General features: G+C 32.2%; 112 protein-coding genes, 1 tRNA gene and 1 riboswitch (2 of these 114 only partly in view). Of the genes, 58 read left to right on the top strand and 55 right to left on the bottom strand.

Going from position 1 to position 115343, the window contains the following annotated elements; genetic code table 11:
* Nucleotides 1–174, bottom strand: the 5' portion of a protein-coding gene (locus VOI25_RS05365; protein ID WP_323787977.1) for a glycosyltransferase family 2 protein. The gene continues 774 nt to the left of window position 1, outside the view; 174 of the gene's 948 nt are visible here — the first part of the coding sequence; the start codon lies at nucleotides 172–174; its stop codon lies beyond the left edge, outside the window.
* A gap of 44 nt (nucleotides 175–218) precedes the next feature.
* Nucleotides 219–749, bottom strand: coding sequence for a DUF4199 domain-containing protein (locus VOI25_RS05360; protein ID WP_323787976.1), 531 nt, complete (start codon nucleotides 747–749; stop codon nucleotides 219–221).
* 160 nt (nucleotides 750–909) lie between these two features.
* Between VOI25_RS05360 and VOI25_RS05355 the strand changes: the two genes are divergently transcribed.
* The 3 genes from VOI25_RS05355 to VOI25_RS05345 all read left to right on the top strand — a co-directional run bounded on the left by VOI25_RS05355 (nucleotide 910) and on the right by VOI25_RS05345 (nucleotide 3366).
* Nucleotides 910–1161, top strand: a complete 252-nt coding sequence (locus VOI25_RS05355; RefSeq protein WP_323787975.1) for a type B 50S ribosomal protein L31 — start codon at nucleotides 910–912, stop codon at nucleotides 1159–1161.
* Nucleotides 1162–1267: 106 nt separating this feature from the next.
* Entirely contained in the window at nucleotides 1268–2449 is a 1182-nt protein-coding gene (locus VOI25_RS05350; protein ID WP_323787974.1) for a GlmU family protein, read from the top strand.
* A gap of 11 nt (nucleotides 2450–2460) precedes the next feature.
* Nucleotides 2461–3366, top strand: coding sequence for a hypothetical protein (locus tag VOI25_RS05345; protein WP_323787973.1), 906 nt, complete (start codon nucleotides 2461–2463; stop codon nucleotides 3364–3366).
* A gap of 4 nt (nucleotides 3367–3370) precedes the next feature.
* On the opposite strand, the gene VOI25_RS05340 is transcribed toward VOI25_RS05345, so the two are convergent.
* Complete coding sequence (locus VOI25_RS05340) at nucleotides 3371–5011, bottom strand: ABC transporter substrate-binding protein (protein ID WP_323787972.1); 1641 nt, start codon at nucleotides 5009–5011, stop codon at nucleotides 3371–3373.
* An 80-nt stretch (nucleotides 5012–5091) separates the two neighbouring features.
* Between VOI25_RS05340 and mtaB the strand changes: the two genes are divergently transcribed.
* Both mtaB and VOI25_RS05330 read left to right on the top strand, forming a co-directional pair.
* On the top strand, nucleotides 5092–6414 hold the full coding sequence (mtaB, locus tag VOI25_RS05335) for a tRNA (N(6)-L-threonylcarbamoyladenosine(37)-C(2))-methylthiotransferase MtaB (RefSeq protein WP_323787971.1): 1323 nt from the start codon (nucleotides 5092–5094) through the stop codon (nucleotides 6412–6414).
* A gap of 75 nt (nucleotides 6415–6489) precedes the next feature.
* Nucleotides 6490–6966 (top strand): hypothetical protein, encoded by a 477-nt coding sequence (locus VOI25_RS05330; protein ID WP_323787970.1) that lies wholly within the window; start codon nucleotides 6490–6492, stop codon nucleotides 6964–6966.
* A 77-nt stretch (nucleotides 6967–7043) separates the two neighbouring features.
* Here the strand turns inward: VOI25_RS05330 and VOI25_RS05325 are convergent, their stop codons facing one another.
* A complete protein-coding gene (locus VOI25_RS05325; RefSeq protein WP_323787969.1) occupies nucleotides 7044–7340 on the bottom strand; it encodes a GNAT family N-acetyltransferase in 297 nt (98 codons plus the stop codon).
* Between the two features lie 117 nt (nucleotides 7341–7457).
* On the opposite strand from VOI25_RS05325, the gene VOI25_RS05320 reads away from it, so the two are divergent.
* From VOI25_RS05320 to cls, 3 genes are read left to right on the top strand one after another with little or no spacing between them, the layout of a single operon-like run.
* The gene (locus VOI25_RS05320) at nucleotides 7458–8126 is read left to right on the top strand and encodes an alpha/beta hydrolase (RefSeq protein WP_323787968.1); all 669 of its coding nucleotides are present in this window, start codon (nucleotides 7458–7460) and stop codon (nucleotides 8124–8126) included.
* 40 nt (nucleotides 8127–8166) lie between these two features.
* Nucleotides 8167–9120: a lytic transglycosylase domain-containing protein gene (locus VOI25_RS05315; RefSeq protein WP_323787967.1), complete on the top strand. Its 954-nt coding sequence runs from the start codon at nucleotides 8167–8169 to the stop codon at nucleotides 9118–9120.
* Complete coding sequence (gene cls, locus VOI25_RS05310; RefSeq protein WP_323787966.1) at nucleotides 9121–10575, top strand: cardiolipin synthase; 1455 nt, start codon at nucleotides 9121–9123, stop codon at nucleotides 10573–10575. It abuts the gene before it with no gap.
* A gap of 6 nt (nucleotides 10576–10581) precedes the next feature.
* Here the strand turns inward: cls and VOI25_RS05305 are convergent, their stop codons facing one another.
* Nucleotides 10582–11160 carry a DUF2892 domain-containing protein gene (locus VOI25_RS05305; protein ID WP_323787965.1) on the bottom strand — a complete coding sequence of 193 codons (579 nt, stop codon included), beginning with the start codon at nucleotides 11158–11160 and terminating at the stop codon, nucleotides 10582–10584.
* A gap of 161 nt (nucleotides 11161–11321) precedes the next feature.
* Here VOI25_RS05305 and rpmH point away from each other — a divergent pair, with 161 nt between their 5' ends.
* The 5 genes from rpmH (at nucleotide 11322) to VOI25_RS05280 (ending at nucleotide 16884) form a co-directional block, all read left to right on the top strand.
* Nucleotides 11322–11483: a 50S ribosomal protein L34 gene (rpmH, locus tag VOI25_RS05300; protein ID WP_033961596.1), complete on the top strand. Its 162-nt coding sequence runs from the start codon at nucleotides 11322–11324 to the stop codon at nucleotides 11481–11483.
* A gap of 100 nt (nucleotides 11484–11583) precedes the next feature.
* Nucleotides 11584–14436: a carbamoyl-phosphate synthase large subunit gene (gene carB / locus VOI25_RS05295; protein ID WP_323787964.1), complete on the top strand. Its 2853-nt coding sequence runs from the start codon at nucleotides 11584–11586 to the stop codon at nucleotides 14434–14436.
* A gap of 76 nt (nucleotides 14437–14512) precedes the next feature.
* Nucleotides 14513–15043 carry an ankyrin repeat domain-containing protein gene (locus VOI25_RS05290; RefSeq protein ID WP_323787963.1) on the top strand — a complete coding sequence of 177 codons (531 nt, stop codon included), beginning with the start codon at nucleotides 14513–14515 and terminating at the stop codon, nucleotides 15041–15043.
* 7 nt (nucleotides 15044–15050) lie between these two features.
* Complete coding sequence (locus tag VOI25_RS05285; protein WP_323787962.1) at nucleotides 15051–15884, top strand: T9SS type A sorting domain-containing protein; 834 nt, start codon at nucleotides 15051–15053, stop codon at nucleotides 15882–15884.
* 121 nt (nucleotides 15885–16005) lie between these two features.
* Nucleotides 16006–16884 carry a T9SS type A sorting domain-containing protein gene (locus tag VOI25_RS05280; RefSeq protein ID WP_323787961.1) on the top strand — a complete coding sequence of 293 codons (879 nt, stop codon included), beginning with the start codon at nucleotides 16006–16008 and terminating at the stop codon, nucleotides 16882–16884.
* 49 nt (nucleotides 16885–16933) lie between these two features.
* Here VOI25_RS05280 and VOI25_RS05275 read toward each other — a convergent pair whose 3' ends face one another.
* The 6 genes from VOI25_RS05275 to VOI25_RS05250 form a co-directional block, all read right to left on the bottom strand.
* A complete protein-coding gene (locus VOI25_RS05275) occupies nucleotides 16934–17470 on the bottom strand; it encodes a YceI family protein (protein ID WP_323787960.1) in 537 nt (178 codons plus the stop codon).
* 24 nt (nucleotides 17471–17494) lie between these two features.
* Nucleotides 17495–17857: a hypothetical protein gene (locus VOI25_RS05270; RefSeq protein WP_323787959.1), complete on the bottom strand. Its 363-nt coding sequence runs from the start codon at nucleotides 17855–17857 to the stop codon at nucleotides 17495–17497.
* A 12-nt stretch (nucleotides 17858–17869) separates the two neighbouring features.
* Nucleotides 17870–18718 carry a DUF5777 family beta-barrel protein gene (locus VOI25_RS05265; RefSeq protein ID WP_323787958.1) on the bottom strand — a complete coding sequence of 283 codons (849 nt, stop codon included), beginning with the start codon at nucleotides 18716–18718 and terminating at the stop codon, nucleotides 17870–17872.
* A gap of 64 nt (nucleotides 18719–18782) precedes the next feature.
* A complete protein-coding gene (locus VOI25_RS05260) occupies nucleotides 18783–19544 on the bottom strand; it encodes a T9SS type A sorting domain-containing protein (RefSeq protein ID WP_323787957.1) in 762 nt (253 codons plus the stop codon).
* A gap of 28 nt (nucleotides 19545–19572) precedes the next feature.
* On the bottom strand, nucleotides 19573–19956 hold the full coding sequence (locus tag VOI25_RS05255; protein ID WP_323787956.1) for a hypothetical protein: 384 nt from the start codon (nucleotides 19954–19956) through the stop codon (nucleotides 19573–19575).
* A gap of 127 nt (nucleotides 19957–20083) precedes the next feature.
* Nucleotides 20084–21160 carry a hypothetical protein gene (locus tag VOI25_RS05250; protein ID WP_323787955.1) on the bottom strand — a complete coding sequence of 359 codons (1077 nt, stop codon included), beginning with the start codon at nucleotides 21158–21160 and terminating at the stop codon, nucleotides 20084–20086.
* A gap of 108 nt (nucleotides 21161–21268) precedes the next feature.
* On the opposite strand from VOI25_RS05250, the gene VOI25_RS05245 reads away from it, so the two are divergent.
* The 3 genes from VOI25_RS05245 to VOI25_RS05235 are packed head-to-tail and all read left to right on the top strand — an operon-like array spanning nucleotide 21269 to nucleotide 25027.
* The gene (locus VOI25_RS05245) at nucleotides 21269–21793 is read left to right on the top strand and encodes an RNA polymerase sigma factor (protein WP_323787954.1); all 525 of its coding nucleotides are present in this window, start codon (nucleotides 21269–21271) and stop codon (nucleotides 21791–21793) included.
* Between the two features lie 47 nt (nucleotides 21794–21840).
* Nucleotides 21841–22752 (top strand): FecR family protein, encoded by a 912-nt coding sequence (locus VOI25_RS05240; protein WP_323787953.1) that lies wholly within the window; start codon nucleotides 21841–21843, stop codon nucleotides 22750–22752.
* A complete protein-coding gene (locus VOI25_RS05235; protein ID WP_323787952.1) occupies nucleotides 22736–25027 on the top strand; it encodes a TonB-dependent receptor plug domain-containing protein in 2292 nt (763 codons plus the stop codon). The genes VOI25_RS05240 and VOI25_RS05235 overlap by 17 nt, the downstream gene beginning before the upstream one ends.
* Here VOI25_RS05235 and VOI25_RS05230 read toward each other — a convergent pair.
* From VOI25_RS05230 to VOI25_RS05180, 11 genes are all read right to left on the bottom strand, one after another.
* The gene (locus tag VOI25_RS05230) at nucleotides 25024–25575 is read right to left on the bottom strand and encodes an acyl-CoA thioesterase (RefSeq protein ID WP_323787951.1); all 552 of its coding nucleotides are present in this window, start codon (nucleotides 25573–25575) and stop codon (nucleotides 25024–25026) included. The genes VOI25_RS05235 and VOI25_RS05230 overlap by 4 nt on opposite strands.
* A gap of 8 nt (nucleotides 25576–25583) precedes the next feature.
* Nucleotides 25584–26906, bottom strand: a complete 1323-nt coding sequence (locus VOI25_RS05225) for a DNA recombination protein RmuC (protein ID WP_323787950.1) — start codon at nucleotides 26904–26906, stop codon at nucleotides 25584–25586.
* 72 nt (nucleotides 26907–26978) lie between these two features.
* Nucleotides 26979–27623, bottom strand: a complete 645-nt coding sequence (locus VOI25_RS05220) for an SCO family protein (RefSeq protein ID WP_323787948.1) — start codon at nucleotides 27621–27623, stop codon at nucleotides 26979–26981.
* An 11-nt stretch (nucleotides 27624–27634) separates the two neighbouring features.
* The gene (locus tag VOI25_RS05215) at nucleotides 27635–29320 is read right to left on the bottom strand and encodes a hypothetical protein (RefSeq protein ID WP_323787946.1); all 1686 of its coding nucleotides are present in this window, start codon (nucleotides 29318–29320) and stop codon (nucleotides 27635–27637) included.
* A gap of 204 nt (nucleotides 29321–29524) precedes the next feature.
* Nucleotides 29525–30457 (bottom strand): hypothetical protein, encoded by a 933-nt coding sequence (locus VOI25_RS05210; protein WP_323787944.1) that lies wholly within the window; start codon nucleotides 30455–30457, stop codon nucleotides 29525–29527.
* Nucleotides 30458–30473: 16 nt separating this feature from the next.
* Nucleotides 30474–31430 (bottom strand): DUF6175 family protein, encoded by a 957-nt coding sequence (locus VOI25_RS05205; protein WP_323787943.1) that lies wholly within the window; start codon nucleotides 31428–31430, stop codon nucleotides 30474–30476.
* Nucleotides 31431–31447: 17 nt separating this feature from the next.
* A complete protein-coding gene (locus tag VOI25_RS05200) occupies nucleotides 31448–31969 on the bottom strand; it encodes a hypothetical protein (protein WP_323787942.1) in 522 nt (173 codons plus the stop codon).
* 11 nt (nucleotides 31970–31980) lie between these two features.
* Complete coding sequence (locus VOI25_RS05195; RefSeq protein ID WP_323787941.1) at nucleotides 31981–33213, bottom strand: hypothetical protein; 1233 nt, start codon at nucleotides 33211–33213, stop codon at nucleotides 31981–31983.
* Between the two features lie 130 nt (nucleotides 33214–33343).
* On the bottom strand, nucleotides 33344–34135 hold the full coding sequence (locus VOI25_RS05190) for an ABC transporter ATP-binding protein (protein ID WP_323787940.1): 792 nt from the start codon (nucleotides 34133–34135) through the stop codon (nucleotides 33344–33346).
* A 2-nt stretch (nucleotides 34136–34137) separates the two neighbouring features.
* The gene (locus VOI25_RS05185) at nucleotides 34138–35160 is read right to left on the bottom strand and encodes an iron ABC transporter permease (RefSeq protein WP_323787939.1); all 1023 of its coding nucleotides are present in this window, start codon (nucleotides 35158–35160) and stop codon (nucleotides 34138–34140) included.
* Nucleotides 35161–36315, bottom strand: a complete 1155-nt coding sequence (locus tag VOI25_RS05180; RefSeq protein WP_323787938.1) for an ABC transporter substrate-binding protein — start codon at nucleotides 36313–36315, stop codon at nucleotides 35161–35163. It abuts the gene before it with no gap.
* 201 nt (nucleotides 36316–36516) lie between these two features.
* A riboswitch (cobalamin riboswitch) is annotated at nucleotides 36517–36741 on the top strand.
* A 65-nt stretch (nucleotides 36742–36806) separates the two neighbouring features.
* On the opposite strand from VOI25_RS05180, the gene VOI25_RS05175 reads away from it, so the two are divergent.
* Nucleotides 36807–38738 carry a TonB-dependent receptor plug domain-containing protein gene (locus tag VOI25_RS05175; protein WP_323787937.1) on the top strand — a complete coding sequence of 644 codons (1932 nt, stop codon included), beginning with the start codon at nucleotides 36807–36809 and terminating at the stop codon, nucleotides 38736–38738.
* A gap of 46 nt (nucleotides 38739–38784) precedes the next feature.
* Here VOI25_RS05175 and VOI25_RS05170 read toward each other — a convergent pair whose 3' ends face one another.
* Nucleotides 38785–40227 (bottom strand): S41 family peptidase, encoded by a 1443-nt coding sequence (locus VOI25_RS05170; RefSeq protein ID WP_323787936.1) that lies wholly within the window; start codon nucleotides 40225–40227, stop codon nucleotides 38785–38787.
* Nucleotides 40228–40512: 285 nt separating this feature from the next.
* Here VOI25_RS05170 and VOI25_RS05165 point away from each other — a divergent pair, with 285 nt between their 5' ends.
* Genes VOI25_RS05165 through VOI25_RS05150 form a run of 4 tightly spaced genes read left to right on the top strand, consistent with a single transcriptional unit; the run spans nucleotide 40513 to nucleotide 42707 of the window.
* Nucleotides 40513–41022 carry a sigma-70 family RNA polymerase sigma factor gene (locus tag VOI25_RS05165; protein WP_323787935.1) on the top strand — a complete coding sequence of 170 codons (510 nt, stop codon included), beginning with the start codon at nucleotides 40513–40515 and terminating at the stop codon, nucleotides 41020–41022.
* Nucleotides 41009–41560, top strand: a complete 552-nt coding sequence (locus VOI25_RS05160) for a hypothetical protein (RefSeq protein ID WP_323787934.1) — start codon at nucleotides 41009–41011, stop codon at nucleotides 41558–41560. Before VOI25_RS05165 ends, VOI25_RS05160 begins: the two co-directional genes overlap by 14 nt.
* A 21-nt stretch (nucleotides 41561–41581) precedes the next feature.
* Nucleotides 41582–42154, top strand: a complete 573-nt coding sequence (locus VOI25_RS05155) for a DUF4252 domain-containing protein (RefSeq protein WP_323787933.1) — start codon at nucleotides 41582–41584, stop codon at nucleotides 42152–42154.
* Between the two features lie 7 nt (nucleotides 42155–42161).
* Nucleotides 42162–42707, top strand: a complete 546-nt coding sequence (locus VOI25_RS05150) for a DUF4252 domain-containing protein (protein ID WP_323787932.1) — start codon at nucleotides 42162–42164, stop codon at nucleotides 42705–42707.
* Between the two features lie 58 nt (nucleotides 42708–42765).
* Here the strand turns inward: VOI25_RS05150 and VOI25_RS05145 are convergent, their stop codons facing one another.
* Both VOI25_RS05145 and purB read right to left on the bottom strand, forming a co-directional pair.
* On the bottom strand, nucleotides 42766–42948 hold the full coding sequence (locus VOI25_RS05145) for a hypothetical protein (RefSeq protein ID WP_323787931.1): 183 nt from the start codon (nucleotides 42946–42948) through the stop codon (nucleotides 42766–42768).
* Nucleotides 42949–42950: 2 nt separating this feature from the next.
* Entirely contained in the window at nucleotides 42951–44294 is a 1344-nt protein-coding gene (gene purB, locus VOI25_RS05140; RefSeq protein ID WP_323787930.1) for an adenylosuccinate lyase, read from the bottom strand.
* A 182-nt stretch (nucleotides 44295–44476) separates the two neighbouring features.
* Between purB and VOI25_RS05135 the strand changes: the two genes are divergently transcribed.
* The 4 genes from VOI25_RS05135 (at nucleotide 44477) to priA (ending at nucleotide 49246) form a co-directional block, all read left to right on the top strand.
* Nucleotides 44477–45397, top strand: coding sequence for a YihY/virulence factor BrkB family protein (locus VOI25_RS05135; protein WP_323787929.1), 921 nt, complete (start codon nucleotides 44477–44479; stop codon nucleotides 45395–45397).
* Nucleotide 45398: 1 nt separating this feature from the next.
* Nucleotides 45399–45827 (top strand): DUF2147 domain-containing protein, encoded by a 429-nt coding sequence (locus VOI25_RS05130; RefSeq protein WP_323787928.1) that lies wholly within the window; start codon nucleotides 45399–45401, stop codon nucleotides 45825–45827.
* Nucleotides 45828–46109: 282 nt separating this feature from the next.
* Nucleotides 46110–46721, top strand: coding sequence for a hypothetical protein (locus VOI25_RS05125; protein ID WP_323787927.1), 612 nt, complete (start codon nucleotides 46110–46112; stop codon nucleotides 46719–46721).
* Between the two features lie 71 nt (nucleotides 46722–46792).
* Nucleotides 46793–49246, top strand: a complete 2454-nt coding sequence (gene priA, locus VOI25_RS05120) for a replication restart helicase PriA (RefSeq protein WP_323787925.1) — start codon at nucleotides 46793–46795, stop codon at nucleotides 49244–49246.
* Nucleotides 49247–49295: 49 nt separating this feature from the next.
* Here the strand turns inward: priA and VOI25_RS05115 are convergent, their stop codons facing one another.
* On the bottom strand, nucleotides 49296–49991 hold the full coding sequence (locus VOI25_RS05115) for a LytR/AlgR family response regulator transcription factor (RefSeq protein ID WP_040254020.1): 696 nt from the start codon (nucleotides 49989–49991) through the stop codon (nucleotides 49296–49298).
* Between the two features lie 200 nt (nucleotides 49992–50191).
* Here VOI25_RS05115 and rpsF point away from each other — a divergent pair, with 200 nt between their 5' ends.
* From rpsF to VOI25_RS05095, 4 genes are all read left to right on the top strand, one after another.
* Nucleotides 50192–50530 (top strand): 30S ribosomal protein S6, encoded by a 339-nt coding sequence (gene rpsF, locus VOI25_RS05110; RefSeq protein ID WP_323788156.1) that lies wholly within the window; start codon nucleotides 50192–50194, stop codon nucleotides 50528–50530.
* A 2-nt stretch (nucleotides 50531–50532) separates the two neighbouring features.
* The gene (rpsR, locus tag VOI25_RS05105; protein WP_323787924.1) at nucleotides 50533–50829 is read left to right on the top strand and encodes a 30S ribosomal protein S18; all 297 of its coding nucleotides are present in this window, start codon (nucleotides 50533–50535) and stop codon (nucleotides 50827–50829) included.
* Between the two features lie 13 nt (nucleotides 50830–50842).
* On the top strand, nucleotides 50843–51292 hold the full coding sequence (gene rplI, locus VOI25_RS05100; protein ID WP_323787923.1) for a 50S ribosomal protein L9: 450 nt from the start codon (nucleotides 50843–50845) through the stop codon (nucleotides 51290–51292).
* 76 nt (nucleotides 51293–51368) lie between these two features.
* On the top strand, nucleotides 51369–51842 hold the full coding sequence (locus VOI25_RS05095; protein WP_323787922.1) for a DUF6495 family protein: 474 nt from the start codon (nucleotides 51369–51371) through the stop codon (nucleotides 51840–51842).
* An 18-nt stretch (nucleotides 51843–51860) separates the two neighbouring features.
* Here VOI25_RS05095 and VOI25_RS05090 read toward each other — a convergent pair whose 3' ends face one another.
* Complete coding sequence (locus VOI25_RS05090) at nucleotides 51861–53096, bottom strand: ABC transporter permease (protein ID WP_323787921.1); 1236 nt, start codon at nucleotides 53094–53096, stop codon at nucleotides 51861–51863.
* Nucleotides 53097–53305: 209 nt separating this feature from the next.
* On the opposite strand from VOI25_RS05090, the gene hisS reads away from it, so the two are divergent.
* On the top strand, nucleotides 53306–54676 hold the full coding sequence (hisS, locus tag VOI25_RS05085; protein WP_323787920.1) for a histidine--tRNA ligase: 1371 nt from the start codon (nucleotides 53306–53308) through the stop codon (nucleotides 54674–54676).
* Nucleotides 54677–54739: 63 nt separating this feature from the next.
* On the opposite strand, the gene VOI25_RS05080 is transcribed toward hisS, so the two are convergent.
* The 4 genes from VOI25_RS05080 to VOI25_RS05065 form a co-directional block, all read right to left on the bottom strand.
* Nucleotides 54740–62143, bottom strand: coding sequence for a choice-of-anchor D domain-containing protein (locus VOI25_RS05080; RefSeq protein WP_323787919.1), 7404 nt, complete (start codon nucleotides 62141–62143; stop codon nucleotides 54740–54742).
* A gap of 180 nt (nucleotides 62144–62323) precedes the next feature.
* On the bottom strand, nucleotides 62324–64774 hold the full coding sequence (locus VOI25_RS05075; RefSeq protein WP_323787918.1) for a M14 family zinc carboxypeptidase: 2451 nt from the start codon (nucleotides 64772–64774) through the stop codon (nucleotides 62324–62326).
* 234 nt (nucleotides 64775–65008) lie between these two features.
* On the bottom strand, nucleotides 65009–65872 hold the full coding sequence (locus VOI25_RS05070) for a hypothetical protein (protein WP_323787917.1): 864 nt from the start codon (nucleotides 65870–65872) through the stop codon (nucleotides 65009–65011).
* A gap of 663 nt (nucleotides 65873–66535) precedes the next feature.
* Nucleotides 66536–67240 carry a hypothetical protein gene (locus VOI25_RS05065; protein ID WP_323787916.1) on the bottom strand — a complete coding sequence of 235 codons (705 nt, stop codon included), beginning with the start codon at nucleotides 67238–67240 and terminating at the stop codon, nucleotides 66536–66538.
* A gap of 345 nt (nucleotides 67241–67585) precedes the next feature.
* Here VOI25_RS05065 and VOI25_RS05060 point away from each other — a divergent pair, with 345 nt between their 5' ends.
* From VOI25_RS05060 to VOI25_RS04950, 23 genes are all read left to right on the top strand, one after another.
* Complete coding sequence (locus VOI25_RS05060) at nucleotides 67586–67750, top strand: hypothetical protein (protein ID WP_323787915.1); 165 nt, start codon at nucleotides 67586–67588, stop codon at nucleotides 67748–67750.
* Between the two features lie 33 nt (nucleotides 67751–67783).
* Nucleotides 67784–69478: a tetratricopeptide repeat-containing sensor histidine kinase gene (locus VOI25_RS05055; protein WP_323787914.1), complete on the top strand. Its 1695-nt coding sequence runs from the start codon at nucleotides 67784–67786 to the stop codon at nucleotides 69476–69478.
* 2 nt (nucleotides 69479–69480) lie between these two features.
* Entirely contained in the window at nucleotides 69481–70146 is a 666-nt protein-coding gene (locus VOI25_RS05050; protein ID WP_323787913.1) for a response regulator, read from the top strand.
* Nucleotides 70147–70992: 846 nt separating this feature from the next.
* A complete protein-coding gene (locus tag VOI25_RS05045) occupies nucleotides 70993–76755 on the top strand; it encodes a PKD domain-containing protein (RefSeq protein WP_323787912.1) in 5763 nt (1920 codons plus the stop codon).
* 6 nt (nucleotides 76756–76761) lie between these two features.
* Nucleotides 76762–77763: a PorP/SprF family type IX secretion system membrane protein gene (locus VOI25_RS05040; protein ID WP_323787911.1), complete on the top strand. Its 1002-nt coding sequence runs from the start codon at nucleotides 76762–76764 to the stop codon at nucleotides 77761–77763.
* Between the two features lie 165 nt (nucleotides 77764–77928).
* Complete coding sequence (locus VOI25_RS05035) at nucleotides 77929–78078, top strand: hypothetical protein (protein ID WP_323787910.1); 150 nt, start codon at nucleotides 77929–77931, stop codon at nucleotides 78076–78078.
* Between the two features lie 7 nt (nucleotides 78079–78085).
* A complete protein-coding gene (locus tag VOI25_RS05030; RefSeq protein ID WP_323787909.1) occupies nucleotides 78086–78379 on the top strand; it encodes a TM2 domain-containing protein in 294 nt (97 codons plus the stop codon).
* 29 nt (nucleotides 78380–78408) lie between these two features.
* Nucleotides 78409–78801: a hypothetical protein gene (locus VOI25_RS05025; RefSeq protein ID WP_323787908.1), complete on the top strand. Its 393-nt coding sequence runs from the start codon at nucleotides 78409–78411 to the stop codon at nucleotides 78799–78801.
* A gap of 4 nt (nucleotides 78802–78805) precedes the next feature.
* On the top strand, nucleotides 78806–80071 hold the full coding sequence (locus VOI25_RS05020) for an ABC transporter permease (protein ID WP_323787907.1): 1266 nt from the start codon (nucleotides 78806–78808) through the stop codon (nucleotides 80069–80071).
* Nucleotides 80072–80283: 212 nt separating this feature from the next.
* Nucleotides 80284–80994, top strand: coding sequence for a hypothetical protein (locus tag VOI25_RS05015; protein ID WP_323787906.1), 711 nt, complete (start codon nucleotides 80284–80286; stop codon nucleotides 80992–80994).
* Nucleotides 80995–81278: 284 nt separating this feature from the next.
* Nucleotides 81279–82412, top strand: a complete 1134-nt coding sequence (locus tag VOI25_RS05010; RefSeq protein WP_323787905.1) for a hypothetical protein — start codon at nucleotides 81279–81281, stop codon at nucleotides 82410–82412.
* A gap of 6 nt (nucleotides 82413–82418) precedes the next feature.
* On the top strand, nucleotides 82419–82922 hold the full coding sequence (locus tag VOI25_RS05005) for a thermonuclease family protein (RefSeq protein WP_323787904.1): 504 nt from the start codon (nucleotides 82419–82421) through the stop codon (nucleotides 82920–82922).
* Nucleotides 82919–83293: a hypothetical protein gene (locus VOI25_RS05000; RefSeq protein WP_323787903.1), complete on the top strand. Its 375-nt coding sequence runs from the start codon at nucleotides 82919–82921 to the stop codon at nucleotides 83291–83293. Before VOI25_RS05005 ends, VOI25_RS05000 begins: the two co-directional genes overlap by 4 nt.
* Nucleotides 83294–83542: 249 nt before the next feature.
* The gene (locus VOI25_RS04995) at nucleotides 83543–84262 is read left to right on the top strand and encodes a hypothetical protein (protein ID WP_323787902.1); all 720 of its coding nucleotides are present in this window, start codon (nucleotides 83543–83545) and stop codon (nucleotides 84260–84262) included.
* A 182-nt stretch (nucleotides 84263–84444) separates the two neighbouring features.
* Nucleotides 84445–87450 (top strand): DEAD/DEAH box helicase, encoded by a 3006-nt coding sequence (locus VOI25_RS04990; protein ID WP_323787901.1) that lies wholly within the window; start codon nucleotides 84445–84447, stop codon nucleotides 87448–87450.
* A gap of 587 nt (nucleotides 87451–88037) precedes the next feature.
* Nucleotides 88038–88472 (top strand): InlB B-repeat-containing protein, encoded by a 435-nt coding sequence (locus tag VOI25_RS04985; RefSeq protein WP_323787900.1) that lies wholly within the window; start codon nucleotides 88038–88040, stop codon nucleotides 88470–88472.
* 4 nt (nucleotides 88473–88476) lie between these two features.
* The gene (locus tag VOI25_RS04980) at nucleotides 88477–88932 is read left to right on the top strand and encodes a hypothetical protein (RefSeq protein ID WP_323787899.1); all 456 of its coding nucleotides are present in this window, start codon (nucleotides 88477–88479) and stop codon (nucleotides 88930–88932) included.
* A 158-nt stretch (nucleotides 88933–89090) separates the two neighbouring features.
* Nucleotides 89091–89984, top strand: a complete 894-nt coding sequence (locus tag VOI25_RS04975) for a hypothetical protein (RefSeq protein WP_323787898.1) — start codon at nucleotides 89091–89093, stop codon at nucleotides 89982–89984.
* Between the two features lie 188 nt (nucleotides 89985–90172).
* Nucleotides 90173–90568, top strand: coding sequence for a hypothetical protein (locus VOI25_RS04970; protein WP_323787897.1), 396 nt, complete (start codon nucleotides 90173–90175; stop codon nucleotides 90566–90568).
* 128 nt (nucleotides 90569–90696) lie between these two features.
* On the top strand, nucleotides 90697–91161 hold the full coding sequence (locus VOI25_RS04965) for a hypothetical protein (protein ID WP_323787896.1): 465 nt from the start codon (nucleotides 90697–90699) through the stop codon (nucleotides 91159–91161).
* Nucleotides 91133–91486 carry a hypothetical protein gene (locus VOI25_RS04960; protein WP_323787895.1) on the top strand — a complete coding sequence of 118 codons (354 nt, stop codon included), beginning with the start codon at nucleotides 91133–91135 and terminating at the stop codon, nucleotides 91484–91486. Before VOI25_RS04965 ends, VOI25_RS04960 begins: the two co-directional genes overlap by 29 nt.
* Before the next feature lie 164 nt (nucleotides 91487–91650).
* Entirely contained in the window at nucleotides 91651–93495 is a 1845-nt protein-coding gene (locus tag VOI25_RS04955; protein ID WP_323787894.1) for a hypothetical protein, read from the top strand.
* A gap of 49 nt (nucleotides 93496–93544) precedes the next feature.
* Nucleotides 93545–93748 carry a hypothetical protein gene (locus tag VOI25_RS04950; RefSeq protein WP_323787893.1) on the top strand — a complete coding sequence of 68 codons (204 nt, stop codon included), beginning with the start codon at nucleotides 93545–93547 and terminating at the stop codon, nucleotides 93746–93748.
* Between the two features lie 64 nt (nucleotides 93749–93812).
* Here VOI25_RS04950 and VOI25_RS04945 read toward each other — a convergent pair whose 3' ends face one another.
* From VOI25_RS04945 to VOI25_RS04930, 4 genes are all read right to left on the bottom strand, one after another.
* Nucleotides 93813–94250 (bottom strand): hypothetical protein, encoded by a 438-nt coding sequence (locus tag VOI25_RS04945; protein WP_323787892.1) that lies wholly within the window; start codon nucleotides 94248–94250, stop codon nucleotides 93813–93815.
* A gap of 74 nt (nucleotides 94251–94324) precedes the next feature.
* Entirely contained in the window at nucleotides 94325–95008 is a 684-nt protein-coding gene (locus VOI25_RS04940; RefSeq protein WP_323787891.1) for a hypothetical protein, read from the bottom strand.
* Nucleotides 95001–96380 (bottom strand): site-specific integrase, encoded by a 1380-nt coding sequence (locus tag VOI25_RS04935; RefSeq protein ID WP_323787890.1) that lies wholly within the window; start codon nucleotides 96378–96380, stop codon nucleotides 95001–95003. Before VOI25_RS04935 ends, VOI25_RS04940 begins: the two co-directional genes overlap by 8 nt.
* Nucleotides 96381–96435: 55 nt before the next feature.
* Nucleotides 96436–96509 (bottom strand) — tRNA-Met (locus VOI25_RS04930).
* Between the two features lie 130 nt (nucleotides 96510–96639).
* On the opposite strand from VOI25_RS04930, the gene VOI25_RS04925 reads away from it, so the two are divergent.
* Entirely contained in the window at nucleotides 96640–97032 is a 393-nt protein-coding gene (locus VOI25_RS04925) for an START-like domain-containing protein (protein ID WP_323787889.1), read from the top strand.
* Between the two features lie 57 nt (nucleotides 97033–97089).
* The gene (locus VOI25_RS04920) at nucleotides 97090–97935 is read left to right on the top strand and encodes an aminotransferase class IV (protein WP_323787888.1); all 846 of its coding nucleotides are present in this window, start codon (nucleotides 97090–97092) and stop codon (nucleotides 97933–97935) included.
* Here VOI25_RS04920 and VOI25_RS04915 read toward each other — a convergent pair.
* The 5 genes from VOI25_RS04915 to VOI25_RS04895 all read right to left on the bottom strand — a co-directional run bounded on the left by VOI25_RS04915 (nucleotide 97932) and on the right by VOI25_RS04895 (nucleotide 102525).
* Nucleotides 97932–98492 carry a YqgE/AlgH family protein gene (locus VOI25_RS04915; protein WP_323787887.1) on the bottom strand — a complete coding sequence of 187 codons (561 nt, stop codon included), beginning with the start codon at nucleotides 98490–98492 and terminating at the stop codon, nucleotides 97932–97934. The genes VOI25_RS04920 and VOI25_RS04915 overlap by 4 nt on opposite strands.
* Before the next feature lie 168 nt (nucleotides 98493–98660).
* Nucleotides 98661–98933, bottom strand: coding sequence for an HU family DNA-binding protein (locus tag VOI25_RS04910; protein WP_249996520.1), 273 nt, complete (start codon nucleotides 98931–98933; stop codon nucleotides 98661–98663).
* A gap of 195 nt (nucleotides 98934–99128) precedes the next feature.
* The gene (fmt, locus tag VOI25_RS04905) at nucleotides 99129–100082 is read right to left on the bottom strand and encodes a methionyl-tRNA formyltransferase (RefSeq protein ID WP_323787886.1); all 954 of its coding nucleotides are present in this window, start codon (nucleotides 100080–100082) and stop codon (nucleotides 99129–99131) included.
* A gap of 2 nt (nucleotides 100083–100084) precedes the next feature.
* Nucleotides 100085–101983 (bottom strand): RecQ family ATP-dependent DNA helicase, encoded by a 1899-nt coding sequence (locus VOI25_RS04900; protein ID WP_323787885.1) that lies wholly within the window; start codon nucleotides 101981–101983, stop codon nucleotides 100085–100087.
* Between the two features lie 2 nt (nucleotides 101984–101985).
* Nucleotides 101986–102525, bottom strand: a complete 540-nt coding sequence (locus VOI25_RS04895) for an ATP-binding protein (protein WP_323787884.1) — start codon at nucleotides 102523–102525, stop codon at nucleotides 101986–101988.
* Between the two features lie 90 nt (nucleotides 102526–102615).
* Between VOI25_RS04895 and VOI25_RS04890 the strand changes: the two genes are divergently transcribed.
* The 3 genes from VOI25_RS04890 to murA all read left to right on the top strand — a co-directional run bounded on the left by VOI25_RS04890 (nucleotide 102616) and on the right by murA (nucleotide 104981).
* Nucleotides 102616–102909, top strand: coding sequence for a DUF493 family protein (locus tag VOI25_RS04890; RefSeq protein WP_323787883.1), 294 nt, complete (start codon nucleotides 102616–102618; stop codon nucleotides 102907–102909).
* Nucleotides 102910–103001: 92 nt separating this feature from the next.
* Nucleotides 103002–103655 (top strand): DUF4290 domain-containing protein, encoded by a 654-nt coding sequence (locus VOI25_RS04885; protein ID WP_323787882.1) that lies wholly within the window; start codon nucleotides 103002–103004, stop codon nucleotides 103653–103655.
* A gap of 9 nt (nucleotides 103656–103664) precedes the next feature.
* On the top strand, nucleotides 103665–104981 hold the full coding sequence (gene murA, locus VOI25_RS04880; protein ID WP_323787880.1) for a UDP-N-acetylglucosamine 1-carboxyvinyltransferase: 1317 nt from the start codon (nucleotides 103665–103667) through the stop codon (nucleotides 104979–104981).
* A 60-nt stretch (nucleotides 104982–105041) separates the two neighbouring features.
* Here murA and VOI25_RS04875 read toward each other — a convergent pair whose 3' ends face one another.
* The 15 genes from VOI25_RS04875 to VOI25_RS04805 all read right to left on the bottom strand — a co-directional run.
* Nucleotides 105042–105404, bottom strand: coding sequence for a nuclear transport factor 2 family protein (locus VOI25_RS04875; protein ID WP_323787879.1), 363 nt, complete (start codon nucleotides 105402–105404; stop codon nucleotides 105042–105044).
* Nucleotides 105405–105475: 71 nt separating this feature from the next.
* Nucleotides 105476–106783, bottom strand: a complete 1308-nt coding sequence (locus tag VOI25_RS04870) for a deoxyribodipyrimidine photo-lyase (RefSeq protein ID WP_323787878.1) — start codon at nucleotides 106781–106783, stop codon at nucleotides 105476–105478.
* Nucleotides 106784–106797: 14 nt separating this feature from the next.
* Nucleotides 106798–107265 carry an SRPBCC family protein gene (locus tag VOI25_RS04865; protein WP_323787877.1) on the bottom strand — a complete coding sequence of 156 codons (468 nt, stop codon included), beginning with the start codon at nucleotides 107263–107265 and terminating at the stop codon, nucleotides 106798–106800.
* 9 nt (nucleotides 107266–107274) lie between these two features.
* The gene (locus VOI25_RS04860; RefSeq protein ID WP_323787876.1) at nucleotides 107275–107736 is read right to left on the bottom strand and encodes a TspO/MBR family protein; all 462 of its coding nucleotides are present in this window, start codon (nucleotides 107734–107736) and stop codon (nucleotides 107275–107277) included.
* Between the two features lie 5 nt (nucleotides 107737–107741).
* Nucleotides 107742–107909: a Lacal_2735 family protein gene (locus VOI25_RS04855; RefSeq protein ID WP_323787875.1), complete on the bottom strand. Its 168-nt coding sequence runs from the start codon at nucleotides 107907–107909 to the stop codon at nucleotides 107742–107744.
* A 7-nt stretch (nucleotides 107910–107916) separates the two neighbouring features.
* Nucleotides 107917–108450 carry a glutathione peroxidase gene (locus VOI25_RS04850; protein WP_323787874.1) on the bottom strand — a complete coding sequence of 178 codons (534 nt, stop codon included), beginning with the start codon at nucleotides 108448–108450 and terminating at the stop codon, nucleotides 107917–107919.
* Nucleotide 108451: 1 nt separating this feature from the next.
* Nucleotides 108452–109135, bottom strand: a complete 684-nt coding sequence (locus VOI25_RS04845; RefSeq protein ID WP_323787872.1) for an SDR family oxidoreductase — start codon at nucleotides 109133–109135, stop codon at nucleotides 108452–108454.
* Between the two features lie 78 nt (nucleotides 109136–109213).
* Nucleotides 109214–109438 carry a hypothetical protein gene (locus VOI25_RS04840; RefSeq protein ID WP_323787871.1) on the bottom strand — a complete coding sequence of 75 codons (225 nt, stop codon included), beginning with the start codon at nucleotides 109436–109438 and terminating at the stop codon, nucleotides 109214–109216.
* 4 nt (nucleotides 109439–109442) lie between these two features.
* On the bottom strand, nucleotides 109443–110138 hold the full coding sequence (folE, locus tag VOI25_RS04835) for a GTP cyclohydrolase I FolE (protein WP_323787870.1): 696 nt from the start codon (nucleotides 110136–110138) through the stop codon (nucleotides 109443–109445).
* A 55-nt stretch (nucleotides 110139–110193) separates the two neighbouring features.
* On the bottom strand, nucleotides 110194–110496 hold the full coding sequence (locus VOI25_RS04830) for a TIGR03643 family protein (protein ID WP_323787869.1): 303 nt from the start codon (nucleotides 110494–110496) through the stop codon (nucleotides 110194–110196).
* Nucleotides 110468–110893, bottom strand: a complete 426-nt coding sequence (locus VOI25_RS04825; RefSeq protein ID WP_323787868.1) for a hypothetical protein — start codon at nucleotides 110891–110893, stop codon at nucleotides 110468–110470. Before VOI25_RS04825 ends, VOI25_RS04830 begins: the two co-directional genes overlap by 29 nt.
* A 128-nt stretch (nucleotides 110894–111021) precedes the next feature.
* Nucleotides 111022–112506 carry a cryptochrome/deoxyribodipyrimidine photo-lyase family protein gene (locus tag VOI25_RS04820; RefSeq protein ID WP_323787867.1) on the bottom strand — a complete coding sequence of 495 codons (1485 nt, stop codon included), beginning with the start codon at nucleotides 112504–112506 and terminating at the stop codon, nucleotides 111022–111024.
* The gene (locus VOI25_RS04815) at nucleotides 112496–114028 is read right to left on the bottom strand and encodes a cryptochrome/photolyase family protein (RefSeq protein WP_323787866.1); all 1533 of its coding nucleotides are present in this window, start codon (nucleotides 114026–114028) and stop codon (nucleotides 112496–112498) included. The genes VOI25_RS04820 and VOI25_RS04815 overlap by 11 nt, the downstream gene beginning before the upstream one ends.
* Nucleotides 114029–115339, bottom strand: a complete 1311-nt coding sequence (locus VOI25_RS04810) for a DASH family cryptochrome (protein WP_323787865.1) — start codon at nucleotides 115337–115339, stop codon at nucleotides 114029–114031.
* On the bottom strand, nucleotides 115315–115343 hold the final stretch of the coding sequence (locus tag VOI25_RS04805; protein ID WP_323787864.1) for a DUF2256 domain-containing protein. It continues 115 nt past the right edge of the window; the window shows 29 of its 144 coding nt (coding positions 116–144); its start codon lies off the right edge, out of view; its stop codon occupies nucleotides 115315–115317. Before VOI25_RS04805 ends, VOI25_RS04810 begins: the two co-directional genes overlap by 25 nt.

Below are 115343 nucleotides of genomic sequence, written 5' to 3'. Positions count from 1 at the left end.
ATCTTCTTGAGAGAGTTGCATAATGGTTATCCAAGAATTATCAGTACTACCATCATCTATAAAGATGATTTCATACGAAAAACGATTGGACTGCATGACTTTTGCAATCCAATCGTATAGTTCTTTTAAAGAGTCTTGTTCGTTAAGTAGCGGTATGACTACTGATATATTCATTAAGTAATTTTAAATATTTTAATATTCAAAAGTACTGATTTTTTTTAAGCTTGATTTGGATCAGTCTTTTTTAATGAAACACCAACAATTAAACCAATTATAGCTAAAATTAAGAGTCTAATTACGTAGGACTGCATCTGCATTGCAGCTGAAAAATTGTTCTTGCCTTCCATACCAGCTATAGCTTCATTAATGCTGTCTTGTGGCGCACCAAAACTTTCCATAGTTTGCATTGTCATTTCAATAATTTTTTCATTTAAATATTGAGCTGAATCTGGATCAACAAAAGCAAAAATCACAATGCCAACAATAGTACTGATAAGAGTACCAACAGCAACTGTTATGAAATAGGATGTAAAGGCTTCTTTGAAAGTCATGAATCCTCCTAAAGCTTTTCTAGATTTAACAGCAGCAATAATACCGAAAACTAGTATGATTAAAAATAGTAAAATACCTAACCACCACTCAGTGAACAAATCTATACTGAATGCGTAGATTAATACAGTTACTAATGTTAGAACGATACCTAGTATAATTCCTTGATTTAGACTAATTGATTTTAATGATTTTTCCATAATTGAGTTGATTAATTAGTTAATATGTTTAGTTAGTATAATTTTAATTAATTTTGTTACAATTCTTTGATGAATAAAAAAAGAAATAAATTATTGGTAATTTACAAAAATTACTTAAATTTGCACCTCCAAAATAGTAAGGATTTTAAAGAATAAAGAGATGAAAAAAGGAATACATCCAGAGAATTATAGACTTGTAGCATTTAAAGATATGTCAAATGAAGACGTGTTTTTAACAAAGTCTACTGCAGATACTAGTGAAACTATTGAAGTTGATGGTGTTGAATATCCAGTAGTAAAATTGGAAATTTCAAGAACATCTCATCCATTTTACACTGGTAAATCTAAATTAGTTGATACAGCTGGTCGTATTGATAAATTCAAAAACAAATACGCTAAGTTTAAGAAATAAGCGCTATTTAATTATATACTTTAAGCCTTCAGGATTTATCTCGAAGGCTTTTTTGTTATCTACATTTACTTTACATTTGAAATAACTTATAATTTCAATCACAGTCATGAACTACATTCTATTTGATGGTCCTTCACGAAATAATTTATTGCCTTTTACATTTACAAGACCAGTAGCAGAAATACGAGTTGGTATTTTAACCATAAGAGAAAAATGGGAAAAACACCTCGGTTTTACAACTACCACATTGACAGAAGACTATCTTTCTGAAAAATACCCAATGGTTGAAATGGATTCTAATGTGATGATTAATGCATCGTATTTACCAAATAAAGAATTGGTGGCAATGGTCAAGAATCTAACTGAGAATCAAGCTATTTTTAAAGATGAAGATGTTATTGCCTTTTTCACTAAAGACACGCAAGATGAGGTTGATTTTGATTCCTATGAAGCCTTAGAATTTGATGCCAACCTTATTAAAATTGAGCACACTTGGGATATTTTTTCAAAAAATGGTGACGCCATACAAGAAGATTTCCATTTATTAACTCATGGTCGAAAGTCACAACCCATTCCAGATTCTAATAATTGTATAAACACTCAAAATATTTTCATTGAAGAAGGTGCAAAGTTGGAGTTTGCAACTTTAAATGCTAGTTCTGGTCCAATTTATATTGGTAAAGATGCTGAAGTGATGGAAGGAAGCTTAGTTAGAGGGCCCTTTGCGCTTTGTGAATATGCAACACTTAAGTTGGGTGCAAAAATTTATGGACCAACAACTATTGGACCTCATAGTAAGGTTGGAGGTGAAGTCAATAATTCTGTATTATTTGGTTTCTCTAATAAAGGTCATGATGGTTTTTTAGGAAATTCAGTGTTAGGCGAATGGTGTAACCTTGGTGCAGATACAAATAATTCTAACTTGAAAAATAATTATGCTGAAGTGCGTCTTTGGGATTACAATACTCAAGGATTTGCTAGAACGGGATTGCAGTTTTGTGGACTTATGATGGGAGATCATAGTAAGTGCGGAATTAACACAATGTTTAATACTGGTACAGTTGTTGGTGTTAGTGCAAATATATTTGGAAGTGGTTTTCCAAGAAGTTTTGTACCTAGTTTTAGTTGGGGCGGAAATTCAGGATTTACAACATATCTCACAAAAAAAGTGTTTGAAGTAGCCGAAGTGGTTATGAAACGAAGAGAGATTGAGTTTTCAGATATGGATAAAGCAATTCTTGAACATATATTTGAAGACACCAAACAGTGGCGAAAAAAAGACGAATAAACTTAAATAAAATGAAACCATACCTACTTATACTAGCTTTAGTTTTTACAACTTCTGTTAGTGCCCAAAGCGAAACCTATACTATAAAAAATATTTCACTAAATGACGAGCTTAGCCAATATGGAGTGGTCAATGTCAAAGATAATATTGTGTACTTTTCAAGATATAAGGTGAATAGTTTTGGTACTGTAGAACGCAATAGTGGTAATCAACAAATTTTTACGTTATATCATGGCGAAATGACCGAAACAGGTGATATCATCAACACCAAAGAATTTCGATCGTCAGATCGTTTTGTGTTTAATAGTTCTACTGCTGGATTTAGTAAAGATGGAAAATACATGTACGTAACCACGAATGAAAAAAAACGTGGTGATGTCTATAAATATGACGATAAAACTAGAAACCTTCGAATAGAAAGAGGAGAATTCGTTGAAGGAAAAGGGTACATAAATTTTAAACCACTACATTTTTGTGACCAACGTTATTCTTACGGACATCCTTCTGTAAGTCCTGATGATAAATATTTATATTTTACATCTAATATTCCAAGTGCTAAAGGTCCTACTGATATTTTTAGAGTAGAAATTTTGGCCAACAACAAATATGGAAAACCGGAAAATCTAGGTGCAAAGTTAAACTCACCTAGAAAAGAAATGTTTCCTTACTTAACCGCTAATAATACACTTTATTTTTCTTCAGATCGTGCTAAAGGAATTGGAGGTTTAGATTTATACAAAGCTGAAATTGGTCCGGATGGAAAATTTGGAGTTCCAGAATTATTACCAGCTCCATTTAACAGTGAAGCCGATGATATGTGCTTCGAACTTTTGGCTGATGGAAAATCGGGATATTTTACCTCAAATCGTGAAGGTGGCAAAGGTGAAGATGATATCTATTTCTTTGTAAAAGAATAACAGATTATTCCATACTTTTTCTAACACGTTTTAAATCTAAAAGATTAATTGGGTTAATTCCTAAGCCAGAAACTTCTTTACGAGTAAATCTTAATACTTCGTCATAAAACAAAGGAACAATAGGTGTTTTAGCCATCACTAAACTGTCCATTTTTGTATACAATAATTCACGTTTTTTTGTATCTGTAATGGTAAATGCTTCTTCATACCACTGATCAAATAAATCACTTTTAAAATGGGTGTAATTAGGACCATTAGGCGCAAAATTTTTGCTATAATACAGAGATAGATAATTTTCAGCATCAGGATAATCGGCAACCCAACTCGCCCTAAATAAATCTAATTTGCCATTAGCTTTTGCATCTTTTAAAGTTGCTGGAGGAATAACATCGACATTTACAGCAATCCCAATCTTTTGCAATTCTCTTTGAATGTATTCACAAAAACTTAAATAATTACTAGTTGTGGTTATGGTAATTTCTGGACTTGCAATTCCTGTTTCAGTTTTAAATTGTTGTACCAATTGTTTTGCTTTTTCAGGCTGAAAACTAAAACCTATAGTGTCGTCATAACCTGGAAGTCCTTTTGGAATAAAACCTCCATTTGCAGGAATACCAATCCCATTTCGTAAATAAGTCATCATTTTTTTACGGTCAAATCCATAATTAATGGCTTTTCGAAGGATATCAGATTGTAATTCTGGCAAATCAGTTTCCATATAAAAAGCGAGATATTCGGTGTTTAGATATGGACCACGAATCATATTCACCTTTGAAGCATATAAAGGTCTTAAATCTCCACTAGCCGTTAAAATTTCATCTTTATATGAGGCATCTAAACCTGAAACAAAATCGATATTGCCTTGTGCAAATTGGAGAAATTCACTTTGTTTATCTGGCAAGAATGTAATAGCTACGGCTTCTAAATAGGGTAATTGTTGTCCTTTAGAATCTCTTTCAAAATAGTGATTATTTTTTCTGAAGATGAGTTTAAGGTTTTCCTCCCAACGCTTAAATTTAAAGGGTCCAGTACCTATTGGATTTGATCTGAAATCAGCATTATAATAGGTTACAATTTCTTTCGGAACAACTGAACAATACTTCATGGTTAAAAGCCCAAGAAATGCAGGAAATGCTTGTTTTAACCGAATTTGAAATAGAGTGTCATTAATAGCAGTAAACTTTTCTACTTTATTAAGCGTCCAACTTCCAGGTGATGCAATTTTTTTATCGAGTAAACGATTGAAACTATATTCAAAATCATTTGCTGTTACTATTCTAGTAGAATCCTGACCAAATAATTCGTGCTTATGAAATTGTACATTATTCCGAAGTTTAAAAGAGTAGGTTAGTGCATCTTCAGAAATCGTCCAATCGCTTGCAATACATGGCTGTACATTTAAGTTCTCATCCATTTGCACTAATCCGTTGAACAACTGATTTATAGCCCAAATATCTGCATTATCTTTTGCGAATGCTGGATCTAATGATCCAATATTTTTATGTTCATTATATTTAAAAACGAGGTGGTTTTTATCAGAATTAGAGTCATTTCTACATGAAAACAGGCAAAAAATGGCTAAAACACTCAAAATCATTATTGAAATTGAATATTTACTATACACAGGTTTTAGGATATTGCTCATTAATTGTAAATTTGCCACTCTAATTAGAGAACGAGTAAATATAAATAGATTTCTGTGCTAACGGAAATACTAATTGAGATATGAATAAAAAAGTCGCATTTTATACCTTAGGTTGTAAACTTAACTTTTCTGAAACATCGACCATCGCTAGAAATTTTTCATCGGAAGGTTTTGAACGTGTTGATTTTAAGGAAAAGGCTGATATTTATGTGATTAATACTTGTTCTGTTACTGAAAATGCTGACAAACGATTCAAATCTATAGTAAAGCAAGCTCAAAAAGTAAATCCTGAAGCTTTCGTTGCCGCTGTAGGTTGTTATGCACAACTAAAGCCTCAAGAATTGGCAGATGTTGAAGGAGTGGATTTGGTTCTAGGAGCTACCGAAAAATTTAATATCACAAGTTATCTCAATGATTTGACTAAAAATGATATGGGTGAAGTGCATAGTTGTGAAATTCAAGATGCCGATTTTTATGTTGGCAGTTATTCTTTTGGAGATCGAACTCGTGCCTTTTTAAAAGTTCAAGATGGCTGTGATTACAAATGTACCTATTGCACGATTCCTTTAGCTAGAGGGATATCAAGAAGTGATGCCTTAGAAAACGTTCTTCTAAATGCGAAAGAAATTTCTAAAAAAAATATCAAGGAAATCGTATTAACTGGTGTGAATATTGGTGATTATGGTAAAGGTGAATTTGGAAATAAAAAACATGAGCATACCTTTTATGAACTTGTTTCTGCATTGGATGAAGTAGAAGGTATTGAGCGTCTTCGAATATCTTCAATTGAGCCTAATCTTCTTAAAAATGAAACGATTGCGTTCGTGGCTCAGAGTGAATCATTTGTGCCACATTTTCATATTCCATTGCAAAGTGGAAGTAATACAATTCTTAAATTGATGCGTCGTCGCTATATGAAAGAATTGTACCTAGATCGTGTTGCAAAAATTAGAGAAACAATGCCTCATGCATGCATTGGAGTAGATGTTATTGTTGGGTTTCCCGGAGAAACAGAAGATTTATTTTTAGAAACCTATAATTTTCTAAACGACTTAGATATTTCATATTTACATGTCTTTACCTACTCTGAACGTGATAATACGGTTGCGGCAACTTTAGATGGCGTAGTTTCAAAACAAGTGCGAGCAAAACGTAGCAAAATGTTACGTGGACTTTCAGCAAAAAAGCGTAGAGCATTTTATGAAGGTCAATTGAGAAGTACTAGAACTGTACTTTTTGAAAGCGAAAATAAAGAAGGATATATACATGGATTTACCGAAAACTACGTAAAGGTAAAAACGCCTTGGAATCCTGATTTAGTAAATACGTTACATACAGTTGAACTTACCAAAATTGATGATGATGGCTTGGTGCGATTTGAATTTTTGAATGTCGCAGTATAATAAAAATAAGGAAAATATTGCCTAGTAAATTTCTTACATTATATTTGCCAACTAATTAAAAAAACAAAATTAAAAATGAAAAAATTTTTTTTAAGCGTATTCGTTTTAGCAGTTACTTTAACTACACTTTCTTGTAATAAAGATGACGACAATAATGGTGATAATGGTGGTGGTAACCAAGCGCAATTAATCGTTACAATCGATGGTCAAGAGTTAACTTTTGATTCAATTATTGTAGATCGTTATGACTATACTGATGATGGAGGTGGAACAGAACTTGACATTACAGCTACTATTGGTGGAGGAACTGGTCGTATAATTACATTTTACACGTATGTAGGTGATACAGGTGCTAATGCAATTTACAATTTTGGTTATACATTAAATGGCGTTTATTATAGCGGATTTAACAATTTTGTATCTGTTACTAACGTTAATAATGGTTCAAGATTAGAAGTTAATTTTTCTGGTACTTTAGGAGGTTATGACGAAGTGAATCAAGAAGAAATTTTTGTAACTCTTGAAAATGGAACTATAGCTGTAGATTTTTAAGAAATAAAGAACATATATCATAAAAAAAACCGAAGTAAATAGCTTCGGTTTTTTTTATGGATTTATATTTATAAGAATTAGATTCTAATTCCTACAGGTAACATCTTTTTGTATTTTCTGTGTCGCCTAATAAATTTTGCTATTTCCGGACTTGTTGGAACGACACTAATATTGCGATCTGCAATATTTTCGAATACCAAAGTCAAAAACTCTTCTTCAAAATCTTCAGATTTAATCCCATCAGGAATTATAAGTTTTGTTAAGAAAATTTTTCGATCTTGAAGTGCGTACTCAATTTTAGCAAGTTCACCATCAACCTTAAGTTCAAATTGACGTAAAAAGTCATTGTCAATCAGTTCTGCTGCATCAATCATAATAATTTGTATTTAATTCAATGGTTGGTAGGGTAGAAACTATAGATTTATATAGTTTTGTAATACAAATTTACAAAAAATTAACAGAAACTAAAAATAACTGATTTTTAAATACTTATGTCCCAAGAGATCATCCATATTTATCTAATGCCAGGAATGGCTGCAAACCCAACAATTTTTGAGCATATCAAATTACCAGAAGATAAATTTGAGATACACTGGTTAGAATGGATAATACCAAACCTAAAAGAATCACTTGAGTCATATGCAAAACGCATGATCGCTAAAATAGAACACGAAAACATAGTGTTGCTAGGAGTTTCCTTTGGAGGTATACTTGTACAAGAGATGAGTAAATACATGTCGCTCAGGAAGCTTTTTGTTGTTTCTAGCGTAAAGTCTAAACATGAATTGCCAAAACGAATGAAGTTGCTAAAACTTACTAAAGCATATAAAATATTACCTACACAATTGGTGAGTAATATTGATTTCCTTGCAAAATATGCATTTGGTGAAACCGTTACCAAGCGTGTAGAATTGTATAAAAAGTATCTTTCTGTGAGTGATAAACGATATTTAGATTGGGCTATCGAAAATGTTATTGAATGGAATCAAGAACAAGCGCATCCTGATGCCATTTACATTCATGGTGATAAAGATGCTATTTTTCCACATTCATGTAATGGAAATTGTATCGTTATTAAAGGAGGATCACATATTATGGTTATCAACAAGTATAAATGGTTTAATGAAAATTTACCAAAACTTATCTTGGATCAGACTTGAAAGCCATTGTAATATTTAATACATTTATAAAAAAAGTAAAATGAAGACGATTAAAAATATTTTAGCCACTATTGGATTAATAGCTGTTTCTGGATTGTTCATTTTTGCAATGCAAAAAGCACCTTCAGAATCAGAAGACATAAATAAATCTGAAACTGTTAATGACTCAAATTCTGCTAACAGTTATAATGTTTATGCATTATCAGTGCCAGAAGCCTTAGATTTTGCTGGTGAAGCATTACCATTAAATAATCCAGACATTCTAGAACGAATGGATAGAGAGTTGTTGGTTAATACCTATTGGCAATCTAATGGATTATTAATGTTTAAACGCGCAGCTAAATATTTTCCAATTATTGAACCCATCTTAAAAAAGAATGGTATTCCAAATGATTTTAAATATTTAGCAGTTATTGAAAGCGGACTTACAAATGCAGTTTCACCTGCAGGAGCAAGAGGAGTTTGGCAAATCATGAAAACGACAGGAAGAGAAAACGGACTAGAGATTAATAGTAATGTTGATGAACGCTATCATCTCGAAATGTCGACAGAAGTTGCTTGTCAATATTTGTTAAAGGCTAAAGCACAATTAGGTTCATGGACCTTAGCTGCGGCTGCTTACAATGCAGGAAACGCTGGAGTTTCTAGACGATTAGCAGAGCAAGGTGTAAACGATTATTATGATTTATTACTTGGTGAAGAAACTGGGAGGTATTTATTTAGAATTGTAGCTTTAAAAGAAATTTTAAACCATCCTAGTAAGTATGGTTTTAACTTCAAAGCAGATGATTTATATACTTCAGTGCCTACCTATAAAGTTGAAGTAGATACTGCTGTTACAGACTTTTCTAAGTTTGCTAAAGGATTTGGTATTAACTATAAAATATTAAAACTTCATAATCCTTGGCTAAGAGAAGCACATTTAAATAACAAATCAGGGAAAAAGTATAGTTTAGATATCCCTAAAAAAGGATTCTATTCTGTTAAGCCATAAATGTTTGAATTCATAAAAGATAATTTCTGGGCTATATTGTTGGTGATAAACTATTTACTAGCAGTGTCAGCAGGTATTACTATTCTTCTTAAAAATATAAATCCATCAAAAACTGTTGCTTACGTGTTAGTTTTGGTATTTTTTCCATTTTTTGGATTAATTGTTTACTACCTCTTCGGACAAGAATATAGAAAAAGTAAAATTTTCAATAGAAAAGATATTTCCAACACTAAAATCATTCAATCAGTTGGTGATAATTTACGTGTTGAAGAAAAAAAGTTTGATAGTTTAGCACATAAATTAGATGACAAAGTTAAACTAATAAAACTGCTTAAAGCAAGTGAAAAATCACCACTAACTTTAAATAATTCGGTCGATATCCTCAAGAATGGAAATATTAAGTTCGAGCGATTATTAGAAGATCTTCAAAACGCAAAAAACTATATTCATTTGGAGTATTATATAATAAGAGATGACCGCATAGGTACTGAATTATTAAATATTCTTACAGAAAAAGCAAAAGCAGGTATCGAGGTTAAATTAAGTTATGATGATGTTGGAAGTAAGCTTTCATCTAAAATGAAACAGCAACTTGATGACAGTGGAGTTGAACATTTTCCATTTATGCCAGTTTTCTTTTCAAGTTTCACTGGTAAATCGAATTACAGAAATCACAGGAAAATTGCTATAATAGATGGAGTCATAGGCTATATAGGAGGTATAAATATTTCTGATAATTATATTAATGATGAACATAAAAAAATCTACTGGAGAGACACACATTTAAGAATTTATGGTGAAGCGGTCAAAGTACTTCAATTTCATTTTTTGACGACTTGGGAATTTGTCAGTGCTAAAACTGTAGAAGTTAAGAAAATGTACTTTCCAAAAGTAGATGCGGATTCTAATATTGCAATACAAATCGCAGCAAGTGGTCCTGATACAAACTGGGCAAATATTATGGAAGCCATTTTTACAGCCATAAATAATGCTGAAGACTATATTTATTTAACAACGCCATATTTTATACCGAACGATCAAATATTATCAGCTTTACAAATTGCTTCAAAAATTGGAGTTGATGTAAAATTAATTATTCCTAAAACATCAGATTCTTGGGTCGCAGAAAATGCTACAAATTCCTATCTGGATGATCTTATGTTAGCCGGAATAAAAGTTTATCGCTATAACAAAGGCTTTGTACATGCAAAAACATTAGTGGTTGATGATGTTTTTTCAACTGTAGGAACTTGTAATCTGGATAATAGAAGTTTCGATATTAACTTTGAAATCAATGCTTTGATTTATAATAAGCATCAAAGTGAAATTTTAAAGTCTCATTTTCTAGAAGATCTTCAGGATTGTGAACTTATTAATTTTGAATCTTGGAAAAAACGTTCAAATTATTCAAAACTTAAAGAGTCTTTCGCTAGACTTTGGTCACCTTTATTATAAATTGGGTTAACGTCTACTTCGCTTATTTTGACGAGCAGAAGTTGGTTGACCATACTGCTGTCTTGGTATCGAAGTCTTTTTCATTTGTTGCTTAAACATCTTGATTTGGTCCGCTAGCATATCTCGTTTGTCAAGTTTTTGCGCTTCAGCTAAAAGTTTTTGAGCTTCTTGCGGTCGACGTTTACTAAATGCAATTCCAGCTAAATTTAATTTTGCCATAGCAGCATCATGATCCATAGATAAACCAAGACCAAGCGCCTTTTTAAAATGTTTTTCAGCGGCATTCATATCGGTTTGAGCAACCATAACACCATGCAGATAATAAAAATAACCTTCCTGCTTTGTTACCAAAGCACTAGAAGGGTTTTTAATTTTGTTTAACCAGTTTTTGGCACCTTCGAAATCTTGTTTTCTTAATTTTAAAAAGGCAAGTAAGATAAATTCGTTTTTAAAATAAAGAAATATAAAAATGAGTGATAATAATATATACATGATACCATTACCTATATAACCTTCAGTAAACTCATATATAGCGTAGGCAACTATTAAAAAAGCTATGACTAATTTTATGTTTTTGTTGAACATTTTTTGAAATTAAAATTTAGGCTGCAAAGTTAATAAAAACAATTGTAAATATTTTTAATATTACGTTTGGCAAACTAAAAACTCTTTGTATATTTGCACGCAGTTTTAGGAACAGCTCTAAGACATCAAAAAAAGATATAAGTTTTTAAAAATATAAGACAATGCCAAAAAGAACGTTTCAACCGTCAAAAAGAAAGAGAAGAAATAAACACGGTTTTAGAGAAAGAATGGCTTCTGTAAACGGAAGAAAAGTTTTAGCACGTAGAAGAGCTAAAGGAAGAAAAAAATTGTCTGTATCATCTGAAACTAGACATAAGAAATAATGATTAACAATTGTTAATATTTTAAAGGTGTTACTTAGGTGTAACACCTTTTTTTGTACCCATACGTTACCTATTTTTGCAACCATAAAAAAACACGAACATGCCAAAAAACGAAAAATTAAAATCTATCCTTATTATTGGCTCAGGTCCTATAATTATTGGACAAGCCTGCGAATTTGATTATTCTGGAACACAAGCTTTACGCTCACTTCGTGAAGATGGAATTGAAACAATTCTTATCAATTCTAATCCTGCGACAATTATGACAGATCCAACAATGGCTGACCATGTATATCTGTTGCCTTTAACCACCAAGTCCATTATTCAAGTTTTAAAGGAGCATCCACAAATCGATGCTGTTTTACCGACAATGGGAGGACAAACTGCTTTAAACCTTTGTATTGAAGCTGATGAAAAAGGAATTTGGGAAGATTTTAATGTGGATATTATTGGAGTAGATATTGATGCCATTAATATTACTGAAGATAGAGAACAATTTAGAGAACTCATGCTTAAAATAGGTGTTGGTATGGCACCTCAAGCAACTGCTAATTCCTACCTGAAAGGAAAAGAAATAGCACAGCAGTTCGGTTTTCCTTTAGTAATTAGAGCAAGTTATACTTTAGGTGGAGCAGGAGCATCATTTGTTTATAAAGAAGAAGAATTTGATGAATTGTTAACGCGTGGTTTGGAAGTGTCACCAATTCATGAAGTTATGATAGACAAGGCTTTAATTGGTTGGAAAGAATACGAATTAGAGTTGCTTAGAGATAAAAATGATAACGTTGTTATTATTTGTGCCATTGAAAATATGGATCCTATGGGAATCCATACTGGAGATTCAATTACCGTTGCACCTGCAATGACACTTTCTGATAAAACCTATCAGAAAATGCGTGATATGGCCATTCATATGATGCGTAGTATTGGAGATTTTGCTGGAGGTTGTAATGTGCAATTTGCTGTAAGTCCAGATGAAAATGAAGACATTATTGCAATTGAAATTAATCCTCGTGTGTCGCGTTCGTCTGCATTAGCCAGTAAAGCTACTGGTTATCCAATTGCAAAAGTGGCTGCTAAGTTAGCTGTTGGTTACACATTAGATGAATTAAGTAACCAAATTACTGGATCTACTTCAGCCCTATTTGAACCAACGTTAGATTATGTAGTTGTGAAAATTCCTCGATGGAATTTTGATAAATTCGAAGGATCAGATAGACGTTTAGGTCTTCAAATGAAAGCAGTAGGAGAAGTGATGGCTATCGGACGTTCTTTTCAAGAAGCACTTCATAAAGCAACACAGTCTCTTGAAATAAAACGAAACGGATTAGGAGCAGATGGAAAAGGTTATAAGGATTACCAACAAATTATAGATAAGTTAACCTTTGCAAGTTGGGATCGCGTGTTTGCGATTTATGATGCTATTCAAATGGGAATTCCTTTGAGTAGAATTCATGAAATCACTAAAATTGACATGTGGTTCTTAAAACAATATGAAGAGTTACATGAACTTGAGAAAGAAATTTCGAAGTTTTCAATAGATACAATTGAGCGTGAATTATTATTAGAAGCCAAGCAAAAAGGTTATGGTGATCGTCAAATTGCTCACATGCTTAAATGTTTAGAAAGCCAAGTTTATAACAAGCGTGACGAGTTTAAAATCAACCGTGTATATAAATTGGTTGATACTTGTGCTGCTGAATTTAAAGCGGAAACGCCTTATTACTATTCAACATTTGAAAATGAAGTTGAAACGGCCGATGGACAGAAGTTCTCTGCGAATGAAAGTACTGTATCAGATAAGAAAAAAATCATCGTTTTAGGCTCTGGTCCAAACCGAATCGGTCAAGGAATTGAGTTTGATTATTGCTGTGTTCATGGCGTTTTAGCAGCTTCAGAATGTGGATATGAAACGATTATGATTAACTGTAATCCAGAAACCGTTTCTACAGATTTTGATATTTCAGATAAGCTATATTTTGAGCCTGTTTTCTGGGAACACATCTACGATATTATTCGTCATGAAAAACCTGAAGGTGTCATTGTTCAGTTAGGTGGTCAAACTGCTCTAAAATTGGCTGAAAAATTAGATCGTTACGGTATAAAAATAATTGGTACAACATACCAATCCTTAGATTTAGCTGAAGATAGAGGTTTGTTTTCTAATCTTTTAAAAGAAAACAATATTCCTTATCCTGAGTTTGATATTGCCACGACTGCTGATGAAGCCGCAGCAATTGCAGATGTTTTAGATTTTCCAATTTTAGTAAGACCTTCTTATGTTCTAGGAGGTCAAGGCATGAAAATTGTAATTAATAAACAAGAACTTGAAGAGCATGTTGTCGATTTACTTAGAAGAATGCCTGGAAACCAATTGCTTCTAGATCATTATCTTGATGGAGCTATCGAAGCTGAAGCAGATGCCATTTGTGATGGAGAAAATGTCTATATCATTGGTATTATGGAACATATTGAACCCTGTGGAATCCATTCAGGAGATAGTAATGCAACATTACCACCTTTCAATCTTGGCGAATTTGTGATGCAACAAATAAAGGATCATACCAAAAAAATCGCTTTAGCATTGAATACCGTTGGGTTAATCAATATTCAATTTGCCATAAAAGATGATATTGTATATATAATCGAAGCTAATCCTAGAGCATCTCGTACAGTTCCATTTATTTCTAAAGCTTATGGCGAGCCTTATGTCAACTATGCTACAAAAGTAATGTTAGGTGAGAAGAAAGTAACAGATTTTAATTTCAATCCGCAATTAGAAGGATATGCCATTAAGCAACCAGTATTTTCGTTCAATAAATTCCCAAATGTAAACAAACAATTAGGTCCAGAAATGAAAAGTACGGGTGAAAGTATTTTGTTTATTGATAGTTTGAAAGATGATGAGTTTTATAATTTATATTCCAGACGTAAAATGTATTTAAGTAAATAGTCTAAAATTATATTCGATAAACGGTAAGCCGTATTTAACCTAAAATTAGTACATTAGCCTATTATTACTCAAATCTATGATGTTTAATCTGAAAAAAGTTAGTTTTTACTTTTTCCTTATGGTGTCTTTCCTATGCTATAGTCAAAAGAATATTTTTGATGTGGCTCGTTCAGGTACAATTGAAGATGTTAAGAAATTAATGGCAATTAATCCCGATACAATCAATTCTATTAGTACTAACGGATATCCACCATTAACTTTGGCATGTTATAGAGGGAACAACGATGTCGCTATTTTTTTAGCATCGCATGTTAAGAATATTGATGGAACAAGCGAGTATGGAACTCCTTTAATGGCGGCCGTTTATAAAAACAAACCTCAAATAGTTAAACATTTGCTTAAGTTAAATGCTAATGTTAATTTTGCTGATGCGAATGGTACTACACCTTTGCATTATGCCATTATCTTAAGAAGTGAGGAAATAATAAAATTGTTGTTGGATGCCAAAGCAGATGTTACTTTTAAGGACAATAGAGGTAATAATGCAATAGATTATGCGTCTATGACGAAAAATGAGACAATAATTGACCTTGTCAATAAAAAATAAGATTATTATGAAAAAAATTACTTTTGCCTTAATTGGTTTACTTTATTTTAATAGTGCATTTAGCCAGACTTATACTACTGGTTTGATGCAACTATCTAATACTGCTGGATTAGAATATTCTGCTCAGATTGATGTGAACCCAACTACAGTCACCTTAACACTTATAGGACCTGATGATAGATGGTTAGGCTTAGGTTTTGGAGTCCAAAGCATGACTTCTAGTGGCGATGTTGTTATTTATCGTGAATATGACGATCCAGAAAATCCTGGTACAACTATTTCGGAGCTTACAGATAGATCTTTTGGTTTTCCAGGACAAGAACCTGGTCAAGATGCTATTGGTATAACTCCAACTGAGGATGCTGAAGGAGAACGTGATTGGACAATAACTTCAAATGTTGTGAATTCGGGAGTACGAACTCTTGTGGCAACTAGAGCAATTAATACTGGAAATGAAAAAGATTATGTGTTTTCTGCATCTGCCACATCTATAGAGTTAGTTTGGGCTAGATACGGTTTCCCAGGATTTGATTTAGAATGGCATGGTGTTGGAAATAAAGGAATAACTATGCAAGGATTAACATTAAGTCGTGATGATTTTGATGTTAGTGATTTTAATATTTCACCAAACCCTTCAAAAACATATTTCACAATTAATTTGCCTGCATTTTCTGAAAATGCTTCCATAAGTGTATATGATGTATTAGGCAAAAAAGTTTATGAAAGTAATTTTAATTCTTTATCAGCAAGGGTTAACGTTTCGCAATGGAACAGTGGAATTTATTTAGTTAGGGTCTCAACTGAAAACGCTACACATACTAAGAGACTAGTGAAAGAATAGGTTAAATACTAATAATAGAATATGAAAGCCGTTCAAATTAATTTGGACGGTTTTCATGTTAATAGCTATTAATTTTGAATAAAAAATGTATTATATTTGATATATTATTTAAAAGAATGCGATGAAAACAAAACTACTTATATATTCTTTATTTTTAATCTCTTCAGTGTCTTTCGCTCAAATTGTAGCCAATCAGGTAGATGATTTTGAAAGCTCTTTAAATAACTGGACACTTGGTAATCCTGCTGTAGCAGCAGCTCAAATTAGTAATCCTGCAGATGGAGGTCCTGATGGAGCTGGTGATGCCTTTTTTAGTTATGTTACTACAGGATCTAGTAATGGTCCAGGAAGTAAGATGTTAATTTTTACGAGAAATGCACAATGGTCTGGTGATTTTGCTGGACAAGGTGTTGTGGCTATTAAAATGGATGTTAGAGCCACTACTGGAGATCTTAATTTAAGAATAGGATTGAGCGACCAAGATTCAAACACATTTCCTTCTACACAAATGGTGACTACAAATACAGTGGTTGTAACTGCAGGTTCAGGATGGCAGACGGTTACTATTCCTATTCAACCTTCAGATTTTTCAGTATTAGCTGGAGGATCTGGTTTAACACCTGCACAAGTACTTGGCAGTGTAGTTGAAATGCGAATTTTTAGTAATACTAGTGTATCTTGGCTTGGTCAATCTGGAGCAAGAACTATGGATTTAAACGATATTACTGCATCTACTACTTTAAGTACAACAGAAGTTTTATCGAATAATGAATTTTCAATATCACCAAATCCTGCAACATCAAGATTAAATGTGTATTTACCTCAAAATTCTATTAATGCAACGATTGCAGTATATGATGTTTTAGGAAAGCGTGTGTATTCAAATCAATTAGATGCTTTAACGTCAACTATAGATGTTTCTAAATGGAATACTGGTGTTTATCTAGTTAGAATTTCTACTGATAATTCTACGCAGACTAAACGTTTTGTGAAGCAATAAAATGTATTACATATTTATTAAATAAAACCATCACCTACAAGTGATGGTTTTATTTTTTAAGTAGTTCAAATTGAAACGTGACGCTTATATCATCAGTAATTTTGTTCCTCACTATTTTAGGAATATCAATATCAAAATCTGATGCCTTGGTCAAAAAACTACCTTGGAGCAAGATCTTATCTCCAAGTATTGAAACTGAGATGCTAATATTATCTATTGTTTTTGTTTTGCCATGAAATGACAACTCACCTGTAAGATTATAGGTGGTTTCAAGTTTTTCAAAATCAAACCCTTCAATTTTTCCCTTAAACCTAGCTTTTGGAAAGGTATCAGATTCGGCATAGTTTTCATTAAAATGCTCTTCCATTAATGCATTTTTAAACCGAAAACCCTTCACTAAAGCTAAAGCGGCAATGTCTCCATTTTCAGTATTAAGAATTGCTGTTACTGAATTGTTCTCTGCTTTAACTTCTTCAAATGAAGGCACAGAGGCCTCAAAATTAATAGAACCTGTTTTTGTGATGTATTTGTTTTGAGATAACACAGTTGAACAAATAAGTAGAGCTAAAATTGGAATATATTTCATGTTGAAAGGTTTTAATTAATTCAATTAGTTTTCTAATAACCCATCTGCTTCCCATTCAATTATGGTGTCAATTAAATTTTGTGGCAATCTTGGACCTCCAAATGGCATTAAAAACCCTAAATCGTTTGATGATATGCGAGTGATTAATCCATTGTTATCGATGGCATTTTTAACATCGTTGAATGTAGTCAAGGATATTGGAGCTCCATTTATTGGAGGATTATTGTGGCAAACAATACAATTATTGTCTATAATAGGTTTAACGTGCTCTGTATAGGTTATAGTTTCTATAATTGGAGTAGCATCAATTAAATCTGCTTCGCTCACATAAGAACAACTGTAGCTTAATAGTAATACGATAACGTAAAGTGAATACTTGATTTTCATAGTCTTTCAATTTTAAAATATGCGACTTAAATTAAACCCAAAATAGATGTTACCATCGCTCCAATCTCCTGTAGCTTGACCTAAAAACCCATTGGTATTCATAGCCTGAGCATTAGAAAAATGCATTTGAAATACATGACCTCCAGTTTCTAAATCCATACCTATTGATAAAGGGTTTTTAAAAGGAGAATTATCTGCTCTGTTTAAATGCCAACCATAATCAGTATTAAGTGACCATCGTTTTGTCAATTTATAACGGAAACCAGTTCCTATAGCAAATTGTGAGTTATGTTGATTATTTTGTTGCACGTAATTGTCATGAAAAAATGTTGGTGCTAGTTCTATAGAAAGGTTTGTGCTTACTTTTCTAGAAATTAAAAGTTGAGCAGTATATCCTAACCGATCTTTGAATTCTAACTTTGGTAAATTAACTTCATCTAAGGCCGTGTTTAAAAGAATAGAATTGAATCCGACAATTGTAAATGGAAACCCGTTGTCTTGCTGTCTTGCGAGTCGGTATTTTGCAGAGGCTTCATAAATTTTTTGAAAAGAACTTCTAGAAACACCAAAGTTAATCCCATCAGTAACACCATAAACAAAGTTTAAACGCGTTACCGCATCATCAAGACCAAAAAAATTTTCAAATCCGTTTTTTATGCTACCAAATCTATGTGAAACAATAAACATTAGCTCTTTTTTTGCTACAAGTTTTGTGGATTCAAAATTGACAATCTTTAACCCTTTAAAAGCGGCATAAACATATTGGTTTTCAGTGGGTTCGATATCAATTTCGTCTAATAAATCACCTTGAGCGAATGCTAACAATGGCGCACAAAGACACATGAAAAGAAATGTTTTCATAATTACGAGTGTTAAAAAAGCCAAATACTAATGTGATTACTATTTGGCTTTATGAATGTTACGTTTAGTTCTTAATGAAACGTTTTGTTTCAGATTTGTCTCCTGTAGAAATTTTGATCATGTATAACCCATGTTCTATATTAGAAACGTCAATTTGAGAAAGGCTTTCAGAGTTTAGACTTCCTTTTAAAACTTGTTTGCCCAAGATGTCTAGCACTTGAAAAGTAAGCTTATCTCCATTATTTTTCATTTCAATATTTAGTAATGAACGCGTTGGATTTGGATAAAGATTGATACCAAAAGTAGTATTGAAATCATTAATACTTAATGACGTATCCCAAAACTGAAAACCATTTTGAGCTCCATTACCTGTGTACTCATAAGGAGGAGCTGCACTTACAAAAGATCCAGCAGTCCAAATTCCTTTAGAAACTGCAACACTTTCTCTTCCGTTTCCACCACTACCATATTGCATAAAATCTTCCATTGCTGCTGGTGAACCAAAGCTACCTGAAGGTAGATAAAGTCCGAGGTCTGAAGCTGTATTATTTAAAAAACCTGGTGAAGACACGGTAACTTCAGCATCTGGAGCTAAATTTAGCAAACCTGATACAACAGTTGTTTGTGAAGATAAGGTACGATAACCAAACAATGCGCATAGTCTGTATGCACCAATATCCTGTGTAGTCGCTCCATAATTTTTAATGGTAACTGTATCGGCTGAAGGATCAACTTCTACTATTCTAAATTGTGCATAAGCATCTTGAAGTGAAAAGGCTATTAGTCCTAGACATAAAATGATTTTAAATGTGTAATGTTTTTTCATAATAATATAAATTTACGTAGTTAATAATTCAGTTTTTATTGATTGTGCATTGATCTAATTTTACTTGTTCAAGTAAGTCATCATAGCCAATAACACGACCTTTTATTTTTATTTGCGAATGTTCATCAATTTCGTTTTCTATTGGATTCGTAAACTGACAGAAGACTTTATCGTCTAATGTTATTGAGTTTGAGTTTAGTTCAGTAACATGTCCAGTTAACTCTACAGTTAAGTTGATATATTTTGCTTCAGCTTCACTTGTATTAGCAGTAAAGCTTGACGCTATTTCCTTAGAGTTCATTTCAAATATTGCAGGTTCATTTTCAATATCTCTATGACTTTGATTTAGATAAGTATAGCCAATTATTAATATAATTATTGAAACCACTAGAACACCAATTCGCTTTCGCATGATTATTATTTTTAGTTTGGGTTTAAACTGCTTTGATTTTTTAAGACCAAAGCAGTTTAATTTTAACAATTTTAAATCCCTAATATGTAATGACTAACCCAATTTTTCTTTTTCATGTTATGGTTTACTAATTACAACTATTTCTGTAGCGTAATCTGTCATCTAAATCAAGTTTAAAATCAACTTTTGTTAACCCAGAATTTGTATTTATCTCCTGTAATTCCCATGTGTTGTTGCACAGTGGCAACGCAGGAATATCTATGGTTACAATAATGTCATTTGCTGTGCCTTCTGAGGTCCAGTTACCATAAACAGTCGTTGAATTCCAGTACACAGAAAGCGTTCCATCTGTAAAAAAATTGAAGTCATAACCTTCATAAATAGAATTATGGTCAATTGCTTCTCTCTTTAATTTATCTACATACCAATCTTGACATCCAGTTAGAAATTCAGCAACTAATTCTTGAGTACAGTGATTACAATCGTCATCATCATAATCAAAATTGTCATCCTCATTGCAGTCATTTTGATGATTTTCAATACTAGTTTGTAATTCAGACATTGAATTAATTTGAAGTTCAGAATTATCATAAAGTTTTACTGAAATTGGAAAATGTATAGTTACAATGTCTTCAGAAGAAATATCATCAATAAAATGATACATTTCTTTATCTGATGAAAATACTTCAGTGGATAAGAATTCATTATTTGTATTAAATACTGAAGCGGAAATAGGATATATAAAATCGATACACTCAATATCATTATCCATAGTATTTTCACCATTACATGTCGAAGCAAAATTGTTAAGTTCGCTGCTATTATATACCAAAGTTTCTGAATAATCAGTACCAATAATAGTAATAGGATATGATATGTCTAGAACATTTATATCATCATATTCTTCATCAAAAATAGTTTCTACTTTATCGTAATCACTTTCAGTATTTAGAGCGACTTCAATAGAATTAGCAGCAACAATAACAGGTAATTTTATATTAAAGCAATTAGCAAAATCTAAAATATTATCATCAGAACCATCATTAGTAACAGTGCGAAGCATTAAATTTGCAATTGAAGAATTCGGACCTAAAATATCATCAGGTGCAGTTTCAATAAATTCAGTTTCTTCTTTTCTGCATGACGTCAATACAAACGCAACAGAGAAGAATACAATTGAAATATATTTAAATGATAGTCTCATGGTAAAGCCGTAGTTTGTGATGCTTTAATATATAACAACTTAAGTTTAAAAACTCCTGAAAAGAATAATAAAATATTTATTTACCTTTAAAAAAATAAAATTAAAACCTTGCCAAAAGACCTAAAAGATAATATCTGTGAAGCCAAAGTTTTTGAGCATGTGTATGAGACGTACTCAAAAGATGTACATGATTTTTTATATTATAAATATGGCGCACAGTTTAATCCTAAAGATAAGACTCAAGATACGTTTATTAAACTATGGGATAATTGTAAGAGTGTCACATTAAGTAAGGCGAAGTCTTTTTTATTCACCGTAGCTAATAATATGGTGTTGAATGATATAAAACATCAAAAAGTAGTTCTTAATTATCAAAAATTAAAACCCAAATCCCATACTAATGAGTCGCCAGAATTTATTCTAGAACAAGACGAGTTCCATGAACGCTATAAAAAAGTGCTCGCTAGTTTAAACGAAGACCAACGTGTTGCATTTTTATTAAATAAGGTAGAAGGTAAGAAACACAGTGAGATAGCAGAGTTTTTAGGTGTGACTCAAAAGGTAGTGGAATATAGAATTTATAGTGCGTTTAATATTCTTAAAAAAGAATTAGAAGGATTTAAAATAAAATAATCAGGAGAAATGCAATTGAAGTTGTTATATACATAGTAAATCGATTTATGAATACAGAAGACCTCATCCAGAAATGGTTAAATGATGAATTAACTCCTGCCGAAAAACAAACGTTCGAGCAAGGAGAGGATTTTGAATTGCATCAAGCTATCATAGATGGTGCACAGCAATTCAAAGCTTCTAATTATTCAAAACCTGGAACTTTTGAAGATTTGCAGTCTAACCACAAATCAAAAACATCAAAAGTAAAACAGATAGATTGGTTTAAACCTTTGTTAAGAATAGCCAGTGTGATTGTGATTACTTTAGGAATTTACTTTACATTTTTCTTCAATAATATCACTGTAATTGAAACTTTGGCAAGTCAGCAAACTACTATTGAACTTCCAGACCATTCTGAAGTCGTTCTAAATGCTGGTTCTGAGATTTCATTTAAGAAAGCAGACTGGAATGACCACAGAAGTTTAAACCTAAATGGTGAAGCTTATTTTAAAGTCGCAAAAGGTAAAACCTTTGATGTGGTGACCTCACAAGGTGTTGTTACCGTTGTCGGAACAGAATTTAATGTAAACCAACGCAAAGATTATTTTGAAGTACAATGTTTTGAAGGTGTAGTCAAAGTTTCATCTGGAGCAATTTCTAAAACACTATTAGCTGGTGATACCTATAGATTACTAAACAATAACTACAGTCAGGATAGGATTGAAGACCTAACTCCTCAATGGTTGCAAAGTCAAAGTGTGTTTAAAGCAATCCCTTTTAAGGCTGTTATTGCCGAAATGGAACGTCAATATGATATTAATATTATAGTAGAAAATGTAAATACAGAGCGTTTATTTACTGGTGGATTTAAACATAGTAATATTACAAACGCTTTGCTTGCTATTACAAAACCTATGGAATTAAGTTATAAGTCTAATGCATCAAATGACGTTATAATTTATGGCAATAAAAAGTAAACTATTTTTTTTAGTTGTTCTTTTTTTATTCTTTTCTTTTGACAATGATGCTCAAGAGACACCTACAAAAGTGCCGTTAATTAACCTGTTTGAAATACTTCAGCAACAATTTAGTATTAAATTTAATTTTGCTGAAGATTTGCTTGAAGGCATTACAATTGTTCCACCCTCTAAAGATTTACCCTTAGAAGATGTGCTTTTGTATCTTGAGGTCAATACCAAATTTTCATTTGAAAATCAAGATGGTAACTTTATTCTTGTCCGTCTTAAAGATAAAACCTTTGAACTTCAGTATTTATCTGAAGTTATTGTATCTAAATACATCGTTAAAGGTATAAATAAGCTCAATACTGGTTCTTTTGAGGTAGATTTTGGACAATTCGATATTCTTCCTGGCCTTATAGATACTGATGTGTTGCAAGCTGTTCAGGCATTTCCTGGAATTCAAAGTATTAACGAAACGGTTTCAGATATTAATATTAGAGCTGGAACACATGATCAAAATTTAATCCTTTGGGATGGTATAAAAATGTATCAGTCAGGACATTTTTTTGGATTGATTTCGATGTTTAATCCACAAATCACACAACATGTAAATGTGCTTAAAAACGGAACAGATACATCACTTACTGATGGTGTTTCGGGTACAATTTCTATGGAGACAAGTTCTGAAATCAATGATAAATTTAAAGGGAGCTTGGGTGTTAATTTTATTGATGCCAATGGGTTTGCAGATGTTCCTATTAGTAAAAAATCATCATTGCAAGTTGCTGCTCGGAAATCGATAAGTGATATTACTGAAACACCAACATACTCCAATTATTTTGATCGTATTTCGCAAGACACTGAAGTTGCGATGAATGCAAATGATATAATTAACACTAATCAAGAGTTTGACTTTTATGACACGTCATTGCGATGGATGTATCACATTTCAGATAAAGATCAACTTCAAGTAAATTTTTTAAATACCTATAATGCACTCCGATTTAATGAAAACACCATAATTAATGCTACAGAAACATCGCGTCAAAGTAGTTTGAGTCAGCATAGTATAGCAGGAGCAATTCATTATAACCGGATTTGGAATGACAAATGGCAATCTGCTTTTGAGGTTTATGAAACTGATTATAAGCTAAAAGCAAACAATGCAAATATTCTAGATCAGCAACGTTTCCAACAAGAGAATATCGTATCAGAAACAAGTTTGAAGTTTCGTACTAATTATAAAGTTAATGATAGAATACAACTTTTAAATGGCTATCATTTTGTGGAAACGGAAATCACAAACCTTGACGATGTCGACACACCGCGTTTTAAGTCCTTAGTTTCTGAAGTGTTAACAACACATGGTTTGTTTTCTCAAATGAATTATAAATCAACGGACAAGAAAACCTTCTTAAATTTTGGTTTGAGATATAACTTTATCGGTAAGTTTAGTAAGCATATATTGGAGCCTAGATTGGCTTTTACCCATCAATTTTTGAATAATTTTTCAATTGAGGTTCTAGGTGAATTTAAACACCAAAACACCTCTCAGATTATTAATTTTCAGAATGATTTCTTGGGTATTGAGAAGAGACGATGGCAATTATCAAATGATACTGATATTCCAATTATTAGAAGCAAACAGATGTCGTTTGGTGTCAGTTATAACAAAAATGGATGGTTATTGAGCATTGATAATTATTATAAACGCGTTAATGGAATTACAACACAAAGTCAAGGGTTTCAAAACCAATTTGAATTTGTGAAAAGCAAAGGTAATTATGATGCTTTAGGATTGGATTTTATTTTACGTAAGGAAATTCGAGATTTTAATACCTGGTTAAGCTATTCTTATATGAAAAGTAATTACGAATTTAACGAATTATCTGAACAATCATTTCCCAGTAATTTTGACATAAGACATACTATAACGTACGGTTTAGCTTATACTTTAGAACATTTGAAAGTATCTGCTGGACTTAATTGGCATTCGGGAAAGGCAACTACGCAACCCATTAATGGCAATGAGATCGTTGATGAAGTTATTAATTTTGAAACCACAAATTCTAGTCGATTAGAAGATTATTTTCGAGTAGATGTTTCTGCACTCTATGATTTTAAACTAGGAAAAAAGGCAAAAGCAGATTTAGGAATTTCCATTTGGAATGTTTTAAATAAATCAAATGAGATTAATAACTTTTATCGCATAAGTAATGGTGCAATTAATGAGACGTTGCAAAACTCATTAGGAATAACACCGAATGCTGTTTTGCGCGTACATTTTTAATAGTTTTCAGGAAGTTCAATCTTAACTTTATACGATTTTAAATCTTCTAGGTAATCAGTATGTGTGAAATCTGATTTACTGAATTCAAGTTGTCTTGATGCTTTAGTTTCTTTGCGTTTTAATGCTTTCAGAAATCGTTTTATTTCAGTTTTGTCATTAATGATTAAACCAGGAACTTCAACAGATTTACCAAGGTCATTTTTAGCTACCATTGTAAAATAAGAGGAATTGCAATGTTTCATTTCACCAGTTCTAATGTTTTCAGATTCTACACGTATACCAACAACCATAGAGGTGTGACCAACATAATTAATAGAAGCTTTCATTGTTACTAAATGACCAATTTCAATCGGATTTAAAAAATCTACAGTATCTACCGAAGCCGTGACGCAATAGGTTTCTGAATGTTTTGAAGCACATGCAAATGCAATTTGATCCATTAAGTTTAAAATGTAACCACCATGAATTTTGCCATTAAAATTTGAATTTGAAGGCTGCATTAATTGGGTCATGCTGATTCTTGTCGAATCTATAGTTTTATAAGTCATAGGTATTTTTATTCTTCATCATCATGAGCACGTTTAATAATGGCTTCCGGTAAAGATTTTTTTGCTTTCGCTCCTAATTTTTTAATTTTCTCTACGCTTGTGATTAGGTTTCCTTTTCCTTCAACTAATTTATTCATGGCCGAAGAATAATCTTTTTTGGCATCATCAATCTTTTTGCCAACTCCAGTTAAGTCTTTTACTAAACCTTCAAATTTGTCGTAAAGCGCTCCAGCTTGTCTAGCAATTTCTATTGCATTGCGCTGCTGCTTTTCGTTATTCCACATGGTATCAATCGTACGCAGTGTAGCTAATAGAGTAGAAGGTGTTACAATAACAATATTTTGCTCAAATGCTTTGTTGTACAATGAATTGTCTTCATTTATGGCAACAGCAAAAGCAGGTTCAATGGGTATAAATAGCAAGACAAAGTCAGGTGATTCTATATCATATAAGTCTTGATAGTTTTTTTCTGAAAGTTGATCAACATGTTTTCTAATAGAATTGATATGCGCTTTTAAATAGATGTGACGTTCATTATCCTCTGCATTCACGTATCGTTCGTAATCTGTCAATGATACTTTACTGTCAATAATCATTTTTTTACGATCTGGAAGATGCAAAACGACATCTGGAAGTACTCGACTACCGTCAGGAAGATTAAAACTCTGCTGAACATAATATTCTCTATCTTTCTCTAATCCTGACTTTTCAAGAACACGTTCTAAGACCAATTCGCCCCAATTTCCTTGCATTTTACTATCGCCTTTTAAGGCTTTGGTTAGGTTGGTAGCTTCTTTAGTCATTTGCTGATTAAGATCTTTTAAACCTAGGAGCTGCTCTTTTAAAGCAGAATGCATACTAATGCTTTCCTTTTGTGTATCGTCAACCTTTTTTTCGAAAATTTGAATTTTTTCTTGAAGTGGATTTAAGATATTCTTGATGTTTTCTTTATTCTGAAGGGTGAATTTTTCGGATTTTTCATCTAATATTTTAGTAGCAAGTAGTTCGAAGTCTTTTCTGAGCTGTTCTTGCCGCTCTTCTAATTCTTCATCACGCTTTAAATTTTGTTGCTGAAGATTTTCGTATTCAGTATTCTTTCTTGTTAATTCGGTATTTAAAAACTCTTTCTCTCGTCTTATGTCTTCACGATCTGTTTCGAGTTTTGAAAGGTTCTGTTTTAAACCTTCAATCGTTAAAGACATCTGATTTTGACGTTCTTCTAGCGTGCTTTGTTCGCTTTTACTTTTCAGTTTAATAAAAAGCATGCCTAAGTAGGCACCAATTGCTGCAGAAATAAGAATGGTTAAAATGAGAATAAGACTGTCGTTCATAAAATGAATTGAAATTTACTCAAAGATAAATGAATTGTCGAAAAATTAAGGTTTGTAATTAAAAGATATATTCTAGTTTTTTAAAATATGTATATCTTCAATAATTCGTTTAATGTCCTCATCATTTGTCCCATCATAAATACCACGAATTTGTTTCTTTTTGTCTATTAAGATGAAGTTGGGCGTGTGTATGAAATCTTGTTGTTCATCACCTTGTTTTACAACTGCAAAATAACTTTGACGAGCAAGTTTATAAATATGGTTTTTGTCACCAGTAGTTATATTCCATTTTTTGTCAATTACACCTTTTGCTTTTGCATATTCTTTTAAAATAGTGACATTATCTGTTTCTGGAAGAACAGAAAGTGATAAAAACATGATTTCATCATCATCTATAAACTCTTCTTGAATTTTTCCCATGTTATCAGTCATTATTGGACAAATAGTACCACAGGTTGTGAAAAAGAAATCAGTTACATATATTTTATCCTTGTAATTCTCCTGAGTAATTACTTGACCATTTTGATTGGTAAGGTTAAAATCTGCGACTGTATGATTTTCGGTTTTTCCTCTAAGCTTCTTGTCTACTAATTCTGATTTGAAGTCTGCAGGATTATAGATAGGTAATATTTTTTTCTCCTTAGTGTTACAGGATAATAACCCAATACACAACAAAGCTAAATTAAGTACGAATACGAGCTTTTTATTCACAGTCATAATGAATGCAATTAAAGGATAGATTTTTCAATATAATTTGAAGCTTCTACAAGTTCATTTCGATTGCTATTGGAATCCTTAGCAAGTTCAATAAGTTGTTTGAAATACAAGGTTGCCTTATCCGTGTTTCCTGATTTTTTTGCTGCTATTGCTGCTCCATAAATTCCATTGAATCTATTTGGATGTCCTTTTAAATTGATTTCATAAGCTATTAAGGCCTCTTCTGGTTTATTTAAAAGTAGTAGCATATCACCAAGAAGTTCGTCAGCAGGTAATACTTCTCCTGGTGTTACAGGGTGTTTAGAGGTTTCGCTTTCAAGCTTTGCGGCAGTTCTCATTAAAGCGAGCGCTTCCTCATTGTTCCCTTTTGCTAAATTAATCCAAGCTTCTGTAGTCTTAATTTCAATGTAAACTTGTCCAGCTTTATATTTGGCTTGAGCACTCTTTAATTCAAGTAGTTCCTCATGGAAAGATTGAATGATTGCCAGTTCTTTTTCAGCAGCAACAATATCACCAGAACGAGCAGATCCTAAAGCTCTAGCAAAATGCAAAATTGATTTTTCCCAAGGAAAATTATCCCAATTAAGATCTAAAGTGGGTAATTTTAATTGAGCTGCCTTTTCCCATTGCCTGTTTTCTAAGGCAATTCTTGCCGGAATTGCATTTGCAGTATAAGCAACAGCAAAGTGATTTAATGGGAATATCTTTTTCATTGATTTGAGATATTCATTTTGGTCGTTTACCTCTTTGTCTTTTCCTTGTTGCAAATAGGCATAGACTAGATAATCCATGGCATGAATTTCTTGAGCCCAATTGGCATCTGGATTAACACTTTCTGCATAACAAACTGCCGATGATGCTGAATTTATATTGGTGTCAATAGATTCTTGCCATAGACCTAGACGTGTAAAGATATGAGAAGGCATATGTTGTGCGTGTGCAGAAGCTGGAGCAATTTCAGCATAACGTCTCGCCGTATTTAGAGCTGTTTCTGCAATTTCTGGATAATCATAAGTGTGAATCACATAATGGGCAATACCTGGATGATTAGGTTGTTCTTTAAAAAGCTTTTGTAGAATAGCACCAGCTTTTTTCTGATTAGAATACGTTTTATCATTTGGATCTGCAGCAGAAGTTATGGCTAAGGAATAAAATATAGCAGCTTCAATGTCATCAGTTTGACTCTTATAAATTTGCTCCATTTTCTTTTCATATAAGAGCTCTCTAGTTTTATGATCTTTGTTTTCCCAATCATTATAAAATACGTTTATAGCATCTAGGTACAATTCTGCTCGTTTTGTTTTTGGTAAAGATTCTGCTATTTCAAGAAGTGCTAATCCTTTTTTTAATTCTTTAGGACCAGGTGGAGCCCATAACTCATGATATATACTCATTGCAACTCCCCAATATGCCATAGCACATTCTGGATCTGCATCAATAACTTTTACAAATGCTTTCTCAGCTTCGTCATATTCAAAAGAGTGGAGTAGTGAAATGGCTAAATCAAAAGTTTCCCGAACATTATATTCACATTCTAGAGCAAAACTTACATCACCAAATTCTGGAGTACCACAAAGTAAAATGTCACCTCGTTTTAAATCGATTGAAGCTAATGCAGGATTGGGTTTTGGAGTTTTGTCTTTACAAGAAAAAATAAGTAAGACTAATACAAGGCTTGATACTTTTAGTAATTTCATCTTTTAATTGATTTAGTAGTATTTGTTAAGATGAAAAGCGGTTTATAAAAAAGAGGGGATTGAAGTTTTTTAAAAATCTGATTTTCAATAATCTAAAATTAACGTAAAATAGTTAGAAAAGAAAATGATTTGAGCTTATTCAAGTTAGGTAATAAAAAAAGCACTCTAACTAGAGTGCTTTTTTTATTATAATTGACTTAAAAATTAATACCAACCTCTCACATTGTACATCACTGTACTTGGTTGATTTTGTGCGTTAGCCATACTAACTTCAAAAGCAGAATCATAATAGGATTTAGTTGCATCTAAAACTTTAAGTTTATAATTCCAGTCTCTGTCTTGTAAGTCTTTGGCTCTAGCTTCAATTTTACTAAACAAGGCCTTTACTTTACTAAAGCAATCTGCTTCTGGCTGAACCGAAGATAAGATTCTAGCTGCTTCATTAGCTGCTTCAATATCTTGATTAGCACTCCAGATGGCTTGTGCTTCATTAAGTCTTAATTTACAATCTCTATTCGCAGCTTTTATAAAAAGTGCCTTTGTTTTGCTCTTTGATTTATCAAAGCAAGAACTAGAAGAAGGAATGCTAAGCATGATTCCTAAGGCTTGTTCTGGTTGTCCTGAGTTTTCTAGAGCTTCAGCATCTTTTTGTATTTGCGAGCAGTTTGTATTGTAGTAATCAATAATTTTGTCTTTTCCTCTAGACAGAAAACTTTGCATGTTTTCATTTTTAGGCTTAAGACGTTTTAAAGCTTGCATGTAGGCTTTAGTTTCTGTTGTTCCTACACCTTTTAAATTAAAAGTTTCACTAGCGTATAAGGTTCCTGCAATTCCGTCACCAATATATAAAGTAACGTCTAAAACTAGAACTACTTTTACTGGTGAAGTTGGCATTACTTCTTTTGTAGCCACGACAATATTTGGTGTGATAATAAATCTTGAATTGTAAGCATTATCACTAATACCGTTTGCGGTAACAATTTGGCCAAGTTTATTGATAAGCATCTTTTTTGCTGATGCTGGTACATTTTCTATTTGATCAGGAACATAAGCACCTAAATTAATTGCATAATCTTTGTTTTGCCCAATTGCTACAATTGAAGCTAAACAAAATAGTATTGCTAAAGCGTTTTTCATTTTGTTGTTTTTTATATTATTTACTGCCTAGTATTATCGTAGCTCTTCCAAGTCCTTTCATTACTAATTTATTAGGAATTGAAAATGGTGCATTATTTAAATACTTACTTAATTCTCTAACAAATCGTCGTGCATCAATAGCTCGTCCTTTGTCATTGTAAAGTGGAATTCTAACTTGTTCAAAAAGCGCCATGCTTTCCGTCATATCTGTTGTACTAAATCTACCTTTTACAGTATTATCAGCTAACCAGTCTTCAATAACGAATCCTAATTCATCTTCTCCTCCAAATTCAGTTTCAAGATCACCATCCCAATCATCCCACTTTTGGATTCTCACAATGATTTCTCGTCCATTTTCAAACATATCATCAAAATGTTCCTGCAAAGACAACGTGAAATTGTCCATATGAGATAATACGGCTTCAGAAAGTAAAACTGGTGTTTCTGCAGAAAATGAAGGTGCTCCAGTTCCTGTGGCAGTTGCTACTTGTTTATCTGTGTAAGCATCTAAACCTTGAAGGTTGAAATTTATAGATTTTTTTGGCCCAGTTTTATTAACTGTCCAAGTTAATTGAATAATGATATCTGCTTTGGCAGCTTTTTTAATAGCATCAATTGGACTTTCATCTACAGAAGCTCCAGAGTCTTTAGAACTTCTAAGATTATCTTCTACTGCATTAGACTCCATAGTTTTAATAGCAGACTCCATGTTTTTAAGAGGAAAACCTCTTTCTGCCATCATGCCATTAATTTGGCTAATTACTTGCAGAACTTCAGTGTTTTCTTGAAAAGCTCTTTTGTAATCAGGAATTCTTGTTATTGAACCTTGATTGTCAAACTCTAAAGAGTATCCGTTTTGTATGCACCAAGCATCACTAGGAACAACCATAAGTGTTGGTTTTTTTGCTTGACCAAAACTTAATAAACAAAATAGTGTAAATGTAATGAGGGTAAATGATTTATGTAATTTCATTGTATATATTTTTTTAATTAGAAACCAGAATCTAAAGACTTAGCGATACCTTTTGATTCTAATAATTTTCTTAATTGATCAGTAAGGACATTCACAACAATTCCAATTTTGTATTCACGTTTACTAACTTTTAATCGATCACCAGGCGCAATATTGCCATCAGTTGCTGAACTTACATATTTTAAATATGCTCCACCATCTGCAAAGAAACTATCAAAAAATTCTTTGTGTTTTTCTTCCATTGAAGGATCAGATACTAAGGCTCTAAATTGAGTACAGCCTTGACCACCACCAGCAAAACCTTTGAAAATAATCCCGTGAACAGCATTTTTCATTCCTCTTGAAATGGCATGTTTAGGATTTTTAGAATAGGACCATACCTTAACTAGTTTTGATCCTTGCTTAGCAATACCTTCACATTCTAAGTCGTATCTCCAAATTTTTGTGTCTTCATTTGCTTTGTTTTTTTTCCATTGTGCGTTCACACTAGTACAAAAACCTATAAAAAGTACTGATAACATTACGTGTTTTAATTTCATAACTCTATATTTTAATTTATTTGACGTATTAACATTCCTGGGTAAAACTTATTTTTTTTCCCGGTAAAAACTGTGTATTCTAGAGTCTCATCTGTGTTTTCTTCATCAGCACCAAATCGGTTATCCCAAATTTGATCTTTATCAACTTTTATAACTCCAACTCGTTTGTATTCAGTCTTACCTTCTTTATTAATAACTTGTTCTAGAACCTCATATTTGTCACCTTTTGCAAGTCCTTCTTTCATTCCTATTTTTGCTGATAAAGGTTCAGTGCTCATCAACGGTGTTTTTGTTCTAAACACTTCATACTCTCTTTGCAATTTTGCAGTTACAGCATCTGAAGCTTTTACTGTCGCAATTGTAATTAATTCTTCGTCTGTTTTTTTCGTAAATGACGTGCTTTGTAAATCGGCCCATGCCATTTGTGTTCCAATATATTCCAATTCAAAAACATCAGATTCATCAAAAGCTTTAACTTTTTCTTCGTCAATCTGACCATCTTCAGTCCAATAGTCATTATAAAAAATACCAGCAACTTCATCATTCCATTTAAGTCTGAATAAAAGAGCATCGGTTTTTATGACATAACCTTTTCCTAAGACGCCAACACCTTCTCCGACGGCATCACTAACTAAGGCTACATCTCCTGCTCCAGCAAGTGAAGCTACGCTAGAGATACCAGATAGTAAGCCTTTTGCTTTTTTTGCAACTTCTTCCTTGTCTGTATATTTAAAATTGTTGACAATGACAAACGTATTCTTTATAAGCTCTTCGCCAGCATCAGCTAACATAGCTGTTCCTCTTTCACTGTTTTTTGCAATTTTAACGTCTAAATCAGTAGCACTATAAAATCCTCTTTCAGAAATCAAGTCCATATTGAAACCACCTTGTTCGCTTCTGTTGAACCATTTAGCAACCATTGATTTTGCAATGTCGTGTGTGGATAGATAATCTGTAATCGCAACTTTTTGTGCTTCCTTTAAATCGGCTTTAGATAACGTGTCATTGTATAATTTTGGAATACTTCGTTCACTTACAACATGATTATTGAATTTTTCAGGAATTTTAGAATTAACAAATGTTTCTTGAATAAGTTGACTGAAATTTCTTGAAGAATCGGCAACCATTAAGGTATATAAAGAACTTCTTCTGTATTCAGCGGTTTTATTATCGGTTTGAGAATATCCTGAGAATATAAAACATAAACAGAATATAAGGATGAGTGGTTTAGTTAGTCTTGTCATTTTTGAGTTTGGTTAGTATACTGCAAATTATAACTTTTAATTTGTTTTTAAACTGCCTTTTATGCAGTATGTCGAAATTTGACTATGCAAAATTTTATTTTTTTGATGTTATAAAATTATTGAAAATGAGTTACTTAACTCTGAAACTACCTGTTTTTTTATCAAAGTTTATCAAGTCTTTAGGAAAGAGGGTTTCAAAGACGGCTTTCTTGATAAGATTACTTGGAGAATCTGATTCCACTTGATTAATTGTCATTACAATCATCGTGTCACATAATTGAATGGCTAAATCAATTTCATGAGAAGAAAATAATATGGTTTTATTCATGTCTTTTGCGAGTTTCTGAAGTAGCTTCAATATATATGCCTTATGATACATATCTAGATGTGTTGTAGGTTCATCAAGTATAATAAGATCTGTGTCTTGAGCTAAGGCACGTGCAATCATCACTTTTTGTAACTGACCATCACTTAATTCAAAACACTTGCGATCTTTTAGGTCGGAGAGGTTGGTTTGTTCTATTGCCTTATTGATGATTAAACGATCTGCTTCAGAAAGTTTACCAACCCAATTTGTGTAAGGCTGTCGACCAAGTGCTATTAGTTCAAAAACAGATAGGTTTTTTGACATGAGTTGTTCAGTTAATACTAAACTCATGGTTTTCGCTAAATCAATTGCAGAGTAATTTAAAAGAGGTTTATCATTTAATAGAATGTTACCATCTAAAGGTTGTTGAATAGAGGTTAATGTTCTCAATAATGTAGATTTACCAATACCATTCGCACCAACTAGCCCAATAAGTTCGCCTTGATTGAGTTCAATATTGATACTATTAGCAATTACACTTGTGCCTTTTTTTGATGTATAACCAATGGCAAGATTTTCAGTTTTTAGGATGATATGTTTGTTCTTTGTATTCAAGTTTAAAATACCATTTTACGTTGTCTAACTAATAACCAAACCACAACAGGAGCTCCAATTAAAGAGGTAATGGCATTAATTGGTAAGGTGTAATCACTTGTAGGTAACTGTGCTATACTATCGCAAATTAGCATTACTATTGCTCCAAATAGAAATACTGCTGGCAGTAATATTTTATGATTGGATGTATTAAATAATTGTCTTGTCATATGTGGAATTGCGAGTCCTATAAAAGCAATTGGTCCTGCAAATGCTGTAATTGTACCAGCGAGCAAACTAGTTGCCAAAATGATGATTAAACGACTTTTCTTAATATTTAAACCTAAGCTTTTTGCATAGTTTTCTCCCAATAAAAAGGTGTTTAATGCTTTAATGGATTGTATCGTTAAGGCTATTCCAAAGATATAAATGGAGAAAAAGATTAACAGTTCATTCCAAGTTAGGTTTCCTAAGCTTCCAAATCCCCAAAATATATATTGTTGTAATTGTTCCGCAGAACTAAAATAGGAGAGCACGCTAACTATAGCAGCAGTTATACTTCCAAACATTAAACCAATAATTAAAATGGCCATTGTGTCTCTCACTTTGGAAGACACTAATAATACAGCTAATAAAATTAGAAAACTTCCTAAACTTGCAGCTATAACGATACTCCATTTTGAAATCAATACAGTTGCCAATACACCTCCAAATAGCCCTGAACCTAAAATCACTAAGGCAACACCAAGGCTTGCACCAGAGCTTATTCCTAAAACAAATGGTCCTGCTAACGGATTCCTGAATAATGTTTGCATTAGAAGCCCAGAAATACCTAAGCCTGATCCAACTAAGATTGCTGTGAAAGCTTTTGGTAACCTGTAATTTTGAATAATATATTGCCAAGATTCATGTTCCGAAGTCCCAAAAACACTAAGAAAAACTTCTTTTATCGGAATACTAACCGATCCTAAACTGATGTTCGCCAAAAAACATAACAATAGAAGTACAGTTAAAAAAACGAATCGATATGTAAATTTAGTTTTCAACTAGTTTAGGGGTTTGAAAAACGTTGTTTTGTAATCTTTTAATAATTCAGGATGGCATATTTTTATCATATCTTTTAAGACCAAATCTGGTCTGGAGATTCCGAGTTCATAATATAAAACACCTCCTGTTCTTCCTGTAGTATTTGAAAACGTATAAATCGTTTTGTTCTGAAAAGCTGCAAATTGAGAATAATGGTTATTTGATTTTTCTAAATCGTCATAGCTAGTGTAGTATGATGGACTTAACCATAATTCTGCATTTTTACCTTTTTCGTATACAGCTTCGAAGCTTAAGGCAATACTTCCAGTTTCTTTTGTGCTGCTCCATAAATAATTGGTATTTGCATCGTTTAAAAATTGTGCTTCAGGACTTGTTCCGTTAGGCAAATACCAAATATCCTTGTGCATTGCTCCACATAAAACAGTTGGTTTAGAAGTCGCTTCAGAAGCTATTTTTTTTGCGTCGATATAGTCGGATTCAATTTGTTTAAATATGGCTTCAGCTTCCTTTTCTTTAATGTACAATGCTCCGAAAAATTTAATCCATTCCGCTTTTGCTAACGGTGTTTTTTCAACCCAATCACCATTGTAAATGACAGGAATACCTGCTTTTTCAATTATTTCCATGCTTTTATTAGTCCCATCAACTCCAAAAGCAACCACCACATCAGGACGTATTTCTAGTAAAACCTCAGTGTTGATGCCTTCGTTATTACCAAGCTCTCTAATTTGTCCTTGATCAATACGTTTTCTCGTTTTTTCAGATGAAATATAGTCCGTTCCTGGAAAACCAACTAAGGTTTGCTCAACACCTAAAAGCTCAAGTGCAGGAATATGAGTTGTAGATGTAACGACTACTTTTTGAACAGGAGTTATAATTAATCCATTAAACTCCTCTTTGTTTAGAGTTAGTTTTGACGCCTTCTCTTTTGGGATTAATGCATAATTGTAACTATTTTCAGCTTTTGGCCATGGGTTAGAAACCGTTAAAATTTTATGAGTTTCTTTGTCTTCAATTTTAAAACCTTGAGCATAATTATTTTTTAGCTCTAAGACTGACGTCGTTGTTGTTTGATCAACACGTTTTTCCTCTTTACAACCTACTATTATTAATAGACTAATAAGACTAATAAATTGAATCTTTTTATGTAACATTTGTAACTGTTCGTATGAGATACAATCTCTAAATTTGATTAAAATTACTGTTATGCATGATAATTCAAATTTAACAATATATATAGCAGGAGGAATAATATTACTTCATTTTTTAATTGGTTTTATTTATCTGATCTATAAGATGAATAAGAAAAAGTAAGTTTATTTAGTTTACATTCAAAAATCCATCTACTTTTACATCGAATTTAGGTTTCGTTCGGTTTTCCGAATGAATTAAAAGGGAATCTGGTGAGAAATAATTATTTCAAGTCCAGAACTGTTCCCGCAACTGTAAGTTTATACCGAACTCGTTTCGGTACCTCGTTTTTGAGTTATTATTTTCTTCAATACCACTGGTCGAATAACTGGGAAGGTGAAATAATAAATAAATAAGTCAGGAGACCTGCCAAATTCAAACATATAAGTCAAACTTTCGGGATAAAAGTTTTAGTATGGAAATTCATGCTATTCCGAGTAATTATTAAATTACAATGAACACAAAAACAATGATTTTTGGTATGCTAGCGATTGGTATATCAACATTAAGCCTTGCGCAACAGCAAGTCGATTCGTTAACAGTTGAACAATTAGATGAGGTTGTGATTACTGATTCTAAATTCAAACTAAAACGAGAAAACTCAGGTAAAGTCATTACCAAAATCACTCAAAAAGACCTTGAAAATCTACAAGGAAAATCTATTGCAGAAATCATTAACAACACGGCTGGTATTGAAATTAATGGTTCTCGAAGCAATGCAGGGCAAAACTTAAATTACTTTGTTCGTGGTGGAAGAAATCGTCAAGTTCTTATTTTAATTGATGGGATTGCCGTTACTGATGCATCGCAAATTGCTAATGATTATGATTTACGTTTACTCAATGCAGATCAAGTAGAAAGTATTGAAATTCTAAAAGGGGCTTCAAGTACACTTTATGGCACAGGAGCAGCATCTGCTGTTATTAATATTAAACTTAAGAACGCTTCTAAAGATGCTTTTGGACTTAATTTAAGGAGTACATTAGGAACTAATCAATCTCAAGATGATACCGATAATGCGATTGAGAATATTTCAAATAGTGTTTCTCTTAATGGAACACTAAACAAGTTGGACTACTTAGCCAGTTTTAGCCATCAATATACGGATGGTTTGTCTGCAGTTTCAGCAGGAGAGGATGAAGATGTATTCAATTCGCATAATGGGTATTTGAAATTAGGTTACCAATTTTCTGAGTCTTTTAAATTGAATACCTATACAAGTTTCGATAAGTTTAAGGCAGATTTTGATGACGGCTTTACGTTTACAGATGCAGATAATACATCTACAACAAGCCAATATAGAATTGGAATCTCTCCAGAGTACAGTTACAAAAATGGAAGTATTATATTAAATGCAGTTTATAATAATATAGAAAGAGATATTAAATCAAGTTTTCCAACCCAGTTTAAAGCAGAAAGTTTTGTTGGTGATTTTTATAACAGATATAATTTTAACGACAAATTCTATACAGTTTTAGGTGTAAATGCTCAGAAAAATGAGATTGAAACATTTTCAATTCCTTTTGGAGGAACTGCCTTTGCTCAAGACATTAATCCTGATGATGCTAGTTTTACAATTGTTGATCCTTATGCAAACGTGGTTTATGTGTCTGATTTTGGATTGAATCTAAATGCAGGTTTGCGTTTGAATAATCATAGTGAATATGGTAATCATTTGGTATATAGTTTGAATCCGTCCTTTAAAAAGGAATTTGAATTTGGTTATCTAAAAGGTTTGGCCAGTTATAGTACCGCGTTTATTGCACCATCATTGTATCAATTGTTTGAGCCAACCTATGGAAATATCAATTTAAAGCCAGAAGAAAATAGAACAATTGAAGTAGGAGCAGAAGTGAATGTTAAAGATAAAGCCACAGTAAGTGTCGTTTATTTCAATCGCTTTGAAGAAAATTTTGTTGATTTTGTTGATTTGGGAAGTTTTGTGTTTCAGTATGCAAACACAGATGAGGACTTTACAGCCAGCGGATTTGAGATTGTTGCTGATGTTGCTTTAACTAAGAACCTAAAATTTTTAGTGAATGGAACCTACACAAAAGTAGAAGAGGATTTAAACCTTAGAATTCCTGAAATTAAAGTAAACGCAGCTTTTAATTATCAGGTGAATGACAAAACCTTTATGAGTTTAAACTATCAATATAATGATGATCGTGAAGATGCATTTTTTAATAGCACATCATTTATGAGTGAGGCGGTTAATTTGAAATCATTCAGCTTAATTGATTTTTATATCAGTCACAAAGTAGTTCATAATCGTATGACGATTTTTGCGAACTTGAATAATATTTTGAATGAAGACTATGAAGAATTATTTGGTTATACTACCAGAGGACGAAACGTCAATATTGGGTTTAATTTGAATCTATAATCGAAAAAGCCACTTTTTAAGTGGCTTTTTTTTCTTTAATTAGAAATTAATCAAATTGTAATTTATGAATTGATAAATCCTCAATATCTAAATACATTCCGTCTTCAAACGGTTTTAAATTGATATCTTTTTTAATCGGTCTAATTTCAGTTTGCGTTTGCTCATATCGTCCTAAACCTTGAATATCTAATATAGCAGCTGCTAATAATCGCTCGTTAACGTCACCAAGAACGCCATAGTCACGAGCTATTTCAATTAAAGGAATATCTGGAATTAATCCAGTTGCAGGTACTGCTTCGTTATTCAAATTAATAGAATTCGCAACTAAAGGTTGTAACGCGTAAGTGTGATTAGGATTAATATCATTAGATCCAAAATTAGCAGAATCAAATAAGGTGACTGAAGCTTGAGTTTTTCCTCTCGTATTATCTCCAATTTGAATAACTTCAATATAGTCTTCTACACCTAGACTATTAATTACCAATTCGCTAGCAGAAGCAGAAGCTTTTGTTGTTAAGATATAAACTTTATCTAGGTTTAAACTATTTATGGTATTGCCATCAAAGCTATCGACAAAATTAAAATCGGTGTTGTTTTGTTGTAAATCTTCATTATATACAAGTTTAGAATAGACTTGACCTGTAAATTGACCAGTAATCATACTCCCTAAAATTGCAGCTGTAGAAATAAAACCACCTGGATTATAACGTAAATCTAAAACCAAGTGTTGGATGTTATTAGATTGAAACTGTCCGAAGGCCGCATTAAGTTCGTTTTCAAAATCACTATTAAATCTGTTATACATTAAATACCCAACATTTTCTCCATCGACATCTATTATGTTTGTTTGGAATACTGGATTTTCTGTGTAAACTTGTTTAGTTAAGGTAACACTATCTGAAGTAGGCTCAATAACATCATCCTCGACTTGAGAAGTCCCATTATCATTATAAATAGCAAAATTAAGGGTGTATGAGTTTTGACTTAAAAAGTTGCTGAAATTAGTTTCTGTTAATGGGATACCATCGACAGCGTCAAAAAGTTGTCCACGTTGTAATCCTAGTTGATCACCCACACTATTAGGTAGCACTAATCTTATAACACCAATTATTAATGTTGGGTCTTGCGGATTACGATGAAAATTAAACTCTACTCCAGTTGAAAGCGAAATGCCTTCTTGACTTTGAAGAAATTCAATATAATTTGGTATAATAAAACTAAAAGGGTCTAAAGGGTCATACACTAAATCATCAAAAAGACTTTCAGGTGTAGAATATCCACTTAAATACGTAGTGTATTCGCTATCAGAAGAAAAGCGCGTATTTGCTAAATCATCAACATTCGCTTTATAGAGATAGGTCGCATTCATTGCTTTCCAAACAAAGTCATTTATGTCACTACTAGCAATGGCATTATCATCATTATCTTCGAAGCAATTGGTAAATGTAAGCGCTACCACAAGTAGTAGGCACAGTTTTATAAGTCTCATATCTTTTTCAATTTCAATTTTTATTGTAAACTAACTATACTATAGTCTACTAAACTATAAATTTACTTACATTATTGTAAATTAAAAAATTTAAGAGTGATGTTCTTTTTTGCCAGCTTGAATGGCTGGTATAGATTGGGTTTTTCTAAATCTAGAGTTTAATAGTTAAGGGCTTTTAGTAGAATCTATATTTATTTTTTTTAGTTAATTGTAACAAATGATTTACATACTCGTCGTAACAATAAGAAGCAGAATAATCACCTGTTTTGAACTAACAACCAAACAATGACACAGACTGATTTTGTAAAATTAGTAATGCCTTTTAAGGATAAGGTCTTTCGCTTAGCAAAAAGACTTCTGGTTTCTAATGAAGAAGCAGAAGATGCAACGCAAGAGATTTTAATGAAACTGTGGCGAAACAAACAGAAAATTAGCGAATACAAGAATGTTGAAGCGTTTTCGATGACAATGACAAAGAATTTTTGCTTAGACCGATTAAAATCGAAACAAGCGCAGAATTTAAAAATAGTTCATAGTAATTACCAAGACAACAATACGTCTTTACAAAAAGAAGTAGAAAATAGAGATAGTGTTGATTGGGTTTCAAAAATAATTGAAGAGTTACCAGAACAACAAAAAATAATATTACAGCTCAGAGATATTGAAGAATATGATTTTGATGAAATTGCAAAAGTGGTAGAAATGAATCCAACAGCAATAAGAGTAGCATTATCAAGAGCGAGAAAAACAATAAGAGAAAAATTAACTAATACGCACAGTTATGGTGTTAAATAGCATAGAGAAACTTTTAGAAAAGTACGATAATGGCGAAACATCGCTAAAAGAAGAGCAGAAGTTGAGAGATTACTTCGCACAAGAAAATGTGGCTCCTCATTTAGAATCGTATAGAATGATGTTTCAATATTTTAATACAACAAAACAAGAACTATATACTAAAGACGTTCCATTAAAACCTAAGAAAAACTTCGTATATCAATGGATTTCTGTCGCAGCAGTAGCAGTTCTAATGTTAGGAATTTTTATTCCTAATGTATTAGGAGGAAGCGAAACTTTAACGCTTGCAGATTTATCTGCCGAAGAACGTAAAGTGTATTTCCAAACTAAAGAAGCGCTGGCAATGCTATCTTCAAATTTTGATAAAGGGACTTCGAGTTTAAGTACATTATCAGAGAATTTTAACCAAGGCGCAACAAGTTTTAATGCTTTAAGCCTGGCATCAGAAAGTTTTAATGTAGGTGCCGAAAAAGCGAGTTATGTAAATAAATTAGGAAACACAACAAACAAATTTTTAAAGAAAACTAAAAACAAGTAAACAATTAAAAAACAAGTAAACATGAAAAATTTAATAGTAATAGTAGTAATAATGTTATCCTCATTCGCAGCAACTGCACAAAGTGTATTTGATAAGTTTGAAGATCAAGAAGAAGTAACATCAGTAATCGTAAACCAGAAAATGTTTAAAATGTTAGCGATGATGGGTGTCGATGTAGATGATCCAGAAATGCAAGGCTATGTTGATATGGCAAAAAGTATCACAAGCTTTAAAGTTTTTACAACTGGAGATGAGAGAATTTCGGCTGATATGAATTCTACAGTAGCTAAATATTTAAAGAATTCTAGCATGGAAGAGTTAATGCGTGTTAAGGATGGAGAACAAACCGTAAACTTTTATGTAAGAGAAGGTAAAGATGAAAACCATGTAAAAGAACTACTAATGTTCATAAATGGGATCAAGGAAATGACTCAAGGTCAGGATATCACTATCAATGGAAAGAAAAGAGAAATTGAAACTGTATTATTGACCTTAACAGGAGATATCGATTTAAGACAAATCTCTAAGTTAACAAATCAAATGAATATGCCAGGAGGCGAACAGTTGAAAAAAGCTGGAAAAGATAAAAACTAATAGCACTATGAATTCATCAATCAAAACCATAATCATGATGTTGTTCTTGGTTGTAACCTTACAAAGTTGCAACCAAGATCCAACATTGCAAAGTTTCTACGTAGATAGTGAACTTGCACCTGGATTTACATCATTAGATGTGCCAATTAGCTTACTGAAAATAGACGAAACCTTATTAGATGAGGAGCAACAAGAAGCTTACGATTCAGTAGAGAAATTAAGTCTCATTGCGTTTGTTGCTGAAGAGGGCAATGCAGAACAAATGAATATTGAATATGCCAAGGTTCAAACAATTTTAAAGAATCCTAAATATGAAGAATTGATGCGTGGCGGAAATTCTACAGATGGAAAATTCATTGTGAAATGTATTGGAGATGGTGATAATGTAGATGAATTTATACTTTTAGGAAATTCAAATGATAAAGGTTTTGCAGTGGTGAGAGTTCTTGGTGATGATATGAATTTTACTAAGATAATGAAATTAGCTACTGTTTTAGATTCAGGAAATATAGAGGAAACTCAATTAAAAGAAATCACTAAATTTTTTCAATAACTGATTCGTATTGAAAATGTTAATGTTAATCACCTTGAGTTTTACTTGAGGTGATTTTTTATTTGGTATTTGGGTCTTTGACAGCAATCCATACCAAAATAAAAGCGAGTAATGCAAATCCAGTAAACAGCAATAACTTTACGATGATGTAATCTAATACATCAAATAATCCCGAAATAAAAAATCCGAAGAATAGAATTCCTGTGTAGATTAATGCTAAGGTGTTTTTACTAAAGGCCATGTTTATATTCCAGTATAATTACTTGGGTTTATAGCTTTCAATTCTGCTTTAATAGCTTCTGAAACATCTAAAGTATCAATAAAATTAGAAATAGAGCGCTCATTAATCGTTTCGTTGGTCCTTGTTAAGCCTTTTAAGGCTTCATAGGGATTAGGGTAAGCTTCACGTCGTAATATGGTTTGTATAGCTTCAGCAACCACTGCCCAATTGTTTTCTAAGTCTTGTGCAAACTTAGGTTCGTTTAATAATAATTTGTGTAACCCTTTTAAAGTTGATTTAAAACCAATCAATGTGTGTCCAAAAGGCACTCCAATATTACGTAAAACTGTACTGTCTGTGAGGTCTCTTTGCAATCTTGAAATCGGGAGCTTTGCAGATAAGTGCTCGAAAATTGCATTAGCTATTCCTAAATTGCCTTCAGAATTTTCAAAATCTATCGGATTTACTTTATGTGGCATTGCGCTACTTCCAACTTCACCTTTTTTGATTTTTTGCTTAAAGTATTCCATTGACACGTAAGTCCAAATATCACGATCTAAATCTATAATGATTGTGTTGATGCGTTTTAATGTGTCAAATAAAGCAGCCATGTGATCGTAATGCTCAATCTGTGTGGTAGGAAACGAATGTTGCAAACCTAATTTTTCTTGAACGAATTTTGTTCCGAAAGCTTTCCAATCTATATCTGGATAGGCCACTTTGTGCGCATTGAAATTCCCAGTTGCTCCACCAAATTTAGCTGCACTTGGCACATCATTCAGCAAATTAAACTGTTCTTCTAAACGCACTACAAATACGTCAATCTCTTTTCCTAACCTCGTAGGAGAAGCTGGTTGACCATGGGTTCTTGCTAACATTGGAATGTCTTTCCATTCCGTTGCCATCTCTTTTAATTTTTTTAGAACCTCAAAGTATTCTGGCACATAAACATCATTCATGGCGTCTTTAAGGCTTAAAGGAATTGCCGTGTTATTAATGTCTTGAGAGGTTAATCCAAAATGGATAAACTCCTTATATTCAGTAAGATTTAACATATCAAACTGTTCCTTTATAAAATACTCAACAGCCTTTACATCATGATTAGTAATCGCTTCAATATCTTTAATAGCTTGAGCATTTTCTGAAGTAAAATTTTTATAAATTGCTCTTAGGTCTTCAAAAACTGACGAGTTAATGTCAGAAAGTTGAGGTAATTTTAATTCACAAAGCGCAATAAAATATTCGACTTCTACTAAAACACGATATTTAATAAGTGCTTCTTCAGAAAAATAAGGAGCGAGATTTTCAATTTTATTTCTGTAACGACCATCTATTGGAGAAATGGCATTTAATGATGATATTGACATTGGTTGTGTTGTTTTTTGGACTAAAACTATAAGTTGGCAAAGATAATTGTTTTCGGTGGAAGCAAGGCATAACTCATTGTAAGTTTTTATACTTTTCTTAAATTTGTAGGTATAAGTTTTCTACTTTTACCAGTATCCAAATTAATTTGGGATCTATTTAAAAACAATATCAAATATCTTGCATGTCTAAAGCAATTGAAGATAAATTAGAAAAAATTCCTGTAGTAAATCTGCTGGTAAAGTTCTTCAAGAGTATTAAACTTAAAGTTTTAGAAGGCTTGTCGCTTTACGATTTGTTAGAGCTTTATACTATTGGAATAGTAAAAGGCGCCTTGAGTACAAGAGCAAGTGCTATTGCTTATAGTTTCTTTATGGCCTTATTTCCGTTTCTGTTATTTGTCATTATTGTTATTCCTTATATTCCAATTGAAGGATTTGAGACTGAGTTTTTGAATTTTCTACAATCCTTTTTGCCGCCTACAACAACAGAATTTTTTTATGAAAGCATTTTTGAAAACATTAAAGGAGGTGGACTTATTTCATCTGTATTTTTGGTTTCTATGTTGTTGATGGCGAATGGTGTAAATGCAGTGTTTTCTTGCTTTGAAAGTTCATATCACGACCAATTAACCCGAAATGTTTTTAAGCAATACATGTTCGCGTTTGGTGTTGCATTGATACTTGCATTTTTATTAATTCTAACAGTTGCTGTTCTTGGGTTTTTTAATATTTATGTTGTTGAGAATATTGTTGAATTGGCTCATGTTGAAAATGAAAATAGTGGATTCCTATTAGTGTTGTCGCAATATTTGTTTTTTATTATCATGGTGTATTTGGCAACCGCAACACTTTATTATTTCGGAACTAAAGAAGGGAAGCAATTTAAGTTTTTCTCAATTGGAGCTTTGTTTACAACGCTATTAATTATATTAACCTCGTATTTGTTTGGGATCTATATTGAAAGTTTTGGACAATACAATAAACTATATGGTTCTATTGGAGCGTTATTAATACTCATGTTCTATTTATGGCTCAACGCTAATATTTTATTATTAGGCTTCGAGTTAAACGTTTCATTAACCACATTAAGAAAACACAGGTAATATGCGCAATTTATTTTTTCTAGTTATATGCTTCGGAACTGTTCTTTCTCTTGCTGCACAAGATATTCTTGGACAGTGGAAAACAATAGATGATGAAACTGGAATTGAAAAATCAATTGTAGAAATTTATAAGAAAGATGGAAAGGTCTACGGAAAGATTGTTGAAATCTTTGATAAGTCTAAACGTGATTTGCCTTGTAAATTTTGTGAAGGTGACGATTTTAATAAGCCTGTTTTAGGATTAATTATTATAAAAGAAATGGAAGACAGAGGTGATACGTATAAAAACGGTACTATTACCAATCCAGAAGATGGTAAAGTGTATACCTGTCGACTAAAACTTGATGATGATAATCCAAATCGACTTCAAGTTAGAGGGTATATTGCGTTCTTCTACAAAACGCAATATTGGGTGAGAATAGAGGGTTAATTTCTCTATCGAATTCTCATAATACGATTGCTATTCAACTTGTTTAGACTGATAATATTACTGTTTGTCGTGATTAATTGCTAAACTTATAGGCTTTTTGTTCCTTTAAGTAGACAGAATATTTATACCTAATATTGGGTATTTATTAATGTAATACTTTGATATACATTTGTCTAGCTATTAGTCGTTTCTTCTCTCTTCGGAATTTAGATTTTTAATTTTAGCGCTAATAAATTTTTTAAATATGAATGATATAGATTAACCAATTAAATTAAACCAACCATGAAAAAAACAATTTTAGTATTAGTTATGATCGCACTAGTGTTTTCTTGTAGTAGTGATGATGGCAATGTGCAAGGCGCTGCCGATGAATTTGATGGCTCCTTAGAGTCTGTAGAGGACTTCTTTAGTCCGGAACTAGTAGAAGCCTTATTAGATCTAGGATTTATTATTAACACAGGAGATAATCCGCCAAATTTAGAAGGTGTTTATTTTTCAAGTCCTGTCGTATTAGAAGCTTCTTCTGTTCCTTCAGATGTAATAGGAACAACTTTTTTAGATTACACGTCCGAATTTTCAAATCAAGATAATTCAACCTTAACCTTAGATTTTGTTGGATCACAACAAAGTGTGCAGAGTGATGAAGGTTTTGGAACATTTGTGTCAGGAGATGGAGATTTGTTTTCTGTGTATTTAAAAACAACAACGACTATTGGTAGTTTTGACGCGGAATCTGCCTTAGCAATTTCTGGCAGAATGACTCAGGATGGGATTGAAGATTTTAAAATTGCATTTTTTATGCTAAATGATAATGGTGATCCTGAGGAGGTTTATATTGAAAATAACACAGGACGTTTACTTTATGATTCTGATGAATTTTCTCCAAGACAGTAAAACTTAAGGATACTTTAAAAACCATCTCACATCGAGATGGTTTTTTTATGCAAACATAGTACCTTTGGCATGTGAATTTCTTCATTAATGTCATATTGCCAATTCCTCTAGAAAAAAGCTTTACTTATGCGATTACGCAGGCTGAGGCTGAATTTCTAAAACCAGGTATGCGTGTATCTGTGCCTTTCGGTAAAAGTAAGATCTATACAGGACTCGTTGAAAACGTCCATCAGGAAGCGCCTCAGGTTTATGAAGCTAAACAAATTCATCAAATTCTAGATGACACACCTTTGGTGACTTCTATACAGCTTAAGCATTGGCAATGGATCTCCAAATATTACATGTGTACAGTTGGCGAAGTTATGCGAGCAGCTTTGCCAAGCGCTTTTATTTTGGAAAGTGAAACCGTTATCTACAAAAATGCTGAGGTTCAAATTAATGATGAAGATCTTAAAGATGACGAATTTATTGTGTATGAAGCGTTGCATCATCAATCGTCTTTAAAGATTCAAGATTTGATGTCAATTTTGGACAAAAAAAATGTGTTGCCTGTAATTAAACGACTTTTAGAAAAGGAAGTGATTAATGTTCAGGAGGAGATTTATGAAAAGTATAAGCCTAAGTTAGTTAGATATGTCAAATTAAATTCTGTCTATACATCACAAAAGGCATTACAAGAATTAATGGAAACTTTGAGTCGAGCTCCAAAACAACGTGATGTGGTGATGACATTGTTTTCTGTTTCTGCTCAAACTAAAAAACCCGTAAAAGTTTCAGATTTAATTACTGAAAGTGATACGTCTTCAACAATTGTAAAGACCTTAATTACTAAAGGTATTTTGGAAGAATATCATATTCAAATGGATAGAGTTCAGTACGAAGGTGATGACAATCAGGCTTCTAAACACTTGAACGAATATCAAGAATTAACTTTAAGCGAGGTGATTCAATCATTTGAAAAACAAAATATTACATTATTACATGGAGTTACATCTTCTGGTAAGACTGAGATTTATGTAAAGCTGATTGAAGAGCAATTGGCAAAAGGAAAACAGGTGTTATATCTGTTGCCCGAAATTGCATTAACCACACAATTGGTTGAGCGGCTACAGAATTACTTTGGAGAAAAGGTGGCTGTATTTCATAGTAAATATTCATCTCATGAACGCGTTGAAGTATGGAATAATGTATTGCATAATTCTTCAACAGCACAAATTATTTTAGGTGCACGTTCTTCGGTATTATTACCATTTCAAAATTTAGGATTGGTGATTGTCGATGAAGAACACGAATCGTCCTACAAACAGTTTGATCCAGCTCCAAGATATCATGCTCGTGATACAGCTATTGTTTTAGCAGGATTATTTGAAGCAAAAACGCTTTTAGGTTCTGCTACGCCTAGTTTAGAAAGTTATTATAATGCAAAACAAGGCAAATACGGTTTAGTAGAACTTAAACAGAGGTATAACAATGTGTTGATGCCAGATATTGAACTTATCGATATCAAGGATAAGCACAAGCGTAAACGCATGACAGGTCATTTTAGTGATCGTTTGATTCTTGAAATGCAAGAGACTTTAACCGATGGTCATCAAATAATTTTATTCCAAAATAGACGCGGATTTTCACCAATTATAGAGTGTAATACGTGTGGGAATTCACCGCAGTGTCCTAATTGTGACGTAAGTCTAACCTTTCATCAGTATAGAAACCAATTGCGATGTCATTATTGTGGTTATAATTCTGTCATGCATAAAAACTGCGAGGCGTGTAGAAGCGTTGAGCTTGATTCTAAAGGCTTCGGGACCGAACAAGTAGAGGAAGAAGCTAAGTTGCTGTTTCCAGATCATAATGTGGCTCGTATGGACTTAGATACGACGCGTGGCAAATATGGTTATGAGAAAATAATTACGGCCTTAGAGCAGCAGGAAATCGATATTTTGGTTGGAACACAAATGCTAACCAAGGGATTAGATTTTAGAAATGTAAAGTTGGTTGGAATAATGAATGCTGATAATATGCTTAATTTTCCAGATTTTAGAGCTCATGAGCGCAGTTATCAATTAATGGTTCAGGTTTCGGGAAGAGCTGGTCGAACTAAAGAACGCGGTAAGGTGTTGATTCAAACATACAATCCGTTTCATCGCATTTTGCAGCAAGTGTCAACAAATAACTTCGAACAGATGTTTGATGAGCAAATGGATGATAGGCACACCTTCAAATATCCTCCAATTTACAGAATGATAAAAATCACTCTAAAGCATAAGGACTATCAAAAAGTAAATATAGGAGCAGAGTGGTATGCGAAATCTTTGCGTACAGTATTTGATAAGCACGTTTTGGGACCTGAATTTCCTCCAGTTGCTAGGATTCGAAATCAGTATTTAAAACATATACTGGTTAAAATTCCTCAGAAACAGTCGTTATTAAAAACGAAAGAAGCTATTATTAAAATAAATAACAGCTTCTTAAGTGTAAAAGATTTTAGGGCAGTAAGAGTAATTTTAAATGTCGATAATTATTAAAGTTTAGTTAACGTTATATCTTCAAACTAAATAGTCTTAAATGCCTTATTTAGATATTGTTTAAAGCGTCTACAAGTTGGGTTTTCTTGTTTCTACTTAACGGAATCTCATAAGCGCCAACTTCAACGTTTTTGCTATTAAATCGGTCGACCTTATCCAGATTGACAATATACGATTTGTGGATTCTTAAGAATTTACCTTCCGGTAGTTCGTGTTCAAAAGCTTTCATTGTAGATAAAACGACTAAGCTATTTTCTTCAGTAACTAATTTCACATAGTCACCAAGCGCTTCAATCCATTTAATATCTTTAATGTAAACTTTTCGTTTCTTCAGGTTACTTTTCACAAAAATGTGTTCACCATCGGTTTCATTAAAATCAAGCTTAAGCTTATGTTGCTCTAAGGCTTTTTCTACAGAGGTATTAAAACGTTCCCTAGTAATAGGTTTCTGTAGATAATCCGTTGCATCATAATTAAAAGCTTTAAATGCGTATTCAGTTTTACCTGTAACGAAAATAATTTGGGGTTTGTTGTTGAGTACGTCGAGCAGTTCGAAACCGTTGAGAACAGGCATTTCAATATCTAGGAAGATTAAATCTACCTTATGAGTATTGAGTCCGTTCTTGGTCTCTAATGCGCTACTGTATTCTGCAATAAGGTTAAGTGAGGAATGATTCTCAATTAACTTTACAATCGATAATCGTTGAATCGCAGAATCATCAACTACTACACAGTTTAAAGTCATAACATTATAATATTTTAGGTTAAGATATCGACAATGTTACAAAAAATTCGGATAAAAACCAAAAAACATCGGTAAAGTGTGAATTTTAACATTTCTTTAACACAGTCAATTTCTTCAAAATTTTATATACAAAAACGTTGCCAGAAACAGAAATATTAGTTATTTTTGCACTCATTTTTAACACAATAAAAAGTATTTTTATGAATCATTATGAAACTGTTTTCATCTTAAATCCCGTTTTATCTGATGACCAGATAAAGGAAACAGTACAGAAATATGAAGATTTTCTTGTTTCTAGAGGAGCGAAGATGGTAGCCAAAGAAGATTGGGGCTTAAAGAAATTAGCTTATGCAATCCAAAACAAAAAAAGTGGTTTTTACCACTTATTTGAGTACACTGTTGATGGAGAACACATTAATCCATTAGAAGTAGAGTTTAGACGTGATGAGCGTTTTATGCGTTACTTAACAGTAAAATTAGACAAGCATGCGATTGCTTGGGCAGAAAGAAGAAGAAACAGAGATAAACAAAAAGCGTAATTATGTCTTCAATTGAACAACAAGCAAAAGGAAAAAAAGATGGAGAGATCAGATATCTTACTCCATTAAATATCGATACAAGCAAAAACAAAAAGTATTGCCGTTTCAAGAAATCTGGAATCAAATATGTTGATTACAAAGATGCTGATTGGTTACTTGGTTTTGTAAACGAACAAGGTAAATTGTTACCGAGACGTTTAACAGGAACGTCTTTAAAATACCAAAGAAAAGTATCTGTTGCTGTAAAAAGAGCTCGTCATTTGGCATTAATGCCATACGTAGCTGATTTATTAAAATAAAATACCAATAACTATGGAACTTATATTAAAACAAGACGTTGATAATTTAGGATTTAAAGACGATATTGTAACAGTAAAGAACGGTTATGGTAGAAATTTTTTAATTCCTCAAGGTCAAGCTGTAATGGCTACGCCTTCTGCTAAAAAAGTATTAGCAGAAACTTTAAAGCAAAGAGCTTATAAAGAAAAAACTATTGTTGATGAAGCAAACAAAACTTCTGAAGCGCTGAAAACATTAGAGATTAAGATTGCTTCTAAAGTTGGAACTGGAGACAAATTATTTGGATCTGTTAACAATATTGATTTAGCAAACGCTTTACAAAAAGCTGGTCATGAGATTGACAAAAAGTTCATCTCAATAGCTGGTGGATCTGTAAAACGTTTAGGAAAGTACGATGCTGTGATTAGATTACACAGAGAAGTATCAGTAGATTTACCATTTGAAGTTGTAGCAGAAGCTTAAGACTCAAATACAGTATAGTAAAAGCCTCAACTTTAAGTTGAGGCTTTTTCAATTTTATGTTTTAAACAGTATACAAATGAAGTATTCAAGACTTACTAAAGAGCAATTTGAAGAATTACATCAAGAATTTATTAATTTTTTAGCTACACAATCCATTACTGGAGAAGAATGGACAGAGATTAAAACTAACAAGCCTGAAGTTGCCGAACAGGAATTAGATGTGTTTAGTGATTTAATATGGGAAGGTGTATTGTCTAAAGTTGAGTATTTAGAGCATATTTCGCCGCAACAAATGCATTTATTTCATTGTACTGAAAACCATATGCGATTAATTGCACTAAAAATTAAAGCTTCTGATATTGATATCACCACAAAAGATGGTTATGATTGGTTTAGAGATAATTTAATGTCTGACGACATTGAATTCTTTACAGCTAAAAAAGACTATTCAGATCATAAAAATCAAGATAAATTTTCACTTATAAAGGAAGGTGCCAATATAACAAAAGGGCAACTTTACCAATATTTCGAAAACTTAGTAAGTCAATAGAGCTGAGAGTATTAGCGCTTATTCATGACGTAATGACTCGATTGGATCTAGTTTAGCAGCTTTGTTTGCAGGATACGAACCTGAAATAACTGCCACTACAAATGTAATAATGGTTGCAGCCATCATTGCCGACCATGGAATCACAAATTTGAAGTCGACTATAGCGGCAAATCCGAAACCTAGGAGTATGCCAAGAATGATTCCTAAAAGTCCGCCTAGCTGACCAATAATTATGGTTTCAATAAAAAATTGAAACGCAATTGTACGTCGTTTAGCACCTAAAGCTTTCCTTACACCAATCTCTCTAGTGCGTTCAGTAACAGATACTAACATCATATTTAACAAGGCGATAGTAGAACCGAAAATAGTAATGATACTAATAATCCAAGCTGCCGTTTCTAAAACGCCAGTTATAGAACCAATTCGATTTATAAGATCATCACTGCGTTCTAAACCAAAGTTGTTTTCTTCAACAGGATTTAATCCTCTCACATTTCTGAAGAGCAAGATAGCTTCATCTTGAGCGCCTTCTAGCATGTCTTTTTTATCCGTTTTTACACTTAAGCTGTAATTTATATTTGCATTAGTGAAAATAGTTCGTGCTTTTTGCAATGGTAAGAATACTCTCAAATCTTGATTATTTCCAAATGTGGCACCTTTTTCTTTTAAAACACCAATGACTTTAAATTTTGCACCTCTAATACTAATGGTTTTACCTATAGGATTTACCTCTTCTAATAATGCTTTTTTAAGATCGCTACCAATGACACAAACATTATTGCTATTTTGTACATCAAAGTAGTTGATGTCTCTTCCTAAGTTCACTTCTAAGCCAGAATTAGTAATATAATTTTCATTTATTCCTAAAACTTGAACTTCAGGATCTGTTTTTTCATTTTCATGTTTAACTTCGGCACTAAATGTGCCAACGAAAGAGATTGAGGTTTTAGTAAATGGAAACGCATAATTCTCTTCAAATTCTTTGACATCTCTATAGCTAATAACAGGATTTATTTTTTGTTTTTCACTTCGACGTTGCGTGTTAAATTCATAACGCTGAATGTTGAACGTGTTCGCTCCCATAGATGAAAAATCACTTGAAATGGTGTTTTCCAGAGCAGAAACCGCACTTAAAATTCCAACCAAAGCTGTAATACCAATGGCTATGATTAAAATGGTTAGTATAGTACGCAGTAGTTGACTTTTGATAGAATCGAAAGCAATACGGATATTTTCTCTAACTAATGAAAACATAAATACACGTTAAAAGTTGGTTGTGTTTTAATGTAAGACTACAAAACATGTATAAAGTTACTATAAAAATGAAATAACTTTCGAAAGCCTGTGAAATTTATAATATTTTTGTGATTGATAAGAGATGAATTAACAAAGTATAGGTTCTTTTTTCTTCGGAAAATTGAAAACTATATTAAAAGAGATTCCTGCTTTTGTAGGAAGTAAACATGGCACAAAAACCAAGCATACCAAAGGGAACGAGAGATTTTAATCCTGAAGAAGTTTCAAAACGAAATTATATTTTTAATACAATTAAGGCTCAGTTTGAAGTATTTGGATTTCAGCCTATTGAAACGCCAAGTTTTGAAAACTCGGATACCTTAATGGGAAAGTATGGAGAAGAAGGTGACCGTTTGATTTTTAAGATATTGAATAGTGGTGATTATTTGAGTAAAGTTGAAAATGATTTATATGCGTCTAAAGATTCTAATAAAATAACATCTAAAATCTCAGAAAAAGCCCTTCGTTACGATTTAACAGTTCCGTTTGCGAGATATGTGGTGCAGCACCAAAATGAAATTGACTTTCCGTTTAAACGCTATCAAATTCAACCTGTTTGGAGAGCAGATCGACCACAAAAAGGACGATTTAGAGAGTTTTTTCAGTGTGATGCAGATGTGGTTGGGAGTGATTCTTTATGGCAAGAAGTAGAATTTGTTCAGTTGTATGATGCTGTGTTTTCGGCATTAGGCTTGAAAGGTGTGACTATAAAAATCAATAATCGCAAAATCCTTTCAGGAATTGCTGAAGTTATTGGTGCTCAAGATAAGCTTATCGATTTCACGGTGGCTTTAGATAAACTTGATAAAATAGGAGAGGAGAAGGTTAAAGCTGAAATGTTAGAGAAAGGAATTCCGCAGTCAGGCATTAATAAATTACAACCCTTATTTAGTTTACAAGGTGATTTTGGTAGCCAAGTTTCAGAGTTGAAATCTATTTTGAATACTTCCGAAGAAGGGAAAAAAGGCATAGAAGAATTAGAATTTATTAATAAAGGTATAGAAACACTCGGATTAAAAACAGCGAACCTTCAACTTGATGTGACGCTTGCTCGTGGATTAAACTACTATACAGGAGCTATTTTTGAAGTTGCTGCTCCAGAAGGTGTCAACATGGGATCGATTGGAGGAGGAGGTCGCTATGACGATTTAACTGGTATTTTCGGACTGAAAGATGTGAGTGGTGTTGGAATTAGCTTTGGTTTAGATAGAATTGCTTTAGTGCTTGAGGACTTAGATTTATTTCCCGAAACTGTATGGAATACTGTAAATGTTTTATTCATCAATTTTGGAGATGCTGAAGCCATGGCAAGTATGAAAGCTATAAAACAATTACGTGATAACGGCATTAGTGCAGAATTATTTCCAGATAATAAGAAAACCATCAAGCAATTTAATTATGCAAATAAGCGTAATATTCCTTTTGTTGTATTGTTAGGTGAATCTGAAATGAATTCGAATACCTTCACATTAAAAAACATGAAAACAGGTGACCAAGACTCACTTTCTTTTGATGAAATGTTAAAAAGATTACAATAAAAAAAGCCTCAAATTTCTTTGAGGCTCCTAACATAAGTTAAGTTTAAGGTAGATTTGGGTCTATTATTTTACTAGAACTTTCTTAGATACTGAACCGCTTGCAGTATTTATTTTTACAATGTAAGTTCCAGTACTTAAATTCTTAACTTCATATTCAGAATAGTCCAGTTCTGAAATATCTTTTATAGTGTGAATCGATTGTCCAACAATATTGAATAATTCGATAGACTTCACTTTTTTATAATTTGGGTTTAATAACACTAAGCTTTCAGTATCATTTGAATAGTAAACGTCTAATGCGCTTAGTTCATTGTCATCAATACTTAATGAATCTTCACCTTCTCTAAAGGTCATTTCAAATCTATCTAAATGCTCTCCTGCAGTAAGATAAATGTCATAATCACTTTCTCTTAAGTTGTGATACGTATCATTATCAATGTCATGAATAAAAATATCCATACTATCAGGTACATTTTGAAGACCGTTAATACTTATTGTATTTGTGCCATCAGAATCAGTAATTAAACCAAGTGGATATGTTGTGTCAATTTCGGCATCATCACTACCTTGAATGATGTATTTGTCACCATCTATCATCCAGAACATATCATCCATTTGAGTTTCATTTAAAACACCATCATAACCAAGATCTACAGCTGTAGTCGCATTCGGGTCAATAGTTAATAATAATTGACGTTGAATGGTATTCACTGTGTAAATTCCAATTCTAAATTTCATTCTAGGATCTCCAGTAGTTTCTGTTTCATCTGCAGCACTTGCAGTGTTACTAGATCTTAAGAATACTGAATCACCATTAAGCGTTCCATCTTCTTTTTGGAAAATACGTTGGTCATTTTCAAATACGATAGATCCACCAGCATCTGCATTCACAAAGAATCCTTGACTCACTGGAATATATCGACCAGGCACTTTTCGTGCAGTACCTATATTGCTAACGCCAGCTACTGGTTGTCCTAATGTTACTGCAGGCGTACCTCCAGATAGATTCATTAGTGCATAACCACCTTGATAATCTCCTAAGACGTGATTTCCTCCGCCCCAATGTTCCCAGAAATATAAAGTACCAGTTGTGACACCTAAATTGTCATTTATAAATTCTACTGCATCAATTGCAGAAGGGTAAGGGTTACCAACTAAATAGTTGTTTCCTACGTTTATGGTTAAATCAATATGGCCATTATTAGGTTTTCCATTGAATACATAATTTTGATCATCGGTTAATGGACCAGAACCAGGACCTTTCATTGTGAATCCTTCACCAGCCAATATATTTCCAGTACTTTTTATTTGTTGCCATGCAGAATAGTCACCATCAGCTAGATTCGCAAATTTCCATACCCAGTAATCTGCAATTCGTAATGGAGAGGCTGTACCATTATAACCTGAAGTCATGTAGCCAAGACCTTGCATAACATTTGTTAAGTTATATCTAAATTCATTAGTTTCCATATCAGTTTGACCAACAGGAGAAGACCAATAGTTATAGGTATAGGTATCAGCAGTACCTTGTTGATCACGTTCTAATCGTCCAGTACCTCCAACTATTAAGTCACTATCTTCAGATTGAATCAATTGCGACTCTCCTTCAAGATCAATAGTACCATCGAGAGTTAAATAATGAGATACAGTAAGTCCGTAACCTGTATTAGTAGTAGCATCAGTAATACCACTTATCTCAAGCTCATTACTATCTACCATTAATCCTAATACTTTTCTATTTCCATTTTTACCAGCCGGTAAATCAGAATCATCATCAATAGTTACATTATGGTTTGTTCTAATAATATTCCAATCTACAGTCATCGCATTATTAACGATTGATGTTGTTCCAGGAATGGTTTGAACATTACCATTTGCCCAAGTACTTTGGGTATCCCAATTACCATTTTGAGTTGACTCGTATGGTAATGGAGCAGTTTGTCTATCAACAGTGTTTAAGTTTCTTAAAGCACCTTGATTTCCTTTACCAGAGGCATCTTCTGTGTTTGTGTACGTGTACACAGACATTGGATAATATCCAGCTAATTTGTTCCAAGGAATAGTACTAACATCATTCTTAGTAATAGAAGTAGGTAGTACTTTACCTGAAGTAAAAGTTGCATTCTCAGCAATTTCTTGATTCATGATAAATCTTAATTGATCAGGAGTAAGGCTTGAATCCCAAACTCTTACTTCATCTATATTTCCTCTGAAGTGCTGAACAGGAGTTCCTTTACCAGCAGCGGCAATATAGAAAGATTCATTAGTATCAACAGGAGCAGCTTTAGGTCCAGAATCATCTTCGACACCGTCTATGAATAATTTTCCAGTTGTTCCATCGAAAGTCACAGCGATATGATGCCATTCATCATCAGGAATAACTATGGACGACGTAAGTGTTTGATTTGCTGGGCTTTTCCATCTCATTTGTACTTGATTGTTATCAAACATTCTTAAGTCATAACCTGAAGTAAATGCTGAAGGTCTTTTAGATAATATCGATTTTATTCCAGTATCAGCCGCATCTCTTTTTACCCAAGCAGACACCGTAAATTCAGTAGGGTTTAAATCAAGAGCATCCTCCATATCAATATAGTCAACAGCACCATCAAAATAGATTGAACGTTCAACAATAACTTGAGGAGCATATCCGAAAGTGATGTATTTTGTATTATCAAAATCATATTCAGTTTCAAGGTTACCATTACCATCATCAGTCATAATTCTATAATCTGCAGTAGGATCAAATACACCAGTATTAGAAATAAACATATAGTAACTTCCAGGAGGTGTAATGTTTCTAATTGCATCTTGAGGAATTCTAACTTTAGCGGTTGGAATATCTCCACCGTTTTCAACCACTTTCCATACACGCTGCATAGCAGTAAAGGTTACATTAGTTGTAAGGGCAGGTGTAATTCCTGCACTCATATTAACAGAAACCGTAGTTGAAGCTAAATTAAGGTTAGCACCATTATTACCCCAAACTAAGTATTCTTTATCATTTAGTGTGGTAGCATTATCAGACTGATTTAAGTTGTTAGTGTCGTAAATATCGGTTAAACCAATAGTTAAAATACCTTCAGTACGACCAGTTCCATCGGAAGCATTATTAACACTTCTTGATTGTTTTTGATTTAATTCTGAAGCATCATCTCTTCCAATTCCGGCAATATCATAGTTGTAACCAGAATTTGCAGATTGATCCCAGATTACAGTACCATCACTATTCACATAGTCTTGTGTTGTTCCATTTACACCTAGTGTAATACCATATTTAATTCCTAAATACGATTGAATTCTATTACGTTCTTGAGTTAAATCAGTATCTACTTTTCTAGACGAGTAGGTGATAACTTCAGCAACTCTTGCATTTAAAGATGCTTCCCATCCTTCACTACGTCCAATCCACCATCTAGAATCGTTTGCATTCATATATTCAGCAATATCATTTTGAGTAGACTCAATATCATTTGCATTATAATATAATTCTTGTTGCGTATTAGCTGTATTATTTCTTGTATTGATAATACCAACATTAGTATAACTAGCAGAACCAGTTTGAGCTACGCCATATCCATCACCAGGTGTATTGTCATAAGAATCATAAGCATAACAAATAACCTCGTTACTTATTCTACCAGTATAATCTCCAAAACCAAGTCCAGTTGCATCAGTAGCAGCAGTTCCTAGGCTTGAATCACTACAGAATACATCCATAAAACCAAATGTTCGGTTAACAGGTGTATCATCTGGTATTACAACAATGAAGACTTCTTGGGTATAAAAACCGTAGTCTCCAGATAAAAATTCTGAACTCGTGTCGTCATGAGAATAATCACTGTCCACATTTGGTGAGCCATACGAATTATCAAATTCGATTACTGGATTAAAGTTTACATTTTTAGTTGTGTTATCAAAGTATGTAGGTGCTTGTGAAGCATTATTTATTCTTGCGTCACTACCTCGACCTTGATCAACCCATGACGACACATTTTGACCTGAAGAATAACTTAAACCATCATCTGCTTTTAGCCAAAGTGCTAAATCTGTTGTTACTCCACCAGGAGCTTGGGTAGGTGTTGCTTTTTCTGTTAAAGTAACTAGGTCTATTGCCACGTCACTTCTAGAATCACTTCCGATATCACCTCTAAGTCTAATTCTAACAGTTTGTCCCACATAGCTACTTAAGTCTACACTAACAGGAATGAAAGATGAATTAGTAAATGTTTGAGTATATCCAGATTGTGTGAATAAAATCGCACTATAACTAAGTCCGTTATCTGTACTTATTTCAACGTTTAAATCTCCCATGTAATTTGTAGTAGTACCACCACTTGTTACACTACCATGCATATGATAGAAGAAGGTGAATCTTGGATTGGTTGCTCCAGTTAAATCAAAACAAGGGCTAACTAATTGAGCCGTATCATTAAGATTTCCTGAGGCTTCTGTGAATATATAATAACTTCCATCGTGAGCAGCACTTGGTCCTGTTCCAGATGAAGGTGTTGTTGTATTGGTTCTAGACCAATCAAAATCATCATTTACTCCATTAATATCTTGAGACCATAATCCGAATCCAGATTCAAAACTTTCAGAATAAGGATAAGAAGCTACAGTTACACCACAAACTCCCGGAGTAATACCATAACCTTGAATGTTAAAATAATACGTGCTTTCGTCACTATCATTATTAACAATTGTAATATTTGCTGTTCTAAGACCAATAGCACTTGGATCAAATGTGATATCAAATGATGTTGAGCCAGCAGGAGCAACAGAAGAAGAAGGACTTGCAGTTACAGAGAAATCTCCAGCATGCACTCCAGCAATTGTAATTGCTCCAACAGTTAAATTAGCTGCACCTGTATTTTCTATTGTAAACGTATTTGTATGGGTAGATCCTGTTACAGCTACCGCCGGAAATTCAGTATCATCTGTAGTTGAAGGGAATAAATCACCATCAGTAATTGTATTACCATTACCAGTTACATTTATCTCAGGCGTTGCAGTAAAACCAGTACCTTGAATATTAAAATTATATGGGTTTTCATCACTATCATCATTAGCAATACTAATTGTTGCCGTCCTCAAGCCAGTAGCACTAGGATTGAATGTTATGTCATATGTTGTATTTCCAGACGATGAAATAGGAGTTGAAGGGTTTGAGGTTACAGAAAAATCTGCAGCATGAGCACCAGTAATTGAAATGTATGTTGGCCCTGTTCCGGTTAGATTTAAGTCAGAACAACCAATATTATTAATTGTAAATGTATTGACATTAGTTCCAGAGGCTACATCAACACTACCAAAGTCTGTGTCATCAGCAACAGCTGGAGTAGTATCACCATCATTAATAGTAGTACCATTACCTGTAATTTCAATTTCATTTCCACCTCCACCTGACACATTAAAAAATACATCTACACCAACACCAGCTGAAGTAGTTGTACTACCATCATTTGTTAGCACAGTTACACCGCCTGAGGTTACTGTTACATTAGCTGCACCATTCCATCCATCACCATAATTATCATACATTGTAATGTAATAATTATTTAAATCTTCAAGACACCCAATAGGAACAGTAGTAGAGTAAACCCTATTACCTCCGTCATAGCCGTCGTCAATTGTACTTAACAAAGTACCACTTGGATTGTAGACTTCAACACGATTTTCACCTGACCAACTTGGCCAATCTACAGATACTACGACACTAGAATATGTTGTAGTTGTGCCAGTTCCTTGTAGGTTAAAGTTATATGGATTTTCATCACCATCATTATTAACAATACTAAAAGTAGCAGTTCTAAGTCCATTTGCACTTGGGTTAAAGGTAATGTCAAAAGTTGTATTACCTGATGCGGCAACCAAAGAAGCTGGACTGGCAGTTACAGTAAAGTCCGAGGCATGAGCTCCAGCAATTGTAATTGCTCCAACAGTTAAAGCTGCTGTTCCGGTATTTTGGATGGTAAATGTATTCACATTGGTTCCGGCAGCTGTGTTTACATTTCCAAAATCAGTATCATCAGCAACCGAAGGTGTTGTATCACCATCATTAATTGTATTACTATTTCCTGTAATATTTATTTCTGGACCTGGTGTGAAACCAGTTCCTTGTATGTTAAAGTTATATGGATTTTCATCACTATCGTTATTAGCAATACTAAAACTAGCAGTTCTTAGTCCATTTGCACTTGGGTTAAAAGTAATATCAAAAGTTGTATTTCCAGAAGCAGCAACCAAAGAAGCTGGACTGGCAGTTACAGTAAAGTCCGAGGCATGAGTTCCAGAAATTGTAATTGCACCAACAGTTAAAGCTGCTGTTCCCGTATTTTGGATAGTAAATGTGTTCGCATTGGTTCCACCGCTTACATTTATACTACCAAAATCTGTATCATCAGTAAGGCTAGGAGTAGTATCACCATCTATAATATTTTGACCTAAGCCAGTAATGTTTATTTCTGGAGTAGGTGTACCACCTGTAATAATTATTGTATAATCCTCAACTTCTCCATCGAAACCAGTAGAACAAGTACCTGGATCAGTGTTATATCTAGTAGACACTCTCATTCTTGTTGTGCCTAAAGTTGAAGTTAATGGTATTGTTATTGGCGTTATTGCTGGTGTAATCACACCATCTGTATTTGTGCTTCCAAAATCATAAGCCTCGCCAATATCGTCGAAATCTAAATCTTGATTCCAATCAATCCATGCGAATGTGTGAACAGTATAACCTCCATCAGTATCCACACTAACATTAATTGGGTAGGTAGAACCTTGAGTAACTGTAGTTGAAATTGTTGATGTAAAATCTTCATATCCATTATCCTTTGGTGAGCCATCAGAATTATTAATCGTATTAAAAGATACATTTGTAATACCTGTATCATATGATGTGTTTCCTGAAGATGAACAGTAACCTGGAGTTGTGATAAGTACATCATCAATCATGCTGTATTCATTATTAGCACTAGCTATACTTGAGAATCTAATTTGTGAGGTTGCAGCCAGTGTATATGAAGCACTATCTATATTAAATGAGAACGTATAGCTAGAACCTGTACCAGTTGTTGTAAAATCAACATTTCTAATATAAGTTTTTAAAGTTTGCCAGCTACTTCCGTCATAATATTCGAGGCTTAAACCTTCACCGTTGTCAACATTTGCAAATTTCACACAGAATGAAACATCAACACTGCTATATGCTGATAAATCATAGACTGGTGATGTCATTAGATTGTTTGCTGGATTGTTTTCTCTGGTATATATACAATATGATCCGCTACATGACCATGCAGCGTTACCAAACCAATTTGCATTAGATCCACCATCTGTCCAGCCATCTAGACCAGTTTCAAAACCATGAGAGGCAACTGTTGTTTGCGAAAATGACAATGTTGTCGTAAATAATATGCTAAGCATTAGAGCATACCTTACCTGAAGTAATGTAGAAATTTTCATAAGCGGTTAAATTTTAGTTTGGGACTAATTAATTTATAGTACAAATAAACACACAAACTCCATGAAATGCAAATAAATTCGATGAAATACACAAATTATTTTTAACTTATTGATTTATAGATAAATAAAAAAGACTGAAAATGTTTTATTTTCAGTCTTTTTTATTACTTCAACTTAGTTTTATTGTTTAATTAATTGTTTTGTGATCGTCTTATTTGTTTCATTATCAGTTATTTTCAAAAAATAAGAACCTTTAGATATATTTTGAGTATTTTTTAGTTTAAACTGTCCATTATTGAAATTAATATTAGACATATTTAGTATTGAACGTCCGCTAATATCGAACAATTCAAGATTAATACTAGCGTTTATTGATTGTTGAGGTAATTTTATAGTAATTGAGTTACTAAAAGGGTTTGGGAAAATACTAACCTCATCAAGAGCGTTTTCTTCAACGTTCAGTGTGTCTTCAACTGTCACAACAACTTCTTTTCTCGCACTTTTGATATCTTCAATGTTCCAATTATAGAAGAAATAGTAATAATCTAAATTATTAATATTATTTCCTTTTATAGTAATTGAACCATTGGTATACGGGTAACTTGTACCTGCTCCAGTATTGTTTCTATAAAGGGTAAATCCGGAAGACATTTCAGTACTCGCTAATCTTAAATTATTTCCAATAGGTATAATAAAATTTAATTCAATTTGTTGTAAGCCTGTAGATTCTATTACTATAATTCTTGAATCTAACATATTACCAGAACTATCTTGTAATTGAACTTCCATTTCTCCAGTTTGTCCAGCATTTACTGTAACTTCCTTTAACATAACAGATTCTGTAGCGTCAAAAATTAAGTAACGATCACCAGTTCCTCCTGCAAATTGACCTCCATTTGCTGAGTGATTTGTTGATCCTACATTTCCTTTTGTAATTACATCTTCAACGAAATAGGATGTTGTTGTAGTTAAATTTGGAGTATTATAACTTGTGCCAGACGCTAATGCTGTGGAATCATCAATATTTTGATACCAATTAATTGTTCCTGATCCCGTAGCGGTTAATGAAGCACTTTCGTTTGTGTTAATTGTAACATCATTAGCAATTGGTAATGGCGTCGAAGCTACCATTGTTACATTTTGTACGGTTTTTGTGTTATCTGTTACACTAACGCTAATAGTTTGTGTCGCATAACCTGGAGCTTTATAAGTAACATTATAACTGCCTCCTTTTATTAATCTATAATAATCTCCATGATCTTCATTTGAAAAGACATATGAATTAAGGGCATCGTGTCCAGCAATAGAAATTTCAGCAACAACAGGATTTCCAGATTCATCGGAAACGATTCCTTGAAAACCATAATTTGCCTGTTTGATATAATCTAAAAAGGCCTGCTTGTTAAAATTCCATAAATCTGGAAGTTCAGAACCATTTACAAATTTCACAAATGATAATTCAATAGTAATTTCTTTGGTGTGTCTGTAAAAATTCATATAATCTTGACGTCCACCATAAACTTGATACCATATTGATCCTTGAGTTACTCCTGGACTTGAAGGGTTTTCTGGAGAATCATATTCTACTGTCATATAATTTGGATGATTGCTACCGCCAGCTATTCTTCCAGATACGCCATTATAGTAATTATTTGGACTATCATTTTGACAATTTACTGCGTATTCGTTTGAAATGTGCTCATAAAAATCGTGATCAGCATGTTTTGAAGTCGTATTATCATAAGGATAATTTGTTACTTCAGTACCGCCATGAAAATTTGCAGATAATACGATGTCTCTTGAAGCTTCAAAAGCCATAAATGCTTTCGTTTCAGGTTGATAAATAGCACCATTGTCATGTAAACCGGCAGCATTATCTGGATAGTTTCTATTTAAATCTTGACCTGCACTATTTGCTCTAATAGGACTGGTAATAGGTGTGTCATTGCTGAAAGTTCTATAAGTGCCGTCGGGATTGGCTAATGGATTTATGAAAATTTCAGTAGAATTAACGAGGTTGTCTACTTCAGTATCACTCCCGTAATTTGTAAGTAAGTAATCTATTAACCTAATCATTAATGGATATCCAGTTAATTCATCACCATGCATTGTTGAGGTATACATAAATTCTGGTTCTGCTTCATCTATTGAAACATTGTCAGATATTTTTAATACAAAAAGTTCTCTTCCTCCTGCAGTTGTTCCTATAGATTGTAGACTACAAATAGAAGGATAGGTTGCAGCGAAGTAAGACATTTTATTTGCATATTGGTTATACGTTGGAAATTCATTCCAAGACGTATCCCATGCTAAAACGTCATAGGTATCATTATTACTAATTTCATTGTCACTTTGATTGACTATGAAAGGCAAGCCGTAACTTAAAAACTGTTGGAATGATTCGGCATTTGCATAGGCTTCAATCTCTAATGTTTCCCTGTTGACCTTATGTCCAACAGAAAGGAATTGGGATATTTCTTCAACTTGCGCTTCAGTATTAGCTTTAAATACTAGGCAAACTTCTCCTTTAGTCTCAATGTAATTTTGAGCTTTTTGAAGATCTGTTGTTTGAGAATGTACACTTATAAACATAAGTAAAACTAGTACATGTAGGAATGTAATTTTTTGCATTAGGTTTGAGGTTTAGGTAAATTTGGGTTAATTATAAGTGGCTAATATATTGTTTATTTCGAATAAACATCTATAAAATGCATAAAAAACCGTTGAAATGCATAAAATTTTATGAATTTGACTTCAATTTGGTTGAAAACGGTATAGAAAGAATGAGGTGTTTTGTCGTAAAATGGAATACTAAAACCTATTTTTTAAGGTCCTAAGAGAGAATGAAGAAACTACTTTTTATGTTTAGTTTCCGAGAAAGATAAATGTGTTTACGCTCAAACTTCGCGGTGTAATATCGAATCCAGTACCACTTCCGCCACTTGAAACATTTACGGAATGAGAATGATCTCCACCATCATCAATAGTTAAGGTGCCAGTATTATTAAAAATGTTTGGTTCAAATCCACTGCCAGGTTGATCAAAAAATTCACCTGTTACAGATTGACCTGTAATACTTAGTCTTAATAGAGTGAAGTTTCCTGGTGTATTAGTCACATTGTTAGTATGTGAATGTAATCCATCACTACTGGTTGTACCTGCAGGTAAATTATAATTAGGAAGATTGGCTTGAGTTATTGTTTTAGTATTACTACTTGAAACACTTCCTAATCCTGTGCCATTTTGCACTAAAAACGCATTGGTTGCGTCGGGCAGATTTGTCCCAAAACCTAATGAAATTGCTCGTGTTATTTGAGATGCGGTTAATGAGGTTACTGCTCTACCGTCTAATAAAACCCAACCATTATGGTCAGAAGTTTGAAATCCTTGTTTTATATCTCCATAGTCTTTATCAAAAGTCATGCTATTCCAAACCGTTCCGTCAAAATAGTAATAACCTATTTTTGTGATATTATTGGTTTGAGCGTTATTTACTCCACTTAAGTTGGTTACATAAATTATTGTTCCTTCTTGGTCTGCACCATAACCTGTTTTATTAATAAGAGCAGAGCGAGAAATTCTAGGAGGTATTATGCCATCCGTTTGTGTTGTTACAGTAGGATTCCCTTCTATGTCTAATGTAGCCTTAGGGTCTGTTGTGCCAACTCCAACTTGTGCAAACAGAGTTGTAAAGGATAAAATTAGACAGAGTAGGATAATGTTTTTCATTTAGCTATGTTTTTTGTAATCGAAGACGTACTAGATAAAACTATAAAGACAATAGTTGATCGTATTCTTGAGTACAATTTTTTCATAAGTTTAAATCCATCAACTAGAACTTCAAAAGTAAATTGAAATATTATGATTAATTTAATTTTTAGAAAGTCTACGAAATTACTAGATAAAATTTTTTTAAGCGAAAATAGTCGTCTAAATGCAATTTTTTACTATGTATGAATGGTTAAAGGTAATGATTACTATCTTATTGGATTAAAGAAAGTTTAAGAGGGAAAATTGAAATATGAATTAGACTACATTTTGATTTAAAATAAGCTGCCAAATTAGTTTCATTTATTCTGTATCGGTGAAAGTAATTATTTTACTTAAATCAAATCTATAAACTAAAAAGTCCTGCACTTTCGCACAAGACTTTCATTGTTGTAGCGAGAACGAGATTTGAACTCGTGACCTCTGGGTTATGAATTTTAAACAAGTAGCTTTTTTAAATCGTAATCAATTGATTTTGAGTCGCTTAAAAATTCACTGTATTCTTAATCGTGTTCCAAAACGTGTTCGGTTTTGTGTTCACTTGTTATTAGTAATTAATCTTAACCAAATTTATGATAAAAATTTGATTTTTCAATTTAAATGGATGGAGATTATTAGCATAATCTAATCACAAATATATTTGTCAATCATATATTGTGTAATTGGTTTAAGTGTTTTTCCTGTTTCTGGGTGTAATCCTAATGTTGTAAAATATTCTAATTTCTTATTCTTATTTTTTCCATACCAAACATTAACACTACCATCCTCATTAAAGAATTTAGTTTTGCTGCATATAACTGATACTTTTTTGAAAGTATTTATCCTTTCTTCTTTATACAATTTCAATTGATTAAGATCATATTTCTCTGCATCAAATTTTACTTCTTTATAGTGATCTTTTTCCCAGATCATCCAGCGTTGTCTTGTAACTGAGTTATAAACAATAAATCCAATTATTAAAATAGACATTGCGATAATGACAGCTTTATTTTTCTTTACTAAAATTCTAATTTTATCTTGTCTAGATTTTTCTTTTTCCTTATCGATACTTTCAGCAAATTTTTGATAATTATCAAATTCTAAGTATTTGCAAAGACCATTTATAACTGTTAATTGTTTAATGCTAATATCATTGCTTTTTCCTATTAATTTATTAGCATCATTGTAATAATCTCTAAAACTTCGTTCACCAAGTTTAAAACCTTCGGTTTCATCAATAAAATTTGATAATTCTTCTGCAAGATCTGTCAGTGAAGGTTTTTTTATTCCTTTTTCTTGCTTTTTTTTTCTTGCTTTTTCAAAGGCTTTTAGTATTAATAGTTTGTTCATAGTGCTGATCTATAGTTCTTTAAATATGTTTATTGAAACTGGAAGTTTTTAGGAAAATCTTTTCCTAAACCTTTCCAAACCAATTCCAATAGCTCTTAAGTTTTCTTCATTCATTTGTTTCAGAATCAATAAAGTTATAATTAGTTAACATAGCTAATGTACAATATTGTTTCATACGGAAAACCGTAAAGTAATATTCTAATTGTTGAAAATGGGAAGCAATTTTTGGTTATTACAATACACTTTTCCTCTTCCCAAAATAACAGAAGTATAATCTGAAAGGATGCCTTTTAACAAATTCTGAGAACTCTCGGACAGCCATCTTTTTGCAAAATTTTAAAAATCATGAGAAAATTAGCGTATTTATTTGCTTTACTATTTATAGGAGTAAATTACACATCTTGCACACCAGAGAACATTGTTGATAAAGTGGAGTCACAAGCATGTTGTGATGAAGGGGAACATATTCCACCACCTCCACCACCACCAGATCCTAATACAGGAGGATAGTAGATTACTGAAAAATAATTATATTTTTGAGGAATGAATACAACAAAGGATTCATTCCTCTTTTTTTATTTTATTATTTGTGCTTTCATATTGATTCCTTTTTGTGGCTCAAATGCACAAGCGGTTAAGTCAATTGATAGTTTAAGTTATTATAGTCAATTAGCAATACGATCTAAAACTAGTAATGACCTTACAAATACTTATGCATTTTTCAAACAGCGGAGTATACAGAGTTTAAAAAAGAATGATACTTTAAATGTAATTCATGATTTAAGATATATAGCAATAATTCAGTATGAATTGGGGCTAATACATGAGAGTGAATCTACAGCAGTGTTAGCACTTAATTTTATAGATAATTTTAAAATAAATGATTCTATCACAAATGAATCTAGAGTTGGGGTAAATAATCATTTGGGACGAGTTTATACTGAATTAAGAGATTATTCAAGTGCTTTGAAATATTGTAATAGAGCACTTCAATTACAGGAAGACCCAAAAAGACTTAATTCTATTTTAAATAATATTGGATTTATATACTATAAGCAAGCTAATTATCAAAAAGCTTTAGAAGTATTCACTAGAGTACATCAAACCAATTTGGCTATTAATAATACAATTAAGGTTTCAAGGTCATTGAATAATATTGGAATGACTATGTCGAAAATGAAACTGTCTTCTGGTTTAGATAGCCTTTTAAAGGCACTGGTATTAAGAAAATCAGTTGATTATAAGAAGGGCATATTTGATAGTCATTTAAAGTTTGTTGAGTATTACCAAGATAGAGGAGATTTAATAAACGCAAATCGTTATGCGGAAAGTGCTTATGAATTGGCACGATTGCATGGTAACACTACGTTAGAAATAGAAGCGCTAACTGTATTGATGCAGCTTAATCCAAGTAATAATGTGCAGCGCTATACAAAGCTAGTAGATAGTATTCAAGAAGCAAACTTAAATGTTCAAAACAATTATGCAGCTAAAAAATATGCTTTAGAAAAACAAGAACGTCTTGTAAAAGAAAATGAACTTAAAATAAAAACAATTGAGTTAGATAATGAAAAACAGAAACGACTAAAAGCGTCCTATTTGTTTTTCGGGATATTAGTTTTATTATCTGCCATTTTCATTGTTTTCTATATGAGGACAAAACATAAAAAAGAAAGGCTTCATGAAGTCTATAATACTGAATCTAGAATTTCAAAAAAAATTCATGATGAAGTTGCAAATGATGTATATCAATTAATGACAAAATTAGAACATGAAAATCAAATTGATACGGAAATTATTAACGAATTGAGTAGCTTATATTCTAGAACAAGAGATATTTCTAAAGAACACGGAACTGTAAACAGTGATTATCCTTTTAAGGAATATTTGGGTGAGTTAATAGAAAATTTTCAAGACTGTGATACTAATATTATTGTAAAAGGATTAACTAATATCTCTTGGGATTTACTTCCTGAAATTCATAGAATAACAATTTATAAAGTGTTGCAAGAGTTATTAATTAATATGAAAAAACATAGTCAAGCTTCAATTGTGCTTCTTGTTTTCCAAAAAGAAAAGAAGAAACTCAACATTAGCTACAATGATAATGGTATCGGTAGTGCTTTAAGGAAAGGTAATGGTCTTCAAAATACGGAAAACCGTATTAAATCTATTAATGGAACAATTATTTTTGAAACGGAACCAAGTAAAGGGTTTAAAACTAAAATCAGTATTTAGGAATGTTTCAGAAAGTTTTAATTAATGATGATCACGATGCTATTTTATCTAGTATTGCTCAAATTTTATCAAAATCAAATGTTGAATCTGTTGAACGATCTCAATATTGTGATGAAGCCTATTTGAAAATTAAAAGAGCTGAATTGGATGAGATAAGATATGATTTGCTTATTACAGATTTATCGTTTAAAAGGGATCATCGTAATGTGGATCTTGATTCAGGAGAAGATCTAATTGAAAAATTAAGGCTAGAGTTTCCTTTGATGCCCATTATTGTTTATTCGATGAAAGATCAACTTCAAAAAGTACGACAACTTGTTAAAAATTATAACATTAATGCTTATGTCTGTAAAGACCGCAGAGGTTCAAGAGAATTGGAAGAAGCTATAGAAACTGTATCTAAAGGACAGCTTTATTTGTCACCACAGGTTTCTGGTGCTTTAAGTCCTAGAGTTGATTTGGAGATTGAAGATTATGACATTCAATTGCTTAAGTTGTTATCTAAAGGCTTGTCTCAAGATGAAATTAGTAAAGAGTTGAAAAAAAGTAAAATAACGCCTTGTAGTTTAAGCTCTATTGAAAAGCGCTTAAATAAACTTCGCATACAATTTAAAGCTAATAACGTTATACACTTGGTGGCTACTGCAAAAGATTTAGGGCTCATTTAATCTAACATATATCCAACACGTTACGGGAAACAGTAAAAAAGTTACTACTGTAACAAGTATTTTTGACTAGTCATTGCGCTTATAGGGATAAGTACCTTGTTTTAATACGTATTAATGTATATTTTATTGAGGCAGTCTTAGCAGAGTGCCTCTGTTTTATTTAAGTTCACAGTTTCAGAAAAGTAAAAAGGTTAGATTCATTTAGGTGAGTAAAAAAAACAAACTATTTTGACTAAACAAGATAAATCCTTAGTGATCATTAAGTTAGCTTTTTTATGGCTGTTATTGCCAAGTTTAGCTTTAATGACTTATATGGGTATGTTTAACTAATGTCATAATTGGTGAGTTTAAGACTCAACCTAAGTAATGATTAATTAATATTTCAAAATAATCGAAAAATGAAAAAATTTAAAGATGATCCGACACAAGATGATTTAGACAATCACTCAAATCAATTGAATCCAAACAATGATGAATATCATCATTCAAGAGAGGGAAATTGAGCCAAGTGTAAAACTTGACTAACATTAAAACAGAATTAAATTGTTTTCAGAAAGCCCTCGCATAAAAAAAGATTATATAAAGGTCGCTAACAATTTATGGCAAACAATGCCATGCATTTAGTGATAATTACAAAATATTTTGGATTAACATAGGGTTTTTAGGGTGGTAAAATACCCAGCACTAGGTATTTTACAGATTTGTTTTTTGTATTAGCTTTCCAACTTTATATAGGTTAACTGCTTTGTCGATTTAAATTTGATTTTGTCTAAAATGCTTACAGTTAATTGTTTAATTAACATATAAATGCATAAATTGTTTTTTGAAATTAGCAAACAATTAATTATGGGGAATAAAAAATACGCCTACTTTAGAGTATTCTTTTTTATTATAGTCAGCACTGCTCTTGCTTTTAACGTTGTGTCTGAAAATGAATCTACTTTGTTTGCTCCACCAACAGTAAATTTCACTTTTAATACTAATGCATGTTCTGGAGAAACTGTGTCTTTTGTTTCTACAGTAACTGGTGATGGGCCTTTTGATTATGCTTGGAATTTTGGAGATGGTTCAACATCTACACAACAAAACCCAAATCATGTGTTTCAGGCATTGGGATGTGGAACGCAAAATTTTAATGTATCATTAGTTGTTTCGGATGACAATGGATTGTCAACTACTGAAACACAAACCATAACCATAAAAGAAAAACCAAATATTAGTTTTGAAGATCTTGATTCTGGATTTGGTGTGCCTTTTGAGAATTGTAATGCTGTAGAGGTTGCATATACTATTTCGGTTGGAAATACATCAATTTCAGATAGCTGTGTGACGTCATATGCTATTAATTGGGGCGATGGAAATTCAGAAAGTAATGTATCGTTTCCTATCTCTCATACTTATGTAAGTCTAGGATCATTTAATATGGTAATTAGTGCTGTAGGTACCAATGGTTGTCAATCACAAATTTCGTATACAATAAAAAATTCTAGTAATCCAACAGGAGGTATAGTAACACCTGGTTCTACAGTAGATTTGTGCGCGCCTATAGTTCCACTGGAGTTTGCCGTAAGTAATTGGGGTTTAAATCCTCCTGATACAATTTATGATATAGATTTTGGAGATGGAACAACTTTCGTTTTAACCCAAAGTGAATTAGAAGGGTCTACATATTATAACAGTGCTGATCCGGCAGCTTCTACAGATTATCCAATACCACACGCTTACACCGAATCTAATTGTCCAAACTCAAGTTATACGGTGCTTTTAGATATTATAACATCATGTGGCACTTCTAATTTAACGGCAGGTCCAATTACCATTCTGGAAAAGCCAGAAGTGAGTTTTGATGCTGGAAATTCCGCTTGTGTCAATGAAAATATTCTAATAGATAATACGTCTAGTACTGGTTATAATCCAGGTTGTAGTACAGACGTAGATTGGTTTTGGGATATGGGTGATGGAACAACGTATTCTGATTTTGAGCCAGTTCATACGTATACAGCATCAGGGACATATACAATTTCATTATATGCTGAAAATTATTGTGGAGTAACAGACCCTATTACTCAAGTGGTCTGTATTGAACCACCTTTAAACCCAACATTTACGTCAACCAATAATGAAGATTGCGCACCATTTAGTACTGTATTAAATAACACAACAATCTTAACAGATCAATGCGATGTGCCAACTTATGATTGGGTAATTAATTATACCGCAAGTTTTTGTGGAACAACAAGTGGAGCTAATTTTATCAATGGTACCGATTCTAATTCTGAAAACCCAAACATAGAATTTATAAATCCAGGAACTTATGAATTGGTTCTGCAAACGACAAATTCTTGTGGGACATCATCTAGTGCGCCACAGGAAATAATTGTAAAAGCACCACCAGTAGTCTCAATAAACGATATTGACGATTTTTGTGAAACATCTTCAATTATTACGCCATCAGCTACAGTTGATAATTGTGGACCTAGTGTTACTTATAATTGGAGTATAGATATTGGATCGTCGCCTATTGATTGGGAATTTGTTAATGGTACTAATGTGAATTCAGAATTACCTGAAATTGAATTTTATACAGCTGATACTTACATATTGAGTCTAGAAGTTACCAATAGTTGCGGCACCACTATAGATGATGAAGACTTTATATTATCTCCAGTTCCTTCAATAACGAATACGATGTTTGAACAAACCATATGTTCAGGTGCTGATGCGGTTGCCATTGATTTAATGTCTGATATTACTGCTACAACATATACTTGGTCGTCTAATAGTCCTGCAGGATTAACGGGTTATTTGCCTTCTGGATCAACCGATCAAATACCAGTACAAACTTTAATAAATACAACAAATGCTTCAATTTCACTTATTTATTCCGTAACACCTCAAATTGGAAATTGTATTGGAGCTCCTGTCGATTTTGAAATCATTGTAGAACCAGCTCCTATAATAACGGTACAACCTATACCAGATGAGGTTTGCCTTAATGGAACTACACCTGATTTAACAGTGTCTTATCAAGGTTCTGGAACTCCAATTTATCAGTGGTATGAAAACACGGTTGACAATACATCTACGGGTACAGCTATAGCTGGTGCTACTATGCAAACATTTTCTCCTCCAACAGATATGGTAGGTGATACGTATTATTATATTATCATTACATTTTCAACTGGAGGTTGTAATGAAATTATATCTGATTCAGCATTAATTGAAGTAAAAGAAGTATCTCAAATAGATACTCAACCTATTAATACGCAATCCTTTTGTGTTGGTGGTCTCGCTGAAGAATTATCTGTATTGGTTTCTGGAGGAGCAGGTGTTCCAACTTATCAATGGTATAGTAATACAACAAATAGCAATTCTGGCGGAACACTAATTCCAGGGGCGACAAACGCTACGTTTACGCCACCAATTTTTATGGTATCTGGAACCTATTATTTTTATGTTGAAGTTAATTATGGAGCGAGTGGTTGTTCAAACTTAATAAGTGATATTGCTCAAGTTATAGTTGTAGATGACCCAATAGTAACCACACAACCAGAAGCATTTCAAAGTTTATGTCAAAACACAATCCCTAATAATTTAGAAGTAACAATTTCAAATGGATTGGGTAATATATCATATCAATGGTATGTAAACACAACCAATACTAACGCTGGAGGAACATTGATCGCAGGTGCAACATCTAATGTCTTTACGCCTTCAACAACTGCGGTTGGAACTTTGTTTTATTATTGTATCATTACTCAAGATGTATCTGGTTGTGAAGTCACAAGTTTATTAGGTGAAGTTGAGGTTACCGCAGCAGCACAATTTTCGAGTCAACCATTATCAGATGAATTATGTTTAGGAGAAACTACGGCTGATTTAGTTGTGTCTTACACAAATGGTACTGGTACACCAACTTATCAATGGTTCGAGAACACTATTAACGATGTTACTTCGGGAACTCCAATTACAGGAGAGACTTCTTCGTCTTATAGTCCAATGGTGAATACCGTCGGAACAATGTATTACTATTGTATAATTACACTAAGTTCGGGAGGTTGTTCAGAAATTATTTCTGAAGTTTCAGAAATCATCATCAATGAAACACCAAGCATTAGTAATGCTAACTTTTTAATTTGTAGTGATAATACATTCGAATACATTCCTGACGCTTCAAATGGAGATATTGTACCTGTAAATACAACATATACATGGACAACACCAATAGTAAATCCAGCTGGAAGTATTTCAGGCGCAATGGAACAATTAATTAATACGACATCTATTTCTCAGCTGTTAATTAATACAACTACAAATCCTGCAACTGCAACTTATACTATAACACCAACATCAGGTGATTGTGTAGGAGCCGATTTTGAAGTGGTTGTAACGGTTAATCCATCTATTTCAGTAACTGCAATATCTACACACAACGATTGTTATGAATCCAACAATGCATCTATTGACATTACCATAGTTGGTGGTGTACCATTCACTAATGGTAATGCTTATAATATAACTTGGACAGGTCCAAATGGTTTCTCGAGTACAGATGAAGATATCTTTAATCTTGAGGCTGGTAATTATACTTTAAATATAGAAGATGATGGAGGTTGTCCATATTCAGAATTATTCACCATTATCGAACCTGAAGAATTAGTGTTTGGCGCCATAGATTTTGATCCAGAGACTATTTCCTGTTTTAATGCTAATGATGGATCAATAGGCGTTTCTGTTGAAGGTGGTACTTTGCCATATACCTATAGTTGGACTTTAAACGGACTTCCATTTTCTTCAGATGAAGATGTAACGAATCTTGGTCCTGGTACTTACGAAATTTCGGCAACAGATTTTAATAATTGCGGACCAATAACACAAAGCTTTATAATTGTAGAGCCTCCTCTTTTAGAGGTTGCCTTAGATACTCAAACAAATGTACTTTGTTTTGGTGAATCCACTGGAAATATAACAGTCAATACAATCGGTGGACGCCCAGGTTATAGCTTTAGTTGGACAGGACCAAATGGGTTTACAAGCTCAAACCAAAATATCGATAATATATCAGCAGGAACCTATCAGATTGAAGTAACTGATGCGTCTAATTGTACAGATACTTTAGAAGTTGTTATCATACAAAATGATGAAATTACAATAGATGTAACCGCAACAGAAATTGAATGTTATGGCGATAATGATGCATCTATAACAATCAACAACATAGCTGGAGGCGTATCTCCTTATTCCATTGCTTGGAGTAATTTCGGAACAGGGTACAGTCAAACTAATTTATCTGGAGGAATCTATACAATAACAATTACTGATGCCGAAGATTGTTCTAGGTCATTTCCTATTGTTATTGATGAACCTCCTCTATTTTTAATAGATCCAATAGTAACTCAAATGTCTTGTTCTGGAGAAAACGATGCCAGTATTGTGCTAAACTTTCAAGGCGGAATAGATCCCGTTACTGTTGTGTGGGATGATGATCCCTCAGCAGGAGTAGAGCGCAATAATTTGGCTCCAGGCTCTTATTCTGTAACAATAACAGATGGCAAGCCATGTACTATTCAAGATAGTTTTACCATATTTAATATATTACCACTTGAAGTGTCTGCAAATGTAACTAATGCTCTCGATTGTGATGAGGCTAATAGTGGTGCGATTAATTTATTAATAGAAGGAGGAACGCCTCCTTTCAGTGTAACTTGGTCTAATGGTGCTACAACAGAAAATTTAGATAACATTCCTCCTAATAATTATACGGTTATCGTGACCGATGCTAATGGTTGTGAAATTGAAGGAAATTGGGATGTAGATAGATTTGAACCTCTGGTACTTGAGGTTGATACGCAATCTGAGGTAGATTGTGAAGCAAAAACAGTTAACCAAACATTTGTTGCTTTAGCAAGTGGAGGAGTGCCTCCTTTTATGTTTAATTGGTCGAGCGGAACTGTAAGTGGCTTAAATAATGAATTGATGACTACTGATGAAAACGGACTAGTCATCTTAGAAGTTACAGATAGTATGGGCTGTACTACAAATTTCAGTTTTAATGTAGAAACACCAGTTTTGGGAGATCCAGATTTTGATGTCGACTCATTTGGTTCTGTCAATTATGGGATTTTTGCAATTCAAGATCCTATTCAATTTACAAATACAGCTACAGGTGATTACGTTAGTGTGTTATGGGATTTTGGAGATGGTAGTTTCTCAGGTGAAGAAAACCCAATACATACCTATTTGCAAGTTGGAAATTATGTAGTAACTCAAACTGTAACTTATCCATTTGGATGTGTTTATACTAACATAGTTACACTCATTGTTGAAAAAGGTTATAAACTCATTATGCCTGATGCTTTTACCCCAAATGAAGATGGTCTTAATGATTATTTTGGTCCAGAATACATTGGACTTAATCAATTAGAAATTAATATATACGATACTTGGGGAAGTTTAGTTTATTCAGAATCTGGAGATGATATCAGAGGTTGGGATGGCAAGATTAATGATGAGGAGGCAGAGAATGGAAATTATTATTACACGTTTAAAGCAAGTACGTTTTATGAAGACTTAATTGAAAAACAAGGCGCTTTTGTATTTATTAAATAACCTACTATGAAATTAAGAATTATACTATTTATAATACTCTTCGTAATCGTATATAAAGCAAAAGCGCAAGACCCCATATTTTCCCAGTCTAATTATGTGCAAGAAACGTTGAATCCAGGGTTTTCTGGTTTCGAGGATAACGAAAGAATTTATGCAGGTGTTTTAAGTCGATTACAATGGCCAAGTTTAGACTTAAATTTAACAACACAATATGCATTTGTAAATAAATCTTTTGATTATGGACCTAGTCTTGGCTTTGGAGTAGGCGTAAATGCTGTCTGGCAGTATGAATCATTCAGCAACTATAATTACCTTCAGATAAATGCTAATTATGCTCATCGAGTTAATCTAGATGGTGGTTGGTTTTTTAGACCAGGAATTGAAGTAGGAGTTGGAAATAAAAGTAACCGCTTTCGAAATCTTACTTTAGCTGATCAAATAAATATTAATACAGGTGTCATTAATCCAGTTTCTGTTGATCCATTAAGTAATAATACAGCTAGTCGCTACTTCCTCGATTTCTCTACTGGTTTTGTTATTGAAAAAGAAGAAATTAATGGTCGTACATTTTGGTTTGGAGCCTCTGTAAAACACTTGAATAAACCTAATATTTCTTTTGTTGAAGGAGAAAAGGCGCCTTTAAATATATTTTACTCTTTACATGGTAATTATCGTTTTCCTTTTTTGAATGAGTATAGTATAATGATGACAGCCAATTATATGCAACAAGGTCAGTACAATCGTTTAGATATTGGCTCACTATTTCAAGTTAATCAATTTCTTATTGGTCTTACAGCCGCTACTAATCCAGCACGAAATGACGATAATAGTCATTTGCTAACCTCAATAAATGCGTTTATGGGTTTAGAATATACAGAGTTTCGATTCGGAGTATCATATGATATGAACCTCTCTAAAATTGGAAATACAAGAGGCGTATATGAATTTTCACTAACCTATCTTTCAAGATGTCGCAGATGTAATACAGATCGTGGTAGGAAACGATAAATTGATGCAATCTAATCCGTAATGACTTTAAAAAAGATAAGAATATTATAGCATATTATATTTTCATCGATTTTACACACATCTAAACAATGCCTTACGGAATACCGTAAGGCATTGTTTTTTAATAGTTTTAAGTTTGATGTATGAATATAAAAATAATGAGATATGGCAGTAAGACACACACCAACGAGAATTGTTCATAAAGGACAGAAAGGTACAAATACTGGATGCGGAACTGATACAAAAGATAATTCACATCATTGGGTGAATACTTATGAAAGAATTACGTGTAATAAAAACGGATGTAAAAATTAATATAAAAATGAATAAACATTATTTATTATCAAAAATGAAATCATCTGGAACTGCATATCTATGTTGGTTCTTTTTAGGCTGTCACTATGCATATTTGGGAAAATGGGGATTGCAATTTTTGTATTGGTTTACTGCTGGAGGAATCGGTATTTGGGCTATTATTGATTTGTTCCATATTCCAACCAAAATCAGTAATCACAATATGCTTATTAGCAGTCAAATTGCCGAAATTGAAAAAAACGAAAAAGAAGACATGCATTCTAGGAATATGGCAATGATTGCTGCGTCAAAAAACGATTAGCATAAAATTATAATTAATTCAGTTTTACTATGATTACAACCGAACTAAAAAGCCATTTTCTAAGACTTTATCAAATGGCTTTTTCTGATGACAATTTTGATATTCTCGAATTAAAGATGTTATACAGATTTGCTGAAGAACGAGGTTTGTCGGAAGCTCAGCTTAATGAAATATTACTGCATCCATCACATGAAACTACAATTCCTGAATCATTAGAAATGCGTGTAGAATATTTATATGATTTAGCAGTAATGATTTGGGCAGACAATAAAGTGACTGAAGATGAATACATAACCTTAAAAAAGTATTGTAAAAAATTCGAGTTTTTGGATGAAAATATTTCTGATTTAGCTGATTATTTACTTGAATGTGCTAAAAAAAATGTTAATAAAGAAGAAATTATTAAAACCATAAATTCTTAGAATAATGGGAGCTATCAAAAACTTATTTAAATTGAAAAGTAAATCTGAAAGTAAACCCTCCGTTGAAGTTATTGATACTGAAGATGCAAGGGAGCAGTTGAGAATTACTTATTATCAAAGTGGTTATGGAGCCTCTACTAAAGCATCTGGTGATCCAATTACTTTAGGAGTGAGCTTGTTAAATCTATACAATAGTTTTGAAAACCTTTGTAGAAAACAACTAAATGAACAAAAAATACTAAAACAACCTTATAAAGAAGAACAAGAAAGGGAGAAAACTGAGCTAAAAAAACGTGAAACAGCATTATCTATTTATGATGATCAAATCTTAACTATAGAATCTAATATTGAAAGTTTTAAATTTCAAATGGTTGATGTTAAATCTAATCCTGAAAAGTACGGTGTTGACGCAGACAAAAAGCCGAAAGCTCAATTTCTTATTGGATTAATACTACTTGTTCCAATTACAATATATCTATTCGTATTCTACATTTCCGCTTCTTATTCGGCTTTTTTCAAGGATTTCGAAACAGGTAGTTTAACTGCGGCTATATTTGATGCCAATGCTTTAAATAAAGCAATTTCAGATGGCTGGCTGGAAGCTGTTTTTGTGGGAACCATTCCTTTTGTATTTATGGGCTTAGGTTATTTAGTACATATGTTCCAAAATAGTAAAAACTTAATGTCCTACTTCAAATTAGGAGCATTGTTTATACTAACTTTTATGTTCGATGTCATTCTTGCGTATTTAATTGAAAAGAAAATTTTTGAATTTGACAGGATTTTAGGTCAAGAGTTTTCACCAACGATAGCTATTAAAAGTGTTAATTTTTGGGGAATTATTTTTGCTGGATTTGTTGTTTATGTGATTTGGGGATTAGTATTTGATTTTGTAATGAAGGAACATGAAAATGTAGATAAAATTAAAGCATTCATTAGGGGAAAAAAAGAAGAAATAAAAAACGCTAAATCAAAAAAGACTGATTTGGTTTCAAAAGTGGATGGGCTTAAGCATGAAACTACTTCAATAAATGGTAAAATATCAGAACTTCAATCCAAAATTGATGGCTTTGTTTTTCCAGTTAAAGAATATCTACATTACCATTATCAATTTAAAGAAGGATGGTATCAATCAATTAATGTTTTAGCAATGCCTACAAAGGAAAAGGATGAATTAAAAAATCGATGTGAGGAAACGGCACTGAATCATTTGAAGGAATTAGATTTAAATGAAATAGATTTTCAAAATGTAATATTTTCAAAAACATAAAAATGATAAAATATTTATTCAAATGCGTAATAAGCGTACTATTAATTAGCTTGTTTTCTTGTGTAAATGATTCGAACAAGAATAAAATTGAGGAACTTAATAATGAAAGTAGTACTATCGAAGAAAGGAATAACTCGAACCAAAATCTAAATATTAGTTTTCTACTTGATTTATCAGATAGAATTGATCCGAAAAAGTATCCTAACCCGACTATGGAATATTATTTAAGAGACGTTGAATATATAAAATCCGTATCTGAAGCATTCTACTCACATTTACAAAGAAAAAAAGTGAGACAAATGAATGATAAAATGCAAGTTTTTTTTGATCCTGAACCTCGAAATCAAAACATAAACAAAATATCAGAAAATTTAAGATTTAATGTTTCAAGAAACAATGCCTCTTTAGAACTTCTAGACTTGATAAAGGAATCTTATGCCACTGAACCACAAAAAATCTACGAATTAGCAATTAAAGACAATAAATATGTTGGGTCAGATACTTGGCGGTTTGTCAAGACAAAAGTTAAAGATTTCTGTATAGAAGATAATTACCGAAATATTTTAGTAATTCTGACTGATGGATATATTTATCATAAAGATAATCATATAGAACAGAATAATCAGACCACCTATTTAACACCTCAAGATATTCGTAAATTTAAATTGAATTCCAATAAATGGGATGAAAGAATGTCATCGGAAAATTATGGATTTATACCTGCTGTTGATAATTTAGAGAAATTAGAAATTCTTGTATTAGGAATTAATCCAGACAAAAAGAATGATTTTGAAGAAGATGTGATAAGGAGGTATTGGAGTGATTGGTTTAATAATATGAAAGTTGGACGATATGAAATTAAAACAGCAAGCTTGCCCTCAAATATGGATAAAATAATTAAAGATTTTATAAAAAATCAATAATGCTATACAAATTATGGGTTTGTTAAACCTAATATTAGGCAGTTAAAATGAGTTTTAATCTGAACACTTAACGACAAAATAAAGTAGGCTTTAATCGAAAAATTGAGGATATTGTATTAGGTTTTTTTGCTTTTTATAGATGTTTATGATATTCAGAAATATTTAGCATCAAAAGTCATGTAAAATTTCAAACTTGATGACCCAAATAAATTATTTATCTCTTGGTTTATAAAACTTGAGGATTTATGTTTGTTAAACATTTAATTAAAAAATGCACCTGCCCTATGAATTCAAGACTACTTATCTTTTTAATTGCTTTTTTCTTCCAATCTCTCTTGTTTGCACAAGAACTTGTTAAAGTTACAGAGTCTACAATTGTCTTAGATATGGATCAAACCAAGGAACTATTTTATAGTTTCGCGCAGGGAGATGAGGTTGTATTTGATATGGAGATGGAAAAAGGCAAAAATATTAAGCTAGTTGAAATAGTAGAAATGCCATCTAACACTTTAATTACTGAATATAAAGCTTCTAATATAAAGGACAAACGAATACAAATTAGAAATAAAGGCATCTATAAGTTTAAGTTTTATAGTTCATCAATAACAAGGCGAGTATGTAAGATAAAGATTCATAGAATACCTTCAGTTTCAAGTACAATTGATTTTAACACCAATTGGAGATGGGAAACTGTTAGAGATACTACTTATATAGCATATCAAGAAGATAGTTTAATAGGATATCAAACCATTAACTATAAAGAAATAATGCGTGAATTAAAAGATACTCAAATAGAGGAAATTATGCTTTTTGAAAAATCAGAAAAGGTTCATTCTTTCTACAATGAAAATAAAAGCAAGACCTATTTGAAGGTGGATCTTCCTACGCTTAAAAACGACGAATATAGAGAAGAAAATTTAGTAGCTTGGTCTTATTGGATAGGCGTAGATCAAGAAGGTCAAGATGCATATAAAAAAAATTTAAAATCTATATCTAACTTGGTAGGGAAAACAGCTGATGTTTATTATCAAACACCACTTGCTGGTATTGCTGTAGGAGCAGTCACTGAATTAATTATTCCCCAAACCGGAGAGGATGTTCAGTATTATTTTATTAGTGATTTCCAAAACGTTCAATTATTTTATAGTAACCAACAATTTTTGCAATTTGACATGGGTAAGGGTAGAGTTGCTTATGGAAGAAATGACAAGATAAAGCAAGGTGTTTTTTATATTGGTCTTTCTAATGATAATGAAATCATGGGAATTGATGTAGAAGTTAAAGTTTTGGCTGTCAAAGAAATTAAGATTTTTGAAAATGTTACTTTCGACAGGGAAAAGGAAGAGCCACAATATGTAACTTTAGACAAAACTAGGATGAACATAAATGAAACAAAGGTTCGTGTACCTGTTGAATAGTAATTTATGAAAAAAATCGCACTCATCTTTTTATTTCTAATTCTAGGGTCATTTTTTGATGATTCTAATTCTATTCAGAAAGAAATTATTAATGGCAAAGTAGTAGCGATTACAGATGGTGATACATTTAAACTCTTAAAGAAAGATTCTACTCTCATTAAGGTTCGAGTAGCTAATATAGATTGTCCAGAACGTAAACAACCGTTCTCAAAACGAGCAAAACAATTCACCTCAGATGCTATTTTTAATAGATCAGTTCAGGTTGAAGTACTTAAAAAGGATCGTTATGGAAGATTCATTGCTAATGTATACTATGATGATAAAAAAAATCTAAGTAAAGAATTAGTAAAAGCTGGTTTTGCTTGGCATTTTGTTAAATACTCAACAGATATTTCTTTGCAAGTTATTGAAGATAAAGCTAGACGAAATAAAAGGGGACTTTGGCAAGACCCAAACGCTATAGCGCCTTGGGAATGGAGAAGCAATAAAAAGAATAACAAAAAACAATGAAACAGCTAAGACTTCTAGTATTTATATTTTCTATTGTGTTTTCATCTAATGTTTTAGCGCAAACTGTTTACACGACTAAAACTGGTGAAAAATACCATAAAAGTGCATGTAGATACCTCAAATTCTCGAAAATAGAACTACCTATTGCCAAAGCCATAACACTAGGCTATTCTGCTTGTAGTGTGTGTAAGCCAACTAAAGAAAATACTAAAACTAGTTCTAGTGCTAGTTCTAATGCAATAACACCAAAAGCAAAAAGAAAAGTACCTGCCAAAAAGACTGTAGCAAGCCAATGCACGGGTAAAACACAAGCTGGTAAGCGCTGTAAGCGCAAGACAAAAAATGCTAATGGTAGGTGTTATCAACATTAATTTTTTCTTCATTACGGATTTCCGCAATGTAACTATTGCTAAAAGTAATAGTTTCGTTAATTGATCCTATTTATTAATTCTAAACGTGACTTTTGTCATACAATAAGAATTGTATTAAGAATACATTTGAAAATGTATCTAGAAATAAAAAAGTCATCTAATCAGATAATTTAATAGATATAAGGATATTTTATTTATTAATAACTAGTTGTACCTGAATTCATAAAAAACTAAACTAAAAATAATTCAATGAAAAAAACACTTATTTTATGTATTATAATCAGCTATTTATTGCCTCAAAATTTAAAAGCACAAAGTGATGGAGTAGCAGTTGCAACTGGTGCACTTGTGGCCATCGGAGCTGGAATTGCAGCTGTCAAACAAATGGAAGAAAGGGCTGAATTAACTGCAACCCAATGGATATTGTCTAATAATCCAGAGATAACTAGTTTTTCTTTAAAAACGCTATCTTTTAATGGTAAAAAGTTGAAAGATATGTCTTCAACTTCGGTCATAACTTATAAGATACAGGAGTTTACACCTTCAGATAAACCTGAGCTTGATGGACGCAAACAAGTTTTATTTGGGTTTACAAGTCAAGGGTGGATTAATGAATATGGTATTGATTTTAGTAGAATAAAATGGTTTTTAATAGATGATGTTGAATGGATGAATATGATGGTTTCTTATGTAAAAGTTTCTTCAAGTGAAAATAATACTAATAAAGTAAAGGAGACATTATCAGAAGGCAAAGTAGTAAATAAAGGTGTGAAAGTGCGCAATAAGTTGGTAATCCCTTTTTACAAATTAACGGGTGATATGTATGTGGTGACTGATTATTCTACCAAATTAAAACTAATTTACAACGAAAGATCTTTAGGAATGTTTTTAAAAGAAACTGGAGATCTTGTTCAAATTGGAAGAGGAGATATTATTGAAATACATGAATTCTTTTTTGACGAAGAATAAGTCATTATTCACATCTAAATTGAATAGGATATGAAAACTCAATTATTGTAAGTTTCTTTTTTGCTAACTTAGTACTTACCAACTTAACTAGCCATATATTAAAACGTTAAGGGTAAGGCTAAGATTGGATACAAAAAAACTGCTAGATATCGCAATGATTTTTCAGAAAAACTATCCTATTAATGATTGACAAAAACAAAATAGCACTAATAGGAAAAGCCATTAGAGAAGGTAAATTCCTTAACATTACCTATAAAAACAAGAATGGAGAAATCACTCCATTTTGGATAGCTATATTGGATATCAACGCAAACGATGAACTTAAAGTTAATATATTCAATGTCACCAAAGACAAGCCACTTTTAAATAAGAAAATCTTTATATCAAGCATTCAGACAGCTGAAATCTTGAAATTTTCGCATTATGATGTATCTGATGAATTGATAAAAAAAATTGACGAAGATGAGAGCTTGCAAAAATATGACTTCGACAGATATGACCACAATGTGTTGAATTATTATTTAGAATGTTACAAAGCTAATAATGATCCATTCTTGCACAAGATGCATTTAATTCCAAATTTGGATTCAAAAGAATTAATTAATCAAAACCCTTATCAGCTAACGGATAAACAACAAAAGCACATCATAAAAGAAATTTATAATAATGATTACAAGACATTTTATGAATATGAACTTGCTCTATGTGAATTTTCAATTGATTTAGAATCAAGAGGGAAATTTGTCGTTTCATATAGAATGTTAACGTATGACCCTGTTGAGCAAGAACTTCAAATAGGAACCAAAATACATTTCAATTCTAATTTTTACATTAACAACGTTAAGTATTCATTGTCATATTATACAGATTTGAGTCCGACTGATTTTGAAGCTTTATACCTTAAAGACAAAAATGCCACTATAAAACTATTAGCGTGTAATTTTAGATCTGGAGAGTTGCCGAACACCAGACCAGAAATTGTTGTTTTAGGGTATGCGCAAATTGATATATCACACATTTATGAGGATGTAAATTCAGAACACTTCAACAAGGAAATACAAATTCCGTTAAAAGCGTTCTTCCAAAACTTATCCTTATTAGACAGAAAGAATAGAAAAGAACCTCATATCGTTCTTTACGATAATAATGTCAATATAGATCAACTACGAACGATTTATAATTCTTTAAAGTATCCAATAACCTACGTACAAGGACCTCCAGGAACTGGCAAAACGCAAACCATTTTGAATATTGTTGTGAACTGTTTAACGAACAACAAAACCTTGTTAATTTCTTCAAATAATAATATTCCAATTGACGGCATAAAAGATAAATTGGTTTTAGGAGAATATCGAAGTAAAGAGATTCTATTTCCATTTATCAGATTAGGAAATAACAAATGCACTGCAGAAGCATTAAAAAAGATAAAGGAGCTTTATGAGTTTGAAACAAAAGATACACCTAAAAAGGATTTATTGCTCAGGTTGAAAGAAAAGTCAAAAGAAAATAATAGAAAATTACTTAAGAAATTAGAAAATTATGAGCTTAGGATAGATATAGAGCAAAATTTAGAATTCATTAATGGTTTAATAATAAAAGGTGAAGGAACATATTGGTTACTTGAAGAAGAAAAAAAGAAACTGCAAGAGCGATTAAATCAAATTCCGATAACATCGGACGATAATGTAAAAGGAATTTTTGAGATTATTAAAGGTAATTTTCAGTTACAACAGTTTTTTTATTTTGAGTCTTTGAGATACATAAAACGCTTAAAAACGAAGAAATATAGTGACCTTATTGAAATACTAAATTTAGAAGATGAAAAAGAACAAGTTCGGCAATTTAATAGATGGATTGCTAACGATGAGAATATAAAAAAGCTTACTAGAGTTTTTCCAATTATTTTAACAACTAATCTTTCCAGTCGTAAATTGGGTAGAAAATTCAAATTTGATTTGCTTACAATGGATGAAGCTGGTCAATGTGACATTGCTACGAGTTTAATTCCTATTTCAAAGTGCTCAAACATGGTTTTGATTGGTGACACAAATCAATTAAAACCTATTGTAGTTTTTGAGGAAACCAGAAATGAACAATTAATGAAGCAATTTGAAATTAATGACGTTTATGATTATTTCAATAATTCCATACTTTCTGTTTACAAAAAAATAGATAATATCTCAAGAGACATTTTATTAAGCTATCACTATCGCTGTGGAAAAAAGATTATCAATTATTCCAACATGCGGTTTTATGAAAGTCGATTAAATCTAACAGCAATCGATACTATAGGTAAAGTAAAACTATTAGATGTCAACAACGTAAATCATAAAAATAAAAACTCACAAATTGAAGAAGCTAGAGAAATTGTAAATTATATTAAAGACAATAATCTATCAGACGTTTTTATCATTACACCTTTTAGAAATCAAGAAGAAGTTATAAATCATTATTTAAAAGAAGCTAAAGAAAAGGGAGAAATAGATTCTTCCGTAAGCTGCGGTACCATTCATAAAGTACAAGGGCAAGAAAACAAAACGATAATAATTTCTACAGCAATTTCAAAAGAAACGACCTCTAGAACATACGATTGGATTAAAGATAATAGTCAGTTAATAAATGTTGGTGTAACTCGAGCTAAAGAAAATCTAATCGTTGTAACCGATAAAAAAGCAATTGATATCTTGTCAAATAAAGATGATGACTTATATGCTTTGATTGATTACGTAGAAAAAAATGGAACAACACAAATATCTAAGAGCATTGTGAATAAATTTACAATTGGATTCTCTAATAATTCGAAATTTGAAGACGAATTTTATACAACAATGAGACATTATTGTTCAATACGTGGTAGTAAATTCAAGAGAAATGTAAAAATTATCGATGTATTTCCTGAAGAAATTAATAATACTCTAGTCAATAAAAAAGAATTTGACGGGGTGCTTTATCAAGGGAATAAACCTAAAGTAGTATTTGAATTAAATGGTAGAGAACATTACACTAAGAAAAATCGGATCAAGTCTGATAAAATTAAAATGGACTTATTAAACACCAAAAACATTAGATTACTCTTTATTCCAAATCAATATGTAAAGCATTACGAATTTATTCGAGAATTAATCAATAAGTTCAATGGAGATATTTATCAAAAAACATTGTTTGATGACTATGATACCACAAGTTGATAACTGCAAATTAAGTGAAAAACAAAATCCTAATGTTTTTAGCTGTTATCAATTTTAAGTAGCTCAATACTTCTAATTTTTTAAGAGTTTAGCTTTATTTGTTCGTTACGGAAACCCGTAGTAAAATGTTTTTTATTAAGATTAATTTAGTATTTAATTTAAGTGAAAGGAATGTTATTAGTAATGAGCCTTTTTTTTTGAACATAAAAAATATTTTAACTAAAATATATGTAATGCACAAAATGATACAGAAGCAGTTGAAGTTGTTGGAAGTGGACTTCTAGTAATTGATGAAGATGTTGCTGTTATAGAATAAATGAAAAACAATTGAAATTTGCTGAAACAGAATTGTTTTTAACTCACCATCCAGAACGCAACAAGTTTCAAAATATTTAACGTAAGTTAATGACTAGAGGTATGAAGGCTTTTATATCTAATGTAAAGATAAAGTAACCAATGATTATTTATAAGTTCAATTAAAATAGAATAAGTAGAGTTATCCAGAAAAACAAAGTGGATAACTACTAATTTTTTAAGTATATAACACGTTGTAAACAAGCTAAACGAAAATCGTAACTAAATAATTTATGGCAGATACATATAGAATTGGAAAAGATGGAGTAAAGGTGACTTTTCCATCAAGCGGATATACATATCGAGAAGGGAAGGACGGACGTGTAGTTGCGTTTCCTTCTAATGGTTATACTTATCGTGAAGGAAAAAATGGAAGAGTTGTAGCATTCCCATCAAGCGGATATACTTATCGTGAAGGGAAAGACGGAAAAGTTGTTGCATTACCTTCTAGTGGTTATACTTATCGTGAAGGAAAGGACGGACGAGTTATAGCATTTCCATCTAGTGGACATACATATAGAGAAGGGAAAGATGGTAGAGTTGTAGCATTTCCGTCAAGTGGTTACACTTATCGTGAAGGAAAGGACGGACGAGTAGTTGCGTTTCCATCATCAGGCTACACATATCGTGAAAATAAAAGTGGGCGTATAGTCCCAAGAAAAATTTAAAACTATGGATTATAACGAATTGATTTCAAACGGTCAGGTAGTCTTAAACTCTAAAATTGACGGAGACTTTGAAGGCTTTGATGATGGCAAGCTTTTTCCGCTTTACAATGGTCAATATTGGTTGCAGACTAAATATAAATATTGGTATCACTACTCATATATGGCTAAAATAATGATTTATAAATACCAAAACAGATATTATTTAACGAAAGACGGTAAGGATAAATTTGTTGAAGTCAAATTAATAAATGACGTAATCAAAGCTACGATTGTAAATGATTTTAACGGATGGTCAGGCGATACCCTTTTCGAATTAAATAACGGTCAGACTTGGAAGCAGGATGAGTATGATTACGATTATAATTATTCATACAGACCAGATGCCATAATTTATTATGACGGATACAATCACCGAATATTAGTAGAAGGGAAATCTGTACAAGTGAGACAACTGAAATAGCCAGTTTACAACATTGTATAAAAATAATAGCGGTTTAATCGCTAAAACGAAATGAAATTTATAAATCAAACGACAGTAACAAACCGAAACTTAAGTGCGTAAAATCCGCTAATATTCTTATACGTTACCGTTGGCAGTAATTTAAAAATGAATAAACCATGAAAATAACTAAACAACGAATTAGAAACCTTGGTAACTACCTAGCGGGATTGAATAATAATGATGATTTTTATATTGCACTTACCGATTTATCGGATACAAACAGACTACAACAGGTAGGTTTTAGCCCTCAAATAAATGTTGGCGAACAAATTTTACCTTCAATTTTAGGTTCTAAAAGTAGGTTCAATGCAAATGGAGGTTTTATAATTCATCGAGACCAACCGAAGCAAACTGTTTATAGACAAGCTGACATCAAAGATTGGCACGGAAATTACCATACAGTTGATATACCTTATAAAAGGTATCCAAGAACATCTATTCCAGCACCAGAACTTGAATTAACTGTAGTAAATGGGGGGAATAATCAAAAAATTATCCGTTCTCCTCAATTTACCAAAGGGGTAACTTCAGATGATGAGATAATTCAAGCAATTAACTTGTTTCTTGAGTTGTTTAGCGAATGTGACACTTTACATGCAAACTTAGTACCTGTTTTCAACGTGCCAGTAACTATACTAAATTGGGATATGTTACCTCCAGGTAGTTACCCATGGAATATTTTACAAAATAATGTTCAAAGAGCCATAGGAAATGTTCAACCTAACCGCAGAAGAATAATCGAAAGAAGGTTGGAAACTATATCAAATCATAATCCAAACTTTGTTGCAGTTGGCAATGCAGGATTTAGAGGATATATTGTTTTTGGATTTCCAAATAAAAACTTCTTTATTCTCGAAAGCATTCATCAAGGCAATGCCACATATGTGTTTGGTCAAAATTGGCAACAATTGTCACAATTAACTAAAGAACAAATCCTAAATCAAAGTTTACAGCAACAAAGAATCATCCACAGACAAGGTTGGATAAATCAGATTAACAACTTGTTTTAAAAATGAAAAACTACTACCAACATTAGGTATAAAAATATAGGGCGGTCAATGTTTTTCGCAAGTTTTCAACACTTAGCAAGCTCAGCTCCATGCTGACATTAAAGTGCTTCGAAAGTCCCTACGTTTCATACCCGAGACCGCTACCAATTTGAGAAACGCAATCTTAACTGAAAAAAGTAATTGAAAATATGACAAATAAAACGCTTGAGACATTCGAATCAAATTCTGACTTTTCATATTTCATAAATAGTCGATTTAAAAAAGATATCGGAAATATGCGATTTCCCGAAAAATACGAACAAAAAAGACCACCGAAAACTGTAATTGCTGATAAATCAAATCCTGAAGTTAAAAATATAGTTGACAGAGAATTGATACGTGATAATATATTTGTTCTACATAAATTCGATATTTACGAATATCCTATTGTCGTGTTTTACGAAAACAAATCAAAGGAAATTCTAAAGCCTTTTAAGTTGCCGAAAGACGCTGAAAAATTTAGTATTAGTCTTTTGGATAAAGGATATTACTCTTTACTGATTAACATAATGAATCACGAAATTGATTGTAAACTTTATAAATAATCGTAAATAAAAACTGGGTACAACACGTATAAATTTATTTCTAGTTTTATCCTATTTACAAAAGCCTCATTGGTTTTCTATTCGGCTTGTATTTACTGAGATAACAACTAGGTAAAATTGTAAAATATTTGAAGACTAACTACATCATAAAAATTGGACTTTTTGGATTTCTACCAATATTTATTGGTGGATTTATCTATATAATTAATCGAACTGAAACAATTTTGTTTTTTAATTGGATAAAAGCAGTCCAAATGGAAAATGGAATAAAATACATACGTGATTTGTTTGGAAATTATCATTTATCGGAATGGATCAAATTCAATTTGCCTGACTTACTTTGGGTTTTTGGTTTTACGTCGGTTATGTTAATAATCTGGAAAGAAATTCAATCACAAGTTAAAATGTTATACATTATTTTACCTTTAGTTATTGCAGAAACTTCAGAAATTGTACAATATTTTATTCCAACATTCGGAACCTTTGATTTTAAAGATATTATCTTTTATTCAATAGGTTGGATATTAAGCATATTAATTTTGAAAACTATAAATCAACTAAAAAATGAAAAACAAATTACAACATCTATTTAGTCTATTTGCAATTATAACTTTTATTTTCCTTGCTTTTGGTTCGGGAGATAGTAATGATTCATCTTCGGTTGAACCAAACAAAATGTTAGCATATAATTATGCAGAAGATTTTATAAAACAGAGATTAAAATCACCTTCAACTGCTGAATTTCCAGGTCTTTTTGAAAAAGATGAACATATTACAAATTTAGGCGGTGGCGAATATCAAATACGCTCTTGGGTTGATAGCCAAAATGGATTTGGAGCAATGATAAGAAGTCAATGGTCTTGTAAAATTAAGTTTGTTGATGATAAAGTTCAAGCTGAAAATATAATTATTGAGTAAAATGTTTTGCATTAAGGATTATGCTTAATTCTTTATGAGCCCGGAAAATCCTGTAATTATAATATTCGGATAGTAATTGTTAAATTGGCGTTGAATCTTAAAACTAAACTTGACAAGTGAAGTGGTTCGGGAATATTAAACTACCTTAATAAAAATTAAAGTACATGAAATTAGAAAAGATATTAGACAAACTAGGTTCAATAGAAAAGAATTCATTTATTAAAATAATTGATAATATCATTTCGAAAAACCCTAAGAATGGGAAAGAAATTGAGAAGATATTAAGCTCATCCGATAAAGGTTTAAAGTCAGTTGATAATTTAAATATCGCAAATATTTTTGCTTTAACTTCAGATGAATTTCAGGAACATATAAAGTGTGAGTTTCAAGAAATCTCATCACAATTAGACATATTAATCGACATTATTATTCGAGATGGGAATTGTATAATGAAACAAGATTGGTTTTCTAGATTGTACGAGACAGAAATAAAGAACTTAAAGAGTCGTATTAAAGCACTCAATGCAGATTTTGACAATGATAAATCTGAATTAAGTGATACAAGAAAAAGAGATTACAAAATATACAAATCTTGTTTGTATACTGCATATAATAATGATATCGCAAATAATCGAGATGCGAGAATAACATCCGATGAGTTATCTATTATACTAACACTTTCAAAACAATTGGGGCTTTCACAAGAAGAAGTGAAATTGATTAATTACTCAATTTTACCAATTAAAAAACTTGATATACAAGATGTAATAAAAGGATTGAAAAACATTGGTGTTATATTTTACTCTAATAAAGAAAATACCATTTATGTTGCAGACGAAATGGTTAGTATGTTACGCAGAGTTAGAGAAAAAGAAGTAGCAGAAAAATTTTACCGTAGAACCCTTAAACTTTTAAGAGAACCTATCATCAATCAAATAGCAAGAGAACATAATATTGACAGAAAGTTATCTAATGCTCAAAAAATTGAAGAAATTATAAAGGAAGGTGTGTCTTTTACAAATTTACTTTTAGATGATATTTACAAAACAGGAAGCACCTTGACTGAAAGAAAAAGAACGTTAAATGAGCTTTGTGAGAAAGGCTTAAATATTAGTAACCTTAAAGGAAGTACTTTAGAAGAGAAAATAAGAAGTTTAATTCAGCATTTTGAAACCGTTGAGCGTGATGAAAAAGTTGGTATTTCATTAGATGGATTTGATAAACTTCTTTCCGAATTGAATCAATCTTTGCCAAAACTAAACAAACAAATTAGAGATCAATTTGAGTTGCAAGATGAGTTTGTACTTGTAGCTGATTTTTTATTAGATTATAATATTAAACCTAGAGATATTTTAGACCTAATTGTAAAGCAAGACTTAACAAAATTTATAAAAGACAATGGAATTAAGCAACGAGGAGATGATATTCTAAATGTCTTAGAGCATTATAAGGATGTTGAGAATCTGTATTTAGAAAACTATGAAAATGTTGCATTCCGGAATCTAAATTTACTCAAGGAAAATGGAATAACAGTAAAAGAAAGTGAGCTCGGTTTGAAGTTTGAAGATTTAACAAAAGTTATTTTTAAAGGTTTAGGCTTTAATGTTGATGATGCTTTTAAAAATAATTTAAACACCAAAAAGGATATGATTGATATCCTTTTAAACTTGGGAAACAATGAAATTATTATCGTCGAATGTAAAACGAGTAAAGAAAGAGGTTACAATAAATTTAGCTCTGTTTCAAGACAGCTAAAGTCGTATCAAAATTTGGCTCTTAAAAATGAATTGCGCATAGTTAAAATATTACTTGTAGCACCAGAATTCAGCGATGATTTTGTAACAGACTGCGAAATGGATACAGAAATGAATTTGTCTCTTATTACAGCGTCTACACTTTCGAATATTTTTGAGGCATTCAAGACATCAAAATATACCGAGTTTCCTTATGTATTGTTTAGAGATATCGTCATAAATGAGGAGCGAATATTAAAAGCACTAAGCAAGTAAGGGTTGAATAAGTAAATAAAAACTAGCCTATAATAAGTACCTTTATTTAATGTCTCAAAATGGATATCCACATGGTTTTGGTACTTTATCCACTTATGATGTGTTTTATGCAGGTAATGAATTATTATATAATGGTAATAATTCTCAAAATAGATTAAAATCTTACTTAGCTGATGATTATTCTAAAGGTTATGAAGATATTCATAAGCCAATTAATCACAAATGTAAAATGGAGTTTGTTGAGGTTATGTAAGGAAATTAATGAAACTAAGTATTAGGTTTATAAATATTAACTCTAATTTGAATTGTAATTTAAGTTATTTCAGAATAGGTTTTAAATACACAATATTCCCTGTTTCCATATCAAAATAGGGAAGCGCTCCATCCTGCCTTGCAGAGTGATTGTTAATTCTATGATAACGATTAATTAATTTATCGGAAAGTACTTTTAAATCCCCTTTTGTAGCTGCTTTGTTTGATTCGGTTGTGAGGAAACTTTTTAGTGCATCAGCAGCTAAAGTCCCAACAGCGGCATTTCCAATTCCTGTAGCCGACATTTTTTCTTTTGAAGGAGAAAGGGTATTTTTTGTTAATGATTCTTCTTTTGATTTTACAACCAGAGCTTGCGATTTTTTTTTCCTTGCATGATAAGCCTTAGACCGACAAGAGTTACAGCAATATATTTGCGCACCACGTCTTTTTGGTTCATATGCATTGAAACAATATGGACAAGTATAAAATTTTGTATCTGACATTTAGCGTAAAATAAACGTTTGTTTGACGTTAAATTAAGATTTTTTATTGAATTCAACAAAAAATCAACACAAAATTAGATGCTAAAACTACAATTCAACATTAAAAACAGTTTGTAATAAAAATGATCAATGTCTTGATCACTAATAATGGGCTTCTGCTTTTTAGAAGACGTTGTATTCGCTTCTGACTTAGAATTAGGGTTAAGCTTAAACACATTATTCTTTAAATCATTCTCAGAAAATATGGTTTCCAAATTTTTAACAACATCATCATCGTTTAATTTGAGATCTTGATTTTGTATTTGAAAATGATGCTCTATTTGAGAACAATGCTCTTTAAAGTTTTCGCTTTGAAATTTAAATGCGTTAATTATAACGTCTTCAATAGTTGGGATACTAATTGTTAGGTTATTGTACATCCATAAATTCATCTGTAAATGGCAATCGATGTGTTTTTTATAGTCTTTTAAAACAATTTCAAAAGCTGCTGAATTTAATGCTGTTTTTGCTTCTAATAACATTACCAAATTGTTTTCTAAAATATCTTTTTTATTAAGAATATCAAGAAGAATGATTTGGTCTAAATTAGTTGTCCTAATATTTAATTGGTCTTCATAATAGATAATCTTGTCATAATCCTCCCTAGGAATTATGCCTTTAAATTCAGAGTTTTCAACCATTACATACATCGAACTAGGTATATAAAATATAAAGTTCTTAGTAAGGTTCCCGATTAGGTTTGCCGAAATTTTAGTCATGGTCAAAATGTTTAGAATAATCCTTAGGCAGAGAAGCATCAATTCCTCTTAAATACTTTTCTAGGGCATCCATTGAATTATGTCCAGTAATATTCATTAATTCACTTTTAGCAGCGTGTGGTGATGATCCTTTTAGTAATGATTTGTATAATATCGTTATAAATGTATGTCTAAAACTGTATAAGGTTTGATCCTTATCTAAATTAAAATGTTCTTTTACAACCGTTCTATAGCGTTTAGAAAAGTAGGTGCTTTTATTAGTATCAGTAGTGTTCCATTCGCCACCAATTTTTATAGGTGTGAATAAATAAAATTCAGGATCTAATTTTGATAAATCAGGAAGTTCATCAATTATTTTCTTCGGAATTAACTTTGTTTTTAAAGGACTGTTTTTGGCTTTAAACTGCAATGTTTTGTCTTCAAGATTGATATCTTTTATTTTTAATCGACAGACTTCAACAGGTCTTAAAAAATTATAGCTAACAAACTTTATATATAGTAGGAGTAAAGGATCTTCTTTTTTTAGATATTCAAAAATCTTTGTATGCTCTTTTGTTGAATACGACTTGTTCCGTTTTGGAATACTTCTTAAGGCATTAATTTTTTTGATTGGGTTGGATAGAATAAGTTCATTATCCTCCAATACCTGAAATAAACTACTTAAATTTAGTCTATAGTTATTTCTATTTCGAGCACTTGATCTGAGTAGTACTGCATTTAAAAAATCTAAAGCCGCTTTTTTATCAAATTGATTAATCGATTTTAGTTTAGGGCGATTTTCATGAATCCATTTCACCAATGCATTGGTTGTGTATTTATAATCTATGTGCGATCTAGAGCTAATTTCCTTTTCTTTAATCTTTAAACTGAAGTCTAAAGCCTCTCGAAGCGTCATACCAGAATCACTAGCAGCAATGTCTTCTGTGGTTTTAGTTGTGCTAATAGTTTTAATGGTGTCAACACTTGTTTTAGGATATTTAATTTGTGGTGATGGTTCTTTTTTTGGACTATCATGAGAGCCTTTAGCTGTGCCTTTCTTAATTAATTTAGACTTGTAGAGTTCCGTATTATTTAAAGATGGATTATAACCTTCCTGAAGCAGTTTTAAAAGCCTTCTTCGATAGCGAGATAACAGTGCTAAACGATCTTCTTTATTTTTAAAAGAATTAGCATTTCCGTAAATGTTTTTTTGACGTTTTAGCTTTTTTGTTTCAGGGTCTCTAAATGAGAAATATACGTACCAACGCTTAGATAAATCGCCGTTGGCAGTATAAATTTTTGGAGCCGAAAAATCTTTTTTGTGTGACAAATCGTGTTCTGAATCGTGTTCTAAATCATATTCAAATGTAATGACTTTATTTAATGTAAGCATAAAAAAACGGTTTAGAGTGAACTAAACCGTTAATTGTCACATTATTAAGATGTTGTAGCGAGAACGAGATTTGAACTCGTGACCTCTGGGTTATGAATCCAACGCTCTAACCAACTGAGCTACCTCGCCATAATTTCGGCTGCAAATATAAAAACAAAATCTATGGCAACAAACATTAAATGCTTAAAATATTTTTTTGCAGATTAGTTTTATACTCATCAATTAATTGTATATATTGAGCCTCACAATTAAAATACAAATGGAAGACAAAGTCAAGTTCGAAATGGAGTTTCCAATACATGCTTCTCCTCAGCTTTTATACCAATATATTTCTACACCTTCAGGCTTATCTGAGTGGTTTTCTGATAATGTAAACTCAAGAGGTGAGATGTTCACTTTTATTTGGGATGACTCTGAAGAAACTGCAAAGTTATTAAGTAAAAAAAGTGGTGAACGAATCAAATTTAGATGGATGACGGATGAAGATGAAGGTGATAATTATTTCTTTGAAATTAGAATTCAGGTCGATGAAATTACTAAAGATGTATCAATTATTGTAACTGACTTCACGGAAGAAGATGAATTAGAGGAAGCTAAAATGCTATGGGATAATCAAATTTCAGATTTAAAGCAAGTTTTAGGTTCAGCTTAAGATTTCTAAATCATATAAGTTTTATATTTGTCTCGATTTTTAATCGAGACTTTTTTTATGACAAATCTCAATGGTGAATTAATAGAGGATTCAAGTTTTATTACTAGTGAAAATAGAGGTTATAAGTATGGTGATGCTGTATTTGAAACTTTAAAAGCAGTTCATGGTAAGCTTTTATTTTGGGAAGACCATTATTTTAGGCTTATGGCTTCAATGCGAATTATGCGCATGGAAATTCCAATGCACTTTACAATGGAATTCTTAGAAAATGAAGTATTAAAAACATTAGAAGCCAATTCACTTTTAAAATCTTCAGCAAGAATTCGTTTAAATGTCGATAGAGGAGATGGCGGGAAATATCTTCCGAATGATAACAATATCAGTTATAATATTTCTGTAGAAGCCTTAGCTACCGATTTTTATTCGGTTTCCAAGCAAGAACGATATACAGTTGATTTATATAAAGATTTTTTTGTTGCTCCAGGATTATTATCTACACTAAAAACAAATAATAAGGCTATTAATGTTTTAGGAAGTATCTATGCAGCAGAAAATGGTTGGGATAATTGTTTGCTTTTAAATACCAATAAGAATGTTGTTGAAGCATTAAACGGGAATCTTTTTGTCGTTTCTGGTGAAACCATTAAAACACCACCTTTAGATGATGGCTGTTTAAAAGGAATTATGAGAAAACAACTTATAGAAGTAATTGTAAATTCTGGAGATTATGTCATTGAAGAAACATCTATTTCTCCTTTTGAGCTTCAAAAAGCAGATGAATTATTTATAAGTAATGTGATTACAGGAATTCAGCCTATATTAAAATATCGCAAAAAAGAATTTACCACTACTATTGCTGAAGATATTATAAGACGATTGAATATTAAATTAAGAGTATCTTAATTATAACTTGGATTTTCAGGAGCATTAGACCATAATTGATAATTACCTCCTAGTTCTAGCATTTTTTCTTTCCAGAAAGACTCACAACATTTTTCAATAAGTTCCTCTTTATAAATATTCTTTGTAATAATCCATGAATTAGAAAGCAATTCGTTTTCTAACTGTTGAGAATCCCAACCTGAATACCCAAGAAAGAAACGTATATCTGAATTTGATAGTCTATTGTCTTCAAGTAATTGCAACACCGCATCAAAGTTTCCTCCCCAAAAAACACCTAATGAAATCTCAATACTATCTGGTATCAACTCAGGAACTTGATGAATGAAATATAAATTGTCTTGTTCAACGGGTCCACCATTAAAGACTTTAAAGTCTGCTTGAGTTTCAGGTATTAAATCCTGAAGTGTATATTCTAAAGGTTTATTTAAAATAAAACCAATAGAACCTTGGCTGTTATAATCAGCAAGTAGAATAACGGATCTATTAAATGATAAATCACCAATTATGGATGGCTCTGCTATTAATAAATCACCTTTTTTGGGCTTTATGGTAATCATTGTGTATGATTTATGTATTAAATCTAAAACATATTTCTCTAAAAAGCAATAAATTCTATAACTAAACCAATTACTTAGTTCTTAAAGTGATTATTAAAGTTAAGCGTGTAGAAAAGAAAAGCCCACTTTTAAAAAAAAGTGGGCTTTTAATCTATTTTAGAAATATGCTTAGTTTACAGCTTTTCCTAAATCAGAACCAGCTTTAAACTTTACTACGTTTTTAGCTTTGATTTGTATAGTCTTACCAGTTTGAGGGTTTCTTCCTTCTCTTGCAGATCTTCTAGAAACTGACCAAGAACCAAATCCTACTAAAGAAACTCTGTTTCCTTTTTGTAAAGATCCTTCGATGTCGATTAATAATGAATCTAATGCTTTCTTAGCAGCTGCTTTTGTAATTCCAGCATTTTCTGCCATTCCATTGATTAAATCTGTTTTGTTCATAAAAATTAAATTTTAAATTATTAATAAATAGTTGGGTTAAACATTTTGTTAAATCCTTCTACAAATTTATATGTAAAATCCATCTACGCAAGTAATAGCAAGGGAAATCCGGTTATTTGTTGATAACTTAGCGGATTTGTTAATAAAGGAAGTGCATTTTATCGGATTTTTTATAATATCAATGGAGATAAGGGTTTAGAGCAGTTTTGCGTTTTCTTCAAAATGGTATCCATTTAATAAAGATTTTACGTCCATTTTTCGTTTACCAGGAAGTTGAATTACCTTAATATTTATAAACCCATCATTTACAGCGACTTTTAATTCATTTTTGTCACTACTAAGTTTTCCGACATCAAAATGATGCTTTTCTACTTCTTTTTCAACTTTAAAAATCTTTACGGTTACTTTTTCATCACCATTATATAAGTAGCACCAAGCAGAAGGAAAAGGATTTAAACCTCTTATTTTATTGTAGATATTATTAATAGGTAAGGACCAATCAATTTTACAATTGTCTTTATGTAGCTTATATGCGGTTTTTAAGTCGTCCGTTTTAGGTTGTATTGTTGTTTCAACAGCATCTTCTTCAATTAGCTTTACCGTTTTTAATACCAATTCGCTGCCAATAGTCATTAGTTTATCGTGAAGCGTTCCAACAGTTTCATCAGCTTCAATTTCAATTTCATCTTGAAGGATCATGGCACCTGTATCAATTTTTTCATCTATAAAAAAAGTAGTCACACCAGTCTTCGTTTCACCATTGATTATGGCCCAATGTATTGGTGCTGCTCCTCTATAATTTGGTAATAATGAAGCGTGGAGGTTAAAAGTGCCGTGTTTTGGCATGCTCCAAACAACTTCTGGTAACATTCTAAATGCAACAATGATTTGTAAATTGGCTTCTAAAGCTTTTAATTCTTCTAAAAATGATTCTGCCTTTAAATTGGTTGGTTGTAATATATTCAGCCCTTTAGATTGAGCATATGTTTTTACTGCAGATTCATTTAGTTTTCTACCACGTCCAGCTGGTTTATCTGGTGCTGTAATAACACCAACGATATTATAGTTAGCATCAACTAAGGATTTTAGAGTGGCAACAGCAAAATCTGGTGTGCCCATAAATACGATTCTTAAAGTGTCTTTGCTCATAGTTATTTTAATTTATAGGTATTTGAAGACGTTGTTACTATCAATTGATGTTCTAATAATAACTTTAAAACCTCAAATATTTCAGTGTCTTTATATGGCAATTCTTCAGCTAGTTGCCGTGAATTTAAATTCTGATGTGTTAATAAGGTAACGATCTGTTTCTGAATGGTCATTAAATCTGTAGAATTTGATCCATCCAAATTTGTTAAGCAAACAGTACACTTTCCGCAAGTTTCTACAGAGGCTTCTCCAAAATAATTCAGCAATTGTAATTGTTTACAAACAGAATCATTTTCGATATAATCCAAAACTGCATTAACCTGAAGTCTTTTTAAGTCGTGTTGTTGCTCTACAATAGTAACTATTCTATTAATCGTCTTGTCATCTTCTCTTGGTTGCAAGAATACAATTTCAGAATCTGTATTAGAAAAATTAAAATCCACCACCTCATCTTTATGCAATTGTTGTAAAATCGCAATAATTTGTTTCTCAGTAGTTGATGTTTTATCTGCAATTAGCGACAAATTAATGGCTAATGAATGTTCGAAAATTCCACCATAGGTTCTAAGAATAGATTTAACAATCAATTCAACATGTTTATGGCGTTCTAAATAAGTAAATAAAGACGTGCTAGTAATTATGAATTGTAATGTTGTTTTATAGTTGAACTGTTGTGAAAGTTTAATGATGCTATTTCGATCTAGAATCTGGAGCGCATTAAAGGTTTGTGTGGATTTGAAATCGTAAGTTTTACAAAAGGTGTTAAAATTAAATTGATGTGATGAAAATTCGCCTTCGCCATATGAGATTTGAAAATAGTTACAAAGTTTTCTGTAGACTAGTTTTATAAGATCTATAGAAGGTAAGGTGTTTATAAACTGACTTTTAAGACGTTGTTCATCAGATTTATTTGTTAATATAATGGCATAAGCATTATCACCATTTCTGCCAGCGCGACCAGCTTCTTGATAATAGCTTTCTAGACTTTCGGGTAAATTAATATGAACTACAGTTTTTACATCAGGTTTATCAATTCCCATACCAAAAGCAGTTGTAGCAACCATTATTTCTTTTTGGTTGTTCATCCATTGATCTAATCGTTCTTGTTTATCTTTTGTTGGAATGCCACCATGGAAAAATGTAGAACTAAACCCTAACTTCTCTAACTGCTCATGAATTTCGACCGATAACTTTCTGCTTCTTACATATATAATTGAAGCACCTTTGTAAGCGTTTAAAAAACGTTCAAGGTCGTATAACTTATCTTCGCTATATACTACATTGTAGGCTATGTTTGGTCTACTAAAGGAAGCTCTAAATATTTTAGGAGCTATAAAATCTAATTCAGCTATGGTTTCATCAATAACTTTTGGTTTGGCAGTAGCCGTTAAAGCAATAACATTAACACTTGGTTGTAACTCTCTTAATACAGTAATATTTTTATATGCAGGTCTGAAATCATTTCCCCATTGACTAATGCAATGTGCTTCATCAACAGCAATGAGGTTGACATTCATTTGTTGTATTCGATGTTGAACGATATCTTGTTGTAAACGTTCTGGAGATAAATATAAAAACTTGTAGTTCCCATAAATACAATTGTCTAATAAGGTGTCAAGTTCATTATAGCTAATTCCGCTAGTAATGGCCATAGCTTTAATGCCTTTGTCTTTAAGGTTTTTAACTTGATCTTTCATTAAAGCAACAAGTGGAGACACTACAATACAAATACCATCTTTAATTAATGCAGGAATTTGAAAACAAATCGATTTTCCGCCTCCAGTTGGGAGTAAAACAAACGTATCCTCATTATCCAAAACAGCATTGATAATCTCTTCTTGTAGTGGTCTAAATGCTGTATGATTCCAATAGCGTTCAAGTATGTTTATAGGATGTGACATCGCTACAAATTTAAAGCATCTATAATGAAATCTGCACGCTTTTCAATACTATCAAAAGGGACGTCAACAAGTTTATAACCAAAGCGTTCATAAGTATGTAATAAGGCATCATGAATTTCTACAGCTTGATCAAAGTTTTCATAACGTTCGCTATCACTCACAAAAATTTCTTGCCAAGGTGCTAATACAAATACCTTATCATAAATATGGTTTTGGCAAGTTTCTATAAAGTGCTCAGGATAGTCACTCATGGCATAATCCATATAAGCAACTACATCAGGCAAGCCTCTGTCCAAAAAGATAAGATTTTTATCAAGAGTTTCAGCATCAATAAATTGTTTAATTCTTGCTTCTAAAAGTAATTCACTAAAGAGCAAAGGTTTCGTCAAAAAAAGTTGATCTATACCATCTTTCCTAGCGTCAAGGGTTACCTGTCTTGATATTTCTTCAAAACAAGTGTAATCACGTTTTTCAAGTTCATTTATAATAGATGATTTACCTGTTCCTGGACCTCCAGTAATTACGATTTTGCGTGTATTCAATTTGGCAAGGTTTTGGTTGTAAAATTAACAATTAATTATGCAAAGCAAAATGTAAGTAAAACGTATATTTGCTCACGAAGAAGAATTACTATGAGTTCAGAGAAAAAAACAGAGGAGTTTTATAACAAATTAAGAAGTCAACTATACGAAACTACAAGTTGGCCTTCAGAATACTTGTATAAATTTATTGTGCCTACAGAGCAAAGTAAAATAAGTCAAATTGAAGATTTATTTAATAATCTTGGCGCAGTTATTACTACGAAGGAATCAAATAAAGGGACCTATACGAGTGTTTCTGTAAATGTAGATATGAAAGATCCTGATGCTGTAATAACTAAATACAAGGAAGTCGCAGAAAAAGTAGAAGGTGTTATTTCTTTGTAAAAGAGAACTTAAAACAACTATTTTTTTGTATTTTGCGAGCACATGCTGAAGTACTTCGTGCATGATTTACAAATACTACACAAACTTATATTTTGATAGACGATATAGAATACAACACAGAGCGTGAACATTTGATTATTCCTGAATATGGAAGACATCTTCAAAAAATGGTCAATTACGCGAAACAATTACCAACAAAAGAAGAGCGTAATAAAGTAGCACAATCCATCATAAATGTCATGGGAAATTTGCAACCACATTTACGTGATGTACCAGATTTTCAGCATAAGCTTTGGGATCAGCTTTTTATTATAGCAGATTTTGAATTAGATGTAGATTCTCCATATCCAACAACGACTAAAGAGGAGTTAAGTGAAAAGCCAGAGCCTTTAAAATATCCTCAAAACTTTCCAAAATATCGTTTCTACGGAAATAATATTAAAACAATGATTGATGTTGCAAATACATGGGAAGAAGGCGAATTAAAAGAAGCTTTAGTGTATACGATTGCCAACCATATGAAAAAATGTTTTCTTAATTGGAACAAAGATACTGTCGAGGATTATGTGATTTTCAAACATTTATATGAATTGTCTGGTGGTAAAATTGATTTAAAAGAAAGTGATGAAGATCTTTCAGATGCTACGAGTTTGCTGAAAAATAAAAAGAAATACGCGCATAGCAGTTCAAGTAGTAAGAAATCGCATCACAAAAAAAATTCTAACCGAAGTAGAAAACGTTACTAATAGGTATTCATGTCAACATTTATTATTGAAGGAGGTCACCAGTTGAAAGGGAAAATTCAACCTCAAGGTGCAAAAAACGAAGCATTACAAATTTTATGTGCAGTACTATTAACTGCCGAAGAAGTTAAAATTGATAATATTCCAGATATTATTGATGTTAATAAATTGATTGCTTTATTAAAAAAATTAGGAGTTAAAATCAAAAAACTTGGTAGTGGATCGTATTCTTTTAAAGCAGATGACGTAAACCTAAAGTATCTTGAGTCGGCTGAATTTAAGGAAGACGGAAAAGGCTTAAGAGGTTCAATCATGATTGTTGGCCCCTTATTAGGACGTTTTGGTAAAGGATATATTCCAAAACCAGGAGGAGACAAGATTGGTCGTCGACGTTTAGATACCCACTTCGAAGGTTTCATTAATCTAGGAGCAAAATTTAGATACAACAAAGAAGATTTATTTTATGGTGTTGAGGCCAAAAAGCTAAAAGGCGCTTATATGCTTCTTGATGAAGCCTCAGTTACTGGAACGGCAAACATTGTGATGGCTGCGGTTTTAGCTGAAGGAACAACCACCATTTATAATGCTGCTTGTGAACCCTATTTACAACAACTTTGTAAAATGCTCAACAGAATGGGAGCTAAGATAAGTGGAGTTGGTTCTAATATGTTAATTATTGAAGGTGTTGATAAATTGGGAGGAACTGAACACAGAATGCTTCCAGATATGATTGAAATTGGTAGTTGGATAGGTTTAGCTGCTATGACCAAAAGTGAGTTAACAATTACAAATGTCAGTTGGGATGATTTAGGTCAAATTCCAAGTGTTTTTAGAAAAATTGGAATCAATATCGAACGTCAAGGTGATGATATTCATATTCCTGCGCATATTAATGGATACGAAGTGCAAAATTATATCGATGGTTCTATACTTACCGTTTCAGATGCACCATGGCCTGGATTTACACCAGATTTATTGAGCATTATTCTTACCGTTTTAACTCAGGCTAGAGGAGCAGCAGTTGTACATCAAAAGATGTTTGAAAGTCGATTATTCTTTGTAGATAAATTGATAGATATGGGAGCCAAAATCATTCTTTGTGATCCACATAGAGCTACCGTTATTGGCCACGATTTTAAATCGACATTAAAAGCGACGACAATGACGTCACCAGATATTAGAGCAGGAGTTTCATTACTTATTGCGGCATTATCGGCAAAAGGAACGTCGACTATTCATAATATCGAACAAATTGATCGAGGTTATGAAAATATTGATGAACGTTTAAGAGCTATTGGAGCTAAAATTACTCGAGTTAAAGGTAATTAATCGGTTCTTTATAAATACTAAAAAAAAGCCTCGTTGATTCGAGGCTTTTTTTAGTTTAGATTATTCCATGTTATAGAAAAATTGCTCACTAGAAATTTTTCCGTCCTTAACACCAAATACAGCAACTTCTTCCATTTGTTGTCTGCCTCGATCTTTAAAGGTGACATCAAAAGTCATTTTACTAGTAAAGTGATTGTCAGCTACTGTTGGTTCTCCAATTTCTCCACCATGCCATTCAGCTACATTATCTAACCATTCTTTGTTTTTATTCCAAACATTTTGCTTGCCTGTGACTAATTCTCCAGGCATTCCAGGCATTTCTCTACTCACAACGTTTTCTGCATAAAGTTCATTTACACAGTCTAGGTTTTTTCCTTCTCTACACATTTGGGCCCATTTTTGAGCAACATCTTTTGTATTCATTTTAATTGATTTTTAGATTGATCTTAAATTTAAATAAAAATGAAGTATTAATTTTTAAAAGAATGTTAATCTTATGTGTTGAGCGCTTCTTTATACGTTTTTAAGCAACGTTCTCTCGCTATTTTATGATCAACTATGGGTTGAGGATAGGTAAGTTCTTGATACTCAGGAACCCATTTTTTAATATAGTCATGGTTTTTGTCAAATTTCTGAATCTGAGTTGTAGGATTAAAAATTCTAAAATAAGGCGCAGCGTCAACACCAGAACCAGCAACCCATTGCCAGTTACCAATATTGCTTGCCATATCGTAATCGTGCAGCTTTTCGGCAAAATAGCTTTCGCCCCAACGCCAATCAATTAGTAAGTGCTTGCATAAAAAACTTCCAACTAACATACGAACACGATTATGCATAAAACCAGTTTTATTAAGTTCACGCATACCAGCATCAACTAAGGGATAACCTGTATTTCCTTCACACCATTTTTTGAATTCTTGTTCATTGTTACGCCATTCTATTCTATCGTATTTAGATTTAAAAGAGTCTTTGGCTGTATGTGGAAAATGCCATAATATTTGCATAAAAAATTCTCTCCAAATCAATTCTTGCCAAAAGATTTCATTGTCTTCAGCAATTGCTTTTTGTACCATTTGGCGAATGCTCACGGTTCCAAATCTAAGATGTGGTCCTAATCGTGACGTAGAATCTTTAGCAGGAAAATTCCTTGTCTCTTCGTAGTCTTGAATAAGGGAAGGCGTAACTGTATATTCAGCGATGTTTTGATTTGATTTTGTAAACCCAATATCTGAAAGACTCAAGTTTGGTAATTCTGAATTTTTTATAAGATTACTGCATTTAGATTTGGTATCATAAACTTCTAAACTTTGAGATTTAAATTGTGATTTCCATACGTTCATATATGGCGTATATACCATATAAGGATTGCCATCTTTTTTCACCACTTCATCTTTCTCAAAAATCACTTGATCTTTAAACGTTTTGAATTCAATATTGTGATTAGATAACACGTCTTTTATCTCAGAATCTCGTTCTTTAGCATAAGGTTCATAGTCATGATTAGTAAATACTGAATCAATATTAAAATCAGTAATTAATCGCTTAAAAATGTCGATAGGTTTACCATGAAACATTGCAAGACTGCTTTTATAATTATTTTGAAGTGTCGTACGCATAGCTTGCAGTGTCTCATGAATGAAAGTCACTCTTGAATCATTTTCTGGAAGTTCATCTAATATTTCGGTATCAAAAATAAAAATTGGTAATACAGGATTATCACTTGTTAGAGCTTTAAACAAGCCCACATTGTCATCTAGGCGTAAATCACGTCTAAACCAAAAAATTGATAGTGGTTGTTTCATATTAATACTGAAATTTATTTGCTGTACTTTCCGTATAATTCTTCTAATTTCTTAGTACGATAATTGAAAATTTCTTCTAATTTAGGTTTTACTAGAAATGGATGTACCAATTGACCTAAAATCCCGAATGGTACTTTGTAATCTATAATATCTTCCATTTCAACTCCTCCATCAATTTCTTTGATAAAATGTTTGTGATGCCATAAGGCATATGGTCCAAAACGTTGTTCATCAACAAAATATTTTTTATCTACACTATGTGTAATTTCGGTTACCCATTTGGTTTTTATCCCTAATACTGGAGTTACAATATATTGAATGATTTGTCCTGCAAACATTGGTCGATCTGCTCCAGAAAGAATATGAAAACCCATATAATCTGGCGTAATGGTTTTAAGATTTTTGGGATTTGACAAAAATTCCCAGGCTATATCAATTGTGATTGGCAAGTTTTGCTTTTTATGTAATCTGTAAATTTTCATTTGCTTTTATTAATTATATAATGCTATGTATAAATTAAGAGAAGTTGCTATGCATAGCCATATCACGTAAGGCATGATTAATATTGATTTTGCTTTTAGACTTTTAAAATAGGTTATAAGCAATGCTATTACAATAATGGTGAGTAAAGTGATATTTAACAAGGCTAAATCAATAAGTTTCTGATTGAAAAACAACAAATTCCAACTAACATTTAGGATGAATTGAATGATAAATAGAATTTGTACTTTCCTGGTAAATCCCTTTACGTATAGGAACTTCATATAGACAGAAAAGCAAATCATTATCGTGGTCCAAGCAACTCCAAATACCCAACCATCAGGTGTCCAAGGTGCTTTTTCTAATTGTAAATACCAATCATTTTGCGGACCTTCAGCCATTAACCAAGTGCCTATACCTAATGCTCCGAAATTAATAATTAAGAATACAATTAATGATTTTAAAAGTTTCATTACAATTAGAGTTGTATTTGTTCTATTTTTTCAATTATCTGCTGGGCTTCAGCAAATTTCTTATCACTTTCAGATCTGTTTGTAGTTGATAATTCATGCCATTCCTTCATTAATTTTTCATATTTTTTTTGAAGTTTATCAATTTCAGATGTTTTTTTAAATAGTCCGAACATAGCTTTTTTATTTTATGTGTTTAGTGATTTTTGAACTTGTTGGTGCAGTTATTGAAAAATAATAATCAATTAAGTTACCTTGAGGGTCCACTAAATATTTTTGAAAATTCCATTTGACTTTAGAATTGGATGTTCCGTTCAATTGCTTTTGAGTTAACCAGGCAAATAACGGATGTTGGTTGGTGCCTTTTACATCTATTTTTTCTGTAATTGGAAATGTAACACCATAATTAATTTCACAGAATGATTCAATTTCTTCAGCATTTCCAGGTTCTTGTTTTCCAAATTGATTGCAAGGCACACCTATAATAACAAGTTTATCGTTATATCTGTCATACAGTTTCTGCAAGTCTTTGTATTGAGAGGTAAAACCGCATTTGGAAGCAACATTTACAATTAGAATATGCTTTCCTTTGAAATCTGAAAGCTGCAACGGTGTCCCATTAAGTCTATTAATTTTGATGTCGTAAATTGAAGTTTTTTCCATTTGATCAGATGATTTTGAAAATAAGGTAGCCATAAATATTTTAAATGGTTTCATATTATATTTTGAAAGTTACTATTCCGCAATCCATTTCAAAAATTTGTCCTGATATAGAACTGGATTTCTCAGATAATAAAAATTCAGCCATACCAGCAACATCTTGAGGTTGCAAGAATTTTTTCATTGGATGACGCTCAGTAATATTATCAATCATTTTATCATTTCGTAATAGTTTTGATGCTAAATCTGTATTTGTTACCGTAGGAGCAATGGCATTAATTCTCAAAGTGGTAGCAAATTCGGCACCTAAAGACTTCACTAAACCTTCAACACCTGATTTGGCAGCAGCAACGCTTGCGTGAAAAGGCATCCCTAGTTTGGCTGCTACTGTACTAAATAAAACAATTGCAGGCTGACTGCCATTTTTTAGTACATTCAAATACTTTTGAATAGCTTTCACAGCACCAATCACATTAATTTCATAATCTTCCCTGAACTCGTCTAAACTCAAACGGCCTATTGGTTTTAAATTAATACTACCTGGACAATACACTAAACCATCTGCAGTTTCTATTTCGGGTAAATCATCAGTACGTATATCACAATCGAAATGTGATAAATTTTCGTGCGATAGTTCAGGTTTCGTTCTGCTAATGTTAACAACCTTATTATTTTCAAGCAAAGTTTGGACTATAGCATTTCCAATACCTCGACTTCCACCAATGATTATGTATGTTTTCATTTCAATTTTTATATGAAACGAGCGCAGCAGAATTAAATAAAAATGTTTCTATTACGCTCGTTAAGAGTATGGTTAAGTTTATGCAGTTAATGGAGCACCCTTTAATCGTTTTTCAACTTTTCTTTTAATAGCTGTTAAACGTTTCATGATATCCATGATTTTTTGGTCTTTACGCTCTTTGTAGATTTGATTTAAATCTAATATTAACGCTTTTGCTTCACGAGAAATTTTTACACGATCGCTTGTAGACAATGATCTCATTTTTCTCTGCTCAAATTCTAAGGCTCTGTTTATTACTTCCATGATTTTAATTATTTATATAGTTGTGTAATTCTGAAATTTTTTCAGGTCTATTAAACTGTCCACCATAAAATGAGGTGACAGTTGCTGATGTATCATCTTTAATTCCTCTAGACGACACGCATAAGTGCTTAGCATCAATAATGACTGCTACATCATCGGTTTCTAATATTGCTTTTAATTCTTCAGCAATTTGATTTGTTAAACGTTCTTGAACTTGCGGACGTTTGGCAAAGTATTGAACGATTCTATTCAGTTTTGATAACCCAATAACTTTACCTGATGAAATATATGCCACATGGGCTTTTCCTATAATAGGAACAAAATGATGTTCACAGTTCGAATAAAAAGTGATATTTTTTTCAACCAACATTTGATTGTATTGGTATTTATTATCAAACAATGCAACCTTTGGCTTATTTGCTGGATTTAAACCAGAAAATATTTCATCAATATACATTTTTGCAACACGCTTAGGAGTACCTTGAAGAGAATCGTCAGTGAGGTCCAATCCCATAACGTCCATGATTTCTTCAAATAAAATGGCAATGCGTTCCTTCTTTTCGATATCACTCAATTTAAAGGCATCAGTCTTCATTGGCGTTTCTAGGCCTGTGTAAAGGTGGTCATCACCAATTTCTGATGTTGAAAATCCATTTAATTTATGACCGTTTCTTTTGAGATTTAATGTGTTTGTACTCATTTATTATCTTTTTAGTGTGCTGTCCTAAAGAACTCATCTCCTTAGTCAAAGCACGTTATCGTTTTGAAATCGAGTTTTGGGTTATTTGTTTTTGTCTTGAACATTTAAATCTACCCTCTGAAAATGTCCTTAATTTTTCATGTTTTGTTTTTCGACCTTGAACGCGCTTCCTCCACATTTTGAAACTTTTTGGTTTCATCTCTTTTCGCATAAGTTCAATAACCTCTTGTTCTTTTAAACCAAACTGAATTTTTATTGCTTCAAATGTGGTTCGGTCCTCCCAAGCCATTTCTATGATTCTATCTGTCGCAATTGTATCTAATTCCATACTAAAATTGAAAATTAAATCGTTCGTCATAATTAACTTTTGCATTCAATAGCTTGTTAAAGAAAGATTTATTTTCTTTAAAAGTCATGTTATTTTTAAAATGAATATACTTGCCTTGAGCATGTATGCTTGTGCCATTGGTTTTGTAAATTACTAATTGGTAATAAGGAATGATCCAAGTAAAATTTTTAAGACCTTTATTAATGTAAACTACAATACCATCTGTACGCATTTCAATATTTGCATAATTTATGTCCGAAACTTGATTGAGGTATTGTTTCATATTCGGACTAGCTTCTTCAATAATCATTCGTTTTGATCCAACTCCTCCCATTTTGATAGCCTCAATGAAAGAGAATGACTTTCCTATCAAATCATTGATAATTTGTTTGTGCTCTTTATTTGGATGTGTAGAATCTAAAATCAACTTTTTATAAATCTTATTTCTTCAAATTTACAAAATGTTTAATCTTTTTACATCATGCTTAAACAAAATATTAACATAATGCTAGAGATTTTGCTAGTAATAGTCGTAAGTTGTTTGTTTTCAGCAATTTAATCTGTATGCTTCGGGCATCTTAAGGTATGTTTCCTAAGGATCCTTCGGCTTTCTTCTTTAACATTTTTGTTTTTCCGTAGATTCCATAATATGTCAGTCGCTTTTTTACGCGTTTTGTTCATATCTACTATTGGATAAGGATAATCTTTCCCTAAATGAAAATTATAGAATTGTTGCTCCATCTCTGTCATCAAATAGGGTTCATGCGCAAAAGGCGTATCAAGATCTCTTAGTTCTGGAACCCACTTTTTTATAAAGGAGGCATCAGGATCGTGTTCTAAGCTATTTTTTATAGGATTATAAATTCTCAACATATTCGTACCGGTTTCACCTGCTTGCATTTGTAACTGTGGAAAATGGATACCAGGTTCAAAATCTAAAAACATTTGTGATAAATGTTGAGAGGCAGCTTGCCATGGTTGCCATAAGTTGTGGGTGAAAAAAGAAACTACAAGAGCACGCATTCTGAAATTTAAATATCCTGTTTCGTTTAAACATCGCATACAAGCATCAATCAAAGGGTAACCTGTAACTCCTGATTTCCAGGCATTTTGATAATGTTTTGATATTTCTTTTTTTAATTTCTGAAACCCTTTATTGATACTTTCTTTCTCCATGGTATGTTCCATTTCAAACTTCTGAATGAAATGCGCTTGCCATCTTAAGCGTGACATAAATGCTTCTAATGGCTTTTTATTATCAATAGTCTTCTTCAGAAAAAAAGCTTTTCTATATACTTCCCGAATAGAAAGGTTTCCCCAAGCAATGTATGGTGAAATTCTACTACAACCTGTTCTGGCTAACTCTGGTTTTGAAATATGATACATGTAATTTACATAACGTTTGTCTAGAAATGAATCTAAATATTTCATACCCATTGTTCGTCCACCTTTTTGAAATAAAGAGTCTTCCGGAGTTTCTAAGGATGGAATGGCAAGCAATTCTTCTATAGCTTTAATATTAGCAATGCTTAAAAGTTGATTCTCCGAAGGAGAGAATGAAAGTGGTTCTGTGTCAAAATAAGTATTACAATGTTCTGTCCATTTCTCACGATCTTTCAAACCGCGTTGTACACCATTGTGAATGGTCTCATGCCAAGTAATTAAATTGTTTTTACAAAAGCGTTTAAATGATTTGTCTCTATTGTAAGTAATTAGTATTCCTGTTTCTTGATGCGAATAAATATCTCTAACGGTGTACAATTCCATTAGCTGATTTATAGAAGCAATAATATCTGCTTCAACTGTTAATATCTTAGAATTGTAAGGTTCTAAACGTTGATTTAAATCTCTAATAGACTCTTTAACGAAATTCCAATGACGTTCACTGTAATGGTTATCTTCCATGAGCATTGTTTCGAAAGCATAGAGAAGGAGTGTTCGTTCTCCAGTCGCCAAAGCATTAAATATAGCCTCATTATCTTCTAATCTAAGGTCACGTTTTAGCCAAACGACATTTATTTTTGGAGCATTAGTAGTCATCTTGATGTGCTATTATATGTTGAGCTTTTTCTTTTATGTTTTGAAGATCTTGTTTGTCCATTTTATCCAGAAGGCTATACATCATTCCCATTCTAAAATTGTTACCTAGTTGTTCTCTTTTTTCGTCCAAGAAATTCCAATACAGGCTGTTAAACGGACAAGCATTATCGCCAATCTTTTTATTTTTATTATAATGGCAATCACCACAGTAATTGCTCATTTTATTGATATATGAGCCGGAGGATACATAAGGTTTGGTAGCAATTTCCCCACCATCGGCAAACTGACTCATGCCTCTTGTATTTGTGAGTTGTACCCATTCGATGGCATCCACGTAAACACCTAAATACCAATCATCAACTTCATCTGGATGAGTTTGAGTTAACAAGGCATAATTTCCTGTAATCATTAAGCGTTGGATATGATGTGCATATCCATTATCTAGCGAGTTATTTATGGCGTGTTTTAGGCAATTCATTTTGGTATCACCTGTCCAAAAGAAATCTGGAAGCTTATTGTGATTATCCAATTCGTTTTTAGTTTTATAGTCTGGCATAAATGCCCAATACATACCTCTCATGTATTCACGCCAACCTATAATCTGCCTTATAAACCCTTCTACTTGAGAAATCTCAATGTCATCATCATGCTTTCGGTAATAGTTTATGACTGTTTTAACGACATCTTTAGGTGAAATCAATTTCAAGTTCATTGCAAATGATAATCTTGAATGAAATAGATAATCTTGCTCAGTATGCATGGCATCTTGATAGTCACCAAAATGAATTAAAAGGGCTTCACAAAAATATTTGAGTTGTTCTAGGGATTGGCCTTTTGTTAATGGATAGGAAAACGTTTTGGTTCCAAATCGACCAATCGTTTTAATCTGAGCATTCTCAATATCTTGTAGAACTTCAGAAATATCATTTTTGAATAATTTGTAGTTTGGGATTTCAACATCACCTTTCCATTTGTTTCTGTTGCTTTTATCGTAATTCCATTTGCCACCTTCAGGCTGGTCGGCAATCATTAAAATATCGTGTTTTTTACGCATATCTCTATAAAAGTTTTCCATGAGATATTGTTTTTTCCCTTTAAAAAAAGTTGCTAAATCATTACGATTTGTATAAAAGTGTTCGGCTGTTACTGCTTTAGTGGTAATATTTAAATGGTTTGAGAAATCGCTTAATTGCGTGTCTAATCGATATTCATCCGGAAAGATATATTCAAAGTGTTCGATGCTATTCGAATTTATTAGTTCTGAAAGGTTATCGGTTAAATTTTGCTTATTATGGTCATCATTTATTTTGAAATAGATAACACGATGACCTTTAGAATTTAAGTCCTCAGCAAACTGACGCATAGCAGCAAAAAAGCCAATCACTTTTTGGATGTGGTGTTTGACATAGTCTGTTTCTTGTCGCATTTCAAATAAGCAATAGATTACGTCTTCATGAGTTTCTTTAAACCATGAATGTTTACCATTGAGTTGATCACCTAATATGAGTCTGAGTGTTTTCATTTAAAATAAGGTTTCTTGTAACCATAACTTTTGAAACTTGCCATTGGCGTCATAACGTTCAGCTTGTAAGTCTACATTAAACGTTCTATCTCTTGGATCATTACCAACTCCTGCAACATACATCCAGTTTCCATAATTACTATGCACATCATAGTCGATAAGCATGGCTTCAAAATAGGCTGCTCCAATTCTCCAATCTAATAACATGTCTTTTGCAAAAAAAGAAGCTACATTTTGGCGACCTCTATTACTCATCCATCCTGTTTTTTTTAGCTCAATCATATTGGCATTTACAAATGGTGATCTAGTTTTTCCATCAATCCATTTTAGGACTTGATGTTCATCAGATTTCCAATCGTAGACTTTCTTTAAAATACCACCAACTTTAAAAATGTTATTTTGATGTTTTACCGAGATATACTTGAAATAATCTCTCCAAATCAATTCAAATATGAGCCAATAGGTGGAATCATTTTTAAAGTGTTCTTTTTCAAATTGCTTAACTTTCCAATAGATTGTTCTTGCAGAAATACTTCCATTGGCCAGCCATGGCGAGAACTTTGAGCTAAAATCTGTTCCAACTAATCCATTTCGTGTTTTCTTGTAAAATCCTAATTTCTTGGTGTGGAAAAAGTAATGGAAAAGTCTATTTATTGCATGAGATTCGCCACCTTTAAAAGGAAATGCTGAATTGGGATGACTCGCAAAATTTTCAAATCCTAACTCCTCAAGGGTAGGTATTTGGGTAGGATTGATAATATTATCAATTTTTTCTGGGGAATGATTTTCGATTACAGATTTTATCTGACTATATTTTTCAGCCTTTTTTCTGAAATTGGTAAACACATGGGGAATTTCTGAAAATGAGATATTTAGATCATCTGGATGATAAAGAAATTGATCAAAATAGTCCGTGATGACAATTTCAATCGGTAATGACGCTCTAACCGTTTTTAAAGTTTCTATTTCTTCACTAGTCCATTCTTTTTGAAGGTAGATGGATGTAATATTGAAGGAATCGACTAATTGTTTTATATAAGATGTTGGAGATTCAATAGAGACAAATAATTCAATATTTAAAGCTTTAAGATTAGTTTTTAAATCTTCTATGGTTTCAATTAGGAATTTTGTCCTAAATTTTTCAGTCTTTCTAAAACCGAAACGCGATAATTCGAAATGCTTTGGATCAAAACAATAACAAGCAATAACAGATTTATGATTGCGAATAGCATTGTTCAAAATGGTATTATCCTGAACTCTCAAATCATTCCTAAACCATACTAATGCTATGTCGTTTTGTTTTTTCTGCATTTTT

It is taken from the genome of Psychroserpens sp. (assembly GCF_034670085.1).
Lineage (GTDB): Bacteria > Bacteroidota > Bacteroidia > Flavobacteriales > Flavobacteriaceae > Psychroserpens.
Note: the sequence above shows the minus strand (reverse complement) of the source record. Positions and strands in the feature narration are given on the sequence as shown.

Excerpts from the sequence above, each read along its gene's own strand:
- VOI25_RS05360 (WP_323787976.1), bottom strand. The coding sequence starts at position 749 with ATGGAAAAATCATTAAAATCAATTAGTCTAAATCAAGGAATTATACTA.
- VOI25_RS05355 (WP_323787975.1), top strand. The coding sequence starts at position 910 with ATGAAAAAAGGAATACATCCAGAGAATTATAGACTTGTAGCATTTAAA.
- VOI25_RS05350 (WP_323787974.1), top strand. The coding sequence starts at position 1,268 with ATGAACTACATTCTATTTGATGGTCCTTCACGAAATAATTTATTGCCT.
- VOI25_RS05345 (WP_323787973.1), top strand. The coding sequence starts at position 2,461 with ATGAAACCATACCTACTTATACTAGCTTTAGTTTTTACAACTTCTGTT.
- VOI25_RS05340 (WP_323787972.1), bottom strand. The coding sequence starts at position 5,011 with ATGAGCAATATCCTAAAACCTGTGTATAGTAAATATTCAATTTCAATA.
- mtaB (WP_323787971.1), top strand. The coding sequence starts at position 5,092 with ATGAATAAAAAAGTCGCATTTTATACCTTAGGTTGTAAACTTAACTTT.
- VOI25_RS05330 (WP_323787970.1), top strand. The coding sequence starts at position 6,490 with ATGAAAAAATTTTTTTTAAGCGTATTCGTTTTAGCAGTTACTTTAACT.
- VOI25_RS05325 (WP_323787969.1), bottom strand. The coding sequence starts at position 7,340 with ATGATTGATGCAGCAGAACTGATTGACAATGACTTTTTACGTCAATTT.
- VOI25_RS05320 (WP_323787968.1), top strand. The coding sequence starts at position 7,458 with ATGTCCCAAGAGATCATCCATATTTATCTAATGCCAGGAATGGCTGCA.
- VOI25_RS05315 (WP_323787967.1), top strand. The coding sequence starts at position 8,167 with ATGAAGACGATTAAAAATATTTTAGCCACTATTGGATTAATAGCTGTT.
- cls (WP_323787966.1), top strand. The coding sequence starts at position 9,121 with ATGTTTGAATTCATAAAAGATAATTTCTGGGCTATATTGTTGGTGATA.
- VOI25_RS05305 (WP_323787965.1), bottom strand. The coding sequence starts at position 11,160 with ATGTTCAACAAAAACATAAAATTAGTCATAGCTTTTTTAATAGTTGCC.
- rpmH (WP_033961596.1), top strand. The coding sequence starts at position 11,322 with ATGCCAAAAAGAACGTTTCAACCGTCAAAAAGAAAGAGAAGAAATAAA.
- carB (WP_323787964.1), top strand. The coding sequence starts at position 11,584 with ATGCCAAAAAACGAAAAATTAAAATCTATCCTTATTATTGGCTCAGGT.
- VOI25_RS05290 (WP_323787963.1), top strand. The coding sequence starts at position 14,513 with ATGATGTTTAATCTGAAAAAAGTTAGTTTTTACTTTTTCCTTATGGTG.
- VOI25_RS05285 (WP_323787962.1), top strand. The coding sequence starts at position 15,051 with ATGAAAAAAATTACTTTTGCCTTAATTGGTTTACTTTATTTTAATAGT.
- VOI25_RS05280 (WP_323787961.1), top strand. The coding sequence starts at position 16,006 with ATGAAAACAAAACTACTTATATATTCTTTATTTTTAATCTCTTCAGTG.
- VOI25_RS05275 (WP_323787960.1), bottom strand. The coding sequence starts at position 17,470 with ATGAAATATATTCCAATTTTAGCTCTACTTATTTGTTCAACTGTGTTA.
- VOI25_RS05270 (WP_323787959.1), bottom strand. The coding sequence starts at position 17,857 with ATGAAAATCAAGTATTCACTTTACGTTATCGTATTACTATTAAGCTAC.
- VOI25_RS05265 (WP_323787958.1), bottom strand. The coding sequence starts at position 18,718 with ATGAAAACATTTCTTTTCATGTGTCTTTGTGCGCCATTGTTAGCATTC.
- VOI25_RS05260 (WP_323787957.1), bottom strand. The coding sequence starts at position 19,544 with ATGAAAAAACATTACACATTTAAAATCATTTTATGTCTAGGACTAATA.
- VOI25_RS05255 (WP_323787956.1), bottom strand. The coding sequence starts at position 19,956 with ATGCGAAAGCGAATTGGTGTTCTAGTGGTTTCAATAATTATATTAATA.
- VOI25_RS05250 (WP_323787955.1), bottom strand. The coding sequence starts at position 21,160 with ATGAGACTATCATTTAAATATATTTCAATTGTATTCTTCTCTGTTGCG.
- VOI25_RS05240 (WP_323787953.1), top strand. The coding sequence starts at position 21,841 with ATGAATACAGAAGACCTCATCCAGAAATGGTTAAATGATGAATTAACT.
- VOI25_RS05235 (WP_323787952.1), top strand. The coding sequence starts at position 22,736 with ATGGCAATAAAAAGTAAACTATTTTTTTTAGTTGTTCTTTTTTTATTC.
- VOI25_RS05230 (WP_323787951.1), bottom strand. The coding sequence starts at position 25,575 with ATGACTTATAAAACTATAGATTCGACAAGAATCAGCATGACCCAATTA.
- VOI25_RS05225 (WP_323787950.1), bottom strand. The coding sequence starts at position 26,906 with ATGAACGACAGTCTTATTCTCATTTTAACCATTCTTATTTCTGCAGCA.
- VOI25_RS05220 (WP_323787948.1), bottom strand. The coding sequence starts at position 27,623 with ATGACTGTGAATAAAAAGCTCGTATTCGTACTTAATTTAGCTTTGTTG.
- VOI25_RS05215 (WP_323787946.1), bottom strand. The coding sequence starts at position 29,320 with ATGAAATTACTAAAAGTATCAAGCCTTGTATTAGTCTTACTTATTTTT.
- VOI25_RS05210 (WP_323787944.1), bottom strand. The coding sequence starts at position 30,457 with ATGAAAAACGCTTTAGCAATACTATTTTGTTTAGCTTCAATTGTAGCA.
- VOI25_RS05205 (WP_323787943.1), bottom strand. The coding sequence starts at position 31,430 with ATGAAATTACATAAATCATTTACCCTCATTACATTTACACTATTTTGT.
- VOI25_RS05200 (WP_323787942.1), bottom strand. The coding sequence starts at position 31,969 with ATGAAATTAAAACACGTAATGTTATCAGTACTTTTTATAGGTTTTTGT.
- VOI25_RS05195 (WP_323787941.1), bottom strand. The coding sequence starts at position 33,213 with ATGACAAGACTAACTAAACCACTCATCCTTATATTCTGTTTATGTTTT.
- VOI25_RS05180 (WP_323787938.1), bottom strand. The coding sequence starts at position 36,315 with ATGTTACATAAAAAGATTCAATTTATTAGTCTTATTAGTCTATTAATA.
- VOI25_RS05175 (WP_323787937.1), top strand. The coding sequence starts at position 36,807 with ATGAACACAAAAACAATGATTTTTGGTATGCTAGCGATTGGTATATCA.
- VOI25_RS05170 (WP_323787936.1), bottom strand. The coding sequence starts at position 40,227 with ATGAGACTTATAAAACTGTGCCTACTACTTGTGGTAGCGCTTACATTT.
- VOI25_RS05165 (WP_323787935.1), top strand. The coding sequence starts at position 40,513 with ATGACACAGACTGATTTTGTAAAATTAGTAATGCCTTTTAAGGATAAG.
- VOI25_RS05160 (WP_323787934.1), top strand. The coding sequence starts at position 41,009 with ATGGTGTTAAATAGCATAGAGAAACTTTTAGAAAAGTACGATAATGGC.
- VOI25_RS05155 (WP_323787933.1), top strand. The coding sequence starts at position 41,582 with ATGAAAAATTTAATAGTAATAGTAGTAATAATGTTATCCTCATTCGCA.
- VOI25_RS05150 (WP_323787932.1), top strand. The coding sequence starts at position 42,162 with ATGAATTCATCAATCAAAACCATAATCATGATGTTGTTCTTGGTTGTA.
- VOI25_RS05145 (WP_323787931.1), bottom strand. The coding sequence starts at position 42,948 with ATGGCCTTTAGTAAAAACACCTTAGCATTAATCTACACAGGAATTCTA.
- purB (WP_323787930.1), bottom strand. The coding sequence starts at position 44,294 with ATGTCAATATCATCATTAAATGCCATTTCTCCAATAGATGGTCGTTAC.
- VOI25_RS05135 (WP_323787929.1), top strand. The coding sequence starts at position 44,477 with ATGTCTAAAGCAATTGAAGATAAATTAGAAAAAATTCCTGTAGTAAAT.
- VOI25_RS05130 (WP_323787928.1), top strand. The coding sequence starts at position 45,399 with ATGCGCAATTTATTTTTTCTAGTTATATGCTTCGGAACTGTTCTTTCT.
- VOI25_RS05125 (WP_323787927.1), top strand. The coding sequence starts at position 46,110 with ATGAAAAAAACAATTTTAGTATTAGTTATGATCGCACTAGTGTTTTCT.
- VOI25_RS05115 (WP_040254020.1), bottom strand. The coding sequence starts at position 49,991 with ATGACTTTAAACTGTGTAGTAGTTGATGATTCTGCGATTCAACGATTA.
- rpsF (WP_323788156.1), top strand. The coding sequence starts at position 50,192 with ATGAATCATTATGAAACTGTTTTCATCTTAAATCCCGTTTTATCTGAT.
- rpsR (WP_323787924.1), top strand. The coding sequence starts at position 50,533 with ATGTCTTCAATTGAACAACAAGCAAAAGGAAAAAAAGATGGAGAGATC.
- rplI (WP_323787923.1), top strand. The coding sequence starts at position 50,843 with ATGGAACTTATATTAAAACAAGACGTTGATAATTTAGGATTTAAAGAC.
- VOI25_RS05095 (WP_323787922.1), top strand. The coding sequence starts at position 51,369 with ATGAAGTATTCAAGACTTACTAAAGAGCAATTTGAAGAATTACATCAA.
- VOI25_RS05090 (WP_323787921.1), bottom strand. The coding sequence starts at position 53,096 with ATGTTTTCATTAGTTAGAGAAAATATCCGTATTGCTTTCGATTCTATC.
- hisS (WP_323787920.1), top strand. The coding sequence starts at position 53,306 with ATGGCACAAAAACCAAGCATACCAAAGGGAACGAGAGATTTTAATCCT.
- VOI25_RS05080 (WP_323787919.1), bottom strand. The coding sequence starts at position 62,143 with ATGAAAATTTCTACATTACTTCAGGTAAGGTATGCTCTAATGCTTAGC.
- VOI25_RS05075 (WP_323787918.1), bottom strand. The coding sequence starts at position 64,774 with ATGCAAAAAATTACATTCCTACATGTACTAGTTTTACTTATGTTTATA.
- VOI25_RS05070 (WP_323787917.1), bottom strand. The coding sequence starts at position 65,872 with ATGAAAAACATTATCCTACTCTGTCTAATTTTATCCTTTACAACTCTG.
- VOI25_RS05065 (WP_323787916.1), bottom strand. The coding sequence starts at position 67,240 with ATGAACAAACTATTAATACTAAAAGCCTTTGAAAAAGCAAGAAAAAAA.
- VOI25_RS05060 (WP_323787915.1), top strand. The coding sequence starts at position 67,586 with ATGAGAAAATTAGCGTATTTATTTGCTTTACTATTTATAGGAGTAAAT.
- VOI25_RS05055 (WP_323787914.1), top strand. The coding sequence starts at position 67,784 with ATGAATACAACAAAGGATTCATTCCTCTTTTTTTATTTTATTATTTGT.
- VOI25_RS05050 (WP_323787913.1), top strand. The coding sequence starts at position 69,481 with ATGTTTCAGAAAGTTTTAATTAATGATGATCACGATGCTATTTTATCT.
- VOI25_RS05045 (WP_323787912.1), top strand. The coding sequence starts at position 70,993 with ATGGGGAATAAAAAATACGCCTACTTTAGAGTATTCTTTTTTATTATA.
- VOI25_RS05040 (WP_323787911.1), top strand. The coding sequence starts at position 76,762 with ATGAAATTAAGAATTATACTATTTATAATACTCTTCGTAATCGTATAT.
- VOI25_RS05035 (WP_323787910.1), top strand. The coding sequence starts at position 77,929 with ATGGCAGTAAGACACACACCAACGAGAATTGTTCATAAAGGACAGAAA.
- VOI25_RS05030 (WP_323787909.1), top strand. The coding sequence starts at position 78,086 with ATGAATAAACATTATTTATTATCAAAAATGAAATCATCTGGAACTGCA.
- VOI25_RS05025 (WP_323787908.1), top strand. The coding sequence starts at position 78,409 with ATGATTACAACCGAACTAAAAAGCCATTTTCTAAGACTTTATCAAATG.
- VOI25_RS05020 (WP_323787907.1), top strand. The coding sequence starts at position 78,806 with ATGGGAGCTATCAAAAACTTATTTAAATTGAAAAGTAAATCTGAAAGT.
- VOI25_RS05015 (WP_323787906.1), top strand. The coding sequence starts at position 80,284 with ATGGAATATTATTTAAGAGACGTTGAATATATAAAATCCGTATCTGAA.
- VOI25_RS05010 (WP_323787905.1), top strand. The coding sequence starts at position 81,279 with ATGAATTCAAGACTACTTATCTTTTTAATTGCTTTTTTCTTCCAATCT.
- VOI25_RS05005 (WP_323787904.1), top strand. The coding sequence starts at position 82,419 with ATGAAAAAAATCGCACTCATCTTTTTATTTCTAATTCTAGGGTCATTT.
- VOI25_RS05000 (WP_323787903.1), top strand. The coding sequence starts at position 82,919 with ATGAAACAGCTAAGACTTCTAGTATTTATATTTTCTATTGTGTTTTCA.
- VOI25_RS04995 (WP_323787902.1), top strand. The coding sequence starts at position 83,543 with ATGAAAAAAACACTTATTTTATGTATTATAATCAGCTATTTATTGCCT.
- VOI25_RS04990 (WP_323787901.1), top strand. The coding sequence starts at position 84,445 with ATGATTGACAAAAACAAAATAGCACTAATAGGAAAAGCCATTAGAGAA.
- VOI25_RS04985 (WP_323787900.1), top strand. The coding sequence starts at position 88,038 with ATGGCAGATACATATAGAATTGGAAAAGATGGAGTAAAGGTGACTTTT.
- VOI25_RS04980 (WP_323787899.1), top strand. The coding sequence starts at position 88,477 with ATGGATTATAACGAATTGATTTCAAACGGTCAGGTAGTCTTAAACTCT.
- VOI25_RS04975 (WP_323787898.1), top strand. The coding sequence starts at position 89,091 with ATGAAAATAACTAAACAACGAATTAGAAACCTTGGTAACTACCTAGCG.
- VOI25_RS04970 (WP_323787897.1), top strand. The coding sequence starts at position 90,173 with ATGACAAATAAAACGCTTGAGACATTCGAATCAAATTCTGACTTTTCA.
- VOI25_RS04960 (WP_323787895.1), top strand. The coding sequence starts at position 91,133 with ATGAAAAACAAATTACAACATCTATTTAGTCTATTTGCAATTATAACT.
- VOI25_RS04955 (WP_323787894.1), top strand. The coding sequence starts at position 91,651 with ATGAAATTAGAAAAGATATTAGACAAACTAGGTTCAATAGAAAAGAAT.
- VOI25_RS04950 (WP_323787893.1), top strand. The coding sequence starts at position 93,545 with ATGTCTCAAAATGGATATCCACATGGTTTTGGTACTTTATCCACTTAT.
- VOI25_RS04945 (WP_323787892.1), bottom strand. The coding sequence starts at position 94,250 with ATGTCAGATACAAAATTTTATACTTGTCCATATTGTTTCAATGCATAT.
- VOI25_RS04940 (WP_323787891.1), bottom strand. The coding sequence starts at position 95,008 with ATGACTAAAATTTCGGCAAACCTAATCGGGAACCTTACTAAGAACTTT.
- VOI25_RS04935 (WP_323787890.1), bottom strand. The coding sequence starts at position 96,380 with ATGCTTACATTAAATAAAGTCATTACATTTGAATATGATTTAGAACAC.
- VOI25_RS04925 (WP_323787889.1), top strand. The coding sequence starts at position 96,640 with ATGGAAGACAAAGTCAAGTTCGAAATGGAGTTTCCAATACATGCTTCT.
- VOI25_RS04920 (WP_323787888.1), top strand. The coding sequence starts at position 97,090 with ATGACAAATCTCAATGGTGAATTAATAGAGGATTCAAGTTTTATTACT.
- VOI25_RS04915 (WP_323787887.1), bottom strand. The coding sequence starts at position 98,492 with ATGATTACCATAAAGCCCAAAAAAGGTGATTTATTAATAGCAGAGCCA.
- VOI25_RS04910 (WP_249996520.1), bottom strand. The coding sequence starts at position 98,933 with ATGAACAAAACAGATTTAATCAATGGAATGGCAGAAAATGCTGGAATT.
- fmt (WP_323787886.1), bottom strand. The coding sequence starts at position 100,082 with ATGAGCAAAGACACTTTAAGAATCGTATTTATGGGCACACCAGATTTT.
- VOI25_RS04900 (WP_323787885.1), bottom strand. The coding sequence starts at position 101,983 with ATGTCACATCCTATAAACATACTTGAACGCTATTGGAATCATACAGCA.
- VOI25_RS04890 (WP_323787883.1), top strand. The coding sequence starts at position 102,616 with ATGAGTTCAGAGAAAAAAACAGAGGAGTTTTATAACAAATTAAGAAGT.
- murA (WP_323787880.1), top strand. The coding sequence starts at position 103,665 with ATGTCAACATTTATTATTGAAGGAGGTCACCAGTTGAAAGGGAAAATT.
- VOI25_RS04875 (WP_323787879.1), bottom strand. The coding sequence starts at position 105,404 with ATGAATACAAAAGATGTTGCTCAAAAATGGGCCCAAATGTGTAGAGAA.
- VOI25_RS04870 (WP_323787878.1), bottom strand. The coding sequence starts at position 106,783 with ATGAAACAACCACTATCAATTTTTTGGTTTAGACGTGATTTACGCCTA.
- VOI25_RS04865 (WP_323787877.1), bottom strand. The coding sequence starts at position 107,265 with ATGAAAATTTACAGATTACATAAAAAGCAAAACTTGCCAATCACAATT.
- VOI25_RS04860 (WP_323787876.1), bottom strand. The coding sequence starts at position 107,736 with ATGAAACTTTTAAAATCATTAATTGTATTCTTAATTATTAATTTCGGA.
- VOI25_RS04855 (WP_323787875.1), bottom strand. The coding sequence starts at position 107,909 with ATGTTCGGACTATTTAAAAAAACATCTGAAATTGATAAACTTCAAAAA.
- VOI25_RS04850 (WP_323787874.1), bottom strand. The coding sequence starts at position 108,450 with ATGAAACCATTTAAAATATTTATGGCTACCTTATTTTCAAAATCATCT.
- VOI25_RS04845 (WP_323787872.1), bottom strand. The coding sequence starts at position 109,135 with ATGAAAACATACATAATCATTGGTGGAAGTCGAGGTATTGGAAATGCT.
- VOI25_RS04840 (WP_323787871.1), bottom strand. The coding sequence starts at position 109,438 with ATGGAAGTAATAAACAGAGCCTTAGAATTTGAGCAGAGAAAAATGAGA.
- folE (WP_323787870.1), bottom strand. The coding sequence starts at position 110,138 with ATGAGTACAAACACATTAAATCTCAAAAGAAACGGTCATAAATTAAAT.
- VOI25_RS04830 (WP_323787869.1), bottom strand. The coding sequence starts at position 110,496 with ATGACGAACGATTTAATTTTCAATTTTAGTATGGAATTAGATACAATT.
- VOI25_RS04820 (WP_323787867.1), bottom strand. The coding sequence starts at position 112,506 with ATGACTACTAATGCTCCAAAAATAAATGTCGTTTGGCTAAAACGTGAC.
- VOI25_RS04815 (WP_323787866.1), bottom strand. The coding sequence starts at position 114,028 with ATGAAAACACTCAGACTCATATTAGGTGATCAACTCAATGGTAAACAT.
- VOI25_RS04810 (WP_323787865.1), bottom strand. The coding sequence starts at position 115,339 with ATGCAGAAAAAACAAAACGACATAGCATTAGTATGGTTTAGGAATGAT.